At 44.3% G+C, this 115,343-nt stretch carries 107 protein-coding genes, 2 tRNA genes and 1 riboswitch (2 of these 110 running past the window's edge); of the genes, 62 read left to right on the forward strand and 47 right to left on the reverse strand.

The features are described from left to right. The 3 genes from nusA to DX073_RS12990 form a co-directional block, all read left to right on the forward strand. Nucleotides 1-92, forward strand: partial view of a transcription termination factor NusA gene (gene nusA, locus DX073_RS12980; RefSeq protein WP_115008434.1) — the final stretch only. 1,390 nt of this gene lie to the left of the window's left edge; the window shows 92 of its 1,482 coding nt (coding positions 1,391-1,482); its start codon lies beyond the left edge, outside the window; its stop codon occupies nt 90-92. 198 nt (nt 93-290) lie between these two features. Further along, a complete protein-coding gene (infB, locus tag DX073_RS12985; RefSeq protein ID WP_115008435.1) occupies nt 291-3,098 on the forward strand; it encodes a translation initiation factor IF-2 in 2,808 nt (935 codons plus the stop codon). Between the two features lie 73 nt (nt 3,099-3,171). Beyond that, on the forward strand, nt 3,172-4,011 hold the full coding sequence (locus DX073_RS12990) for a 2OG-Fe(II) oxygenase (protein ID WP_181814459.1): 840 nt from the start codon (nt 3,172-3,174) through the stop codon (nt 4,009-4,011). Nucleotides 4,012-4,241: 230 nt separating this feature from the next. Here the strand turns inward: DX073_RS12990 and DX073_RS12995 are convergent, their stop codons facing one another. From DX073_RS12995 to DX073_RS13010, 4 genes are all read right to left on the reverse strand, one after another. Continuing rightward, nucleotides 4,242-4,493: a helix-turn-helix domain-containing protein gene (locus tag DX073_RS12995; protein WP_029103941.1), complete on the reverse strand. Its 252-nt coding sequence runs from the start codon at nt 4,491-4,493 to the stop codon at nt 4,242-4,244. A 342-nt stretch (nt 4,494-4,835) separates the two neighbouring features. Further along, nucleotides 4,836-6,530 (reverse strand): HAMP domain-containing sensor histidine kinase, encoded by a 1,695-nt coding sequence (locus tag DX073_RS13000; RefSeq protein ID WP_220186762.1) that lies wholly within the window; start codon nt 6,528-6,530, stop codon nt 4,836-4,838. A 127-nt stretch (nt 6,531-6,657) separates the two neighbouring features. Next, nucleotides 6,658-7,380, reverse strand: a complete 723-nt coding sequence (locus DX073_RS13005) for a response regulator transcription factor (RefSeq protein WP_115008437.1) — start codon at nt 7,378-7,380, stop codon at nt 6,658-6,660. 239 nt (nt 7,381-7,619) lie between these two features. Continuing rightward, complete coding sequence (locus DX073_RS13010; RefSeq protein ID WP_115008438.1) at nt 7,620-8,942, reverse strand: efflux RND transporter periplasmic adaptor subunit; 1,323 nt, start codon at nt 8,940-8,942, stop codon at nt 7,620-7,622. Between the two features lie 303 nt (nt 8,943-9,245). Between DX073_RS13010 and DX073_RS13015 the strand changes: the two genes are divergently transcribed. The 11 genes from DX073_RS13015 (at nt 9,246) to DX073_RS13065 (ending at nt 27,981) form a co-directional block, all read left to right on the forward strand. After that, nucleotides 9,246-9,593, forward strand: a complete 348-nt coding sequence (locus DX073_RS13015) for a response regulator (protein ID WP_036388546.1) — start codon at nt 9,246-9,248, stop codon at nt 9,591-9,593. Between the two features lie 62 nt (nt 9,594-9,655). Then, nucleotides 9,656-10,030, forward strand: coding sequence for a response regulator (locus DX073_RS13020; RefSeq protein WP_115008439.1), 375 nt, complete (start codon nt 9,656-9,658; stop codon nt 10,028-10,030). A 3-nt stretch (nt 10,031-10,033) separates the two neighbouring features. After that, nucleotides 10,034-10,564 carry a chemotaxis protein CheW gene (locus DX073_RS13025; RefSeq protein WP_078274805.1) on the forward strand — a complete coding sequence of 177 codons (531 nt, stop codon included), beginning with the start codon at nt 10,034-10,036 and terminating at the stop codon, nt 10,562-10,564. A gap of 279 nt (nt 10,565-10,843) precedes the next feature. Then, entirely contained in the window at nt 10,844-12,907 is a 2,064-nt protein-coding gene (locus DX073_RS14820) for a methyl-accepting chemotaxis protein (RefSeq protein ID WP_258556966.1), read from the forward strand. Nucleotides 12,908-12,927: 20 nt separating this feature from the next. Then, nucleotides 12,928-13,563, forward strand: a complete 636-nt coding sequence (locus DX073_RS13035; protein ID WP_181814460.1) for a CheR family methyltransferase — start codon at nt 12,928-12,930, stop codon at nt 13,561-13,563. A 40-nt stretch (nt 13,564-13,603) separates the two neighbouring features. Next, nucleotides 13,604-13,798 (forward strand): CheR family methyltransferase, encoded by a 195-nt coding sequence (locus DX073_RS14410; protein WP_115008441.1) that lies wholly within the window; start codon nt 13,604-13,606, stop codon nt 13,796-13,798. Nucleotides 13,799-13,873: 75 nt separating this feature from the next. Then, a complete protein-coding gene (locus DX073_RS13045; RefSeq protein WP_115008442.1) occupies nt 13,874-22,027 on the forward strand; it encodes an Hpt domain-containing protein in 8,154 nt (2,717 codons plus the stop codon). Between the two features lie 30 nt (nt 22,028-22,057). Then, entirely contained in the window at nt 22,058-23,167 is a 1,110-nt protein-coding gene (locus tag DX073_RS13050) for a chemotaxis response regulator protein-glutamate methylesterase (protein WP_258556967.1), read from the forward strand. Between the two features lie 127 nt (nt 23,168-23,294). After that, on the forward strand, nt 23,295-23,795 hold the full coding sequence (locus DX073_RS13055) for a hypothetical protein (protein ID WP_115008443.1): 501 nt from the start codon (nt 23,295-23,297) through the stop codon (nt 23,793-23,795). Nucleotides 23,796-23,879: 84 nt separating this feature from the next. Next, nucleotides 23,880-24,407, forward strand: a complete 528-nt coding sequence (locus tag DX073_RS13060) for a cytochrome b (protein WP_115008444.1) — start codon at nt 23,880-23,882, stop codon at nt 24,405-24,407. Between the two features lie 571 nt (nt 24,408-24,978). Then, the gene (locus DX073_RS13065; protein ID WP_115008578.1) at nt 24,979-27,981 is read left to right on the forward strand and encodes an autotransporter domain-containing protein; all 3,003 of its coding nucleotides are present in this window, start codon (nt 24,979-24,981) and stop codon (nt 27,979-27,981) included. 254 nt (nt 27,982-28,235) lie between these two features. Here DX073_RS13065 and ahpF read toward each other — a convergent pair whose 3' ends face one another. Continuing rightward, the gene (gene ahpF / locus DX073_RS13070; RefSeq protein ID WP_115008445.1) at nt 28,236-29,792 is read right to left on the reverse strand and encodes an alkyl hydroperoxide reductase subunit F; all 1,557 of its coding nucleotides are present in this window, start codon (nt 29,790-29,792) and stop codon (nt 28,236-28,238) included. A gap of 252 nt (nt 29,793-30,044) precedes the next feature. Here ahpF and DX073_RS13075 point away from each other — a divergent pair, with 252 nt between their 5' ends. After that, nucleotides 30,045-30,266 carry an HP1242/YdcH family protein gene (locus tag DX073_RS13075; RefSeq protein ID WP_029103928.1) on the forward strand — a complete coding sequence of 74 codons (222 nt, stop codon included), beginning with the start codon at nt 30,045-30,047 and terminating at the stop codon, nt 30,264-30,266. 120 nt (nt 30,267-30,386) lie between these two features. Here the strand turns inward: DX073_RS13075 and DX073_RS13080 are convergent, their stop codons facing one another. Then, nucleotides 30,387-30,989 carry a hypothetical protein gene (locus DX073_RS13080; RefSeq protein WP_115008446.1) on the reverse strand — a complete coding sequence of 201 codons (603 nt, stop codon included), beginning with the start codon at nt 30,987-30,989 and terminating at the stop codon, nt 30,387-30,389. Next, complete coding sequence (locus DX073_RS14825; protein ID WP_258556968.1) at nt 30,928-31,059, reverse strand: hypothetical protein; 132 nt, start codon at nt 31,057-31,059, stop codon at nt 30,928-30,930. Before DX073_RS14825 ends, DX073_RS13080 begins: the two co-directional genes overlap by 62 nt. Nucleotides 31,060-31,444: 385 nt before the next feature. On the opposite strand from DX073_RS14825, the gene DX073_RS13085 reads away from it, so the two are divergent. After that, entirely contained in the window at nt 31,445-31,945 is a 501-nt protein-coding gene (locus DX073_RS13085; RefSeq protein WP_115008447.1) for an Imm26 family immunity protein, read from the forward strand. A gap of 56 nt (nt 31,946-32,001) precedes the next feature. On the opposite strand, the gene DX073_RS13090 is transcribed toward DX073_RS13085, so the two are convergent. After that, nucleotides 32,002-32,517, reverse strand: a complete 516-nt coding sequence (locus DX073_RS13090) for an SMI1/KNR4 family protein (protein ID WP_115008448.1) — start codon at nt 32,515-32,517, stop codon at nt 32,002-32,004. 154 nt (nt 32,518-32,671) lie between these two features. Next, entirely contained in the window at nt 32,672-33,238 is a 567-nt protein-coding gene (gene ahpC, locus DX073_RS13095; protein ID WP_115008449.1) for an alkyl hydroperoxide reductase subunit C, read from the reverse strand. 202 nt (nt 33,239-33,440) lie between these two features. On the opposite strand from ahpC, the gene DX073_RS13100 reads away from it, so the two are divergent. After that, on the forward strand, nt 33,441-34,337 hold the full coding sequence (locus DX073_RS13100) for a hydrogen peroxide-inducible genes activator (RefSeq protein WP_115008450.1): 897 nt from the start codon (nt 33,441-33,443) through the stop codon (nt 34,335-34,337). A 5-nt stretch (nt 34,338-34,342) separates the two neighbouring features. Here DX073_RS13100 and DX073_RS13105 read toward each other — a convergent pair whose 3' ends face one another. Then, nucleotides 34,343-35,011: a M48 family metallopeptidase gene (locus DX073_RS13105; protein WP_115008451.1), complete on the reverse strand. Its 669-nt coding sequence runs from the start codon at nt 35,009-35,011 to the stop codon at nt 34,343-34,345. 113 nt (nt 35,012-35,124) lie between these two features. Beyond that, on the reverse strand, nt 35,125-35,769 hold the full coding sequence (locus tag DX073_RS13110) for a YiaD family glycine zipper/OmpA-like lipoprotein (protein WP_115008452.1): 645 nt from the start codon (nt 35,767-35,769) through the stop codon (nt 35,125-35,127). Between the two features lie 784 nt (nt 35,770-36,553). Between DX073_RS13110 and DX073_RS13115 the strand changes: the two genes are divergently transcribed. The 6 genes from DX073_RS13115 to minE all read left to right on the forward strand — a co-directional run bounded on the left by DX073_RS13115 (nt 36,554) and on the right by minE (nt 41,332). Then, nucleotides 36,554-37,510, forward strand: a complete 957-nt coding sequence (locus tag DX073_RS13115) for an acetyltransferase (protein ID WP_115008579.1) — start codon at nt 36,554-36,556, stop codon at nt 37,508-37,510. Nucleotides 37,511-37,587: 77 nt separating this feature from the next. Continuing rightward, the gene (locus tag DX073_RS14555; protein ID WP_115008453.1) at nt 37,588-37,857 is read left to right on the forward strand and encodes a hypothetical protein; all 270 of its coding nucleotides are present in this window, start codon (nt 37,588-37,590) and stop codon (nt 37,855-37,857) included. After that, the gene (locus DX073_RS13125; protein ID WP_220186763.1) at nt 37,854-38,960 is read left to right on the forward strand and encodes a hypothetical protein; all 1,107 of its coding nucleotides are present in this window, start codon (nt 37,854-37,856) and stop codon (nt 38,958-38,960) included. Before DX073_RS14555 ends, DX073_RS13125 begins: the two co-directional genes overlap by 4 nt. 263 nt (nt 38,961-39,223) lie before the next feature. After that, the gene (minC, locus tag DX073_RS13130) at nt 39,224-40,048 is read left to right on the forward strand and encodes a septum site-determining protein MinC (protein WP_258556969.1); all 825 of its coding nucleotides are present in this window, start codon (nt 39,224-39,226) and stop codon (nt 40,046-40,048) included. A gap of 191 nt (nt 40,049-40,239) precedes the next feature. Then, nucleotides 40,240-41,055 carry a septum site-determining protein MinD gene (minD, locus tag DX073_RS13135; protein WP_029103918.1) on the forward strand — a complete coding sequence of 272 codons (816 nt, stop codon included), beginning with the start codon at nt 40,240-40,242 and terminating at the stop codon, nt 41,053-41,055. Between the two features lies 1 nt (nt 41,056). Further along, nucleotides 41,057-41,332, forward strand: coding sequence for a cell division topological specificity factor MinE (gene minE, locus DX073_RS13140; RefSeq protein ID WP_029103917.1), 276 nt, complete (start codon nt 41,057-41,059; stop codon nt 41,330-41,332). 91 nt (nt 41,333-41,423) lie between these two features. Here the strand turns inward: minE and DX073_RS13145 are convergent, their stop codons facing one another. Both DX073_RS13145 and DX073_RS13150 read right to left on the reverse strand, forming a co-directional pair. Further along, a complete protein-coding gene (locus DX073_RS13145; RefSeq protein ID WP_115008455.1) occupies nt 41,424-41,972 on the reverse strand; it encodes a Sua5/YciO/YrdC/YwlC family protein in 549 nt (182 codons plus the stop codon). Between the two features lie 71 nt (nt 41,973-42,043). Beyond that, on the reverse strand, nt 42,044-42,724 hold the full coding sequence (locus DX073_RS13150) for an elongation factor P hydroxylase (protein WP_115008456.1): 681 nt from the start codon (nt 42,722-42,724) through the stop codon (nt 42,044-42,046). A 110-nt stretch (nt 42,725-42,834) separates the two neighbouring features. Here DX073_RS13150 and DX073_RS13155 point away from each other — a divergent pair, with 110 nt between their 5' ends. The 7 genes from DX073_RS13155 (at nt 42,835) to DX073_RS13185 (ending at nt 48,663) form a co-directional block, all read left to right on the forward strand. Next, entirely contained in the window at nt 42,835-43,386 is a 552-nt protein-coding gene (locus tag DX073_RS13155) for a YceD family protein (protein WP_115008457.1), read from the forward strand. Nucleotides 43,387-43,560: 174 nt separating this feature from the next. Then, a complete protein-coding gene (rpmF, locus tag DX073_RS13160) occupies nt 43,561-43,743 on the forward strand; it encodes a 50S ribosomal protein L32 (RefSeq protein WP_029103914.1) in 183 nt (60 codons plus the stop codon). 286 nt (nt 43,744-44,029) lie between these two features. Beyond that, complete coding sequence (fabD, locus tag DX073_RS13165) at nt 44,030-44,977, forward strand: ACP S-malonyltransferase (RefSeq protein ID WP_115008581.1); 948 nt, start codon at nt 44,030-44,032, stop codon at nt 44,975-44,977. Beyond that, complete coding sequence (gene fabG / locus DX073_RS13170) at nt 44,967-45,695, forward strand: 3-oxoacyl-ACP reductase FabG (protein ID WP_029103912.1); 729 nt, start codon at nt 44,967-44,969, stop codon at nt 45,693-45,695. Before fabD ends, fabG begins: the two co-directional genes overlap by 11 nt. A gap of 157 nt (nt 45,696-45,852) precedes the next feature. Further along, nucleotides 45,853-46,086, forward strand: a complete 234-nt coding sequence (gene acpP / locus DX073_RS13175; protein ID WP_029103911.1) for an acyl carrier protein — start codon at nt 45,853-45,855, stop codon at nt 46,084-46,086. Nucleotides 46,087-46,490: 404 nt separating this feature from the next. Further along, on the forward strand, nt 46,491-46,988 hold the full coding sequence (gene lysM, locus DX073_RS13180; RefSeq protein ID WP_115008458.1) for a peptidoglycan-binding protein LysM: 498 nt from the start codon (nt 46,491-46,493) through the stop codon (nt 46,986-46,988). 255 nt (nt 46,989-47,243) lie between these two features. Next, a riboswitch (TPP riboswitch) is annotated at nt 47,244-47,336 on the forward strand. A gap of 85 nt (nt 47,337-47,421) precedes the next feature. Then, entirely contained in the window at nt 47,422-48,663 is a 1,242-nt protein-coding gene (locus DX073_RS13185; RefSeq protein ID WP_115008582.1) for an NRAMP family divalent metal transporter, read from the forward strand. 337 nt (nt 48,664-49,000) lie between these two features. Here DX073_RS13185 and coaE read toward each other — a convergent pair whose 3' ends face one another. Further along, nucleotides 49,001-49,648 carry a dephospho-CoA kinase gene (gene coaE, locus DX073_RS13190; protein ID WP_115008459.1) on the reverse strand — a complete coding sequence of 216 codons (648 nt, stop codon included), beginning with the start codon at nt 49,646-49,648 and terminating at the stop codon, nt 49,001-49,003. A gap of 354 nt (nt 49,649-50,002) precedes the next feature. On the opposite strand from coaE, the gene tsaD reads away from it, so the two are divergent. Continuing rightward, nucleotides 50,003-51,037 (forward strand): tRNA (adenosine(37)-N6)-threonylcarbamoyltransferase complex transferase subunit TsaD, encoded by a 1,035-nt coding sequence (gene tsaD / locus DX073_RS13195; RefSeq protein WP_115008460.1) that lies wholly within the window; start codon nt 50,003-50,005, stop codon nt 51,035-51,037. An 88-nt stretch (nt 51,038-51,125) separates the two neighbouring features. Here the strand turns inward: tsaD and DX073_RS13200 are convergent, their stop codons facing one another. The 5 genes from DX073_RS13200 to ccmA all read right to left on the reverse strand — a co-directional run bounded on the left by DX073_RS13200 (nt 51,126) and on the right by ccmA (nt 54,668). Beyond that, on the reverse strand, nt 51,126-51,773 hold the full coding sequence (locus DX073_RS13200) for a hypothetical protein (RefSeq protein WP_147279735.1): 648 nt from the start codon (nt 51,771-51,773) through the stop codon (nt 51,126-51,128). A 281-nt stretch (nt 51,774-52,054) separates the two neighbouring features. After that, nucleotides 52,055-52,648: a hypothetical protein gene (locus DX073_RS13205; protein ID WP_115008462.1), complete on the reverse strand. Its 594-nt coding sequence runs from the start codon at nt 52,646-52,648 to the stop codon at nt 52,055-52,057. A 221-nt stretch (nt 52,649-52,869) separates the two neighbouring features. Further along, a complete protein-coding gene (locus tag DX073_RS13210) occupies nt 52,870-53,283 on the reverse strand; it encodes a hypothetical protein (RefSeq protein WP_115008463.1) in 414 nt (137 codons plus the stop codon). A 126-nt stretch (nt 53,284-53,409) separates the two neighbouring features. Then, nucleotides 53,410-54,069 (reverse strand): heme exporter protein CcmB, encoded by a 660-nt coding sequence (locus DX073_RS13215; protein ID WP_115008464.1) that lies wholly within the window; start codon nt 54,067-54,069, stop codon nt 53,410-53,412. Continuing rightward, nucleotides 54,066-54,668, reverse strand: a complete 603-nt coding sequence (ccmA, locus tag DX073_RS13220; RefSeq protein ID WP_115008465.1) for a heme ABC exporter ATP-binding protein CcmA — start codon at nt 54,666-54,668, stop codon at nt 54,066-54,068. Before ccmA ends, DX073_RS13215 begins: the two co-directional genes overlap by 4 nt. Before the next feature lie 589 nt (nt 54,669-55,257). Here ccmA and DX073_RS13230 point away from each other — a divergent pair. Beyond that, the gene (locus DX073_RS13230) at nt 55,258-55,932 is read left to right on the forward strand and encodes a hypothetical protein (protein WP_115008467.1); all 675 of its coding nucleotides are present in this window, start codon (nt 55,258-55,260) and stop codon (nt 55,930-55,932) included. Then, complete coding sequence (locus tag DX073_RS13235) at nt 55,932-56,840, forward strand: histone deacetylase family protein (RefSeq protein ID WP_115008583.1); 909 nt, start codon at nt 55,932-55,934, stop codon at nt 56,838-56,840. The genes DX073_RS13230 and DX073_RS13235 overlap by 1 nt, the downstream gene beginning before the upstream one ends. A 9-nt stretch (nt 56,841-56,849) precedes the next feature. Here the strand turns inward: DX073_RS13235 and DX073_RS13240 are convergent, their stop codons facing one another. After that, entirely contained in the window at nt 56,850-58,481 is a 1,632-nt protein-coding gene (locus DX073_RS13240; RefSeq protein WP_115008468.1) for a P-loop ATPase, Sll1717 family, read from the reverse strand. A gap of 152 nt (nt 58,482-58,633) precedes the next feature. Continuing rightward, complete coding sequence (locus tag DX073_RS13245; RefSeq protein WP_115008469.1) at nt 58,634-61,507, reverse strand: valine--tRNA ligase; 2,874 nt, start codon at nt 61,505-61,507, stop codon at nt 58,634-58,636. A 203-nt stretch (nt 61,508-61,710) separates the two neighbouring features. On the opposite strand from DX073_RS13245, the gene lnt reads away from it, so the two are divergent. The 5 genes from lnt to DX073_RS13270 all read left to right on the forward strand — a co-directional run bounded on the left by lnt (nt 61,711) and on the right by DX073_RS13270 (nt 69,673). Then, nucleotides 61,711-63,342 (forward strand): apolipoprotein N-acyltransferase, encoded by a 1,632-nt coding sequence (gene lnt, locus DX073_RS13250; protein ID WP_115008584.1) that lies wholly within the window; start codon nt 61,711-61,713, stop codon nt 63,340-63,342. Between the two features lie 205 nt (nt 63,343-63,547). After that, on the forward strand, nt 63,548-64,036 hold the full coding sequence (locus DX073_RS13255) for a flagellar basal body-associated FliL family protein (RefSeq protein ID WP_115008470.1): 489 nt from the start codon (nt 63,548-63,550) through the stop codon (nt 64,034-64,036). A 477-nt stretch (nt 64,037-64,513) separates the two neighbouring features. Further along, nucleotides 64,514-66,079: a TolC family protein gene (locus tag DX073_RS13260; protein ID WP_115008471.1), complete on the forward strand. Its 1,566-nt coding sequence runs from the start codon at nt 64,514-64,516 to the stop codon at nt 66,077-66,079. Between the two features lie 205 nt (nt 66,080-66,284). After that, on the forward strand, nt 66,285-68,489 hold the full coding sequence (locus DX073_RS13265) for an ATP-binding cassette domain-containing protein (protein ID WP_115008472.1): 2,205 nt from the start codon (nt 66,285-66,287) through the stop codon (nt 68,487-68,489). A gap of 17 nt (nt 68,490-68,506) precedes the next feature. After that, nucleotides 68,507-69,673, forward strand: coding sequence for an HlyD family type I secretion periplasmic adaptor subunit (locus tag DX073_RS13270; RefSeq protein WP_115008473.1), 1,167 nt, complete (start codon nt 68,507-68,509; stop codon nt 69,671-69,673). A gap of 53 nt (nt 69,674-69,726) precedes the next feature. Here DX073_RS13270 and DX073_RS13275 read toward each other — a convergent pair whose 3' ends face one another. From DX073_RS13275 to aroE, 6 genes are all read right to left on the reverse strand, one after another. Then, the gene (locus DX073_RS13275; protein ID WP_115008474.1) at nt 69,727-70,476 is read right to left on the reverse strand and encodes a glutathione peroxidase; all 750 of its coding nucleotides are present in this window, start codon (nt 70,474-70,476) and stop codon (nt 69,727-69,729) included. 29 nt (nt 70,477-70,505) lie between these two features. Beyond that, nucleotides 70,506-70,715 carry a hypothetical protein gene (locus DX073_RS13280; protein ID WP_115008475.1) on the reverse strand — a complete coding sequence of 70 codons (210 nt, stop codon included), beginning with the start codon at nt 70,713-70,715 and terminating at the stop codon, nt 70,506-70,508. Nucleotides 70,716-70,902: 187 nt separating this feature from the next. Further along, a complete protein-coding gene (locus tag DX073_RS13285; protein ID WP_258556977.1) occupies nt 70,903-71,739 on the reverse strand; it encodes an exodeoxyribonuclease III in 837 nt (278 codons plus the stop codon). Nucleotides 71,740-71,946: 207 nt separating this feature from the next. Next, a complete protein-coding gene (locus DX073_RS14830; protein ID WP_258556970.1) occupies nt 71,947-72,069 on the reverse strand; it encodes a hypothetical protein in 123 nt (40 codons plus the stop codon). An 85-nt stretch (nt 72,070-72,154) separates the two neighbouring features. Continuing rightward, nucleotides 72,155-73,975: an acyl-CoA dehydrogenase C-terminal domain-containing protein gene (locus tag DX073_RS13290; protein ID WP_115008477.1), complete on the reverse strand. Its 1,821-nt coding sequence runs from the start codon at nt 73,973-73,975 to the stop codon at nt 72,155-72,157. Nucleotides 73,976-74,124: 149 nt separating this feature from the next. Further along, nucleotides 74,125-74,916 carry a shikimate dehydrogenase gene (aroE, locus tag DX073_RS13295; protein ID WP_115008478.1) on the reverse strand — a complete coding sequence of 264 codons (792 nt, stop codon included), beginning with the start codon at nt 74,914-74,916 and terminating at the stop codon, nt 74,125-74,127. Between the two features lie 334 nt (nt 74,917-75,250). Between aroE and DX073_RS13300 the strand changes: the two genes are divergently transcribed. After that, entirely contained in the window at nt 75,251-75,847 is a 597-nt protein-coding gene (locus DX073_RS13300; protein ID WP_115008479.1) for a hypothetical protein, read from the forward strand. A gap of 382 nt (nt 75,848-76,229) precedes the next feature. Here the strand turns inward: DX073_RS13300 and DX073_RS13305 are convergent, their stop codons facing one another. Both DX073_RS13305 and DX073_RS13310 read right to left on the reverse strand, forming a co-directional pair. Then, nucleotides 76,230-76,616, reverse strand: a complete 387-nt coding sequence (locus DX073_RS13305; protein WP_115008480.1) for a DUF2799 domain-containing protein — start codon at nt 76,614-76,616, stop codon at nt 76,230-76,232. Nucleotides 76,617-76,709: 93 nt separating this feature from the next. Beyond that, nucleotides 76,710-77,183 carry an MliC family protein gene (locus DX073_RS13310; protein WP_115008481.1) on the reverse strand — a complete coding sequence of 158 codons (474 nt, stop codon included), beginning with the start codon at nt 77,181-77,183 and terminating at the stop codon, nt 76,710-76,712. A gap of 270 nt (nt 77,184-77,453) precedes the next feature. Here DX073_RS13310 and DX073_RS13315 point away from each other — a divergent pair, with 270 nt between their 5' ends. Continuing rightward, nucleotides 77,454-78,488, forward strand: a complete 1,035-nt coding sequence (locus DX073_RS13315) for an NAD(P)H-dependent flavin oxidoreductase (RefSeq protein WP_115008482.1) — start codon at nt 77,454-77,456, stop codon at nt 78,486-78,488. Here DX073_RS13315 and DX073_RS13320 read toward each other — a convergent pair. After that, on the reverse strand, nt 78,485-78,817 hold the full coding sequence (locus DX073_RS13320; protein WP_115008483.1) for a hypothetical protein: 333 nt from the start codon (nt 78,815-78,817) through the stop codon (nt 78,485-78,487). The two genes, DX073_RS13315 and DX073_RS13320, sit on opposite strands and share 4 nt — an antisense overlap. Before the next feature lie 111 nt (nt 78,818-78,928). Then, entirely contained in the window at nt 78,929-80,158 is a 1,230-nt protein-coding gene (nhaA, locus tag DX073_RS13325; RefSeq protein ID WP_115008484.1) for a Na+/H+ antiporter NhaA, read from the reverse strand. 979 nt (nt 80,159-81,137) lie between these two features. Here nhaA and DX073_RS14140 point away from each other — a divergent pair. After that, nucleotides 81,138-84,494 (forward strand): S8 family serine peptidase, encoded by a 3,357-nt coding sequence (locus DX073_RS14140; RefSeq protein ID WP_147279736.1) that lies wholly within the window; start codon nt 81,138-81,140, stop codon nt 84,492-84,494. A gap of 71 nt (nt 84,495-84,565) precedes the next feature. Here DX073_RS14140 and DX073_RS13345 read toward each other — a convergent pair whose 3' ends face one another. Continuing rightward, nucleotides 84,566-85,846: a dicarboxylate/amino acid:cation symporter gene (locus tag DX073_RS13345; protein ID WP_115008485.1), complete on the reverse strand. Its 1,281-nt coding sequence runs from the start codon at nt 85,844-85,846 to the stop codon at nt 84,566-84,568. Nucleotides 85,847-85,973: 127 nt separating this feature from the next. Between DX073_RS13345 and DX073_RS13350 the strand changes: the two genes are divergently transcribed. Next, nucleotides 85,974-86,723, forward strand: a complete 750-nt coding sequence (locus DX073_RS13350; RefSeq protein ID WP_115008486.1) for a TSUP family transporter — start codon at nt 85,974-85,976, stop codon at nt 86,721-86,723. 59 nt (nt 86,724-86,782) lie between these two features. On the opposite strand, the gene DX073_RS13355 is transcribed toward DX073_RS13350, so the two are convergent. Next, nucleotides 86,783-87,181, reverse strand: a complete 399-nt coding sequence (locus DX073_RS13355; RefSeq protein WP_115008487.1) for a PIN domain-containing protein — start codon at nt 87,179-87,181, stop codon at nt 86,783-86,785. Next, a complete protein-coding gene (locus tag DX073_RS13360) occupies nt 87,182-87,457 on the reverse strand; it encodes a hypothetical protein (protein WP_115008488.1) in 276 nt (91 codons plus the stop codon). A 94-nt stretch (nt 87,458-87,551) separates the two neighbouring features. On the opposite strand from DX073_RS13360, the gene coaBC reads away from it, so the two are divergent. From coaBC to DX073_RS13380, 5 genes are all read left to right on the forward strand, one after another. Beyond that, entirely contained in the window at nt 87,552-88,772 is a 1,221-nt protein-coding gene (coaBC, locus tag DX073_RS13365) for a bifunctional phosphopantothenoylcysteine decarboxylase/phosphopantothenate--cysteine ligase CoaBC (RefSeq protein ID WP_258556971.1), read from the forward strand. 22 nt (nt 88,773-88,794) lie between these two features. Continuing rightward, nucleotides 88,795-89,145 carry a hypothetical protein gene (locus tag DX073_RS13370; RefSeq protein WP_115008490.1) on the forward strand — a complete coding sequence of 117 codons (351 nt, stop codon included), beginning with the start codon at nt 88,795-88,797 and terminating at the stop codon, nt 89,143-89,145. Nucleotides 89,146-89,185: 40 nt separating this feature from the next. Next, nucleotides 89,186-89,479 (forward strand): hypothetical protein, encoded by a 294-nt coding sequence (locus DX073_RS14835; RefSeq protein WP_258556972.1) that lies wholly within the window; start codon nt 89,186-89,188, stop codon nt 89,477-89,479. Further along, nucleotides 89,472-89,942: a sulfite exporter TauE/SafE family protein gene (locus tag DX073_RS14840; RefSeq protein ID WP_258556978.1), complete on the forward strand. Its 471-nt coding sequence runs from the start codon at nt 89,472-89,474 to the stop codon at nt 89,940-89,942. The genes DX073_RS14835 and DX073_RS14840 overlap by 8 nt, the downstream gene beginning before the upstream one ends. Nucleotides 89,943-90,015: 73 nt before the next feature. Further along, entirely contained in the window at nt 90,016-90,324 is a 309-nt protein-coding gene (locus DX073_RS13380; RefSeq protein ID WP_115008491.1) for a hypothetical protein, read from the forward strand. A gap of 304 nt (nt 90,325-90,628) precedes the next feature. On the opposite strand, the gene DX073_RS13385 is transcribed toward DX073_RS13380, so the two are convergent. Together DX073_RS13385 and rtcR are read right to left on the reverse strand one after the other, a co-directional pair. Continuing rightward, nucleotides 90,629-91,345: a WG repeat-containing protein gene (locus DX073_RS13385; protein ID WP_181814461.1), complete on the reverse strand. Its 717-nt coding sequence runs from the start codon at nt 91,343-91,345 to the stop codon at nt 90,629-90,631. Nucleotides 91,346-91,491: 146 nt separating this feature from the next. Beyond that, nucleotides 91,492-93,075 carry an RNA repair transcriptional activator RtcR gene (gene rtcR, locus DX073_RS13390; protein WP_115008493.1) on the reverse strand — a complete coding sequence of 528 codons (1,584 nt, stop codon included), beginning with the start codon at nt 93,073-93,075 and terminating at the stop codon, nt 91,492-91,494. 209 nt (nt 93,076-93,284) lie between these two features. Between rtcR and DX073_RS13395 the strand changes: the two genes are divergently transcribed. The 7 genes from DX073_RS13395 (at nt 93,285) to DX073_RS13420 (ending at nt 100,041) form a co-directional block, all read left to right on the forward strand. After that, on the forward strand, nt 93,285-94,799 hold the full coding sequence (locus DX073_RS13395; protein WP_115008494.1) for an RNA ligase: 1,515 nt from the start codon (nt 93,285-93,287) through the stop codon (nt 94,797-94,799). An 84-nt stretch (nt 94,800-94,883) separates the two neighbouring features. Further along, nucleotides 94,884-95,537: a phosphoesterase gene (locus DX073_RS13400; protein ID WP_115008495.1), complete on the forward strand. Its 654-nt coding sequence runs from the start codon at nt 94,884-94,886 to the stop codon at nt 95,535-95,537. Between the two features lie 91 nt (nt 95,538-95,628). Beyond that, a complete protein-coding gene (locus DX073_RS14560; RefSeq protein WP_220186764.1) occupies nt 95,629-95,997 on the forward strand; it encodes a hypothetical protein in 369 nt (122 codons plus the stop codon). Between the two features lie 21 nt (nt 95,998-96,018). Continuing rightward, nucleotides 96,019-96,504 carry a hypothetical protein gene (locus DX073_RS14565; RefSeq protein ID WP_220186765.1) on the forward strand — a complete coding sequence of 162 codons (486 nt, stop codon included), beginning with the start codon at nt 96,019-96,021 and terminating at the stop codon, nt 96,502-96,504. Between the two features lie 531 nt (nt 96,505-97,035). Further along, nucleotides 97,036-98,739: an AMP-binding protein gene (locus DX073_RS13410; protein WP_115008496.1), complete on the forward strand. Its 1,704-nt coding sequence runs from the start codon at nt 97,036-97,038 to the stop codon at nt 98,737-98,739. A 133-nt stretch (nt 98,740-98,872) separates the two neighbouring features. Continuing rightward, the gene (rph, locus tag DX073_RS13415; protein ID WP_115008497.1) at nt 98,873-99,589 is read left to right on the forward strand and encodes a ribonuclease PH; all 717 of its coding nucleotides are present in this window, start codon (nt 98,873-98,875) and stop codon (nt 99,587-99,589) included. Continuing rightward, nucleotides 99,589-100,041: a hypothetical protein gene (locus tag DX073_RS13420; RefSeq protein ID WP_079326308.1), complete on the forward strand. Its 453-nt coding sequence runs from the start codon at nt 99,589-99,591 to the stop codon at nt 100,039-100,041. The genes rph and DX073_RS13420 overlap by 1 nt, the downstream gene beginning before the upstream one ends. 73 nt (nt 100,042-100,114) lie before the next feature. On the opposite strand, the gene DX073_RS13425 is transcribed toward DX073_RS13420, so the two are convergent. The 9 genes from DX073_RS13425 to DX073_RS13455 form a co-directional block, all read right to left on the reverse strand. Beyond that, on the reverse strand, nt 100,115-101,182 hold the full coding sequence (locus tag DX073_RS13425) for a hypothetical protein (RefSeq protein ID WP_115008498.1): 1,068 nt from the start codon (nt 101,180-101,182) through the stop codon (nt 100,115-100,117). Nucleotides 101,183-101,408: 226 nt separating this feature from the next. Then, nucleotides 101,409-101,651, reverse strand: a complete 243-nt coding sequence (locus tag DX073_RS13430; protein WP_115008499.1) for a YheV family putative metal-binding protein — start codon at nt 101,649-101,651, stop codon at nt 101,409-101,411. Then, nucleotides 101,539-102,045: a hypothetical protein gene (locus DX073_RS14145; RefSeq protein WP_147279737.1), complete on the reverse strand. Its 507-nt coding sequence runs from the start codon at nt 102,043-102,045 to the stop codon at nt 101,539-101,541. The genes DX073_RS13430 and DX073_RS14145 overlap by 113 nt, the downstream gene beginning before the upstream one ends. Nucleotides 102,046-102,049: 4 nt before the next feature. Next, the gene (locus DX073_RS14415; protein WP_181814462.1) at nt 102,050-102,199 is read right to left on the reverse strand and encodes a hypothetical protein; all 150 of its coding nucleotides are present in this window, start codon (nt 102,197-102,199) and stop codon (nt 102,050-102,052) included. Between the two features lie 145 nt (nt 102,200-102,344). Further along, on the reverse strand, nt 102,345-102,956 hold the full coding sequence (locus tag DX073_RS13440; RefSeq protein WP_115008501.1) for a hypothetical protein: 612 nt from the start codon (nt 102,954-102,956) through the stop codon (nt 102,345-102,347). Beyond that, a complete protein-coding gene (locus DX073_RS14570; RefSeq protein WP_220186766.1) occupies nt 102,953-103,441 on the reverse strand; it encodes a zinc metalloprotease in 489 nt (162 codons plus the stop codon). Before DX073_RS14570 ends, DX073_RS13440 begins: the two co-directional genes overlap by 4 nt. A gap of 45 nt (nt 103,442-103,486) precedes the next feature. Then, nucleotides 103,487-104,887, reverse strand: a complete 1,401-nt coding sequence (locus DX073_RS13450; RefSeq protein ID WP_147279738.1) for a PAAR domain-containing protein — start codon at nt 104,885-104,887, stop codon at nt 103,487-103,489. Between the two features lie 45 nt (nt 104,888-104,932). After that, on the reverse strand, nt 104,933-105,073 hold the full coding sequence (locus DX073_RS14420; RefSeq protein WP_181814463.1) for a PAAR domain-containing protein: 141 nt from the start codon (nt 105,071-105,073) through the stop codon (nt 104,933-104,935). Nucleotides 105,074-105,286: 213 nt separating this feature from the next. Further along, nucleotides 105,287-107,374, reverse strand: a complete 2,088-nt coding sequence (locus DX073_RS13455) for a M3 family metallopeptidase (protein WP_115008503.1) — start codon at nt 107,372-107,374, stop codon at nt 105,287-105,289. Nucleotides 107,375-107,531: 157 nt separating this feature from the next. Here DX073_RS13455 and DX073_RS13460 point away from each other — a divergent pair, with 157 nt between their 5' ends. The 7 genes from DX073_RS13460 (at nt 107,532) to lpxC (ending at nt 112,838) form a co-directional block, all read left to right on the forward strand. After that, a complete protein-coding gene (locus tag DX073_RS13460; RefSeq protein WP_115008504.1) occupies nt 107,532-108,281 on the forward strand; it encodes an endonuclease/exonuclease/phosphatase family protein in 750 nt (249 codons plus the stop codon). Between the two features lie 13 nt (nt 108,282-108,294). Continuing rightward, complete coding sequence (locus DX073_RS13465; protein WP_115008505.1) at nt 108,295-108,894, forward strand: hypothetical protein; 600 nt, start codon at nt 108,295-108,297, stop codon at nt 108,892-108,894. Nucleotides 108,895-108,950: 56 nt separating this feature from the next. After that, a complete protein-coding gene (gene gltX / locus DX073_RS13470; protein WP_115008506.1) occupies nt 108,951-110,456 on the forward strand; it encodes a glutamate--tRNA ligase in 1,506 nt (501 codons plus the stop codon). 330 nt (nt 110,457-110,786) lie between these two features. Continuing rightward, nucleotides 110,787-110,862: transfer RNA gene (locus DX073_RS13475), tRNA-Ala, on the forward strand. A 77-nt stretch (nt 110,863-110,939) separates the two neighbouring features. Then, a tRNA-Glu gene (locus DX073_RS13480) sits at nt 110,940-111,015 on the forward strand. A 62-nt stretch (nt 111,016-111,077) separates the two neighbouring features. After that, nucleotides 111,078-111,776: a metal-dependent hydrolase gene (locus DX073_RS13485; RefSeq protein ID WP_079325037.1), complete on the forward strand. Its 699-nt coding sequence runs from the start codon at nt 111,078-111,080 to the stop codon at nt 111,774-111,776. 114 nt (nt 111,777-111,890) lie between these two features. Further along, nucleotides 111,891-112,838 carry a UDP-3-O-acyl-N-acetylglucosamine deacetylase gene (gene lpxC, locus DX073_RS13490; RefSeq protein ID WP_115008587.1) on the forward strand — a complete coding sequence of 316 codons (948 nt, stop codon included), beginning with the start codon at nt 111,891-111,893 and terminating at the stop codon, nt 112,836-112,838. Between the two features lie 253 nt (nt 112,839-113,091). Here lpxC and DX073_RS13495 read toward each other — a convergent pair whose 3' ends face one another. After that, entirely contained in the window at nt 113,092-113,658 is a 567-nt protein-coding gene (locus DX073_RS13495) for a hypothetical protein (RefSeq protein ID WP_147279739.1), read from the reverse strand. 173 nt (nt 113,659-113,831) lie between these two features. Here DX073_RS13495 and DX073_RS13500 point away from each other — a divergent pair, with 173 nt between their 5' ends. Further along, nucleotides 113,832-114,536 carry a CHAP domain-containing protein gene (locus DX073_RS13500; protein ID WP_115008508.1) on the forward strand — a complete coding sequence of 235 codons (705 nt, stop codon included), beginning with the start codon at nt 113,832-113,834 and terminating at the stop codon, nt 114,534-114,536. Nucleotides 114,537-114,659: 123 nt separating this feature from the next. On the opposite strand, the gene ribF is transcribed toward DX073_RS13500, so the two are convergent. Next, nucleotides 114,660-115,343, reverse strand: partial view of a riboflavin biosynthesis protein RibF gene (gene ribF, locus DX073_RS13505; protein WP_115008588.1) — the 3' portion only. The gene runs 282 nt beyond the window's last position; only the last 684 of its 966 coding nucleotides appear in the window; its start codon lies beyond the right edge, outside the window; the stop codon is at nt 114,660-114,662.

The following is a 115,343-nucleotide window of genomic DNA, read 5'->3' on the forward strand; positions in this document are numbered from 1 at the left end:
AAGCGGTGTTTGACATCGAAGACATCGAAGGTATGGGCAGTGAGCTGGCGGGCAAGCTGATTATGGCAGCACGTCAGTCATGGTTTGAATAACCATGCGTGCGTCATGGGGCGTACTGTCATGAGTACGTAAGGACGTTGCCAAATTTGGTTGGTGAGAATTTGGCAACTTGTAAAAATGGAGGGTAAAATGGGGATGAACAAGACTCATCCTGCCCATCCATTTTCACCAAATTCATTATTTTATGATAAAATCATTCATCAGATAACCAAACAAATTTAGGTAAACCAATGGCGACAAAAACCGTAAAAGAATTAGCAAAAGACTCTAACATTACCACTGACGTGCTTTTAAAACAACTAAAAGACGCAGGTCTGCCCACTCGTGGCGAAGATGATTCTGTCTCAACCGATGAGCAGGCAACACTCGTGGCGTTTTTAAAACAAAGTCATGGTCAAGCCCAAAAGACCCGCATTGGCATGACTCAAAAAACCACCACCACCAAAAAAATCACCACCACCACCGGCAAAGCCCAAAACATCAATGTCGTGCGTGCCAAGAAAAAGCAGTTTGACATCCAAAAACCTGACTTAGCTGCCGAAAAAGCCAAAGCCCAAGCAGAGCGTGAAGCCGAACAAGCCAAAGCCATCGCCGCCCTAGAAGCCAAACAAAACGAAGAGCGTGCCAAACAAGAAGCTGCCATGCGCCAAGAGGCGACATTGGCTGCCATGCGCGCCAACTCGGGCAGTGCAAATGGTGGCGAGAGTAAGTCCAGTGCGTCTGTGGTCGTCAAAAAAGCCAAAAAAGATGAAGCCGATAAAGACGACAGCGTGGTCAGCTCATCTGTGGTCAAAAAAGGCACAGCTGCCAAGAGTGACGTAAAATCTGACAAAAAAGAGACCAAGACAGACAAAGCCAAAAAACAACCTGCCAAACCTGCTAAGAGCGAGACCGAAGAAGAGCGTCAAGCTCGCCTTGCTCGTGAAGCCGAAGAGCAAAAACTGCGTGAGATAGAAGCGGAAAACCGTCGCCGTGCTGCCATTGACGCCCAAAATCGCACTTTGGAGCAGATGAAACAAATGGCAAATCGTTATAGTGAAAAAGACGAGGTGCCAAGTGCGGTCGTGCGTAAAGATGAGCCATTGGCGGCAGGTCTGGTCGGAGCGGCATTAGAAGAGTCTTTTGAAAAAGAGCGTCGTGAGATTAAGCGTGGTACCAGCAGTACATCAAGCCGTGCCAAAGGCGGTAAGAAAAAAGGCAAAGAAGAGCTTGAAATCAGACCTAAGTCACGTGGATTAAAATCATCACAAGCAAGCAAACATAAGTTTGAGATGCCTGTGGAAAAAATCATCCATAATGTTGAAGTGGGCGAAGGGATTGTCGTGTCTGACCTTGCCCAAAAAATGGCGGTCAAAGTGCGTGAGGTCATCAAGTCGCTCATGAAAATGGGCGAGATGGTGCGTGAGGGCGATGTCATCGACCAAACCACCGCTGCCCTTGTCATCGAAGAGTTTGGGCATAACTTCATCGCTGTGTCTGACACCCAACTAGAAGACGACCTACAAGAGGCTGCCACCGAGAAACAAGGCAACGTCCAAACCCGTCCGCCTGTCGTTACCATCATGGGTCACGTTGACCATGGTAAGACATCACTACTGGATAAGATCCGTGAAACCAAAGTGGCAAGCGGTGAAGCTGGTGGTATTACCCAGCACATCGGGGCGTACCATGTTGAGACTGACCGTGGCGTGATTACTTTCCTTGATACCCCTGGTCACGCTGCCTTTACTGCCATGCGTTCACGTGGGGCTCAGGCGACCGACATCGTGGTCATCGTGGTGGCGGCGGATGACGGGGTTATGCCACAGACCGAAGAAGCCATCGACCATGCACGAGCGGCTGGTACGCCAATCATCATCGCCATGAACAAGATGGATAAAGACACCACTGACCCAGAGCGTGTGCTAAATGAGCTGTCAGTCAAAGAAATCATTACGGACGCTTGGGGTGGGGATACGTCACTGGTCAAGGTCTCTGCCAAAACAGGCATGGGTATTGATGAGCTGTTAGAGACCATCAGTATCCAAGCCGAAATCATGGAGCTGACCGCCCCTGTGGATGGTGCTGCCCAAGGCGTGGTCATCGAATCTCGCCTAGACAAAGGGCGTGGTGCGGTGGCAAGCCTACTGGTCAAAAAAGGCACGCTAAAACAAGGCGACCTTGTACTGGCAGGCGAGTTCTATGGCAAAGTGCGTGCGATGACGGACGAAAATGGCGAACGCATTAAGTCAGCAGGGCCTTCTATTCCTGTGGAGATTTTGGGCTTGCCTGATGCTCCGATGGCGGGTTCTGAGTTCTTGGTGGTCTCTGATGAGAAAAAAGCCCGTGAAGTGGCGGATTTTCGTATCGCTCGTGAGCGTGAACGTTTGCTTGAACGCCAAAACAAAATGCGTCTAGAAAACATGTTTGCCAACATGGGCAGTGAGGCAAAAACCCTAAATCTTATCCTAAAAACAGACGTGCGTGGTTCGCTAGAAGCCCTGCTTAGTGCGTTAGATGAGCTGTCAACCGATGAAGTCAAAGTGCGTGTGATTAGCTCGGGCGTGGGTGCCATCACTGAGTCTGATGTCATCTTGGCGGAGTCTAGTGAGGCGGTTCTGCTTGGATTTAACGTGCGTGCTGACAATGCTGGCAAGCGTAAAGCAGATGAAGTGGGGCTTGACATTCGTTATTATAGCGTGATTTATGGCTTGATTGACGATGTCAAAGCAGCGATGAGTGGCATGCTTGCCCCTGAGCACCGTGAGAAAATCTTGGGTATTGCCGAGGTGCGTGAAGTGTTCCGTTCTAGCAAGTTCGGGGCGGCTGCAGGCTGTATGGTACAAGAAGGCACGATTTATCGTAACAAGCCCATCCGTGTTCTGCGTGATGATAAAGTCATCTTTACAGGACAGCTCCAATCCTTGCGTCGCTACAAAGACGATGTGAACGAGGTTAAGGCAGGCATGGAGTGTGGTCTGGCAGTCAAAGGCTATGAAGTCGCTGCTGGCGATAAGATTGAAGTCTTTGAGATTCACGAAGTGGCGCGCACCCTGTGATGTCATGGCAAAAACCGCTTGCCCTAAGGTAAGCGGTTTTTTGATAATAAGTTGCACAAATAGGAGTATTCATATGACATCATCTGCCTTTTCATCATTGACTCATGAAGACTTACTGGCATTGAGCTTGACACTTGATGACAGTTGGAGAGCGTGGATAGAGACTAACATTGAGAGGGGGTGTAGCCCTGCCAGTATCGCCAAAGTCTTGGCAGACAATAAAAAATTGCCAAGCAAGTATCTGCCTGCCGTGCGTCCAAATATCACCAATGATGATGAGAATTTTGTTAATATTGATGGGCATGTCGTGCAGGTGGTTTGTACTCTAAAATCGCCCCGAGTGGTAGTGTTTGACAACCTGCTCACACAGGCGGAGTGCGATGAGCTGATTGCATTGGCGGATGGTAGGTTGGAGCGTGGTAAGGTTGTTGATGAAAAGACTGGTAATTCACGTCTGCACGCTCACCGCAGTAGTGATAACGCCCAGTTCACTTTGGGTGAGTTTGAGGTCATTGACCGCGTGGAGAGACGGTTAGCGGCCCTGCTAAATTGGCCGGTGGAAAATGGCGAGGGTTTGCAGGTACTGCGTTATCAAAAAGGCGGAGAATACCGTCCACATTTTGATTATTTTGGTGACAGCGTGGGCGGTCGCAAGCATTTGGAAGTAGGCGGACAGCGTGTCGGCACTTGTGTGATGTATCTGTCAGATGTGCAGGCAGGGGGCGGAACGTCATTTCCCAGTGTGGGTATGGAAGTCAAGCCCAAAAAGGGTGGTGCGGTGTTCTTTGCTGATGTAGACGAGCAGGGGGATGTAGACAAACTGACCTTGCATGCAGGCGTGCCTGTCATTACAGGTGTGAAATTTATCGCCACCAAATGGGTGCGTGAACGTCCTTACAGACGTGAGAGTTAATGTTTTGGTTTGATGATAAATACCACAAAATCGCCCACAGTCATGTCGGGCGATTTTTTATGTCAAATCATTTTTTGGTATTGTTAATTGAGTATACTTTTCTAGAAAGCCGTTCGTGGTGAGCTTGTCGAACCATAACGGTTTTCCTAGACTTCGACAAGCTCAGTCCGAACGGAAAACCTTAAAATCTATCTTTATTTAACAATACCCATTTTTTTAAAAGTGTTTGCTTAAAACATCTTGGTTAGGTCTTGCTCTATGAGTAACTTATCCAGCGGAGTTTCTAGGGCGTCGGCAATCTGCCCCATCAGGTCAATGGACACTGCCCGTCCACCATTTTCAATCTCACAGACATAAGTTTTGCTGATGCCCGCCTGAAATGCCAGCTCTTCTTGGGAGAACTCTTTGATACGCCGAAGTTGTCTCATGTTTTGGGCGAAGATTAGGCGGTATAAATGGGGTGTTTGATTGGATTTTTTCATGGGGTTATTAGGGCGTGCCTACCATTGATAACATTCTTATAAAATAAGATGAAAGTTTAACAGTTTCAATCAATTTTTGCATGAAAAATGGCTAAATCTTGTGGCTCGAAGTCAAAAACTTGCTTGATAGAATGACTATCAACCTCAAGTTTTTTCCTTGAAAAACGGGCGATTCCCCTGCTTTTTTAAACAGGCATTTTTCATTGCAAATACCAAAGTTCAACACGCCCTATGGAATATGGGGTGCTACACCCAACCAACTTGATATTTACCACGTCCCTACGTCCACACATCATTGTATTTGTAGTAATTTTAAAGCTTCTTGGGTGTATATGATTGGCATTAACCATCCTGATTTATCGGCAACACCACCAAAAAGCGAGTTTTGCCCTGCCATGTGTCGGTGCTGATATGTCCGCCATGAGCTTCGGCAATTTGGGCGACCAGCGACAGCCCAAGTCCTGAACCTTTTTTCTCTTGTTTGAGCCGTACAAAGGGACTAAATATATCTTCACGCTTATCCACAGGAATGCCAGCTCCTTGGTCGATGACTGCCAGTACGGCATAGTGGCTTTTTTTGCCATCATCTTTGTCTTTGTTGCGAGAGAGTAGTTTAAAGAAGGCACGGGTATGCTTCTCTAATGCCGTATCTTGGGTGGTTTGCGTTTGCTCTTTGTTGTCGCTCTCTTCTTTATTGTCTATTTGTTCGGTTTGTTTTGGCAAGTCATCATTGATATTAAGATGGCTTGCCAGCTCATCATGGTCACTGCCGTGGGCGGTTGTGATGTCATGAGTGGCAGGCGTGTTCATGTGGTCATCGTCTTTGCCAAGGTCGATGAGTGCTTTGGGGATAAAGCCTGCTTCTGCCAGACTGGGCGAGCCATAGACATAGACTTCCACAGGGGGTGTGCCATGAATGAGAGCGTTATTGATGAGATTACGCACCAAATGCGTCAGCAGTTTGGGCTGTGCCATCATCGTCACAGGCTCAGCAAAGAGCGTCGCTTCGGTGTAGTGTTGGCATTCGCTTTTGATAAGCTCTACCAAATCCACGCTTTCATTGGCTTGTAGGGCATGACCTGCGTCCAGACGACTCACCAAGAGAATGCTCTCAACCAAATCATTAAGCCCTGTTAGGTCACGATTGATGGCATTGGCACGCTTGTCAAACTTGGCTTTGTCGGCAGGGTCGAGCTTTTGGGTGAGCATGTCCATCATCTCAATCTGCAAGCGAATGCGAGTAATCGGCGTTCTAAACTCATGACTGGCGTGGGCGAGCAGTAGGCTGTTGGCATTGATGAGTCGCTCTATCTTCTCGGCAGATTGGTTAAAGCCATAGGCGAGCATGGCAATCTCATCATTGCCCGTCTGATTGACCCGCACACTAAAATCACCATCACCCATTTTTGCCATCTTGCGACTCATCTGATTGAGTCGCCACGTCATGTTATGGGCAATGCCCCACAGTACCGCCGTCATGATAAGAATCAGCAAAAACGTGCCAGTAAAGAAGTTAAACATGCCCAAAAACGGACGTTCTTTGGGCGGTTTTCGGCTCTCATACCACACCGAGTAGCCCGAGCTGGTCTTTAAGATGACGTGATGTGGCTCTTTGCCTGATAAGGTGGGCAATGTCTCGGCAAGCCATGACGGCGTGGGGGGCAGACGTTCGGGCAGTTCGGTCTCTTCGGTCTGCAAAATAAGCCTGAGACTGGGGTCGTAGAGTCCGATTTTGGCGTTTAGGCTTTCATCAAAAATATCAAAGCTTTTTTTGACCACGGCAAGGATAAAACGTGCTTGTAAGCGGTTATTGTCTTTGCTTAGCTTATCCACTTCGACCAAAAAAGGGTCGATTTGCCCCACGATTTGCCCTGCGATGACTTTGGATTTCATGCTGTCGGAGTTATTATGGACAAGCTGGGCAAGCAAAATCATGGCAATGGCAAAGGCGATAATCGCCAAAAACACGCTGATAAACAGCCGTGCAAACAGCGAGCGAAAACCAAAGCTGGGCGGTGGGTTGTTTCTGTGGGGCATGGATAGTAGCAGGTGGATTTAAAATAAAATGGCAGTCTAACAGGGTATTGGTTTGGTTGATATATTTATTAAACCGCCATTAAAAAAACAAACATCCAGTCCCATAAGAATTGAATGTTTGGTAAGATTATACTTGGTCAGTGGCGAACTGATAACCCACGCCACGCACGGTAATGATACGTTTGGGCTGACGGGGATTGTCTTCAATTAAGGCTCTAAGGCGTGAGATATGCACGTCAATGGCACGGTCGATGTTCTCGGAACTGTCATCGTTCGGCATGGCTTGCCAGAGCTGTTCACGGTTTAGCACTTTGCCAGCATGGGTGGCAAAGTAGTGCAGGAGCTGGAATTGGTGCGTGGTCAGACGGACGATGTTGTCATCAATGGTCACTTCATGACTGTCGGGGAATACGGTCAGTCGCCCAAAGGTCAGACTGCCTGAATTGGTGTCGGCTTGGTTGGGGGTCTCATGACGGCGTAGCACCGCACGGATACGAGCGAGCAGTTCACGGGGCTCGAACGGTTTGGCAATGTAGTCGTCCGCCCCCATCTCTAAGCCCAGCACACGGTCGGTGGTGTCGCCCTTGGCGGTGAGCATGACGATTGGCACTTTGTTAATCATCACATTCTTGGAGGCGCGCACCTTTTGGCAGACCTGCATGCCGTCCATGTCAGGGAGCATTAGGTCAAGCACGATAAGGTTAATATCACGCTCTTTGGCTTCTAGTAGGTCAAGCCCTTCTTGGGCGGTGGGGGCGTGATGAACTTCATAATAGTTCATGGACAGATAGTCGCTGATAAGCTCTGCCAAATCTGGGTCGTCTTCGATGAGTAGGATTTGCTTGGTCATGGTCATGCCTTATGTCAAATAGTATTTAAATTGTCTTTTGTAAAGATATAAAGACGCCCAAAAATAAGGGCGAAAAAATCATGGCTATATCTTGCCAATATTTATTCACTTTGGCAAGGGGTAAATTGTTATTTAATTAAAATGACGGGGTGTATTTTAGCCGATTTTGCCTACATTTACCCACTCTTTGTAACTATTGTTACAGATGATTGTGAGATTGGGGGATAATAGCCTATGGGTTATTTTAAACGCACTCGTCCGCCATGAGCTTGTTTGGGCAAATCGGCAAGAACGACCAAACCATCTAAGGCAATGCCTGCGATGAGATATTGGTCGCTTTCGGGTTGGTATTCAATGACGACGATTTTGGATAAAGCCAAGCGTTCATCTTGTCCCACTGTCCATAGCCATGCAGGGCGGGGTGTGGCAGGGCGATAGGGTGGCTTGGTCAGCTCGGACAAATCCATGGGGTTTAGCTCATCATCAAAAATGGCAAAAGCAGGCACGAGTACACCCACATCGATTTGTCCATAATTGACATAACCGCCGACCCGTTCGCCAAGCGTGAGTTTGGCTTTTTTGGCTTGCTCGGGCTTGATGGCGACGTGGATTTCCATCATGCCACGCACTTTGGGGTTGAGGGCAATCTCTTGTATCTGACCGCCAAAACTTCGCCCATCTTCGGTGTCAAAGCTCACCCCATCGCCGATGGCAAGATAATCGGCAAAGTCGGCAGGCAAGGGGCTGATGAACTTAATAAACCGCTCATCGGAGATGACAAGTACAGGCGTGGTCTGGGGGTGGGTTTTGTCTTTATCATTGATGAATATCGCATCTACCTTGCCTGTCATCGGACTTTTGACATCAAAGGGGATTTTGGTGATGATGGGGGCTGTTGGTATCTCATCATCGGTGTCATCCGTCTGCTCTTGGAAGCTGGTTTTGCCTGTGTTTTTGGATTGGTCTTTTGATTTTTCGGATGTTTTTGTATTTTCTGCTTTGTTTGTGTTTTGCTTGTCGGTGACGGCATTGTCAGCAGGTTTGCCCGTATCATCGGCGATGGTGTCGTCATCGCTTTTGTTGTCATCTAGGCTGTCATTGGAGATGTTATCGGGATTGTCGGCAAAAGTGACGGTTTCTTGATAAAACTTGCCCACGATGTCGCCCACCTTGATCGTATCGCCTACTTTGATAAGCATGCGGTCAAGTTTGCCATCTTGGGGTAGGGGGATGGTTGTCTGCTTGTGGGGAATGATGACCCCTTCTAGGCGAAAGGCAGGCTGATAACGTTCGGATTTGATTGCCATGACATGAGCGGTGGCAAGGGTGACGTTGTCGCCATTGATGGTGATTTTGGCGTTATCAGCATCGGTGGGCGGACGCACAGCCGTGTTGCCATGCACCAGTCCATCTCGCTTGTGCTTGTCATCAAAGCTCTCCAAATCGGTCAGTTTGGCATCAGGCACAGGCTCGCAGGCACTCACCAACAAGGACAGTACCACAAGGGCGGACAGAGACCGCCAAGATGACTGGCAGGACAATGAGCAAAAAGGTAAATTCATGATAACAAGACAATAAAAACAGGTCGCTAAAAATACCTTGCTATCGTATCATATTTTTAGCCCATAAATCCTTTGTTTTATCAAAAAAGAGTGGAAAATTTGCCTTATTTGTGCTAAAAAGTAAAGTAGGTTTTTACTGACTAAAATATTTGTCAAAATTTAACCAAATCTTATTAACGTTTAGTTTTATCAATCAATGATAGGGCTTGATGTTTAATGAGGTAACTGATTTTGACTTTCTAATTGACAATCCATTTTTAAACAAAGGATAACACCGTGAGTGAACTAGCTGGCCTAAAAGTCATGATTATCGATGACTCAAAAACCATCCGTCGTACTGCTGAAGCCCTACTCCAAAAAGAAGGCTGTGAAGTGATTACTGCCGTTGATGGCTTTGATGCTTTATCAAAAATCGTTGAGACTAACCCTGACATCATCTTTGTAGATATTATGATGCCACGTCTTGATGGGTATCAAACCTGCTCAATGATTAAAAATCACCCAGAATACGCCCAAAAACCTGTCATCATGCTATCGTCCAAAGATGGTCTGTTTGACAAAGCTCGTGGACGTATCGTGGGCTCAAACGAGTATTTGACCAAACCATTTAGTAAAGAAGACTTGTTTGCGACCATCAGTCGCTTTCGCTAGTCGGCTCTCTTGACTTCTTGATGATTAGTTAGAAGTTAAATTCATTAATATAGGAGACAGACATGGCAAAAGTGTTAGTTGTGGATGATTCGCCCACAGAGATGTTGCGATTTCGTGAAATTTTGGTCAAAAATGGCTTTGAGATGTTTGAGGCTTACAATGGCGAAGATGGCTGTGCCAAAGCGATTGAAGTCATGCCCGATGTGGTGCTTATGGACATCGTCATGCCTGAGATGAACGGCTTTCAAGCAACCCGTAAAATCACCCGTGAGCCAAAGACTGCCCACATTCCTGTGGTCATTGTCAGTACCAAAAACCAAGAGACAGACCGTGTGTGGGGTAAGCGTCAAGGGGCAAAAGAATACTTAACTAAGCCCATTAACGAAGAAGAACTCATCAGAGTCATTCGTTCTGTCATGAGTGTATCTGCGGGGTAAATCATGGCATCTTTTGGTTTTATTGAGCTTTTGCGTCTTGCCGACCTTGCCAAGGCTCGGGCGACAGGGCGACATGACTCGGATTATACACAGTGGATTGGCATTGCCTTTGAAGTGGGCGGACAAGAATTTGTCGCTCCGATGGGCGAGGTGTCTGAGATTTTGGCGGTGCCTGAGCTGACCCCCATTCCCTTGACCAAGCCGTGGCTACTTGGTGTGGCGAACGTACGGGGACGGCTGTTGCCTTTGGCGGATTTGGCAAAATTTTTAAACATTGACAGCCATGAGCGTCTTAAAAACAAAAAGGTCATGGTTGTCGACCAAGACGGCTTTTTTTCGGGTATTTTGGTGGATCAAGTGACAGGCATGGTGCAGTTTTCAGGCAGTGAATACCAAGATGTACCTTTGCCTGAAGAGTCGCCCTTTGCTCCGTATAACCACGGCAGATTTGTCAAAGATGATAAGGCATGGCATGTGGTTATGCCGTCTTTGCTGTTTCATGATACAGAGTATCTAAATGCAGCGTTAGGCTAATTATGCTGGTGGTGTGTTGTTGATTTTGACAGCCTAAGTGTTTGCTATAAAATCAAAACTTGCCAGCATGCTAAAATTTTTTTGCCAATGACAAATTGTGTCATAAATATTTCTAAAAATATCATTTGTGTTATAGGGTGGTCACGCCCAGTGTGTTTGAGCAAATGTAAAACCAATCAAAAGCATTTCATCAGCAAGTGGTGGAATTGATGAGTTGTATCAGTTAAGTAAGAAGCGGGCGATATTGATAAGTGGCTCGGTTTTAAAAGGATAAGCAAAATGAATGATGTGAGCAAAGTCTCAGAACCCCTAGTGGTCGCACCAACGTCAGATTCAGAGAAAAAGTGGTGGACGCTACTCATCATCTCTGGGTTCATTGCCATGTTTAGCTTGGCGTATTTGGCGTATTCACTTCTAAAAGTAACCGATTATCTTGGCGATGTCAATCAGCTGGAAGTCAGTGCGGTAAATATCGTCAAAGATGTCAATGACGCCACGTTTTCTCGTGATTTTGATGTTAGTAAAGCTGCTTATGCCAAGTTACTGACAGACGTGCAGTCCTATGAGTCGGCATTATCACGCCTACAAAATAACAAAATGGTGGGCGATGCAGAGGCGATCAACGCCATCAGCAGTGATTGGCAGTCTAAAAAAGGCAGTGTCGATTATATCGTCACACATCAAAACGACGTCAACGCTTTGCAAGATTTACAAAATCAGGTTCAAGATGCCGCTCGTCAAATGCAAGAGCAGTATGCGAGTGTTACCGATCAGGCGATAAAAGTAGGGCTGTCATCTGCCACCATCAAAGAAATCCAAGAGCAGATTTTACGCCTTGAACGCATCAGCGAAAAAATGGCGGCATTGACCAGCAGTACAGGCACCAATACCGATGAGTTTAAAGAAGAAGTGTCAAATTTTGCACGCATCTTAAAAAACCAGCAAGCAGTCTATGGGCAAGCCTCCCCATCCTTGCAAGCCATCGGTGACACCTATCAGCAGATGGTGGAGCCAGTGATTACCCAACTGACCGACCTAAGCAACCCCACCATCCAATCCCGTGAATCTGCCCAAGCACTCACTGACCTTGCTACTAAGACCCAAGAGCAACTGTCAAAGATTGACCGTGGCATTATTACCCAAAAAAGCATTCTAATCCCTGCACTTTTGTTGCTACTTAGTGCTCTTGCTTTGGCATTTGCTTTGTATCGTTTACTAAGACAGCAAAACAGTCAAGAATTACGCATTAGTGAAAAAGAAAACATGCGTCAGCGTCAAGAGATGGAAAAAGAAGCGGCACGAGCCAGACAAATCCAAGAAGAAAACGAACGCTCGCAGATGGCGATTTTGCGACTGCTTGATGAATTGGGCGACCTAGCAGAAGGTGACTTGACCGTAAACGCCACTGTATCAGAAGATTTTACGGGGGCGATTGCCGACTCGGTGAACTTCGCCATCGACCAACTGCGTCAGCTGGTACTTGCCATTAACACCACCGCCGACCGAGTTGCCCAGTCATCACAGCAAACACAGATGACCGCGGTAGAGCTTGCCGAAGCGTCCGAACACCAAGCCCAAGAGATTGCAGGCGTGTCTGCCGCGATTAATGAGATGGCGGTGTCGATTGACCAAGTATCTGCCAACGCTTCAGAGTCTGCCTTGGTTGCCCAGCGTTCGGTTGCCATTGCTCAAAACGGTGCGGACGTGGTACAACGCTCTATTGAGGGCATGAACACCATCCGTAATCAGATTCAAGAAACCTCTAAGCGTATTAAGCGTCTGGGTGAATCGTCTCAGGAGATTGGTGATATCGTTGGATTGATTAACGACATTGCCGACCAAACCAATATTCTGGCCTTGAACGCTGCCATTCAGGCATCGATGGCAGGTGAGGCAGGTCGTGGTTTTGCGGTCGTTGCCGACGAGGTACAGCGACTGGCAGAACGTTCGGCTGCGGCGACTCGTCAGATTGAGACACTGGTTAAGACCATTCAGGCGGATACCAATGAAGCGGTATCATCGATGGAGTCTACCACTGCAGAAGTTGTAAAAGGTGCAAAACTTGCCAAAGACGCAGGCGAGGCACTAGACGAGGTACAAACCGTATCGAACACACTGGCAGATTTAATCCAAAACATCTCAAACGCTGCTCGTCAGCAAGCCACCTCTGCAGGTCATATTTCTAGCACGATGAACATCATTCAAGATATTACCTCGCAAACTTCATCAGGTACGATGGCGACTGCTCGTTCGGTGGGTCGTCTAAACGAGATGGCGGCAGCCTTGCAAGAGTCAGTATCTGGCTTTAAGCTATCCAACGATGATGTTTTTGCTGACAACTGATTGTCAGCATGGGGGGCGTGATGAATTTGCCTTTGTGGCAAGCGTACATAGAGCGAATCTGTGGATTTGTGTTGCCGTCGGTGCAACATAATTGGCTCATTTATGCCATCACGACCACCGCCCAAAGTCACAACATGAGCATACATGAGCTGTATGATGCTTTGCAACATGATATTGTTGTACCGTCAGAACCATTGCCAGCCTTGACTCAGTCGCTACTTGATAACTTGCTCATTGCGGAGAGTCGTTTTTTTCGCCATGAGCCGTCTTTGACATTCGTCGGAGAGCTGTACAAATCTTACATTACTAAGTGGCATAAGGCAACACCATCGTTTGATGTTCCGTCGATGTTTTCGGTATGGAGTGCAGGATGTTCTACAGGTCAAGAGACGTATTCGTTGGCAATGACACTTGACTTGATATCTCGGCAGTTTGTCAGACCTTTGCCGTTTCAGGTCAATGGCTCGGATTTGTCCGTACGCTCGCTGACGTTGGCAAAAAAAGGCGAGTATACAGGCAGACAAATTAATGAAATCCCTGCCCGTTACCGCTCCCAGCTTCATGCCACGCACGATGGGGTGGGCGTTTTTAATCACCAAAAAATATGGCAGGTGGGCATAAAAACTCGGCAACACACCCAATTTTTTTTGGCATAACCTTTTTGCAAAAAAACCGCTTGGCTTACCCAAGCAACAGGTGATTATTTGTCAAAATGTGCTGATTTATTTTAGAAAATTTGACCAAAGAGACATTTTGGCATATTTTGTGCAGAATTTAGACATTGGCGGTTGTGTTTTGTTCGCTCCTAATGAAGCCATGTTTTGGCAGCACCCTAATATGAGGCGTGTCGATAACGGTCAGATTAACGCTTGGCAAAAGATAAGCCAATGACTGACTTGTACCCATGTCAAATGATGATTTAAAAAATGGCACAAGCCAATTAAAGTATTGTTTTAGGATGATAATATGATTAAGCAGTCCAATGAATTAGTGGCATTAGAATGGCTGATTGACCCGTTAAACCAAGAATTTCAAGCATTGCACGCCCATGCAGCCCCGTCAGCATCTGAGATGTTGGCTTATTTTGCTCGCCAATATGGTGTTATTGGCAATGTGCTTGTCATGGCAAATCTGCCTGAGTTTACCAAACTTGCCAAAACCATCGGTGAGACTGCTGAGCATTTTGCAAAAACGGGCAACCCTGCGGTTTTGGCACCAAAAATCATCTACGCCAGCCATCTGTTGCAACATGAGATGAATCGCTATGCCACCACAGGTTTTTTGCGACGTCCTTTACTAAATTCACGCATTTATTATCTTAACTTGGTAGGGGCTCATGTGGGCGGCAAGATAGACAAACAAAGCATCTTGCAGTCGGTGGTTCATGAACGGTTTAGCGAGCAAATAGACCTAAAAGTGGTGCAGTCAAGCACGTTGGATGACAAAAGCTATCAAGAGATTAATCAGGCGTGGCGGGCGTTGGCAGGACAGCTTATTCAAAGCGGGGTCAATGGCGAGCAACTGACCAAACTGCGTAATCTTAGCACGCATTTGGCAGGAGCGGCGGTGGAGCCTGTGCTACAAAAGCTATGGCTCATCACGGTACTATGGCTTGAAAACATCGCATTAAACACCAAGCCGTTGCCATCTTATTATGCGCATATCTTGGGCGAACTTGATCGTGTGATTGCTTTTCAAAAGGCAGGCATTGCCCCAGAGCTTGAAGCAAGTATTTGGCTTGAAAATGTTATTGCTGATATTTATGTAGTACTTGCTAATCTAGACGTGTTAAATGAGCAAGCTCAAAACCTCTTAAAGCATCTCAATGAGATTTTGGCAGACGACCAAGCTTTCTTTCCCCATGTATTGGCGACCGTGGAGGGGCTGGTATTTTCGTTGGCGGACAACAAGATTAAGATGGATGTGCTACACGCCTTGCAAGAGCAACTGTCAGCACGTGGTTGGTCTTTCTATGCCCGTTATGTGGAACAAATCATTAGTGATGCAACCACCGCCCAAAGCAGTGATGAGATGTTTGCCCAAATGCAGTGGCAACTCAACACTCAGCTCCAAGATTTGTATACTGCCATCGCCAGTACCGCCGAGGTTATCAACACCAAAGGCGGTCGTCATGATGACATTGTTGCCAATGAGCGAGATGTGCTTCGTGAAGTTCGTATCTTAATAGAAGAAGTCAAAGATAAGTTCTCAGATTACCTAAACCATAAACAAGCCGATAAACTGCCATCATCTAAGAATTTTGAGTTACTGGTTAAAAACTTTAATGACCTAGGGTTGTTTGATGCGGCGACAGTGGCAACAAAAATTGCGGGGGTATTTACCCTGCTCCAAGAAAAATCACCAAATCATATCCCATGGCAAATCGCTCATAAGACTGCCGAGTGTTTGTCCTTGTTTGAGATGTTCCTTGATAATTTGGCACAACAAGTATTTGACCATGCTCTACTCACCCGAACAGAAGAATGCACCGATGATGCTCAAAGACTACTGCTTGATGCCAATCTAAGCGAGCCTGAACTGTATGATGTGGAGATGGCACGTCACTCTGCTCATCAGCATGCCACGGTTTATGATGACGCAGGCGAACACGTCCCCACTTTGCCATCACAAACAAACCTTGACGACGCTCAAGGTGGCATCCAAGATGTTTTGGATACAGACACAAATACAAATGTGGATTTGGGATTGGGTATTGATGTCAATCTAGGTGTTAATGATGGGCAAGACGGCGAAGCAGAAGATGGGCGAGAACTGGCTCATGATGTCGTCTTTGAAAGTCAGATGGTGGAGCCGTCTGTGCAAAAAAATGCCCAAGATGAAAATCAAACCGAGCAGGTTATTGATGATTTTGAGTTAGATGGTACATTGACCATCGATGAGTTGCCAGCGGATGACATGTCTTTGGATGATGCCAAAGCAGAGAATGATGTTGATGTTATTGACGTTAGCATTGATGGCATGCATGATAAGACTTTGGATGAGATTGGTTTAGACATTCATGATGCTCATAAGACAGCCACCATAACACCTGATGAGAGTACTAATATCAGTCATCAAGTCGCCCAAGACAACCAAATCAGCCAAGATGATTTTGATGATTTGTTTGATGATACGCTTACCTTTGATGATAATTTTGGTGTTGATGACATCAAAACACCCACAAAGAGTGAAACAGTCGACTTTGATGTGGCAGATGACGAGCTGTTTGATGATATTTTTGTTGATGAACCAGTTTTGGCAGTCGGTCAAGTAGGCGACCAAAGCCAAAATCCACGCTTAGATGATGACCCAGTCCAAGATGAGCCACAAATCATCAATCATTTACCTGATGAAGATATTGAGTTGGATTTATTTGATGACAGTATTGCATTGACCTTGGATGATGAGAAGCTTGACGACGATGAGCTTATGGTGGATGAGTTGCCCGACCAAGAGTCTCACACGGCAGAAGATGGTGTGTATGCAACCCAAAAAGAAGATGAGATTTTATTGTCTGATTATGTCAATGAAGGCACGGTGGATAATGTTGTACCAAGTCTTGCAAGTAGTGAGTTATTGACTGATGAGCTACCTGAAAATGGCACCAACGAAGATGAGATGGTTGTCGATGGTGTAGATGTTGCTCAAGCCGACAATAGCCAAGATTTGCCAGATCAAGATGTGTTTGATGAAGTTGTCTTTGATGATGAGATGATTGGCGAAGCTGATGTTATTTTTGACGATATAGATGATGCAGATGATACGAATAATATCAATATTGCTGATATTGCCGATGAAAAACTTGCCCAAAAAGAGTCTGATGAGCAAGTGGCAGTTCTTGGTGAGACAAAACAAGACGTAGCAGAGGGGCAGGCTACAGATGGTCTAAGTGAGGTTTATCTTGCTGCCAAAGCAAGCCTAAAAGAAGATGATTTTAGCCATGATGAAGAATTCCGTGAGATTTTCATTGAAGAAGTCGATGAAGTCATGGAAGAGATGCACACGCACCTACCAAAATGGCAAGCTGACCCCCAAAATCTCAAACCTTTAAAAGACATTCGCCGTAATTGGCACACCCTAAAAGGCTCAGGGCGTATGGTTGGGGCGTTTCAAGTGGGTGAGACTGCTTGGGCAATTGAAAATATGCTTAACCGTGTTCTAGACGAGACGGTCAAAGTCAGCCCTGATGTGGTGGCCATCGTTAGTGAGACTGCCGAAATTATCCCTGTTATGGTGCAGGACTTTGCAAGCAGTCAGCCCCCGAGCGTGGATAATGCACTGGTAGTCATGCGTGCCAATAATATCTTGGCGGGCAGACCCATGGATGAAGGCAGACCTGACCTAGCAGGCGAGAGCATAGAAGATGAGGTGCAAGACGAACCACTAGTAGAGCCAGTAGAGACAGACGAGTTGGTCAGTGATGATGTGGCAGATGACAACATCATGATTGGCGAGAATGACGATGAGCCTATTGGTGATGAGTTGGCAGATGCTGATGAGATTGAGAGCGTGTCTGAGGAGGTTGTTGATGATACCACCAATGATGAGCAAGACCAAACAGCGGACATGCCTGCGGTACTATTGCCATTTATCGAGACTGCCAAAGCAACCACGCATGAGCCGATGGAGGTCGATGAAGACATTCGCGAGATTTATATCGAAGAGGCAGGCGAGGTCTTAGAGACCATCATTCCGCTTTTTGATAAATACCAAAGCAGTCCTGACAAAGGCACGCTGACTGACATCCGCCGTGGTTTTCATACACTAAAAGGCTCAGGGCGTATGGTTGGGGCGTATGAGCTTGGCGAGCTGGCTTGGTCGATTGAGAACATGCTAAACCGTGTCCTAGATGAGACCGTGCCGATGGATGATGGCATGCAGACCCTCATCGGTGACGTGTTGGGCGAGTTTGGTGCGTTGGTGTCCATCTTTGAATCCAAATCAGACGATTACCCTGCCAAGATAAAACTGTGGGAGGCGGTCGCTCATGCTTATAGCAAAGGGCATGGTAAGGAGTTTGACTATCGCACATTGGATGCAGCTGATGGGTTGGACAAAAACGCCGATATACAAAATGCCAATACAGAAGACGGTGATGATATTGACAGTGTTGCCGATAATGGCGCTTTGCAGTCATTAGATGATGGAGTATTGGTGTCTGAGCCTGTTTTGGTGGAGTCATCAGTAGAAGGTGAGTTAAATCAAGACGTCATCAATGACAAAACCACTGAACAAACAGACCGCACCCAAGATGATGAGACTGACAAGAAGACTAAGCCCACTCACGAAGCACTTAGTTTGGTGGAGCAGGCAGGTCAGATCATGTCTAACACCACGCCAAGCAGTCCTGTAGATGATGAAGAGGATATGCTGTGCCAAATCTTTATCGAAGAAGCCAGAGAATTATTGGCGGAGGTGACAATATTTTTAAATGCACATGAAGCAGATGCTCAGACACCCGTGGACAATAAGGTGGTGCGTGCATTTCACACCTTGCGTGGAGCATCAGGCTTGGCACCACTGGTGGCAGTGGGTGAGGTGGGTGCTATTATTGAGCGTGGTTTGCAAAGTTTGCAACATCATGATGCACCGATGGGTGATAAACACAAACAAGCACTCAAAAATGCAGTGGCATTTATTGATGGCTATCTTGATGCCTACAACCAAACCGATGGCGGTCTTATCACCGCCCAAGAGTTGGGGGAATTGGCTGAGGATAAGCAAGAAATTGAAGAGTTGATGCTTGATGAGACTAATGTTTATCATGTAGAGAGTCTGATTGATGGGATTGATGAGCTGCTTGATGCTGAGCTTGAATTGGAGGGCATGAGTGTCAAAGAACAAAATGTGATTTGTGATTATGCCAAAACACAGCTTGCTCAGATTGACATGCTTTTAGCACGTACGCAAGATTTGCTAAAATTTCAAAGCCTGCTTGCGTCCTTAAAGCCTGCCTATGAACTGATGGCAGAGCATGCCGAACAAGCCAAAGATGACAGTTTTATTGACGCCTTGCTTGCGGTTCATCATGAGCTCATTGGGCTCTTTGACGCCATGGCAGGTAGCATGGCGTTAACGGTGGATAAATCAATTCTAAATAACCTAAGTATCATCACGTTAGAGCGAGAGAATTATTATCAAGAGCTTGGCAATACTCTAAAAGAGCAGTCTAAGATTAAAGAGGATGCCGATTCATCTAAGGCATCAATTGATGAGGGGGTATCACAGTCTGATTCTCAAGCACCTATTCGTTTAGAGATGATTGCCACAGATGATGAGCTGTTAGAAATCTTTTTAGATGAGGCGTTGGAGCTTGATGCTGAGGTGACTGAAGTTTTCGGTCAATGGCGAGATGATAAGGAAAATCTTGACCATCTAAAAACCCTGCAAAGACATTTGCACACCATAAAGGGTGGAGCGAGACTGGCAGGTATTAGCAGTATTGGTGATCTAACTCACGAAGCAGAGAGTGTATACGAACGCTTTACCAATAAACAAATGACCGTCACCGACCCGTGGGTTCGCACCATGCAACGTGTGCAGGATGTATTATCCTTGCAGCTAGATGCGGTTAAAAATACCAAGCAGTCTTTCTTTGCAGATAATACCATTGCTGATTTACAGGCTTATTTATCCGCAGGAGAAGTGCCAGAGGGGGCTGTGATTGCCATTCCTGTGCTTGATGCCAAAAAAGAAGAGAGTGCATCTGCCCAGCCTGCCACACCTGAGCTTGATGAAGAAGCCAGATACCAAAGTTTTATTAAAGACTCTTGGCAGGGCAACTTGCCTGACAAAGACATCTTGGGTGTATTCTTAGAAGAAGCTAAAGAGCTTGCTGAGAGCAGTAGTGAGAACTTTGCGGCATTTCGTAATAACACATCGGACGTGGCAAGTTTGCAAGCATTGCAACGTAAGCTACACACCATCAAAGGTGGAGCAAGAATGGTCTCTGCCAATGGCGTGGCTGACCTCGCTCACGAGATGGAAACGGTCTATGAGGACTTGGGTAACCGCCGTCTGCCTGCAACACGTATGGTGGCAAATCTACTCTTTGCCTGTCATGATTGGATCACATCAGCGGTTGGGCTGCTAGAACATAACTACAACCCACCTCGCCCTACGCCGTTAGTAGATGCTTTGCACCGTTTCATCAAAAACCCCAATGACCTAAACGAAGTGCCTGTGGTGTCGCTTGAGAATGAAATTGATTTCATCAATGAATATCAAGCCTTCTTGGCAGAATCAAAAAATACCCGTGATATCAGCCGCATGCCACCCATGAAAGGTGTGTTTGGAGAAAGTGTGGACAGTAGCAGTAACAATGAGATGATTCGTATCTCAGCCCCACTGCTTGAACGCATGATTAACTTGTCAGGCGAGGCGGCGATTAACCGTGCTCGTATTGACATGAACCTTGCTAGTATCACAGACAGTATCGAGGAGATGGGGGTTACGGTTCAGCGTCTGTTTGACCAGCTACGTCGCATGGATATTGAACTAGAAGAGCAGATTCTGGCACAGATTGATGATGGTACGTTTGATGAAGATTTTGACCCCTTGGAGATGGACCAGTATTCGTCACTTAACCAGTTGTCCAAATCACTCTCGGAGTCAGCATCAGACTTGCTAGACATTAAAGCGACCATGCTAGATAAGACCCGTGATGGTGAGAATTTGCTATTGCAACTGTCACGTACCCAAGCGGACTTACAAGACAGTCTGATGAATTCACGGATGGTGCCATTTTCACGACTGACCCCACGCCTCCAACGCATTGTGCGTCAAACCGCAAGCGAGCTTGGCAAGAACGTGGAGCTGACGGTAATTAACGCCGATGATGAGATGGACAGAAGTATTCTTGACCGCATTACATCACCGCTAGAACACATGCTTCGTAATGCTGTTGATCATGGTGTTGAAATGCCTGCTAAGCGTAGTGAGCTTGGCAAACCATTAACAGGTCATATCACGTTAGAGGTGCTACGTGAAGGGGGTGAGATGGTTATCTTGCTGTCTGATGATGGGGTAGGCGTGAACGTAGAGGCGGTGCGTAATAAAGCCATCAGTCAAGGACTGATTCACCCCGACGAACAGCTTGCTGATAACGACATCATGCAGTATATCTTTAATGCAGGTCTGTCCACCACAAACAAAGTAACCCAAATCTCAGGTCGTGGCGTGGGTATGGATGTGGTGCGTACAGAGATTCGTCAATTGGGTGGTTCGGTGTCAGTGGAGTCGGAGTTTGGTAGGGGCTCTCGTTTTATCATCCGTGTGCCATTGACAGTATCTGTGTCAGATGCACTCATCGTGCGTGTGGCTGACCGCCAATACGCCATCCCGCTGGTGCAGATTGAGCGTGTGGTGCAGATGAATGCCACAGAACTATTAACCTATCATCAATCGGGCAATAACACCATCAAGATTGATAATAAAAACTATCGTTTGCGTTATCTTAATGAAATCTTAACAGGCAATTATTTTAATGAGATTGTCTCGGGAGTGAGTTTGCCTGTGATTATCATCAAAACTCAGACAGGGCAAGCCCTTGCTTTGCAGGTAGATGAGATTGTGGGTTCTCGTATTGAGATTGTGGTCAAGCCATTAGGTCGTCAGCTTTCTAACCTATCGGGAATCTCGGCGGCGACCATCATGGGTGATGGCTCGGTCATGCTCATTCTTGATCTGTTGGCACTCATGCGTACCGCTCAGGCGAAACGAGAAAACAAAGAGGTGGAACCTGTCGTCAGCCGTCGCCATCTCATCATGGTGGTGGACGATTCTGTAACGGTACGCAAGGTAACATCTCGTTTCTTAGAACGTCAAGGTTTTGAGGTTATCGTTGCCAAAGACGGTGTGGATGCCATTGAGATTTTACAAGACAACATGCCCGATTTGATGCTACTTGACATTGAGATGCCACGCATGGATGGTTTTGAGGTCGCAACGCAGGTACGTCACAGTCCCCGTTTGAGTCATTTGCCAATCATCATGATTACATCACGAACGGGCGAAAAGCATCGAGACCGTGCCTTCGAGATTGGTGTTAATGACTACATGGGTAAGCCGTTCCAAGAGGTGGAGCTTTTGGAACGTATTGGCAAACTGCTAAACATTTAGCGGTTCGTTCATGAAAGATGATGGTGGGCGATGGAATCTAACAAAGATGTGTCGAAACAAAGACCTTTGAGTGTGGCGGCACAGTACTGGCAAAGCAAGATTGGTGTTAGTCCTACTTGTCAGCACTCGGATGTTGATGATATTTGCACCCATCAAATCATGCCATCTGATGAGCAGATTAAGGACATAAAGGTCATTGTGGTAAGTGACCAACGCAGTCAGCGACTTGCTTTTGATGATGGTTTGCGTGAGGCAGGCTTTGACGTTATTGGCTGTTTTAGTACCGAACAGCTTGATATAATGATAAAGTCAAAATTGCCCAAAGCGATGGTATGGCTAGTGGAGCCACCTTTATTGGATGGGTTGCAGGCACTCATTGATGGTCATAAGCCACGCCTGATGTTGGTGGGTTTTCAAGAGGCTCCCAATCCAAAGCATGATGAGAGTTATAAAAAATGGCAACGTTCACTGCTACGCCGTCTTTGCAACTCGCTTGGCATGCCCATGATAAAGACTACGGATAAAAAATCCACGACCATCTCCCATGTGTCTGTACGCCCTTGGAAATACGTGCTATTTTTGGGAGCATCGATGGGCGGACCTGATGCTTTGAAGATATTTTTGGATAACATCTCCCCTGAGTTGCCGCTTGCCGTTTTAATTGCGCATCATTTTGATAAAGAGATGATTCATGGTCTGCCAAAGATACTCACTCGCAATAATGACTGGCGATGTCGGGTAATTGGCATCAGTCAGCGATTACAAACGGGGACTTGCTTGATTGCCCCGATTGAGCAACAAATCGTCTGTGACAGCGAAGGGCGAGTGATTTTACTCGATAAGCCGTGGGAGGGTGAATATCAGCCGAACATCAGTCAGCTCCTTAAAAACACCAGCGACGTGTATGGCAGTGAACTTATTGGCATCATATTCTCTGGCATGGGTGATGATGGTTCTGCCTATCTTGCCCAAATTGCCCAAAACAAAAGTCACCTATGGGCTCAAAGCCCTGAGAGTAGTGGTTGTCCCAGCCAGCCCCAAGCGATGATTGATTCAGGATTTTGCCAATTTTTTGGGACACCTTTGGAACTTGCCAAGCGCATCAATCACATGCTTCGGGGTCTTAAATATTCACAATGACAAACAGTGACGCCCTAAATTCGCTTTAAGCGTGCCATCAAATGCATCACGGATGGATGATTCTTGGCAAAACAGCATGATGAATATTAAAGATAGTATCATCATTTACCATTGATTGAGAATAGTTATGAGAAAAATTCAAAAACACCAGTTTGAACCTGTAAGCTTGCTTACCGCTGAGCATGGTACCATTGAGGTGACCGCCATTCCTGCCATCGGTCAGCCTGATTGGTTGGTGCCAACCGCCCTTATCATGAGCGTGGACGAATACCATGAGCGAATCTGGACATATCTGTGGCGGGGTCAAGAGGTCTCGGTGTATCATCTGATTCCCAAAGACATTGAGGCGGACAAGCTCATCGTCTTAGAAGGTAACTCGGACGTTCACCGTTTGGCACTACAAACCGCAGGCGAACTAACCACCAGAAGGGTCCGTATCTCAGATGTGACAGATATTGTTCTAAGTGATGAAGAGATTGCTAACATTCAGCTGTCCATTCCTAATCTACCTAACCGTGAGCAAAGACAAGAAAACTATCTGTACCAAGCGGTCATGCTAGATGGCGAGATGTATGTCGTGCCTGATTTGGACTTAATCGCTCACCGCTTGGTGGATTTGGACAGCTGATTTACCAAAAAGCTACTTTTGTCTTATAATTTTTACCAAAAACTTCGTTATAATAAAACGAATTTTTTATTTAGGGGAATTATCATGACCACGCCAGCCACAAGCCAGCCGACACGCCACACTGACAAATACAGCCTTGCCACTCGCATTTTTCATTGGATAGGGGCGTTACTCATTATCGTGGCATTTGTGATCATTAATATGGGCGATGAGTATATCAGTCTGCACAAATCCATCGGCGCGAGTTTTTTTATTTGGACGATTTTGCGTATCATTAACCGCTTTATCGCCAAAGCCCCACCGCACCCGCCCATGCCAAAATGGCAAACGGCGATAGCCCATCTGACCCATCTAGGCTTGTATGTTGCCATGCTTGCCATGCCTATTACAGGTATGCTCATGAGTATGTATGGCGGTCGTGGTGTGAGCGTGTTTGGGCTGTTTAGTTTCCCGAGCGTGGTCGGTATTGACAGAGAGATGGCAAAGGTGATGAACGGACTGCACACAGGGGCGGTGTTTTATGTGTTGGTGTTTCTGGTCATCGCCCACGTTGGCGGGGCGTTGTATCATCAGTTTGTGATGAAAGATAATTTGATAAGTCGCATGAAGTAAAGTGTCAATGTAATGGTAAAAAGCCCCAACATTTGTTTGGGGCTTGTTTCTTTTCGATGAAAAAATTGATGGTATCTATTAAAAGAATATCCTAATGGTTAGTGGTGCTTTCTAGGGTAAAAAGTGCCATGGTTTTTGTAGCAAGACTCAATTTCATTGGCTGTAATTTGGCTTTTTACTCTTTGTAGTCAAACAAATTTGAAATAAGACAAGGAAAACGAGCGAAGTTGTATAAGTAGTACTACGAGCGAGTTTGACACAGTATTATTTCAAAGTTGGCAGACTATATTGTTGCAAGAAAGTGGCTTGATGTACGCTCATTGAAATTTACATGAGATTTTAAAACATCAAAGCAATCCTTGTACTGCCTTTTATGTGAAAAATAATACCTTTTATCTTAGCGTCGGAATTTTGAACGATATTTGTAGGTTTTATGTGATATAACTATGTTTGCTGTTGTGTTTATGTATGATTGATGCATGATTTATACAATAGTGTTAATCCACGTCTGTGAGCTGTGCTTGATTAACATATCTCATCTTTTGGCATTTTTATAGAAGCAGGAGTTCCCATGAACCACATTTATCGTATTATCTTTAATCGCAGTTTAGGCATCTATCAGTGCGTGTGCGAATTTGCCAAAGCGTGTGGCAAATCATCAGGTAAGATTTTTAAGGTCAGCGTACTGGCGACCGCAGTAGCAACGAGTGGCGTAGCGGTGGCTGATGATTTTTTCTCTGATGCCAATTCTACATTTATTGATGCGAATGTCAATGGTAATCAAACTTATAACAAGCCCTACATTGTCATCGCCTCAAAGCCTAGTGATGATGTAACCATCACCCTTAACGAGGGCGAGACCTTTAAGCATACCTCTGTTGGCACGGAATATGAGCAATCTGGTGGCGGTGCTGAGCCAGAACGCATTCCTCATGCGGTTCTTATCGGACAACGAGGCAAAGCTACGGTAAACGCCAATGGAGCTATTATTGATATTGCTGATGTACTTTTATTAGGCGAATCATCAAATTCTAATGCTAATGATAGTCATGGTGCACTCAACCTAACAAATGGTAGTCGCTTAACTGTTAAAAATGGTATACAGGTTGGTGAGAATGGATATGCCAAATTAAATCTTGATGGCAGTACTTTGACCACTAAGGAGTTATGGCTGAGCAATCCAGACCATTATGTACACCCAGCACTTGCTGGTATTCAAGCTGAGATTGAGGCTAAAAATAATTCAACCATTACTGCCAATGAACGTCTTGTCATTGGTGAATCAGGCAGAGCCTCGTTTAGACTTGCAAATTCGATCTTAAATACCGGGATCTTGAAACTGGGCGAAGAAGAAAAGTCATTTCATGATAATGGAGAAACAAAGGCTATTTTTGGTCATGGCGAGCTTTTTGCTGATAAAAATTCAACAATTAACGCCAAGCAGGTTTATGTAGGCAATGAGGGTTATGGTTACATCGTTCTTGATGATAAATCCAAATTGACCGCTGAGCAGGTTTTTGTTGGTGGCAACGGCAGAGGGGTTGTTAAAGAGTATGATAACGATAACGCCATTATTTCCCTAAGAAAAGGTTCAAGTATAAAGACAGGTTACATTGGTCGTGGAAATCTTGATAATTCTGGTACATCAAACATTTATATTGATGGTGGAACAATAATCATCACACAGCCAACAACATTATTTGAAAATTTTAGAGATGAAGATCAAGTGGGTATTGGCGGAGATGACATTGCTTATGATTTTAGTGGTATTGGTAATGATGAGACCATTCCAGGAACTGGTGGTGCTGTTTTCGATACCAATGGCTTTGATGTATCCATTGCCTCAGCAGTCAAGCTGGTAGATGGGGTAAGCACTTACAATCCTAGTACCAATCTTGGTGGTTTCTACAAAACAGGCAAAGGTACTTTAACAGCTCATGGTAATACAATATCAGGGCTGGGTAGTGATATTGTTATTGGTAATGGCACGCTAAACATTAATGGCGACTATGCCATGAAAAATGGTCAGACCCTTTATCTTGATATAAAAAGCAGAGACGATTATAGTAAGTTAAATGCCACAGGCACACTTGATATCGCACAAGGTAAATTAACCGTTCTGGCTTCTGATGTTGTCAAAAATATTATTGCAAACAGTAGTGCCAAGTGGAATGAAGTGGTTAAGGCTGGCACGCTAAATGGTCAGTTCCAAGCATTTAATGTGCTAGACAATAAAGGTAATGCCATTAAGACTAATCTTAACCCTCAGTACGATGGCAATGTGGTTAATTTGGTTGTTGATAAAGATAATACAACCCCAACACCTGTGCCAACTCCAACCCCAACACCTGTGCCGACTCCCACGCCTGTGCCAACTCCAGTGCCAACTCCTGCCAATGGTGTATTTGCTCATGCCGTCCAAAACACCCATAAAACCGCAGGTTTGCAGATAGCAAGCGTGCTTGATAAAGCGGTTGCCAGCTCTGACAGCGAGCTGGGTAAAACCCTTGTTGCCCTACAAACTGTGGCAAAACTTGATGATGAACAACTAAGCCAAATCGCCGAAAATCTCCAACCTGCGATTAACGCCCAAGCCCCTACTGTCATCAACGAACAGCACAACCTAGCCACCACCGCAGTTACCGACCGCATCTTTACCACCCGTGCTGACATCACACAAGGCTCAGACGCTGGCGGACGCTCGCTGTTTAAACGCAGTGATAATCTGTCAAACTCTGTATGGCTACAAGCCGTTGGACAAAAACACAAAGCCGATGAGCGAGGCGGTTTTGCAGGCTTTGACGGCAATTCGCACGGCTTTGTGGTGGGTACAGACGGCATGGCAAGCGATGATTTGCGTCTGGGTGTGGCACTGGGACACTCCGATAGCGACATTGACAGCACAGGCACTTCGGTTCGCCAAAACCTACAAACCAAACTCACTCAGGCTTATGTTTATGGCGATTATGGGCTCAATGATGACACCAGTATCAACGGCTTTGTGGGTTATGGTCGTGCCAATATCGAAACCGAACGTGATATTAACGTGGCCAATGTCTTTGAAGGCAAGGCACGTGCCGACTATGATGCCAAAATCAGTCAAATCGGCATCGGCATTGACCGCCGTATTGGCACCATCAACGACCATGTTTCGCCATTTGCTCAGCTTCGCTATACTCGCCTAGCCAGCGACGGGTATACAGAGACAGTCCATGGCACTGATTTAGTTGGGAACTTTGGTGTGAGTGTGGCAAAACGCACTGACAACATCGTCCGTGCCACCGCCGGTGTTCACTTTGCCAAACCCATCAATGACAACACTCAGCTTATCGGTAGCGTGGCAGGTCATTTAGAAAACGACCATCGACCCACCATCAGTGCTTCATTTAATGGTCTGTCCGATGTTAGCTTTAACCAAACTGCCCAAAAGAATGACAAATTCTCAGGGTCGCTCGGTCTAGGCGTACGTCATCAGCTAAGTGCCAATACTGAAATTTTGGGGCAATATCAAGGAGAATTTAGCAAAAATACCAGCACTAATGGCGGTACAGTCGCTATCAAGTGGAAGTTTTAATGCTGTAAAATCCTTGATAATGACACCAATCTTGCAACCTTAGTCGTACTTAAGGGAGAAAGATTGGCATGCCCCATCAAGGCTCGATTAAGCCAAGTCTTGATGGGGCTTGGCTTTTTAATTGTTTCAGCCTGTTTTTAAAAATTAGCAGGTGTACAAAATTTTGACGCAAATGAACTATCTGCCAACAAAAAGCACACTTTATCAAGTGTGCTTTTTGGGTATTAGATCTTTAAATGCAAATCTTGAATCAATCAAGAATTCATCATGAGATACTCAAATGCCGACAGCCCTGCCTTTGAGCCTTCGCCCATGGCAATGTTGATTTGCTTATAAGGCACGGTGGTTACGTCCCCACAGGCAAACACCCCTGCCTTATTGGTGCGACATTTGACATCAATCTCAATCTCGCCATGAGCGGTAATATCGACCAAGCCCTTGACGACATCAGAGTTTGGCACCAGTCCGATTTGTACAAATACTGCCGATAGTGGCAAAGTTACATTCTCACCCGACACTCGGTCTTGATAGATAAGACTATCTACTTTACCGCCATTTGCTGTGATTTCCTGCGTGGCGGCGTTTTTGATGATTGTGATGTTGTCTTTGGCACTCGCTTTGTCAATCAGCACTTGGTCGGCACGCAGTTTATCGCCAAACTCTAACACGGTAACGTGAGCAACGATACCTGCCAAGTCCAACGCCGCTTCCACGCCCGAGTTACCGCCCCCGATGACCGCCACAGGCTTACCCTTAAAGAAGGGGCCATCGCAGTGTGGGCAATACGCCACGCCGTTGCCGATGTTTTCATCTTCGCCTTTGACACCAAGTTTACGCCATTTGGCTCCTGTGGCAATGATGAGCGTGCGTGAAGTCCAACTTGCCCCTGTGTTTAGGGTAACTTGATAACCGCCTTTGACTTCTTCGATAGACGATACGCTCACGTGTTCTTTAACGGTGATGTTGTATTCTTTAATATGTGTGGCAAGGTTGCTTGCCAAGGTGTTGCCGTTGGTAAGTGGGATTGAGATTAGGTTCTCAATGTCTTGGGTATCCTTGACTTGCCCGCCAATACGGTCAGCAACGAGTGCCACACGCAGACCCTTACGAGCGGTATAAATCGCCGCTGCACTGCCAGCAGGTCCACCACCGATGACGGTTACGTCTTGGGTTTCTAGCTCTTCGCTTTGACCTTCGGCAAGCAGGTCGGGGTACTCGGCTTGAAGTTTGTCGATGATACGGGCGGTATCAACTTTACCATTTAAAAATGGCTTACCGTTTAAAAACACCGCAGGCACGCCTTGAATGTTATTTTTTTCAACAAGTTCTGGGAACACGCCACCATCAATCATCTCGTTTTCAATGCCGTCATTTAACACGGCAAATTGGTTCAACGCTTGCACGACATCAGGGCAGTTGTGGCACGATAGCGAGACAAAGGTTTGGAATTTCAAAGGTTTTTGAATGCGTTTAACCAGCTCTTGAATGCCTTCGTCCAGCTTCATGGTATGACCGCCTGCGTGCAAAATGGCAAGTAGCAAGGACGTGAACTCATGACCGCCGGGGATGCCACTAAACACAATGCCCGTATCACGGTTGTCGGTGGCGATTTTAAAGCTCATGGACGACAGGTCAGTATCCACAACCGTTTTGTCAAAGCCGATTTTGTCCGAACAGCTTGCGATTTGTTCCAAAAAGTCCACCAATTCGGCACGTTTGGCATGGTCGCCTTGCCCCAAAATCATGGCAATGGGGCGGGTCATGTTGGTGCTGTAAGTTTTGATGGCATCAAGTAAAGATTTGTCTAGCATAGAGAACCTTATTGTATCATTGTCAATAAACTTGACTATATTATAAGGGATTTTTTACCATTGATGAAATTGAATGTTTTTAAGATGATATTTATCAAAGTCAATTAATTGAAAAAAGCCATAATTTTGCTTGCTTATACCGTCAATTCTTGCTAAGATAAAGCCATGCCAAATGAGTGGATTTGGTGGGTAGTTGCCATCAAATCAGCTGTTGGAATATTACTAACCCATTGATAAATCAGGAGAATTTTCATGTTCCCAGAATACCGTGAACTCATCACCAAACTAAAAACCGAAAATGATTTGCACTTTGTTAAGCTGTTTGATGAGCATAACGAGCTTGACGAAGAAATCACCAAGCTTGAAAATGACCCTGTTGCCGCCAACAGTCGTGCCGAAGAAATTGAAGGGCTAAAACGCAAAAAACTGGCTCTAAAAGATGAACTTTATCAGTATCTTTTGACCAAAGCATAATCAATCGCTCATTTAAGTGATAAAAAACACAGGTTGGATGACCTGTGTTTTTGTTTGGCTGTAATTTTTTGATGATAAAAAATCGCCCAACATATTGAGCGATTTTTGCGATTTATCAAATTAGCTGATGTTGCAACGAGCTTTTTCTTTGGTGGCAAAGTCTTCAATGAGTGCTTTCATCTTCTCGGGGGTGATGCTCTCTTGCATGGCAGCTTCTAGTTTTTGGTTGGCTTCGCTCTGACTCATCTCCACCATCTTGGCTTGGTCTTCTTCGGTCATGACGATAGGCTCGCCATCAATGCTCTCACCACGAGCCAGTTTTTCTTGTTGTTCGGTGTATTTTAGTACCTTTTGACCGACTTCGCTTTCATAGAATTTATCTGCTTCTTGGATACCTTCAACGCCAACAGCGTCCACAAGCGTCTGCTTGCTGGTCTCATGATAGGTCGCCTCGCCGTCTTTGGACATCAGACAAGCCCCTTGCTCTTCGGTGATGTCAGGATTGGTCTGTGCCAAATGCATGAGCGTGGACGCTTGCAAGATTTTGTTCATCATGGCGATGCTTGGTGAGTTATCCAAATTGACGTTGGTGGTCTTAGCAGGGGTAGTTTGGGCGGTCTCTGCGGTATTGGCAGGCTGTTCGGCTGGGGCTTCGGTCTTGCTACAAGCGGTCAGTAGGGTGGCAGACACGGTAACTGCCAATAGGGTGCGATAGAGTGTCATAAAATCGTCTGGTATTGTTAATTGAGTATACTTTTCTAGAAAGCCGTTCGTGGTGAGCTTGTCGAACCATAACGGTTTTCCTAGACTTCGACAAGCTCAGTCCGAACGGAAAACCTTAAAATCTATCTTTATTTAACAATACCAATCGTCTCAATGTTGTCAATGGAATGACTAAAAATGAAGAACAACAATTTTAACACACATTCACCAACTTGACCGATGTTTTTGTCATAAATAAAAACCGCCTAACCTGATGGCTAAGCGGTTTGGGTTGTTCTGCTTTTAGGGCAAATATTAGACCAGATTTTACCAGTTAGGATTGACTTTATTAAGATTTCGGTCAAAAATCATAAGAGCTGTTTGTAAATGATTGTGCTATACTAATGCAAATTGCAAACTTTGGGAGATGAGTGTAATATATCATAACTTCCGCTCAAAAATATAAGGAAAATATAATGAAAGATTTGAATTTAAAAGGTGGGGAGATATTTGCCATTCCATTATTTATCCCTTATGATACCGATGAAAAAAGATTTAGTGAGAAGTTTCATAAAGAGAAACAAGGGGATTATGTGTTTTGTCGTATCATTAGCGAAGAAATGGCAAAAAGTTATATAATAGAAGTTTTTAATAAAGTAGGCTCATTGGATACAAGTTTGGATGAGATATTAAAAGCACCTAGACTGCTTAACCCAATCCCTATAACAACAATGGGTATTCGCAACAAAAGATGGATTAAAATACACCAACAAGAGAATTACGATAAAGAGAGAGAATCCAATTATTCGGAAATTCAATTAGTTATTGGAGGTATTTCTGGTTTGCAACTATGGCAAAATGGAAAGACTGCACCAATCATACAAGAAGAAGCACAGTTTTACGAGTTTTTTCGATTTTGGTTTGCGTCACATTTAGAAAAAAGAATCAGAGAAATTTTGAACGTAAAAGAACCGTGATACTCCGTAGGGTACATGTCACGCACCTTGTGATTATTTTAAATGCAATATCTATTTTATAGGTTAATCCTTCTTTTGGGTTGTATATGCTCGCAAAATTCTTTAAAAGAAGGTGCTATGATTATTGCATTTTCATCATGATAATCAATATATTTTATCTCACCAGTTTGACCGTCTATACAAAAATCATTACCCGAAAAATTTGTGGCAAATATCACATCAAAATCAAGGATATCATCAATAAAATCAGAAAAGCCATGTCTATCAGTATTTGCCTCTATAATGCTGGTTAGATATTCTGATTTTTCTTTATCTCCAATTTTTGGCATATAATAAAAGCTAGATATCTCGATGGGTAGATATAAATCATTTTCTATTTTATAAAATACATCTCTATAAAAAAATGCCCCATGATGAAATAAACCGCCATTATTTAACAGATAAAAATCAATAAAGTCTTGCCGGCCAAGAAAATTATTTGGAATGATCTCCTCAATATCCGCCAAATTAATGCTTTTCCAATGTTGAGTAAAGATAATATTTTTATTCAAAAATAAATTTCTGTTATTCATCATCGATGACCTTAATTTATAGTCCGTAGGGTGTACCACACACCGTTTATTATTGATTTTGAGCTTTGCACACCAAAACTTGCCCCCTTATATTAACACGCTTTTAATAAAAAATCCGCCCAAATGAGCGGATTTTTAAACCTAAACGGATTGATTAGATTTTACCAACTAGGTCTAGGCTTGGCTTCAAGGTCTCTTGGCCTGCTTCCCAAGCGGCTGGGCAGACTTCACCGTCATTTTCACGCACGTATTGGGCAGCTTTGACTTTACGAATCATGTCTTTGGCAGAGCGACCGATACCTAGGTCGTGAATCTCGGCAACTTTGATAAGACCGTCTGGGTCTACCAAGAAAGTACCACGCAATGCAGCATGCTCTTCTTCAATCATGATGTTAAAGCCACGAGTGATTTTACCAGTGCCGTCGCCTAGCATTGGGTATTTTACTTTACCGATGGCAGGAGATGAATCGTGCCATGCTTTGTGAACAAAATGACTGTCGGTAGATACGGCATACACTTCCACGCCAAGACCTTGTAGCTCTTCGTAGTGGTCAGCCATGTCTTCAAGCTCAGTTGGGCATACGAACGTAAAGTCGTGTGGGTAGAACATGAAGATAGACCATTTGCCTTTGGTGTCTTCTGATGAGATGGTTTTGAACTCGCCATTTACAAAAGCTTCGGTGGTAAATTCTGGAATCTGTTGGTTGATGATAGCAGTCATATTGTCACCTATGGTTTGTTGTTAAAAATGTCAATGTGATGAGCGTTTGAAGCTTACTCATCAAAGGATAAAATCCTTAAAGTCATTACATGATAACAAAAATTAACGGTTTATCCAGTTAAAAGTTTTAAATAAAAGGTTTTGTTTTATCAAACTTAGGTGTAAAATAGCAGGTACGATTTTTTAAAATAAGGAATGCGTGATGATTACCCTGCGTCAGTTAGAGTTCGCCCTTGCCGTTGCCAAGCACAAGCATTTTAAACGTGCTGCCGAAGAGTGTAACATTTCCCAATCTGCCCTAAGTCTTGGTATTGCCGAGCTTGAAAAACAGCTAGACACGCAGATTTTTGAGCGTAACAACAAGCAGGTGCTAATCACGCCCATTGGCGAAGAGCTGTTGGAGCGAGCCCAGCGAGTATTTAGCGAGATTAATGACCTAACGACCCGAGCCCATAGCCATCAGTTGCCCCTTGCCTACCCCATGACGATAGGCATTATCCCGACCATCGCCCCGTATCTGCTTCCCAAAGTGTTGCCAACGCTCAAAGACAAGCACCCCCAGTTTGAGATTGCGGTGACCGAAAAACAGACCGAACGTCTGTTAGAGCAGGTGCGTTATGGGCATATTGACACCGCCATCGTGGCTCTGCCTTATGCTGTTGATGGGTTGCATGCCTTTGAATTTTGGGCGGAGAATTTTTATGCCATTTTCCCCAAGGACAGTAAGCACGACAAAGCGAGTATTTCAAGCACGGAGCTGTTTGAAAATGACGTGTTACTACTGGGTGAGGGGCATTGTTTGACCGACCAAGTGCTGTCGGTTTGTACCATGAATAAAAACGAGCTAAAATCAGGCTTTTCTGATGCCACGCTCAACACGCTCATTCAGATGGCAAAAGTGGGCATGGGGACGACCCTAGTGCCTAAGATGGCGTTAGAGCAAATCGGCGATGACGTGACCGCCTTACCCCTAAATGAGACAGGACCCCACAGACGATTGGCGTTCGTCACTCGCCTAAACTATGCACGGGTCAATGACGTCAAAATCCTAAGCGAGATTTTTAATGAAGCCTTAACCGCCCACGAAGCCAAAGGCTAAGCCAATTAAGGCTTGCCTTTTAGCAAATTATGCCATGTCTGATAGTCAGGCATGGCTTTTTTGACTTCATGCCAAAAGGCAGGGCTGTGGTCGGGATGGATAAGATGGCACAGCTCATGCACAAAGACATATTCGGTGCAGGGGTAGGGGTAGGCGAGCAGATAAGTGGATAGCCAAATGCGAGCTTCATGGGTGTTGCAACTGCCCCAGCGAGTGTGCATTTTCTTGGTGCGAATCTCATCGGCAAAGCGACCGACCACAGGCTGCCATGTGTCTGCCAGAGCAGGCAGGCGAGCTTTGAGTTCATGCTCATAGATGGCAAGTCGGCAGGCGTGGGGGTCTTGGCGTTGCTGTTTTGATAGCCTGATGGAGTGCTGTGTTAGATAATCTGCCATGTCAAAAGGCTCGCCCCACAGCTTGGGATGGGCATGGCTTGGGCTGTGGTCGGCGTGGGTGTGTTTGCGTTTGTGGGCGTGAGCCATTGCCCATGCGGACTTGGACATGATAAGGCGGTGGATGTCATCATCAGACAGATGACGTGGCACGCTGACAGCAAAGCAGGGGCGAGCGTTTATGAATGTTAGGCGAAAATTGACGTTTTTGACGGCTTTTTTGTGGATGATGAGCGTGATGTCATGTTTGTCAAAATGGGCGAATAAATTGGTGTGGGGCATGGGTGGTGATGTATTGGGTTTAAAAATATTTTAACATGATGGCTTTTAAAAAGAAAAATTAAAAACAAAAAACAGGTCACGTACATGACCTGTTTTGGCTTATCCAAAAAGGATTAGTTCACGCTTTGCGGGGCTAGGATGGTAAGCTCAACACGGCGGTTTGGCTCATAACTGCTACCAAACTGAGTGGTTGCACCACGTCCAATAGCACTGATGCGGCTGGCACTCACGCCTTGACCTGCTAGGTAGTTAGCAACAGCAGCGGCACGGTTTTGTGATAGTACTTGGTTGGCGTTGGCGTTACCTTCGATAGACGCATAACCGTTTACCATAACCGTGGTTTGGTTGTATTGGTTTAGGGTGCTCGCCACTTGGTTTAGGGTGTTGTACGAGCTAGGCTTGATGTCATATCTGCCAACATTAAAGGTAATCGCCTCTGGGATAGACAAGTTAATGTTGTTGGTGACAGGGTCTCTTTGTACTTCAATGCCTGTACCTGCGGTTTGCTGTCTTAATTTGGCTTCTTGCTTGCTCATGTAAGCACCAACACCTGCACCGATGGCAGCACCGATGGCAGCATCACGACCTGTTTTTTCACCGCCAGTTGCCTTAGAGATGGCAGCACCTAGGGCAGCACCGCCCAATGCACCAAGACCTGCTTTTTTGGTGGTGTCATTCACGCCTGTGGTGCCAGTGCTGGCACAGCCTGCCAAAATCATGCTTGCAGAAACGGCGGTGATGGTAAGAATTTTTTTCATGGGATGCTCCTATTAGAGATGGTAAAATGAAAGTCCTCAAATGCGGTTTGGGCTTAACTTTGATATGAGTGTTTAAATATTAAAATCTAAACAGATATTTAAACCAAGCCCAAACCAGTTGATGAGACTATTATGCCGTAAAAAACTCTCTTATTTGTTATAAGTATGTAGTTAATCGGTTATTTTAATTGTAAAAATGGACTGGTATTTTGCACAATCGCCCTAAAACAGGGGCAATTCTTACTTAGGGCGTGCCTACCCTTGATAACATTTTTATAAAATAAGATGGAAATTTGATAATTTTAATCCATTTTTGCATGAAAAATGGCTAAATCTTGTTTTTCATCGTCAAAAACTTGTCTGATAGAATGACTATCAGCCTACGTTTTTTCCTTGAAAAACGGGCGATTTTTCTCATTTTTCATTGCAAATACCAAAGGCAGGCACGCCCTAAAATTGCAACAATTTTGGTAAAATTGTATCAAAATTTGTCAAAATGGGCGGTTTTTACCAAGATTTTTTTACTTATTTTAAATAATAATGATGGCAAAATCGGCTTATTTGTTTTCAAAGTCATTTTTTAAAAAAGCCTTTGAAAACTTTGATAATTTTTAATTATTTTTTTGATGTTTTTGATTATTTTGATAAAAATTTGCTAAAATAGTGCATAATAATACACCCATCATCAAGCGACATCGGGGTGCGGTTGGTACTTATCCTGATGGGCTGATGACGAGTAGATTTTGACACAAATTGTTACATTTATCTGATGGGCGGTTTTCGTATGCATAAAAATAACCCTAATACCACCTCCTTTTTTCAAAAAATCCATGACAAACACCCCAAACTTGCCCAAAAACTCCGCCTAGGTACGGGGCTTGGGACGATGGTTGCTAACAGCGTGGCAATCAGCGTGCCGTTATATGGGGCGGGGCTTGCCAAGATGCTTGGCTCAAAGCAGGGCGATAAGGCGGTACTATCTATCGCCAATCACTGGATTAACACCAACAACCGCCTGCTAGATACGCTCATGCCAAAGCGTGACTGGCGGATATCGGTGCCTGACGACCTAAAAAAAGACGGGCGGTATCTGCTCGTGTGCAACCATCAGTCATGGGTGGATACAAGCGTGGTGCAGTATGTGAGTGAGTCACGGTTGCCGATTACTCGATTTTTTGCCAAGCATGAACTGCTCTATATTCCTATCGTGGGGCAGGCGTTTTATTTTTTGGATTTTCCGATGATGAAACGCCACTCTAAGGCACAAATCGCCAAAAATCCTGCCCTTGCCACTCGGGATTTGGAAGAAGCCAGACGTGCCTGTGGACTGCTCGCTGACAAGTCATTTGTTCTGCTCAACTACCTAGAAGGCACACGGTTTAGCAAAGACAAACACGCCCGCCAAAACTCGCCTTATCAGCACCTATTAAAGCCCAAAGCAGGGGGCTTTGCCTTAGCCATCGCCAGTTTGGGCGATAAGATAGATGGCATACTGGACATGACGGTGGTCTATCCTGATGGCGTGCCCGACTATGGCGAGCTGTGGGCAGGTAAGATGACCCGTTTGGGGGTGGACATTCGTCATCTGGACATGGATGAGCGGTTATTTGCTGATTTAAAAGATGGCAAATACGACAGCGATGAGACGGTCAAGGCGGAGCTGTTTGACTTTTTGGATAAGGTGTGGACTGTCAAAGATGAGCGAATTGGGCAGATGATGCGTGAGTTTGAGCAGGTCTAGCATGGCTTAAAATGCCAATCTTAGCTTAAAATTCTAACCTATTGATTTGTCAGTGATTATTTTTCATGGTGGGGTAGATGATATTTGCCCCATATCCTATACCCAACAAACCTGATATTTACCACAGGTTTGTAGGGATTGGCTCCACACATCTTTTAATATTGTCATTTTTAGGGGCGTGTTCAGCACGTCCCTACATCCAAACATCTTGCGTTTGTGGTAATTTTGAAGTTTTTTGGGTGTATAAAGCTAAAAACAAGACAGAAAAACCAAACCTTTTAAAACCGCCCAAAAAGTTTTACAATACCCCAATGTTTACAAGTTTAATCATAGCAAAAACACCATGAGTAGCAAACACACCCCCGAGTTGTCCGACCTAGAAATCCCCCAACCGTCTGATGTGCCAGACGATGTCATTCCGCTCTTTGGCACGGACAAAGACGAGCGAGAGCCGACCGCTAAGCAAAGTCGCACCAAAATCATCTACGATGTCGGCATGCTTATCCTGCTGGTTATTGACCTGTGTTTGATATTTGCCGATAACATTTTGATGAGCGGACTTGTGACCAAACTTGCCGAATGGGGTGGATTTAGTGGCATGCTTAGTGCTTATCAAGAGCGATATCATGTTAGTTTATCCGCCATTGGGGGAATGTTTACGCTGTTTTGGGTGAGTGAGCTGTTGGTGCGGTGGCTACTTGCCATCAAACGTCGCACTTATTATCGTTGGTTCTTTTTTCCCTTTGTGCATTGGTATGAAGTGCTGGCGTGTTTTCCCATGCTTCGTGCGTTAAGACTACTGCGAGCAGGGATTATCATCAAACGCTTGCATGACACAGGCGTGATGGTCATTCCCAAAAAGTGGATAACATCCGCCCAGTTTTATTATCATGTTATCTTAGAAGAACTCTCGGACAGGGTGATTTTGACCGCCATTGACAACTTTCGTGAGCAGATGGCACAGTCCAAGACACATGGCACGCTGATTCAGACGACCATTGACCGTAACCGTGCTGAGTTTGAGAGCGTGGTGCTTGATTTGCTTCGCCGTGAGCTTGCCCCGAAGTTACAGCAGGCGTTTTTGGCACAGACAGGGCAACAGCTCTCGCATGACATCGGCACGTCCGTTGAGCAGGCACTGCTTGACACGCCTGAGCTAAGACGTTATCTTAAACTCATTCCCATCGCAGGGGGCATGATAGAGTCGCAGATTACGAGTGTGGGTCGTCATATTGGCGAGAATGTCACCATGGCGGTCAATGAGCATTTGTTTGATGAGAAAACCCTAGACGCCCTGATGGTCAATGTCGCCAAAGGGGTGGCAAGCATTGATACCACACACCCACAACTACAAAAGCTCGTGAGTGGGGTGATTGATGACGCTCTAAATGCCTTTGAAAAGCAAGTCAAAGTCCAGCAGTGGAAACATAAAGAGCAGTTGCATTTATAAAAGGGTGCTTTAATCTCAATTTAAAGTTACAACTTATTGATTTTTCAATGATTATTTTTTAGATTGTGGGGATGAATTACATTCGTTCTTGATAAATCAATCGCTTATACAAAGTGAGGGTGGGGTAAAGGATTCATCATTTTGCCAAATAAACCCGTGCCACTCATCACTAAAAATGCCAAAATCGCCACCCAAAGGCGATGATTTTGCCCCAAAACAGCAAAAAAAATGGTAAAATTGGCAAAATTTTAGGTGATGATGTTATGAAACCGATTACTTTATTTGGCAAAATGCTCAGTTTTAGCCGTCTAAAACTGCACACTGACGACCTGACCGCCATTCAAGATGAACTAAGTGTTCTATTAAAAGACAACACGTCCGTGCCTGTGGTGCTAGACAGTGAGTGTAAGCTTGATTTGTCGGCATTGGTTGAGATGTTGTGGCAGATGGGCGTACAGCCGATAGGTGTGGTTGATGGCGTGCTAAGTGAGCAGGCAAACGCCCTGCGACTGGCGACTTTTCCTGCCGATGGCAAACGCATGGAGCGTATCAAGCCGACCGATTCACGTCCTGCCCCTAGAAAGGCGGACAATACGAACGCTAATAACGCCCAGTCATCAGAAGCTAAGCCATCAGGACAAGCAGGCGAGTCCGCCAATCAGCCGACAGCCCAAAAAGAAGCGACCGCCACCCAAACCCAAACTGCTCCCCTAGGGTTGGACACTGCCGATAACACCTCCAAACAAGAGCAGGGCGTCACCAGTAGCGTACACAGCCAAATGCTTCGCTCAGGTCAGAGCCTGCAACATTTGGGCGGTGATTTGATTGTCATTGGTGGGGTCAATAAAGGGGCAGAAGCCATTACTGACAACAGTTTGCACATCTATGGACATGGACAAGGGCGACTGGTGGCAGGGGCGACAGGCGACAAACACGCCCGCATTTTTTGCCAAAAGTTCAACCCCACGCTGGTCTCAGTGGCGGGCACCTACTGTCTTAGCGACGCCATTCCGCCTGAGATGATAGATAAGGCGGTGCAAGTCAGCTATGATGAAGATAAGGGGCTTATCTTTACGCTCATGGCATGATGGGTTTGGTTTATCATTGTTTAAAATTATGGTAAAATAGATAAATTTTTTCTAAATCTTGACTGGTAGTAAATCATTGATGAATTAGGGTAAAAATGACAGCAATGATAAAAAAGACAGTTGAGCACAAAGTATTTTTTAAATTGCTAAATTACTAAATGTAGCAATACCAAATTATAAGGAGTTGCCCTGTGGCAAAAATCATCGTAGTAACATCAGGTAAAGGCGGTGTGGGCAAAACCACCACCAGTGCGTCTTTTGGGGCAGGTCTGGCAGAGCGTGGTTATAAGACGGTCATCATCGACTTTGACGTGGGTTTGCGTAACCTTGACCTTATCATGGGCTGTGAGAACCGCATTGTTTATGACTTTGTGGATGTCATTAGTGGTAATGCCAAGCTCTCACAAGCACTGGTCAAAGACAAACAGCAGGAAAATCTGTACATTTTGCCTGCCTCGCAAACCCGTGACAAAGACGCCTTAACCGATGAAGGCGTGGCGGCGGTCATGAAAGAGCTGTCTGATGAGCTGGGCTTTGACTACATCATCTGCGACAGTCCGGCAGGGATTGAGCGTGGGGCGCAGCTTGCCATGTATCACGCCGATGAAGCTTTGATTGTCACCAACCCAGAAGTATCGAGCGTGCGAGATTCTGACCGTATCATTGGTATCTTGCAGTCTCGCACCAAACGTGTCGAAGAAGGTGGTAGCGTCAAAGAACATCTCATCATCACTCGCTACAACCCAGAGCGTGCCGCTCACGGTGAGATGATGGGCATTGATGACATTGCCAATGACATTCTAAAAGTGCCACTCATCGGCGTCATTCCAGAGTCGAATGCCGTGCTAGAAGCGTCAAACCACGGTCAGCCTGTCATTTATTTTAAAGACTCGGCAGCAGGTCAATGCTATGATGACATCGTGGCACGATTCTTGGGTGAAAACCGTCCTTTGCGTCACATTGATGTCAAAAAGAAAGGTTTCTTTGCTAAGTTGTTCGGGGGCTGATATGAAAAAAGGATTTTGGAGTACGTTATTTGGTGGGGGCGATGAGCCAACCAGTGCGTCTATCGCCAAAGACCGCCTAAAAGTCATCGTCGCAAGCCACGACCGCCTAAACACTCGCTTAACCCCTGAGCGTGTGGATGAGATGAAGCGTGAGATTTTGGCGGTGGTCAATAAATTCATCAGTGGCGTACAGATTGATGATGTCAATATCAAACAGCGTCATGAAGAAAGCCTTGATGTGCTTGAAATGAACATCAATTTGCCCGACCGCAAATAACAGGCAAGACGGATAAAAAGGTGCGATTTGCACCTTTTTGTTTTTTAAAATTGGCATTATTGAGTTAAGGTTTGGATGTTAAAAATAAATCCTAACCCATCAAATCAACCACGCTTATCTCAATATCATCAATCACGCCTACATCCACAAAGATGTCTGCTTGTGAGTCTAATTTGTCTGTGATGTCATAATGCTCGCTGACAGGCTCGCCTTGATAGACGAGTGGAGCGATAAAAAATGGCTCGCCAATTTGCTCTAACAGTGCCGTCATCACGGGCGTGGCGGACGTGGTAAAGCGAAGTGATTTTTTGCTGATGATTTTTTTATTGACCGCTTTGGTCGGCTCCAAGATAAAGGCGTGATGGGGCGTAAAGTCGCTTTTTAGGGTGCGAAAAGCATCATTTGCTACGACCGCCACGTCCGACAGCTGACTGATGTTTTGGCACACCAACAGCAAATCGGACTCATCTAGTCCCAGACGCACCAAGCGTTCAAAGGCGTCTTTGGCATTCATCCCAAAGGCGAAACGATAGCCACACTCGGTCGGTGTGATGATGACTTTGCCTGATGATAAGGCAGTTGCCGTTTCGTCTATCAGGCGGGGTTGGGGGTTGTCGGGATGGATATAGAGTGTTTTCATGGATTGTCCTTATAAATTGATAATGTGTTAGATGGGTTTTCGGGGGCAAATGATATTTATAAATTCCTCGTTTACCTTACCATATTCATGTCTAAACACACCCAAATCAGGCGTTTGGCATCTTTGGATAAAAGGCAAGACGGTGCGTGTGGATTTTGCAAATAGGCATGAGCTTGGGCGTACACGTCTGTGGCAAAGGTGCTGTTTGATGTGTCAAAATCGGCATTTAGGTTGTCCGCTGAGACATAAAAATACCGCCCCAATGCCAATGACAGCAGGCATTCGATGGCTTGGGGTTTGATTTCTACTTTCTCAAACTGGCGTTGGGTCATCTCATCTCGCCCGTCAGGACAGTACCAGTAGCCAAAATCATCAAGTCCCCTGCGTGTTGCCCCTGCCACGCACCAATGGCTTATCTCATGCAACGCACTTTGGAAAAACCCGTGAGCGAACTCAATGCGAGCAGGCATGCCGTCTTTGCCAGCAAAGTATTCAGGTTCGCTCTTACCACGTACAAGTAGGGTCGGCATGGCGCTGTGCTGATAGAGATGATTAAATAGAGCGATGAGCCAGTCGGTCTGTTCATGCTCATCATCGCTTAGGGTTTGCCATGTCTGTTTTAGCGTGCGATATGTCTCATCAAAACGGCACACGTCTGCCACGCACGCCTGTATGGTTTTGTCATCATAAAAGGCTTGCCAGAGTGATGTTTGGGCGTGCAGACCCAGCTTGCTAAAATCAGTGGTGCTCATGGGGTGTTATCTGAATCTAAAAACAAAAATTATACCACGCTCCACAAATTTTGCGTGAATTTTGGCAGGTTTTATGAAATAATAAGCCAAATTTTTATGATGATGACAAGATGACCGCACCCACGCACCAATCGGGTACACTACCCCAAAACATCGCCTTTGACAAATGGGCAGACATCGGCTTTACATGGCAGGGCGATGTTCCTGTGACTGCCTTGCCACGCCTAGCAGGGCAGGTTATCGCTAGTGATGATGTGCTAAGCGTTGCCTTGATGCTCGCCCGACAAGACAAAATCCTGTGGCTAACCTATGATGTCAAAGCGGTGCTGTCCGTGGCGTGCCAACGCTGTCTTGACTCCATGTCTGTGGATGTCTCGGGCAATTACCGCATGGCAATCTTAGAGAGCGAAAACAAGATTGGCTACCTAGAAGCCCTAGATGAGACGGCAGATTATGTCCTGCTAGATGAGATTTGTCCCGATGACAAAAAAATGCTCCCTGTGGCGGACATGCTAGAAGATGAGCTACTGCTTGCCATTCCGCTCTCGCCACGCCATGATGACTGCGACATGCACACGGACAGCGTGGGCGACGTGGCGGACGAACCTGCCGAAAACCCCTTTGCCGTGTTGGGGCAGTTAAAGGGTAAACTGTCGGGCTAAGCAATATTTTGTAAATTTTGCAAAAATGGGCTTTTAAAATGTCAAATTTTTGGTATAATAGGGCGTTTAATGTATCTGCACCCATTTGATTAGGCGAAAATGATGCTACCGCCACAGATACCCACTTTCATTAAATTTGGCAGTCATTTGCCGTACTTTATTTTAGGAGCTATCATGGCAGTTCAACAAAACCGCAAAAGCCGTTCACGCCGTGATATGCGTCGTTCTCACGACCGTATCAGCGTTGCCACTCTAAGCATTGATTCTACCACTGGCGAAAAACACATTCGCCATCATGCGACCAAAGACGGTTTTTACCGTGGTCGTCAGCTATTTAAAGTAGCCGCCGAAAGCTAATTTGTTTGGTTTCTACCTTGTAAAAACCAAGCCTAAGCCAAGTTCCATGACCGCATGAGCTTGGCTTTTTTATTTTAAATTATTGATGACTATCAGTAGGATTTGCCTGCTTTTATGGTGCAGTTTGCTTTAAACAAGAGCTGTTTTATAAAAATGGTTATCGGACATTAAATTGTAAAAAATTTGTTTGTAAATTTAATCGATAATTTGTAAACAAATGTTTATTATTTATGGTAAAATGATACGTTCATCAGCGTGATGAATGTTTGATAAAAAATGGTGTAACATGACAACAAAACGTGTGGCAGTGATTTTCCCTGGTCAAGGGTCGCAGACCATTGGCATGATGGATGAGCTTGCCGAGCATTTTAGTGTGGTAAAGACTACGTTTGACGAAGCAAGTGGTGCGTTGGGCGTGGATTTGTGGGAGATAACCCATGATGAGAGCCGTCTTAATAAGACCGAATTTACTCAGCCTGCTCTGCTCACAGCGAGCGTGGCGATTTGGCAGATTGTCAAAGACAAACTCTCGGCACAGGGGATAACACCGCTGTGCTTGGCAGGGCATTCGCTTGGTGAGTACTCGGCACTGGTGGCAAGTGGCGTGCTTAGCCTGACAGATGCGGTCAAGCTCGTGCATGAACGTGGTAAGCTCATGACAGGGGCGGTGGCAGGGATAGACACGCAGATGGCGGCGGTGCTGGGGTTGGGTGATGAGCAGGTTGCCAGTCTGTGCGAAGATGCTACCGAAAACGCAGGCATTGTGGGTCCTGCCAACTTTAATAGCCCCGGACAAGTGGTGATTGCAGGCACACAAGTGGGTGTGAGCCATGTGCTGTCAGCGGTGGAGTCACTGGGCAAAAAGGCGGTGCCACTCAAAGTCTCTGTGCCGTCGCACTGTGAGCTCATGAACCCTGCCAGCGACGCATTGGCAAAACTTTTGGATGCGACCGAATTTGCCACCGCCCAAATCCCCGTCATCCAAAACCGTCATGCCCAAGTGCATAAGCATGCCAGCGACATCAAGACCGCTCTCACCGAACAGCTCTCCATGCCGGTGCTGTGGTCACAAACCATGCAAAAACTTGCCGACAAGCAAATTGATGTTGTGATTGAGTGTGGGCCGGGCAATGTCCTGTCTAACCTTGCCAAACGTCAAGAGACGCCGATTGTCGCTTTGCCGACGGACAAATTAGCACGTTTAGAAAAATTGGAGCAATTACATGAGTCGTAAGATTATCCTAGTCACAGGGGCGAGCCGTGGTATCGGGCGTGCCATTGCCGAGCAGTTTGCCAGCGAAGGGCATTTTGTCATTGGTACCGCCACCAGCGAGCGTGGGGCAGAAGCGATAGAAGAGTATCTGTCCGAGTCGGGCGGTATCGGGCGTGTGCTTGATGTCTGTGATGATGCGGCGATTGATAAGCTCTTTGAAGAGATTGATAGCGTGTATGGTTCGGTCAATGTACTGGTTAATAACGCAGGCATTACCAAAGATGGTCTGCTCATGCGTATGAAAGATGAAGACTGGGCGAGCGTGCTTGACACCAACTTGACCGCCATCTATCGCATGAGTCGCCGTGCGGTGCGTGGCATGATGAAAGCCCGCTCTGGGCGTATCATTAACGTCACATCCGTGGTCGGGCAGATGGGTAACGCAGGTCAGACCAACTATGCCGCGTCCAAGGCAGGCGTGGAGGGCTTTACCCGTGCGTTGGCTCGTGAGATTGGCTCTCGTGGGGTTACGGTAAACTGTGTCGCCCCTGGTTTTGTCGAGACAGACATGACCGAAGAGCTAGACGAGCGTTTGGTAAACTCCATGTTGGACGCTGTACCGCTTGGGCGTATGGCTCAGCCTGAGGAGATTGCCGCGGCGGTGTCGTTTTTGGCAAGTGATGGGGCAAGCTACATCACAGGCGAAGTGCTGGCGGTCAATGGTGGCATGTACATGTGATTTGTCACGTGTACGTCACGATTTTATGTAAATTTGTGAACGAGCGTACTAATAGCACTTGCATAAATGACAAAAATGTTTTATCATACACAAGTTTTCAGTCATCAAATCATTGGTGCTGATTTTCTTAAATTCCCATGTTAAAAAGGATACTCTTATGAGCGATATCGAAGCCAAAGTAAAAGCAGCCGTTGCCGAGCAACTTAGCCTAAATGCTGACGAGATTAACAATGCAGCGTCTTTCATGGACGACCTAGGTGCAGACTCTCTTGACCTAGTGGAGCTTGTGATGGCGTTTGAAAATGAGTTTGGTATTACCATTCCTGACGAAGATTCAGCTGAGCTAACCACTGTTCAAAAAGCCATTGACTACGTGTCTGCCAAAGTGTAAATTAGGTAGAAGTCAAACACACGCCACTTTTTAGTTTTAAAAAGTGGTTTTTTTATTAGGGCGTGCCTGCCTTTTGTATTTGCAATGAAAATCACGAAAAACCGCCCGTTTTTCAAGGAAAAAGTGAAGTTTGATAGTCGTTCTATCAAACGAGCTTTGCCTTCGAGCCACAAGATTTAGCCATTTTTCATGCAAAAACATTGTTTTATTTCTAAAACATTTCTATATTTTAAATTGTGTTATAAAGGGCAGGCATGCCCTACATAAGTATAACAATTCTACGCATAAATACAGTGCAAATTTTTATCATTTTATACTAAGATGGTAAGGAGTTTAAGGATGGTTGCTAGACAAATCATCTAAACGTCAACACACTTTCTATTAAATCCAAATAAGGAGCCATCATGGGTATTTTTAGTTTTGCCAAAGACATCGGCGATAAAGTATTTAACCGTAACAAAAAAGAAGAATCAGCCCCAGCCTCAACCCCTGTGGCGACACCGTCAGCTCCTGCCGAGCCAACCGCCCAAGAGATTGCCAATTTGCTACTTGCTCGTGTGCAAGCTAACGCTAGCATTGACGGCTTAAAGGTCAGCTACAATGGCGACACTGACACGGTAGTACTAACAGGTGTGGCCGCCTCACAAGCCGACCGTGAAAAAGCGGTACTTGCTGCTGGTAACGTTCAGCACGTTGCCCAAGTAGACGACCAATTAACCGTAGCGACCCCTGAGCCTGAATCTCGTTTTTATACCGTCAAATCAGGCGATACCCTATCTAAAATTGCCAAAGAAATGTACGGCAACGCCAATGATTACAACAAAATCTTTGAAGCGAATCAGCCACTGTTATCTGACCCTAACAAAATCTATGTGGGACAAGTGTTGCGTATCCCTGCTTAATTATCAGCAGAAATCATAAACACCTTGATGCACATCAAGGTGTTTTTTTATGCTAAAAATTGGCAAAATTAGGTATTGTTCAATAAAGATATATTTTAAAATTGAACGTGTAGGGGCGAATTATATTCGCCCAAAAATCAATACGTTATCACAGGGCAAATGTGATTTGCCCCTACAAATCCACCCAAAGGTATAGTTAATTAACAATACCCAAAATTATATTGTCAAGTTGGGTGAAATTTTATACAATAACCGCTCCATTAGTCGGGGTGCTGTCTATGACGGCTGAGAAATACCCGTGAACCTGATACAGTTAATACTGGCGTAGGAAACTAATCGTGTCATTCTTATTGTCTTTATCCTTGGTGGTTATCATCAAGGTAGTTTTTGGTGTGGACGGTCATGGGTTGCCCTTTATTTATCGGGGTTTATCATGACAACCAAACTCACTTCTTTATCCACACCACCCAAATCCACATTTTTTAGCCAATATGGGCCCGGTATCATCATGGCGTCGTCCTGTGTGGGCGGTTCGCACATCATTGCGTCCACGCAGGCAGGCGTGTATTATGGCTGGCAATTGGCAGGACTGATTGTACTGGTCAATGCCTTAAAATACCCCTTTTTTCGCCTTGCCTTTGACTATGCCAACCAAAACGACAAAACGCTACTTATGGGCTATGCCGAGCGTGGGCGTGGCTATCTCATGCTGTTTTTGGTGTTTAATATGTTCGCCACGGTCGTCAATGTCGCAGGGGGTACACTACTGTCAGCGGTACTGCTTGGCATGATGATGGGGCAGGGCGTGCCGTTGCCAATGTTAAATGCGATTATCATGATAAGTTTTGTTTGGCTTATCTTTGGCAAGCAATACCAAAAACTTGACCACATCTCCAAATTTATCATGCTTGCCCTAAGTGTCATCACGATGGTTGCCCTTGTCATGGTCATGGCAAATCCCACACCGCCCACCCCTGTGTCGCCCCCGTCCCCGTGGGTGTGGAGTGCCGTGCCGTTTTTGGTGGCACTGATGGGCTGGATGCCTGCTCCGATGGAGCTTAGTGTGTCAAGCTCGCTGTGGGTTGCCGAAAAAAACAAAATCAACCCTGACTATAAGCACCGCTATCGCCGTGATTTTAATGTCAGCTATGCTGTGAGTGTGGTGCTGGCACTTATGTTTATGGCGTTGGGGGCGATGGTGGCGGTAGGCGATGGCGAGCCACTACAAGGCGGTAAATTTGTCGGTGAGTTTGTGGGTATGTACGCCCACGCCATTGGCGAGTGGACACGTCCGCCCATGCTGTTTGTAGCGTTTGTGTGTATCTACGGCACGACAATCGTGGCGGTGGACGGCTATTCACGAGGCAATCAGCAGGCGGTGGCAATTTTACAAAACAAACCGCTTGACGACAACACCCAACAAAAGCACCTTCGCTACTGGACATTAGGCTCGCTGTTGATGGCGGGGGTGGTCATTGGGCTGTTTGGGGGTATGGTGGGTAAGATGATTGCCTTTGCCATGACTTTGTCGTTTTTGTTCGCCCCTGTGTTTGCGTGGTTAAATTGGGGCTTACGGCATAAATGCTCGCCCCAACCTGTGTGGGTAAATGTGCTGGCGTATGCAGGGCTGTTGTATTTGGTGGCGATGGTGGGGCTGTATTTGGGTAGTCGCTGATTTGCCAAATATTTGTTTGGTGGTAGGGTGTATATCATGTACCAATATGATTTTTTTATTTAAAAGGTGCGTGGTGCGTACCCTACTCTTTAACCATATTTATTGTCATAAAATGGATAAAAACAAAACCACAAACTTGGGGGAGTTTGTGGTTTCATAGGGGTTTTGCTACTTGCGTTATCCATAAGGGCTTCCATAATATCAGCTCTCGTCCATGTTGGCTTATCCATTTGCCATATCCTTGCTGATGGGTGTATTATGCCAAAATCTAGCCCCTAAGAAAATACGCCAATGTCATCAATGCGTGTAAGCATTTGCTTACAAGGTGATTTTTAAATCATTTATCTTTTGCCAAATCGTTTGCCATAGCCAGATATTTTTGATGTAACACGTTGATTTGACGGTGTAAATTATCCAAACTGCCTGTATTATCTATCACGTCATCGGCATAAGATAGGCGTACATCTCGGCGGATTTGCTTATCAATGATTGCCAAAATGTCCTTATCGCCCTGTCCGTCTCGTCTGCTGGCTCGCTGTATTTGTAGCTCTATCGGCACGTCCACGACCAAAATCCTATCGCAAAAGGCGGTCAAGCCTTTATCATCGCCCTTGATACTCTCTAACAACAGCGGGGCGGATAATATGGCGTAGGGGCTACTGGCGTGGTCAAGCTCGTGCTTGATTTGGGTGCGTATGGCAGGGTGGGTGATGGCGTTTAGCGTGGCAAGTTTGGTAGGGTCGGCAAAGACAAGCTCACGCAGGTAAGTTCGGTTAAGCACGCCGTCTGTAAGAATATCCGCCCCAAAGGCGTGGGCAAGCTCGTCTAACACAGGCGAACCCTTGGCGGTGATGGCGTGGCTGATAACATCAGCGTCTATCACGTCTATGCCGAGCGTGGCAAAATGGTCGCTCACGGCAGTTTTTCCGCTACCGATACCGCCTGTTAAGCCGATGATAAGGGGGGATTTGGGGGTGTTTGGCATGGTTTGTCTTTTTAAATGATAAAAGGATATTTATAATCAAAGAACTTTCAAATTACCACAAATTTATGATGTGTGGGTGTAGGGGCGTGCTGAGTACGCTTATAAAAATTGGTTTGTTGTCAAAGGACATACGGAGCCAGTTCCTACAAAGCCGTGGTAAATATCAAATTCGCTGGGTGTAGTTTATAATAAAGGTTTGGCAATTGGTAGGGGTAGATTGTGATTTTTAAATAATCTTAATGTTATCAGTGATTTATAAAATAAAATTTAACATATTAAAAATCAAAAATCTTTATCTAAATGTCAATCATCTAAAAAATGCTATAATACCCCAAATTTTTGGAAAAAGAAATTATGAAAGTATTAGGTTTAGAAACGTCCTGTGATGAGACAGGACTTGCCATTTATGACAGTGAATTAAACGGCGGTCAAGGTGGGGTGCTTGCCCAAGTGTTATATAGCCAGATTGAGCTACACGCCACTTATGGCGGGGTTGTGCCTGAGCTTGCCAGTAGAGACCACATTCGCAAACTCGTACCATTATTTAATGAGCTACTGGATAAAGCAAATATCGCCAAATCCGACATTGATGCGGTCGCCTACACCAAAGGACCGGGGCTGATTGGGGCACTCATGACAGGGGCGTTATTTGGGCGGACGCTTGCCTATGGGCTTGGCGTGCCCGCCATTGGCGTTCATCACATGGAAGGGCACCTGCTGGCTCCGATGATAGAAAATGATAAGGGGGTCAATTTTCCGTTTGTCTGTCTGCTTGTTTCGGGCGGTCATACCATGCTGGTGCGAGCAGACGGCGTGGGGCGGTATGAGATATTGGGCGAGAGCATTGATGATGCGGTGGGTGAGTGTTTTGATAAAGCCGCCAAAATGCTCGGTCTGCCTTACCCTGGGGGACCGAACGTGGAGCGACTTGCCAAAGGGGGCAACCCCCATGCCTATGACTTGCCACGTCCGATGATGGGTCGTGGGCTAGATTTTAGTTTTAGTGGCATGAAAACAGCCGTGCATAATCTCATTAAGGACACGGCAGGGAGCGACAGCGACCCTGTGGTGCGGGCGGACATCTCAGCAAGTTTTCAGTATGCGGTGGTGGATACGCTGGTCAAAAAATGTATCAAAGCCCTAAAACAAACAGGGCTAAAACAGCTTGTCATCGCAGGGGGTGTGTCTGCCAATGCGAGCCTACGCACGCATTTAGAAACCGCCCTTGCCAAAATAGGGGCGAGCGTACATTATGCTCCCTTGCACCTATGCACCGATAACGGGGCGATGATAGCCTATGCAGGGTACTGCCGTCTTAGCATGGGGCAGACGGATGGTTTGGCGGTGGCGTGCGTGCCACGGTGGAGTATGGAGAGCCTAAGCGTGTGAAAGGCTTAGGCTTGTAAGGAGTCTTAAATACTATTGATGATGTGGGGGTTTATATTCAATCTCGCCCCACACCCTCAATATTAAGCAATCATTTTTTGCGATTGGCTTTTTTAATTAGCTCTTTGGCGTTTCGGTGCGTCATCATCTGTGAGATTTCTTTGTCCTGTTCAGGTAGTTTTGCACCGAAATAATAGCCTCTTTCTAACACTAAAAAATCATAATAACCATCAATCTCTCCCAAAAATACCGTACAGAGATGATTTTTTGAGCGATTGGAACCCGCCATCATTTCATCTATGGTAGTAACGTTCGCATCACCTGAAAAACAGTACATATAGGAATCTTTAGATGCCTTTAATGTAGGTTTGATTGGTTTTTTAGTGTTATTTAAAAAATATTCCCTATGACCATACACAAACGTTGATGGAATGATTTTTTTGTCTTTTTCATCAATGATGACCGCCATTTTATAGGTTTTGTTATTATAAGGTCGATATTCGATGAGTTTTAAATCTTTGGCAAAATTCGGAGACTTGATGTCATGAGCGGTCTTTAAAATTTCATTCACCACAGGCTGTGCACAGAAGTTAAAGGGCTGGTGCTGACTGTCAAGGGTCTCGATCTTCAAATAGATGTCATCTTTTGAATAGCACTGAATGTGATAGCTGTTCATGGTTTTTTGGGGGATGTTAGAGTGAATGTCGTACCAATACGACTCATCAGCATGACTCATCATTGCCAAAGCCATCATCAAGGTGCAAAAAATAATTTTGGCTCTGGTTTAAAAAGTATGCTACAAAGAAAACCGTTCGTGGTGAGCTTGGGAAACCTAACGGTTTTCCTACCCGCAGGCAGGCTCAGGGCGAACGGAAAATCTAGTTCAGCATACTTTTTTAGACCACTACCATAATTTTTTTTCATAAAAAATCCTAAGTGTTTACGCTTTAATATGCCTTTTCATTTAAAAGGGGGGTGTGCTAGGCATTCTGCAGCATTTAAAAAGCCCCTTAATTAAAATTACCTCACCATTTTCAGATAGTCCTTGGCTTTGATGAGTTCATCTGATGTAAATTCTTTGTCGCCATATTTGTCAAAACTGCTACATACATACCGCAACTCATCATCCATGTCATATTCCACCATCGCCCTTGTGACAATTTGCCCTTCTTGTTCGTAACTATCAAACCATGCGTAGGGCTGATGCAGACAGAAAGTGTTACTTTTTTTATTTGAAATGACCTTTGGGGCTCTTTTGGGGTAGGTTTGCTTTTCCTCAATGCTCCAATCAAACCAAGCAAATTGCGGATAAAGATAGATGGATTTTGCTTTATCATCAATGACAAAGATGTCCGTGATGGGGGAGTTTTTTCCTTGATAAAATAGCTGTACTAGCTTTTTATTTTGGGCGAAATTCGCTATCTTTAACTCTTTACTTTTGCCGATAATTTTGGAAATTTCTTTTTTATCAGTCGTGCAGTAATTTTTGCCACCGCCTGTGGTACAACCGTGTAATTTATAGCCATCAATCGTGGCAGTGTCATTGGCGTGTGCGTTATTGGCATAAGCTGATAAACCAATAACCATTAAAGACAATAAAAAACATCTTTTCATTACTAAATCCTTTAAATCAAAATTACAATATTTTGGTGAATTGGTGGTGAAATCAGTGTTTGAATAATTCGGGTGCTTTATTTAATAAATATAACGTGAATTTGATAAGCGTTATTTTACCATATCAAATAATAGACTTCCTGCAAAACTACCCAATTCACCCAAACACGAGCTTTACCCTTAATTCATTGTCGATTAAAATGTTATTAGACTGATTCAAATTAACTATTCCAAACGGCTTGTACTCTACCATACCAAGTTTCCGCTTCCATCATATTGCCAAATACGACATATCGCTTAGGTTCATCTAAGTCTTTTACAGTTAAAGTTAAGAACGTTTTAACAGCATTGCCGCTAGGTCTTTGATCAAGACCGATATTGGTAACTTCTGATGCGTGAAATATTCCACAGCCTTTATGACCATAAATATAAAAAAGCCTTTTTTCAGAGTCAATGCCAAATATAGGGATTCTTAAAATGCTAGTTTTTAATAGATAGTCTGGCTGAAAATCAACACCTGCATTTTTCCTTGCATATTCAATTGCATCTGCATATCCTTTTGTGTATTTCCTAAAGTCATAGTATTTAGCACCAATAAATACTAGAATGACAGCCAAGAGTAAAAAACCTAACATAAAATGTATCCTAAATAAAGTAAAAAAATGTAATTATAGGATATCTGATTTTTTTTTTTGTCAATCCACAGTTAATAAATTTTTTGTAATGTATTGTAAATATATCAAGCGGTGGTTAAATCCCAATCAATCCGTCCACGCCATTTTTAAAATCCCTGCAATTACAAATGGCGTTATCATCACTGCCAAGATACTGCCCGCCCCGAGCATGGCAAGAATGGGCAAGCCATTTAGCCCTGTGGCGTACAAATCCACCGCCCCTGTGGCAAAAATCAGCACAGGCAGTTGCATGGGTAGGGCGATGAGTGGCACAAGTACCGCCCCGTTTTTTAGGGTCAATGTGAGCGAACTTGCGATGGCGGACAGCATAAGAAGCATGGGTGAGCCGACTACGATAGAGATGGCAAGCATGAGTGTGTCGCCCACAGGCAAGCCAAACAGCGGTATCGCTAGAAATGACAACACCGCCACAAAGCCTGCACTAAACAGCCAATGCACCGCCAACCGCACGGCTACCCATGTGGCAAGTGGGGCGTTTGAGACGACAAGCTCGGCAAGCGTACCATTATCAAAATCAGGGCGAAACAGCTCTTCTATGCCCATGACGAGCGACAACAGCACCGCTATCCACACCGCCGAACTTGCTAAGCGTAACAGCGTGGCAGGCTCTGCCCCGATAGCCAAGGGAAACAGCGTGATGATAAGTAAAAACAGCACCAAGGGGTAGAGCCATTGCACCGCCCCTTGACGTTTGATTTGCCATTCTCGTTGTAGTAGGGCTTTCATAGGGCAAACTCCGCTAAGTCTAGCACACGGTTTGCCCCTTGCATGGCTTGGTGGCTTGTGGCAAGCACCGCTCCGCCCATGTTTGCAAACTCGCCCATGCGTTTTTCTAATTTGGCGACCATTGCCACATCTAGGGCAGTCAAAGGCTCATCAAGGAGCCATAAGGGGGCATGGGCGGGGGTCATGATAAACAGCCGTGCCAGTCCGATTCGTCTTTTTTGTCCTGCTGATAGCTGAACGCTGGACGTATCGCCCAAGCCATACAGTCCAACCATGTCTAGGGCGGTATCAATGGTGTCATTATCCGCTTGTACATCATACAGCGAAAACAAAAACCGTAAATTTTGGGCGACCGTCAAGGCAGGACTGATACCCAGCTGATGAGAGACGTACACCAGTGGGGATTTGGTGATTGTGCCGTGCGTGGTGGGGAGTAGTCCTGCGATTTGGTTAAGTAGGGTGGTCTTGCCCAGTCCGTTTTCGCCGACCAGATGACACACATCGCCTGCGTGTAGGGTAAGATTGACGTCATCGCACAAGATAAAATCGCCCCGTCCAATGGCGACTTGGTGCAGTTGTAGGGTTGCTGAATGGGTCATGGGGCTATTCTTGATTATAAAGTGTTATCATAGCAAATTTTGGGGGAAATTTGAATGATGTGTGGTAAATCTGGTGCTTTTTTAAATTTAGGGTATTATTCAATAAAGACATATTTTAAAATTTGAACGTGTAGGTGCGAATTACATTCGCTCAAAAATCAAAACTTTATCAAAGGGCAAATTGCAATTTACTCCTACAAATCTACCCAAAGGTATGGTTGATTGACAATACCAAATTTAGTACCGTTTAACAAAAACACATTTTTAAATTTATCCCATAAATTATCCAAAAACCATGATTACCCACCATACCCAAAAGATTTTAACAGTTAAAAGATAAATTGAAAAATCCCTAAAAAACCCAAATAATGCTTTTTAATTCCCTTATTTTTTGTTATGCTAATTCTTGAAATACGCCCAAGAAATTTTAAAATTACCACAGACGCAATGATGTGTGGATGTAGGGGCGTTCTGAGCACGCCTTGTATGGTAATGTCATCAAAGGGTGTGCTCAGCACACCCACAAATCCGCGGTAAATATCAAGCTCGTTAGGCATACAACTTCTTAAAATACAACCAAGGCAATCTTATGTTTAAAAAAATCAAAAGTCTATTTAAAAAATCCAACCCCGACACAGGGGCAGAGAAGCCAACAGGCAAGGCAACGGACACCCCAAAAACCGCCAAGCCCAAACAAATCCTAACCGCTCCCACCGCCAAGCCCACATCGCACCCCATAACCCGTGACATCATGGCATGGCTTGACAAACAAGACTGGAAATACGACCACCGCCCACCTGATGACGGCGGACACACACATCATCTTATCATGGGCTTTACCGACCGTGAGAACGACTGGACGTGCGTGTTTCGTATCAACGAAGACAATCAGCTTGTCTCGGCATTTGGCATATTAGACGACAGCGTGCCTGTGAGTCATTATACCGCCATGCTCATGGAGATTGCCAAGATGAACATGAACGTAAGTTTTGGCGGGATTGAGTTTGACCCCACAGACGGTGAAGTGCGTGCCAAGATTGCCTTTGACGTGGAGTTTAACCCATTAACCGACAAATCGCTCGGCTGTTATCTACAAGCTCTGGCAGGACTTACCGAAGTGGCTCGGGGTATCATGACGCTCGTGCTGGCGGACGATGAGCCAAGCCAGTTTGCAGGGGATTATATTGAGCTTGGCGATGAGGTGAGTGCGGTGATTGATGATGAAAAACGCACCTTTTTCCTAGCCACACATACTGCTCAATGATGTTTAAAGTCGCCCACCACCCCCTATTTTGCTTGCCTTTGCCAGAGGGACACCGCTTTCCGATGGCAAAATATGAGCTGTTACCAAAAAAGCTCTTGGTGGACGGTATTATTACACCGTCTCAATTTTTTGTCCCAAGAATGGCGACGGTTGATGAGATTTTGACCACGCACAGCAAAGATTATTGGCAAATGCTAGATGAGCTGACCCTACCTGCCAAAGACTGCCGAAAAATTGGTTTGCCAATGAGTCAAGATTTGATAGACCGTGAACGCTATGTCGTGGGGGCAACGATAGACTGTGCCAAATACGCCCTAACAGACGGTATTAGCCTATCCACTTCTGGCGGTACGCACCACGCCTTTAAAGACAGTGGCGAGGGCTTTTGTGTGTTAAATGATGTCTGTATCGCCAGTAATGTGCTGTTAAATCAAGGACTTGTTAAAAAGATTTTAATCCTTGACCTAGATGTTCATCAAGGCAATGGCAATGCGTCTATCATGGCGGACAATGCCAATGTTTTTGTGATGAGTATGCACGGCGAGAAAAATTATCCTTATCATAAGCCTAAGTCGGATTTGGACATTGGTTTGGCGGACGGGGTGGGCGATGATGCCTATTTATCGCTTTTAAAGCACCATTTGCCCAAAGTGTTAGATGACTTTAAGCCTGATTTTATCTTTTATATCGCAGGAGTGGATGTTCTTTGTGATGATAGATTGGGTAGGATAAACTTAACGATGAATGGACTGTATGAGCGAGAATGGTTTGTGGTAGAAACCGCTTACCACCTCCAAATCCCAATGACGGTGGTCATGGGCGGTGGCTATGTTCCTGATGTGGGGGTGATTGTGGCGGGACATAGTGGGGTGTTTGGGGTGGTTAAGGGGATTTTTGAGAAACAATAATACTAACATTCATTCAATGTATATATGCAATGCACTACAAAACATTTTATGAACCTTTATATAATTGGTTTTACCGCATTCCATTTTGCTCTTATATGGAATATCCTTAAATGACCAATCATAACTATCAGAATATTTTTCAGACAGCCCAAATAAACCAACTTGATAAAAGCAACTAAGAATTATATTTACTAGATTTTCTTTATCAGGAGATTCATCTAAATAATTTCTAAATGCCTGATACAGAGGGTCAAAACTATAACCATTTTGAATATCTATACTAACTTTTAAAATCATTTCATCAGATAAGTTTTCTCTAAACTCATCGATAGAAAACTCAATTTTCTGCATATCAGAAATAATAGGGACAATATATTCAAGTGATGGATATATATCATGCCATTCTTCATATAAAGATCTAAGCCTTTCTCGGGAATATATTTTTTCAGCATCTTGTATGGCACCCCAGTCTATACTGACTTTATTGACAGAGTTTTCCAAACAATAGTTGATAAATTGAAGAATATCTCTTGGTCGCCAAAAAGTTCTTTGAAGAATGTAATTCCAAGCCTCCCCTTTTCTATTGGGGCTTGGAAATATATCTTCAAAACAAACATTTTCTTTTGTATATTTGCTCTTATAAAGATAAGATATTCTTTTATTTACAATATCTTTTAAATCCTTCTCACTCCATTTTACTTTGTATATGATTGACTGAAGTTTATCCTCCTGAAATCCAGCACTTCTGCTTTGTTCAATTGTTTTTAGAAATAAATCTACTCTTAAAGATGCTAATATCTTTACATTCCTTATTTTTCTAAAAAACTTAATTTCTTCAATAAGCGCCTTGATCAACCCATGTCTAATCTCTGGACTTGTCCAATTTTCATCTAGTTTATCTATAAGCAAATAATAAGGATTCTGTCTATCTGAAAACACATGTTCATTCAATACTTCAACTACTTTGGAAAGCTCAGATATTTGGATCTTATCAACAACAGCCTGAACTCTTTTTTGAACTTCAGTTTTAACTTCTTTAGCATTTTCCGATGAAGAATTTAACTTCCCATTAAAAAAATCGTGCACACTCACCCCTGTCTCTGCTTGAATATTTTGAGTGAGGTTTTCCATAATTTCTTTTACATTCTCTTCAGTTTCAATCCAATATTTATCAGACCAATTCTTAAGATATTCATAAGCGATCTTTTGATTGGGTTTTGTAATTGATTGATATATTTCAGATATGAAATTTGCTAATTTTTTGCTTTCACTCCAATCTGGATATTTAAGTTTTAAGAATTCTATAGTTAAAATATGCCTCCATAGATATCTATAAAAAATATCCAAATTTATATCATTTTGTTGTAAGAACTTGATAATATTTGAGTTATCTATATAGTTTAAAAACAAATTCTCCAAATCAATCAATTTTACTCTATTTTTGTTGGATTCAGATTCTATATGCATTAATGTAGCTGTTTTACCAGAACCAGTTCTACCAAGCACTATTGATTTTACCTCCTCAACATCATATAACACTTCAATAAGTCCGTTATCCACGAAACATTCCGACAAAAAACGATTGTCGCTTTCTGCATCCAATTCACCTATGTTGGTATTGGGTCTAATAACAACTTGCATAGCTTAAATCTCGTTAATAAAATTCAAAATAAAATAGATCTTATAAAATTTTAACACTCATTAAGAATTGGGCGTATTTTATGCTTATAAAAAATCATCAGTAAAATATCCCAACCCTTAAATTTTATATATAGAAATTATCAAAAGAAATACTACAGTCTCTCAATCTCCCCCATATTATCCTTCACCTTCCCAATCTGCCCTTCAAGCTCACTCAATTTCTCTCGTTCAGCCGAAACAACCGAAGATGGAGCTTTGGCAACAAAACTTTCATTGGCAAGTTTATTTGCAATTTGGTCATATTGCTTAGTAAGTTTTTCTAGCTCTTTATTTAGACGAGTAAGTTCCACCGCAGGGTCAATCAAGCCTTTCATCGGCACATAAACGACTGCTTGTCCAATCACACTAGATGATGATAATGGGGCTTTTTCATCATTTGCCAAAAATGTTAGGCTTTCTACTTTGGCAAGGGCTTTAAATAAGGGTTCAATTCTTTGAATTTGTGTTTTTTCTCCCTCATTGATGTTTTGTAATAAAACAGGCAATAATTTGGCATTGCCCAAATTCATCTCACCACGAATATTTCGCACCGCCCCAATCAAGCCTTGTAGCCAATTCATATCATTTTCAGCAGTTTCGTTAATTCGTTCAGGGTTTGCAACTGGATATGGAGCAAGCATTATGGTTTCACCGCCACGATTTATCATCGGAGCAATTTTTGTCCATATTTCTTCTGTGATAAATGGCATAATCGGGTGAGTAAGCCTTAAAGCCGTTTCTAATACCGAAAGTAGCACATAGCGTACTTGGGCTTTTCGCTCATCGCTGATAGTTTCATCATTTAATACAGGTTTAGTAAGTTCTACATACCAATCGCAATATTCATTCCAAATAAAATCATAAATACTTTGACTTGCCAAATCCAAACGATAAGTCTCAAATGCCAAATTCACCGCCTGTTCACATTTTTGCAGACGACTGATTATCCATTGTTCTGGCAATTCCCAAAGTTCTGGTTTTGCCGTTTGATGAATGTCTTTACCGTCCACATTCATCAAAACAAATCTTGTGGCATTCCAAATTTTATTACAAAAATTACGATAGCCTTCTACTCGTTTTAAATCAAATTTAATATCTCGCCCTGTACTTGCCAACGCACAAAAGGTAAATCTTAATGCGTCCGTCCCAAAGGCGTTAATGCCGTTTTCAAATTCCTTGCGAGTGGCTTTTTCAATTTTGGGAGCATCTTGGGGTTTCATTAAGCCTGTGGTACGCTTGGCAACCAAACTTTCTAAATCAATGCCGTCAATCAAATCCAGTGGGTCTAATACATTGCCTTTTGATTTAGACATTTTTGCCCTCTCACTATCACGCACTAAGCCGTGTACATAGACGGTTTTAAAAGGGACTTGCGGATTGCCATTTTTGTCTTTGACAAAATGAAGCGTCATCATAATCATTCTGGCAACCCAAAAGAATATGATGTCAAAGCCAGTTACCAATACCGATGTTGGGTGAAAAGTTTGTAAAATGGCATTATCAAAATCTTCATCCGTCCCTTTCCAGCCAAGCGTTGAAAAAGTCCAAAGGGCTGATGAAAACCAAGTATCCAGCACATCATCATCTTGGCGTAAAGCAATATCGCCTAAGTTATATTTTTCACGCACTTCGTTTTCACTGCGACCGACATAAAAATTGCCATTATCATCATACCACGCAGGAATACGATGACCCCACCATAATTGACGGCTAATGCACCAATCTTTAATATCACGCATCCACGCCATATACATATTGGTATATTGTTCTGGGACAAATTTAATATCGCCATTTTGTACCGCATCTATGGCAGGTTTGGCAAGCTCATCAATTTTGACATACCATTGGTCGGTAAGTAATGGTTCAATAACCGTGCCACTTCTATCGCCTTTGGGTGTTTTTAATTGGTGTGGTTCTATTTTTTCTAGCCAGTTTTCATTTTGGGCTTGCTCCACTACTTTTTTACGAGCAATATATCGGTCTAATCCTTGATATTGTGTTGGTACGCTGATTAAATTAGGCGTTTTTTGTTCTGCATTTTCAAATAATTCAAATTCGGTTAAGATATTGGCATTAACATCAAAAATATTAATCAGCGGTAAATTGTGCCGACTACCCACTTCATAATCATTAAAATCGTGGGCAGGGGTAATTTTGACGCACCCTGTGCCAAAGTCTTTTTCCACATAATCATCAGCAACAATCGGTATTTCACGATTTGTAATCGGCAAAATAACGGTTTTACCAATCAAATGGGCATAGCGTTCATCATCAGGGTGAACCGCCACCGCCGTGTCGCCAAGTAGCGTTTCTGGGCGTGTCGTGGCAACGGTCAGATAATTTTTGCCGTCTTTGGTGGTTAAATTGGCGTCCGCAAAATAATAATTAAAATGCCATAAATTGCCCTGTTCATCGTGGTTTTCCACTTCTAGGTCGGATAAAGCGGTGTGCAGTTTGGTATCCCAATTGACAAGGCGTTTTTTACGATAAATCAAGCCTTCATCATATAGGCGAACAAAGACTTCTTTGACCACTTTTGATAACTCATCGTCCATTGTAAAACGCTCACGAGACCAATCTACCGATGACCCCAAACGGCGAATTTGGCGAGTGATGTTACCGCCTGACAGCTCTTTCCATTCCCATACTTTTTCTAAGAACTTTTCACGCCCCAAATCGTGGCGAGAGATGCCCTGTTGCCCAAGCTGGCGTTCTACGACCATTTGTGTGGCAATCCCTGCGTGGTCGGTACCGCCTTGCCATAGCGTGTTGTAGCCTTTCATACGATGATAGCGAGTCAGCGCATCCATAATGGCGTTATTAAAGCCGTGCCCCATATGCAGTGAGCCTGTTACATTGGGTGGTGGTAGGGCGATGGAGAAGGATTTGTCTTTGTCAAGGGTGGGGCGAAAATAGCCCTTGTCTTCCCAAGTGGTGTACCATTTTTGTTCAATGTCGGCGGGGGTGTAGGTTGTGGGTAGGGTCATGAGAGTACCTTTAAAATGCTTTGAATTAACTATAAAAATAAAAACCCCTAATTTTACCGTAAAATTGGGGGTTTGGGAAAGGGTATTTTTGTTTATTGGAGTAATTTTGACAGTACACTCAGATTGTCGATTGCAAATGAAAAGATAAGCATTTGCCCCAAAAATTTGCTAAAATAAGCGGTTATTTGCCCCAATTTTTTATCATGACTTACCAATCAAACCCTGTCACCACACCAACTGTCGGCATTGCCAAACGTGCCACTCGCCAAAAAATTGCCACCAAAAAACGCCTACCACTCATCATTCCTATCCTGCTATGTCTGGGGGCAGGGGCGATGTTCTCACTGTCGCTTGCTCCCTATAAGCTATGGACGATAGCCATACTCTCGCCCATGGTGTTGTATGCTTGTTTGGTGGGTGAAGATAGGGCAGGGCGTGCGTTTTGGATAGGGCAGGCGTATGGGTTTGGGCTGTGGGCGGTAGGTGCGTTTTGGCTCTACACATCCATTCATGAGTATGGCAACATCCCGACATGGCTTGCCCTTATCATGATAGCTGTGATGGCGTTTATCATGGGGCTGTTTCATGCGGTCATGGCGTGGGCGTTTGTGCGTTTTGTGGGTCGTCAGCCGTTGGCATTTGCATCGTTGTGGGTGGTACAAGAATGGACAAAGACATGGTTACTGACAGGTTTTCCGTGGTTGTTTGTGGGTTATGCCTTTACTGATGTGGCATGGATAAGTTCACTGGCACCGATGTTTGGGGTGCTTGCCATTAGCTTTGTGGCGGTGCTGTTCGGGGCGAGTGTGATAGAAGTCTTTCGCCAAAAATTGGGCTTTTTGCTCATCAGTGCTTTTTTGGTGCTGTTTGCCATGATGATGTGGGTCATCAGCCCCAAATGGACCACCCCTACGGGCGAGAAACTATCCATGTCCTTGATACAGGGCAACATTCCCCAAGATTTAAAATGGCTGACCGAGTACCGCTACGAGACCCTAAGAATCTATGCCGAGCTGTCAGCGAGTGAGTGGGGGCAAGATGTCGTGGTGTGGCCTGAGGCGTCCATTCCCATGTTCCAAGATGAGGCGTGGGAGTTTATCAACGAGGTGCATACGCACGCACGCATGCAGGGGGCGACGTGGGTCATGGGCATTCCCTATAAGGATATGGAAAACTTTAACCCTGCCACACGAGAATATCCGCATTTGTATAACAGTGTGTTGGCACTGGGCGAGGACAGTGGCGGTCTGTATAAAAAACAAAATCTTGTCCCTTTTGGCGAGTACATTCCTTTTGAGGGGATGTTGAATATTTTACCTGATTTGGCAGGCATGCAAGATGTGGTCAGTTTTAGCCGTGGCGATGACAACCAAAAGCCACTACTGGTCAAAAATCAGCCCATGGGGTCGGCGGTGTGCTATGAAGTGGCATATCCTGACACCACTCGCAAAAATGCCAAAGAAACCCAATTTCTCTTGACCGTCTCAAATGATGCGTGGTTTGGCACAAGTGCAGGCCCTTTGCAGCACCTACAAATGGTGCAAATGCGAAGCATGGAGACAGGGCGGTGGTTCGTGCGTGCGACCAACACGGGGGTGACGGCTTTTATCGATGATAAGGGGCGTATCGTCAGCCAAGCGACTCCTTTTGTGCCGACCGTCCTGCGTGGGGAGGTGCCAATGATGACGGGGGTGACGCCTTTTATGCGATGGGGCAGTTATCCGATACTGCTGTTGGCGTTCATTTTGGTTGGGCTTAGCTTTATCGTCAAACGTCAAAGTCGCTATGATGCCAGTCATGAGCTGTATTATCAGGGCGAGGGTGTGCGAGATTGATGGCATAAAAATGTAAAAATTACCCATAATTTTAATGGGGGATTGTACAAAATGGTAAAAATTGGTATATAATAGGGCAAAATTTATTTCGTTTAAAAACAAAACTCACGCATTTGATGAGTGATTTTTAAAATGTTAAAATTTTAAATAAAATCAAATGCCAAATAAATGGTTAAATCAAACCCATCAACACGACAGGTGATTTATGGCACACGCACATGATGCTTCTGAAAACAACCCAACCAAAGAAATCATTCATGCTTTGATTGGCGTGGTTCTACTTTTGGTGATTATCGGCGGTATTGCCGTTTTTGCATGGTTACGCCCAGCGGGCAATCATGAGCCTGCAACCGTCTCAGCCACACCTGCGGGCAGAGCCTTGGATGAACTTACTCAAAAAGAGGCAAACCCGACTGATGCCCAAAAAGCAGAAGCTGTGGCAGAAGCGACCGCATCGGATGCGACCGCAGACACGCCTGCCAGCCCCGCCTCAGAGCAAGAAGCAGCTGCCCAAGTAGCAGATTCAAATGGCGATGCCCAAACACCTGTCCAAGACAAAGCGGTAGAGGATAAGCCTGTTGCCAGTGACGTGACAACAAGCGATGCACCACATGACACAACAGCCGAAGATAAGGTTGCTGATAACACAGCAACTGCCGAAGTAGAGCCAAAAGCAGAAGAAACAACCAACTGATTGGCAGATACAAGCCCACGCCATACTGAAGGTCAGTTTGGGGTGGGTTTTTTGTTTGTATTTGACAAGGTAATAAACTTGAATCGATGGGGTAAATCCTGCACTTTATCCAAATTTTTCAGCAATCATTTGTAAAATTTGTTATCATATGCAAAGGCGTGTTGAACTTTAACATTTGTAATAAAAAACAAGATTTGGTCATTTTTCATGCAAAAATGGATTGAAATTGTCAACTTTTACCATATCTATAAGAATGTTATCAATGGTAGGCACGCCCTATGAACTTCCTACAAAACTCCAAATTAAAACCGTTCATGGTGAGATTGGAAAATCTAACTGTTTTCCACCACCCTTTGATAAGCTTAGGGTGAACGCAAAACTGGTTTTGCAGGGAGTTTAATATTATTCATATTCAATACGCCCCCAATATTGGCATAATCTTTGCTTATTATTAGTGATAAGTGATTGGACTTCTTGATGATTCACCATAATTTAAAAAAATGCTTGCTTTTAGGATTGGGACTGCTACCTGTGTTGGTGTCTGCCGACATTAATCCTTTGGATTTGGATGCATTACTCATCCGTGCCACTCAAACACACCCCTTGGTGAATGCAGCCAAAGCGGACGAGATGGCTGCGGTTGAAGGCATGAAAGCGGCAAAGCTGGGTCTGTTGCCCGCACCGACCATTAGTGCAGGACATGATAAGGATGATGGACTGGTAAGTACCATCGCCATTCGCCAACCACTGTGGACAGGCGGGCGACTGACTGCACAAATTAACCAAAGTATTTATGACAATAAAGCCGCTAATGCTTATGTGTTTGAACAGCAAAACACCGTCGCCAAAAACACCATCGACATCTGGCGGGGTTATATCTACGCTGTTGCCTTGCAGGAGCTGTATGCTGACAGTTTGGCACGCCTAAAAGAGTTTGAAGCGATGATGGAGCGTCGTGTGGCACAGGGCGTGTCGGCAAAGATTGAGCTTGATTTGGTCAAAAATCGCATCTATCAAGATCAAAACTCGCTACAAAATGCCATAGAACAAGAGCGAGTTGCTGCCGCCAGACTCTCACAGCTTATCGGTGAAGAGTTGGGCGAAAAAAAATACAACATCACCATGAAGTCCCTAACAGACTACGCCAAAGCACAGTCGGTAAATTTTGAGACGCAGGTGTTTGGCAATTCAGGCAGTCATCACCCTAGCGTGGTACGCCAGCATTTTCAGGTAGAAGCCGCCAAGCAAGAAGCCAAAGCCCAAGCAGCGGGGCGTTATCCTAATATCTATGCCCAATACCAACACACCTTTGAGCATGATAATAACGAAGATGAGGGTGAGTTTTCATTGGGCATGTCCTATGACCCAGGGGCGGGTTTTTCATCACTTGCCTTAACCCGTGCTGCCAATGCTCGTGCCATGAGCCTAACCCAAACCCAAGAAGCGACACGACGAACGGTTATGGAGGGTTTGCAGACTCAGTATCAAGAGTTTACTTCAGCACGAGACAGGGAGCAGTCCATCAAACTTGCCATCGATGGGGCAAAATTGGTGGTGGACTCTTATGGCCGTCAGTTCATCGCAGGGCGAAAATCGTGGCTTGAAGTGCTAAATGCGGTGCGTGAACACACCCAATATGAGCAGCAACTCTTGGAAGTGCAAAGTCAGATGGTGGCAAGCTTTTATAAGCTACAAGTAGATTTTGGGGCGATGGATTGGCAGTCGGAGTACGGTAGTATCCATGCACCTGTCAGTGAGTTTCGACCTTATCGCACATTTTTGGCGTGGCGTAAGACCAATGCTCAGCCAACACCGAAGCTAAGCACTCCAATGGCTGATGGCAGTTTTGTTAATCAGCAGAATTTATGGATAGAGCCACCCCGCTTGGCAGATGAGTTGGGCAATGAGATGGATGAAATCGATGAGATTTATTCATCAGATGCTCAGATGGAGCACATCATTGATGGCGAAGGCGTACAAATGGGCGAGCAAATCCAGCCTGTGGATGAACGTCGTTTTCCGACTGCTGATGACTTTAAATAAGCAGATCGATAACTCAATCTGAGCCTATAAAAAATGGTTGTATTAAACTTATCGTCTGACAAAATGATGACGGCATGTCTCAACACCGACAGGTGCAAGTCTACTTTAAGCCAAATGGTGTCGTAATTAAGTTTTTTTACCCATATTTACAAATTATATTTATCAAATATTGTCATGCCAAAGTGTGACAAGCCAAGGATAACTGATGTCGTTAAACCAAACCACTGACCACCCAGACAACCAACAACTGCCAAAACAATACACCAGCAATAATGCCTTGGGCATTGCGGTGTTTGAACTTTTAAAAGACGTGGGCGTGACCGTGGATAAAAATCGTCTGGACACCGCACTTGGTCGTGTGTCAGACTTTGATGATCATGAAGAGCGATTGACCCATTTGCTTGGCATCTTGGGCATCTTCGATGAGCCAGATGTCATGGATGAGCCAGATGCTGCTTACATGCCCCTGTTTGCTCATCACCAAAAGTTAGGCTATGGTCGCATTGTACAAAAATACGGTCTAAGCTGGCTGTTTGAGAGTGTCGAAGGGCGAGTGAGCTGTCAGAGTTCAGATTTGGATTTTGTGGCAAAAATTCGTGTCTCAGACAAGCTGGTCGCCGAGAAAAAAGTTGGTTTTCATGAACTTTTGGTGCAAAACCTCAAAGAGTATAAACGTGTCGTGGTAGAAGCGGTTGTGGCATCTTTTATCATTAATCTGCTTGCCCTTGCTGTGTCGCTATTTTCCATGCAGGTCTATGACCGTGTCATTCCAACAAACAGCCAGTACACCTTGATTATCCTAGCATCAGGCGTGGGCTTGATGATTATTTTTGAAGCGATGATGAAATTTGCCCGCTCCAAAGTCATGGACAAGATGGTCATCGGTGTTGATGAGATATTATCAAGAAATATCTTTGAGAGGCTACTGGCGGTGCGTGTGGATAAGATGCCAAACTCGGTCGGCTCGCTGGCAGCTCAGCTTCGTGGCTATGAGCAGGTGCGTTCGTTTTTTACGGCAAGCACGCTGTTTACGCTTGTTGATATTCCGATGAGTATTTTGTTCATCATTTTGATTGCGGTCATCGGCTCGCCCATTGTTGCCATTATTCCGTTCATTGCCGCAGTAATTGGCATCATATTGGGCTTATCTAGCCGTAAAAAGATTGATAAAATCTCTGCCGAAAACGCCGCCGCATCCTATCTAAAAACGGGGATTTTGGTGGAGACGGTCGAAGGCATGGAAACCATCAAGGCAGGTTCGGGCAACTGGAAGTTTTTGTCCAAATGGCTGGATGTAACGAGTGATACCATTGATAACGACCTAAAAATGCGTCACGCCAATGACAATCTAAATTATAGCGTACAAATGCTCCAACAAATCAGTTATGTGGGGATTGTCATCACGGGGGCATTTGTGGTGATGTCGCAAGCCATGACCATCGGTGGCTTGATTGCTTGTACTATTTTGGGCGGACGTATTTTGGCTCCCATTATGAATGCCCCCAATCTATTGGTGCAATATTCGCATGCCAAAGCTGCCAAAGCTAACATTGAGCGACTCTTTGAGCTAGAGCAAGACAATAACGATGTCGCTCACCCACTTGCCCCATCTCGCATTCATGGCTGGTATCAGTGCTATAACATGACTTTTAGCTATGCGGGCAATGAGCGAAATGCCCTAAATATTGAGCATTTGGACATTAAGGCAGGTGAGCGGGTGGCGATATTGGGCTCTATCGGCTCTGGCAAATCCACTTTGCTAAAAATCCTATCAGGTCTGTATATGCCCACAGGCGGTCATGTGCTGTTAGATGGACTAGACATCAGTCACATCAGTCGTGAGTCCATGAGTGAGCAGGTGGGTTATCTACAACAAGACCATCGTCTTTTCCAGGGGACGCTTCGCGAGAATTTGCTCATTGGCATGCCTGCTCCGCCGGATGATGTCATCAGGCAAGAGCTACATCGCACGGGGCTTATCCGCTTGGTGTCGGGGCATTCTAGCGGTCTAGATTTGCCCATTAGCGAAGGTGGCAAGGGTCTGTCAGGTGGGCAAAAACAACTGGTTGCTTTTACTCGTTTGGTGCTGACCAAGCCATCGGTGTGGTTACTTGACGAACCAACGGCATCTATGGATAACATGCAAGAGAATCAATGCTTGCAAGTGCTTGCCCAAGAGCTTCAAGACCCCACCAAGACACTTATTGTCTCAACGCATAAAATGGGACTCTTGGCATTGGTGAATCGCATCATCATCATGGCAGATGGTAAAGTGGTCATGGATGGACCTAAGCAAGCGGTGCTATCACGACTTATCCAAAATGAGCAAAATGCCAAAGATGCCATGAAAAAAGTAGAGCAGACTAGTGCCACACAAAATATCGGCACCAACTCTAATACACCCAAGTAACCATAAAGGGAGATACCGTGAGTCAAAAAAACTATCAAAAAGCCAAATCACGCAGTAAACCTAGTGTGATTATTTGGGTGGCACTGGTGACCATTATTGTGCTTATTACATGGGCATCATTTGCTAAAATCGACCAAGTGACCAGAGCTCAGGCGACTGTCATCGCATCTGACCGCACCCAAGAGATTCAGGCGGCGGACAATGGCATTTTGTCAGAACTGCTGGTCAAAGAGGGCGATGATGTCAAAAAAGGCGACCTATTGGCGATATTAGAAGAAGAGCGTGCTAAGGCGGCATTGGATAACTCGGCAACCAAAGTGGCAGCCCTGCGTGCGAGGGTGGCACGTTTGGAGGCGGAGATTTTTGACCGCCCACTAAATTTCCCAGAAGAAGTGCAAAAGTACACCGAGTACGTCCAAAACCAAACCGAGCTATACAACCGTCGCCGCCAAGCCATCACCCAAGATGTGGCGTCATTACAAAAAATGCTTGACCTTGCCAAGCGAGAGCTTGCCATGAACGAACCGCTATTGGCTCATGGCGATGTCAGTCAGGCGGACGTGATCAGACTTCGCCGTCAAGTGGCAGACATCGAGGCGCAGATTACCAACAAACGCAACAAATACTTTGAGGATGCCCAAACCGAGCTGACCAAAGCCCAAGAAGAGCTAGAATCTGAGAGCGAACAGCTCAGAGACCGCACGCAAGTATTAGAAGAAAAACGGCTATTTGCTCCTGTGGATGGCAAGGTGAATAACATCGCTGTTACGACCATTGGCGGGGTGGTGCGACCGGGCGATACGATCATGCAACTGCTTCCGACCAGTAGTGATTTGATTGTGGAGGCAAAGGTTCAGCCTGTGGACATCGCCTATGTCAAAGAGGGTCAGACCGCCAGTGTCAAACTGGACGCTTATGATTATTCTATCTTTGGGGCGATGAATGGTGAGGTCATCTACATCAGCCCAGACACGCTCATGGAAAAAACCCCACAAGGCGATAAGCCCTATTATCGGGTGCAGATTCGCATTGCGGGGGCTCAGGTGTCAGCTCGTGAAGATGAGATTGTCATCAAGCCAGGTATGACCGCCAGTGTGGACATCAAGGCAATGGAGCGGACGGTACTATCCTATCTGACCAAGCCGATTACCAAGACGTTGTCCGAAGGTCTGGGCGAGCGATAGCACTAAAAACGTGGCATTTGTGCCACGTTTTTGATATTTCTAATGGGTACTAATTAGAGTACACACTCACCGCTCGTCAGATATTTTTCCAAATCGTCCGAACCGCCAATGTGCTTACCACCGATAAAGACCTGTGGCACGGTCTCACGCCCTGTCATGGCACGCACTGCCGTTGTGGTAACATCACGACCTAGCACCAGCTCTTCGTACGCCACGCCACGAGCGGTTAGGGCTTCTTTTGCCTTAATGCAGAACTGGCACCCTGCTTTTGAAATAATCGCCACAGACGGCTTGTCCGTCCATTCAGGGTTCAAAAACTTAATCATGGTGTCAGCGTCCGACACTTCAAAGGGGTCGCCGTCTTTTTCGGGTTCGTCAAAGATTTTGACAATCACGCCATTATCCACAAGCATGGAATAACGCCATGAGCGCTTGCCAAAGCCTAGATTTTCTTTACCGACAAGTCGCCCCATGCCGTCTGTAAATTCGCCATTGCCGTCTGGGATAACGGTGATGTTGGCACATTCTTGGTCGGCTTTCCATGCGTTCATAACAAAGGTGTCATTGACCGACACGCAGATGATGTCGTCCACGCCCAATTTTTTGAACTCACCGCACAGCTCGTTGTAGCGGGGCAGGTGTGTTGATGAACACGTTGGGGTAAACGCTCCTGGTAGGCTAAACAGTACGACTTTTTTGCCGCCGAACAATTCGTCTGTGGTTACGTCCACCCAGTTGTCGCCTTGACGAGTGCGGAAAGTTACGCTTGGGACTTTTTGTCCAACCATGTCTTTAAATGCCATTGCATTCTCCTAAAAATAGATTTGATTTATTATACAGAATTTTTGTGGATTTTGCCAATTATGCAGGGTTTTTGGGCGGATATTGGGTTTTTGAATAATGGGTTTTTGAATAAATTGTAATTGGCTTTGGCATTGGAGCGTTCATAAGTGAACACACGACTTGGCTCAATCTTGCCTTTGGCAATGGCTAGGACTTCTTGGGCGGATGCATACAATTCTTTATAAAAATCATCGCTCATTTTTCCCCTTGCAAAAATCAAGCACTATAAAATTAAAATATAAAATTTGACGTGTAGAAAATCTTTGTATCATCAAGGGCGTGTGTAGCACGCCCCTACAAATCTTGCTATGGCAAACACAAGTTCGCTAGGTATATCACTTCCCCCAACGTTGTCGCATTTTACCATTCTTAATTGAGCGATATACCTACCCAATCACATAATCCACCACCACAGGGGCATGGTCAGAATACCACACATCACGATAGACCCAAGCCCCCACCGTGCGAGCCTTCCAATCGGGCGAACAGGCGTGATAATCTATTCGCCAGCCGACATTCTTGGCACGGGCTTGCCCCCGATTTGACCACCACGAATAAATATCGCTATCAAACCGCACCACCCGAAACGTATCCACATAACCAAGCTCATCATAAATATGGTCAAGCCACGCCCGTTCGTGGGGCAGACAGCCAGACGCTTTTTGGTTGCCCGACCAGTTTTTGATGTCAATGCGTTTGTGGACGATGTTATAATCACCGCAGACGATGATGGATTTGTTCTCGTCTCGCCAGCGTTTTAAAATGGCTTTATAGTTGTCCAAAAACTCATCTTTACGAACCTGAGCATCATCGCCCGATGAACCAGACGGCAAATACAAAGACGCAATGTGTACAGGCGTATCTAGTCCCCATTCACTTAGGTCAAACCGCCCACAAGTAAACCGCCCTTGTGTATCGGCAATGTCAAAACCTAGCCCGTCCGTTGGGATAAAGGGCAATTTGCTATAAATCGCTGTGCCAGCATACCCTGCTCGCTCGGCAGGGAACAGATGAGCGTGATAGCCCACAGGCTTAAACTTATCCGTCCACTGCTCATGGGTTATCCGTGTCTCCTGCATACATATCACGTCTGCGTCTGACTTTGTGATAAAGTCAAATAAGCCTTTTTTCTCACTGGCTCTTAGTCCATTGACATTGATAGATACCACTCTTAGGATACGCTTGTCGCCATGCTTGGCAATGTGGGCGGATTTTGGCGGTATGATGTCGTTAGGCTTGGGGTTTAGGGTAGTTGGGGCTTGTGGGCTGGGGTGTAATGGGTTGATGTTGGTCATGGTATCGTTTATTTAAAAGATTTGTAAAAGGCAAATTTTACCACAAAATGCCATGAGCATTTTTGTAAATCGTGATTGATAAGGGCATGCTGAATATTGATAACATTTATTTGTATTTTATAAAAATTTATGCTTTTAATCTATTTTTGCATGAAAAATGGCTAAATCTTGTTTTTCATCGTCAAAAGCTCGTTTGATAGAATGGCTATCAAACTTCTCTTTTTCCTTGAAAAACGGGCGATTTTTCTCATTTTTCATAGCAAATACCAACATTCAACACGCCCAAACCAAACAAAAACCACCCAAATTGATGAGTGGTTTTTGATGATTTTTAAACTAATAATTAATCAATGATAAAATGCTCGATGTCCATATCGGTCATCACTTCACTTGGGGCGGTCATGCTGTCGGCAAGCCCACTCGTGCGTGGTAGGATTTTATCAAAATAAAACTCTGCTGTTTGGGTTTTGGCAAGGTAGAACTCACGGGGTTGTTCACCGCCATTTTTCATCTTATCAAAGGCAATCGCCGCCATTCTTGCCCAGTGGTACGCCATTATCACATAGCCTGAGTACATGAGATAGTCTTCGGACGCTGCCGAGATAATCTCACGGTTTTTGCGTTTGGCGGTAATGGCAAGGCGACCAGTTAGGACGTTCCATTCGGCACACAGCTTGGTCAATGCCCAAACGTATTTACGCATGTCTTTGTCAAGGGCATAATCGCCACACCATTTCATGATACCTGCGGTGTAGTCACGCACGACCTTGCCACCGCCTTGTAGTAGTACCTTACGACCGAGCAAGTCTAGGGCTTGTACGCCTGTCGTGCCTTCGTATAGCGTGCTGATACGGGCATCACGGGCGATTTGTTCCATGCCCCATTCTTTGATGTAGCCATGACCGCCAAAGATTTGCAAGCCGTTTTTCACAGACTCTTGGGCGATTTCGGTCAAAAAGCCTTTTAACACAGGCGTGAAAAAGCCCATTTTGTCTTCCCAACGCTCAATCTCTTTTTTGTCGCCACGCACGGTCGCATCTGCCAGTTTGTCCGAATAACGCCCAACATGATAAATCATGCTTCTCGCCCCTTCGGTGAATGCCTTTTGGGTCAGTAGCATACGGCGGACATCGGCGTGATAGTGAATGGCATCAGCAGGTTTATCAGGCTCTTTGGTGCCAGACAAGGCACGCATAGAACGGCGTTCTTTGGCATAGGGCAGTGAGTTTTGGAAAGCAAGTTCCATGTGAGCCAAGCCTTGAATGCCAGTGCCGACACGGGCGGTGTTCATGTAGGTGAACATCGCTTTTAGCCCTTTGTTTGGCTCGCCAATCAAAAACCCTGTGGCGTTGTCAAAGTTAATCACGCATGTGGCGGACGCACTAATACCCATTTTGTGTTCGATAGAGCCACAGCTGACGCCATTACGCTCGCCCATGTTGCCGTCATTGTCAGGCAAGAATTTTGGCACGATAAATAGCGAAATGCCCTTGGTGCCAGCAGGGGCATCAGGCAGACGTGCCAGTACGATGTGTACGATGTTCTCGGTCAGGTCATGTTCGCCAGCACTGATGAAAATCTTAGAGCCGTTAATGGCATAAGTGCCGTCATCGTTAGGTTTGGCGGATGTTTTCATTTGGTTTAGGTCGGTACCGCACTGGGCTTCGGTCAGACACATGGTGCCAGACCACTCGCCAGTAACGAGCTTGGGCAGGTATAAGTCTTTTTGCTCGGTCGTGCCGTATTCCAAAATGGTATTGACCGCCCCAAGCGATAGCCCCGGATACATGGCAAATGACCAGTTGGCGGTGCCAAGCATCTCTGATTTGATGAGATTGAGAGACATTGGCAGAGCCATACCGCCATACTGTTCAGGGTAAGCAATGCCTTGCCAGCCCCCTTGGGCGAACTGCTCGTACGCTTCTTTAAAGCCTTTGGGCGTGGTAACCTCGCCGTCCTTAAAATGACAACCTTCGGCATCGCCTGACTGATACAGGGGGGCGATGACGTTTTCGGCTAAGTCGGCAAAGCCTTCTAAAATCATGCCAACCGTTTCGCTGTCGGCATTTTTGCCATGCTCAAAGGTTTTGTAGTGGCTTGGATAATCAAAGACTTCATTGATGAGAAATTTGATGTCCCGTAAGGGGGCTTTGTACGTTAGCATAAGACAGCTCCTTTGTGATAAAAATAAGATAAGGGGAAATGTGTGAAAACATCATTTCCCTACTATACCTTATTTTGTGATTTATGCTAGGGGTTTTGTGTTAAAAATAACTATTTTTCATAAATTTTAATTATTTTTATAAAAATAAATTATAAATCCAACACCACCTTACCCAAATCCACCGTCTGACCTGTCCACAGCTCAAACGATAAGCGAGCTTGATTAATAAGCATACCCATGCCGTCTATCTGTTTGGCGGTGTTAAAGTGGTTTAAGAAAGCAGATGGCTTGCCATACATCATGTCATACGCCACATCAGCCGACACACCACCCAAATCCAGACTTTGCCCTGTGGTCGTGGTGGATGTGGCGTTGATAATCACGTCAAAATGCCCTGTGAGTTCATCTAAGCCGTGAGCGTGAATGTGAATGCCTTGCGTGGCAAACTCTTGGGCGAGTGTTTGGGCTTTGGTCAGTGTACGGTTAAACACCGACACCACCGCACCGCTTTGGATAAGCGGTAAAATCGCTCCCCGAGTTGCCCCACCTGCCCCGAGTATGGCGACTGTTTTGCCGTGTAAATCCACGCCATGCCCCACCAAATCTGCCACCAGCCCCCGACCGTCCGTGTTATCGCCATAGAGTTTTCCGTCCTTTATGGCGAGCGTGTTTACCGCCCCTGCGTTTTTGGCGTATTCGCTTAATGTACCGACTTCTTGGCAGATGTCAAACGCCATTTCTTTAAAGGGCAAGGTTACGTTCGCCCCCACGCCCCCACCATAAAAAAACGCTTCAATGACCGCCTTAAAACTGCCAAAATCATCAGGGCAAAATTGGCGGTTGTAGCTGATGTCAAGCCCCACAGAGTGAGCAAAGGCGGTATGAATGGCAGGGCTTTTGGAGTGGCTAATTGGGTTGCCGATGACGATAAAGTGGTGCATACATTGTCCTGATGAATTTAAAATAAAAACTGTTAAAATGAACCAAAAACGGCTACAATAATCGCCATTATTTTCCCATATATGTAGGGCGTGCCTGCCATTGATAACATTGTCATAGGATATGACAAAGATTTGATGATTTCAATCCATTTTTGCATGAAAAATGGCTAAATCTGGTTTTTCTGCGTCAAAATCCTTGTTGATATTGCAATATCAACTGCGGACTTTTCCTTGAAAAACGGGTGATTTCCCCTATTTTTCATTGCAAATACCAAAGGTAGGCACGCCCTATCATTAACACAAGCCATTTTACCATTTACCGTTTATATCAGCCATGACCGACACCAATTCTGCCCCTGCCAAAAAATCCTTTAAAACCCCCATCATCTGGGCGGTCATCATCGCCTGTGCTGTGGCATTGGCGTTGTTTTTTCGTCCTGCCACGCACAAGGACGTGGTGCAAGATGACGGCGAGCCAAAGGTTTATGAAAAAGTGGTCTATGACGTGGCAAATTGGCAAGCAAGTCCTGCCATCAATGAGACAGGGCAGGGCAGGTTTGAGCGTGCCAAAACGCTGATAGCCCCCACCGCCACCAAGTCGGACGCCTTGGATTTTCATGGGGCTATGGCGGACAAATACAGCTATACATCAGGACACGAACCGCCCCTATATGTCATCGAGTCGGATAAGCTCTTTGAGCTGGCATGGTACTACGCTCACCCCAAAGACAGCGATACCATCAAGCAGGTAAGCCACGCCCATGCCCAAAAAGCCCACGCCCTTGCCACCGCTTTATATGGCGATGACGGCAAAGCGGTGTTGGAGCAAATGCTGACAGAGCAAATGGTCGGGGCAGAAATGCTACAAGGACATGGCATATTAAAGGCAGAATGTGCCAATTACACCTGTCAGCTTATTATGAAAAAATAGGGAAGTGCTTCATTCTTGGTCTTATGTAAGTGATTGATTTATCAAGGGCGTGTTCAACACGCCCCTACAACCCGAAAAATAATCACCTAAAATCAATAAGTAACCGTAAGGTGCGTAACACGCACCGCTTATTGGACTGATATTTTAAAAATCACCCAAATTGGCTTTACCACCACCAATAAGGACGGTACGGATAGCCATACCAACCGCCATAACCATAATGCATGCGGGTCATGCGTTCGCTCATCTGATGTTGCTCTGGTATTGTTAAATAAAGATAGATTTTAAGGTTTTCCGTTCGGACTGAGCTTGTCGAAGTCTAGGAAAACCGTTATGGTTCGACAAGCTCACCACGAACGGCTTTCTAGAAAAGTATACTCAATTAACAATACCGTTGCTCTAAGCCCATCATGTTGGCACGGTGTAGCTCTTCTAGGGTCTTGCTGTCGCCGACATCACACACGCCTTGTAGGGTGTAGCCCATTCGCCCCATGTTGTAGGCGTTGTCTATGGTGCAGTAGGATTTTAACCCTGCTTGGCGACCTTGCTCCCATAACGCTCGGTCAGGCGTGGCAAGTCCTTGACAGGTTTTGGCATGGCGTAATATCTCTTGACTGCTTGCCCCGCGCAGACCGTCAGCACGACCCACCTGCTCCCAGTTGGCAGATGAGCAGTCGGCTTGTTTTAATGTGGCAGTTGTAGCACAGCCTGTGAGTGCGAGCATGGGTAGGGCGGTGAGTAGGAATGCTTTTTTTGTGATAGGCTTCATGGTAAATTGCCTTTTATTGTTGATTAAAAAACGCACAAGCGTGGCTTATGCGTTTGTTACGACTAAGACAGCCGACTCGTTCAACGAATGTCATTAGTGGGCGTGGTTGTGCATGGGACGAGTACCTTCGCATTTTAGGCTGTATACGGTGCCATCAGCAGTGGTTATGTCCAACGCACCAAATTTGTTTTTGGTGTGCCATTCGTATTTTGACTCAGGATTGACATCATTAACAAACAGCATGCCAGAGGCGGATTTGGCAGGTTGCATTTCAACATCAACACTTTCTAACCCAAGGCTAGGGGCGGTGATAGTTAGCAGGGCATGACCTGCATCAGGGTTGTATTTGGCGGTGACTTTACCGTCTTTTTCGCACAGGTATTTTTCGGTTATCTCGCCATGATGATGTTTTTTGCCGTGCTTATGCTCATGTTTGTCGCCATGTTTGTGGGCGTGCTTGCCTTGCATTTCTTGGGGTTTGGGCTGTTTGATGGTTTGGCTGTTATTCGTGGTACAGCCTGTCAATACCAAGGCACCCACAGCAGTCGCAATCAATAATTTTTGCATGACAATCTCCTTAAAAGAAAAAAATAAAATCAGTTATCATTTAAATGATATATTTATTATAAATGAAATCCCCACTGCCGTGTGTAACAAATTTTTTCAAAATAAGAGTAAACTTGTAAAAACTTTAACACAACTTTTATCGTGAAAAACTGATGTGATAAAAGATAGGTATGTCCTAATCATCATTTTCTTTTAAAATAGCCATCATGCCTTGACTTTATTTTATTCAAAAGCTATATTTTAAAGAAATCTTTATCAGGAAACATCATCATGACCATCTTATCATTACAATCCCATCTTGCTCTATCCACGCCCATCGTCCAAGCCCCCATGGCAGGGGCGAGCAATGCCGATTTTGTCGTGGGGGCGTGTCGTCTTGGTGTGCTAGGCTCGCTTGGGGCAGGCATGATGTCGCCTGCCCGAATCCATGATGAGATTACCAAAATCAAGGCAGGGACGGATAAGCCCTTTAATGTCAATCTCATGATTTTGGATAAAAGTTTGACCCAAACATATAGCCAGACCATGCCTGATTGGCTTGATAATTTTTATCAAACATTGGGCGTTACGCCTGTGCTAGATGACAAACCTGCCCATGACTTTGCCGAGCAATTTGCCGTATTGCTTGATAACCCTGTGCCTGTGGCGAGCTTTACTTTTGGTATTTTAAATCTGCCCCAAGTGGACGCTTTGCATGCTGTCGGTACGCTTGTCATCGGTACGGCAAACACGGTGGCAGAAGTGTTGGCATGGCAGGATGTGGGAGCGGACGGTGTGGTCGTGCAAGGCGTGGGGGCAGGCGGTCATCAAGGAGGCTGGCTTGGTGAGCAGGGCGATAGATTATCTACGTTAGAGCTGTTAAAACTTGCTAAAAACGCAAGTACTATCCCACTTATCTCGGCAGGGGGCATTGCCAATCGTGAACAGGTTACTCTTATGCTAGATAATGGGGCGGACATGGTGGCGGTGGGGACGGTATTTTTGACCACGCACGAATCGCCTATCAATCCGCTTTGGAAAAAGCGTTTGCTAAGTGCGACAGGTAACGACACACGTCTGACACGACTATACTCTGGCAAATGGGCAAGGGGCGTGGTTACGGGCTATATGCAAGATTTTGCCCAGTTGGATAATGATGATTTACCAAATTATCCGACATTAAACGCCATGACAAAATCCCTGCGAGCCCATGGGGCGACCACTCAAAACAGCGAGCTGATGAGCCTATGGAGTGGTGTGGGCGTGGCGGACTGCCGTGATGAGTCTATGAGTGAGCTTGTGGCAAGGCTAGCAGGCATGCCCTAATCGACCAAATACACCACGTTATCGCCGTCTTTTTTGATGACATGGTTAAGCTCTAAACGCTTGATGATGTCATCGATATCAGCATTTTGACCGCCCCGAAAGCTAAAAATCGCTTCCAAAAATGTCCGTAGGGCAGGCAGGCGATTGGGCTTACTTTTTAGCACTCGCTCCAAGCAATAGTCATAATCGGCAGAGGGTGGCAGTTTTTGGGTAGGAGTGGATGATGAGCTTGGGGCGAGTATGAGTTGCCCGAGCAGATGATGAGCCAGTTTTAGCTTGTCCGCATCGGACAAGGCAGACGCCAAATCAAGGACGGTGTGATAAGACATGGGATTTCCTTAGGTGGTGGGATTGGCTTTATTGTATGACAAACACGGATAAATGAAAAGAGCAGATAACAAAAAGCGGACATGTTGCCCGCTTTTTTATTTTTGGTGTGATTAATGTTTGGGCGGTTCGCCAACACCCAGATACATCTCATCGTTTTTGGCAAGGGTGGGATGGTCAGCGTCTTTGATGTTGGCACGCAAGACAAGATAGCCCACAATACCTGAGATAAGCGAGCCTAGGATAATGCCTAAACGTGGGTCATAATCCTCAGGAATACCGCCAAAGGCAAGCCCCGAGATAAAGAGCGACATGGTAAAGCCGATACCGCAAAGCAGAGAGACGCCATAGATTTGCATGAAGTTTGTGCCTGTGGGCAGTTTGACCAAACCCAATTTGACGACCAAAAACACAGGAATCATCACGCCAAGCTGTTTACCGATAAACAAACCTAGGGCAATACCCATGGGTACGCCGTGCATGAGCTCGCCCATGTTAGTCCCCGCCAGCGAAATCCCTGCATTGGCAAAGGCAAATAGGGGTAAGATACCAAAGGCAACCGTGTTATGTAAATCGTGTTCTAGCTCTTCTAGGGGCGAATGCTCAGGGTCGGCGTTGTTTTTTAAAGGAATAAAAAATGCCAAAAGTACGCCTGCTAAGGTTGCATGCACGCCTGATTTTAGCATGGCGGCCCATAGGATAAGCCCGATAAGCAGATAAGGCGTGAGACGGGTGACGTTTAGGCGATTTAGTAAGAATAAAAAGGGCAAACACACCGCTGCCACGCCCAGTGATATCAATGATAATTCAGATGTGTAGAACAAGGCAATGATGATAATCGCCCCGATGTCATCAAAGATGGCAATGGATACCAAAAATACTTTTAAGGCATTGGGGACTTTGTTGCCGAGCAAGCTAAGCACGCCAATGGCAAAGGCGATGTCCGTGGCGGCAGGGATTGCCCAACCTTTTAGAGCCTCGGTATCACCATAATTTAGTCCATAATAGACCAAAGCAGGGGCAGTCATGCCACCGATGGCACAGATGGCAGGCAGGACGATTTGCTTGACATCGGACAGCTCACCTATCAAAGCCTCACGCTTTAATTCTAGCCCCACCAAAAAGAAAAAAACCGCCATCAGACCGTCATTAATCCAATGATGAGCGTCTTTGGCAATCTCAAATTGACCAATTTGCACCACGACAGGAGCATGAATAAAAGCATTATAAAGTTCAGATAAAGGTGAGTTTGCAACAATCATTGCAAGAACAGCAGCTAAGGCAAGGATGATGCCCCCAGCGGCTTCTAAGGCAAAAAAGGCTTTTATGCGACTCATCGACATGACTATCTTTTCCTATAAATATAAATGAAGGAACAAAACCCATAATTATAAAAATTAGTTATAAATAAAAATTAACCAATCTTGTGAATATATCACAAAAATTAATAATACGAAAGCAGTTTTGTGATTATTTGTGTAAGTTTTCTTTCTGTGGGTTTGCCAAATGCAATCAGTGGTGTGATGGTGGATACAGCTAACAAAATTGAATTATGCTACAAAAAACCGTTCGCTCTGAGCCATGTCTGTGGGTCGGTTGTTGTTATGGTTCGACTCATTTTTTGCTACGAACGGAAAAACATAATAGTTTTTCATCGTGTAGAGTGTAGCGACTTATTTTTTGATTTATCAAGGATGAATTGCAATTAGCTTTGGGCAAATCAGTTATTTGCACAAAGCTGAGAATCGGATATTAAGTAGTTGTATAAACATTTTTTATGAAAAAACATCATTTTATTCCCAAGATGCTTCTATAATTTTAAATAGTATCATAAAGGTTTAATGCGTCCTAATAATTTCATCTAAAACAAATGATGAATTTGGTGTGATTGTATTGCAAAATAGTATTGCTTATTTATGTATAATATTTCACAAAAAATAATATGATGTCTATATAATAACAAACTGTTAATTATTGTGAAAAATAAACGGTTGTTTATTAAAAAAATAATCATAAAAATCAATTCATTAAAACATTATTTGTAAACATAATATTATATCATTCTGTAGGTACTGGACAATAAACCGCCATTAATTTACAATTTGCAAACCTTATATTTAAGGTAAACATTCTTTTATTGCTTTGTAGTACCATGCTTCATGGCGGTAAATGACAGTGGATTTAAATGTTTTAATTTCATATTTATGATGGATAAATTGTGATATCATCAAGATTTGTGTTTGATAACTGGTTTTGGTATCAGGCTTATTCTTGTTGTTTATCACTTATGTTTTATCATAAACACAAACACAAGGGTGTAATATGTCATTACAAAATAAACCTACCAAGAAAGGGTTCTATGTTAAGCCTTTAAGTATGGCTTGCATGCTGGTAATTGGTGCTAGTAGTACGGTAAGTTATGCCAATTCAGCTCCAATGATTGTTGATTCGGAGTATAACAACTCCAAATACTCTTTCTACGATTACTATCTGGATTTCCTTAACCGTTTTAGACCAACCCCAACCCCAGCCCCAACTCCAGTGCCAAGCCCTGTGAGACCGGCTCCTGAACTTGTTCACCCAACTCCAACCCCGACCCCGGCTCCAACGCCTGTGCCAACACCGGCGCCGATTAGTGGCGGTATATCAGGTAGCTATGTTGCTCCAGTATCACCATCAGAGGTGAGACAGCCTGATTACACAAGACGCGTTCAAGCTAACCTAAAACGCAACCAACCTGCACCAAGTGCTGGCACGCGTACGGGCTATAGTGTCATGGATACGTCAAATAATTCTAATTTGACATCCAAATTTTACGACACAACCGAAGATGGTTATGCCGAGCGTCTTGACAACCTGAAGAACACCATTGATACACGTCAAGCCAAAGTAGGTGTGATTGATACAGGTATTAACCGCTTCAACCGAGACATGGTTGGTGCCAACGTCAACAACACACAAGTAAAATGTGTGTCTGCAGGACGCTCCACTTGCTTCACTCCGGAAAATGACTCTGGTATCATCGAAGTGGCAACTACGTCTGCCAGTGGCGACCATGGCAACCAAATGGCGGCTGTTATCGCTGGTAACAACGGCATGACCAACGCCAAAATTTACGGTAGTGACAGTATTGATCGACGTTCAAATGGTGGTAACCAGTTCTTGATGATGCGTAAGCTGAACCAAGACCATGGCGTTAAGATTTTTAACAACTCTTGGGGTTCTAACAACACTGACCAATGGTACTACGATGCTCAGCGCCTCAATTACAATCCTACTACAGGACAGATTAATCCAAATCCTTACAGAACCAGTATTACCAATGCTGAAGTGACTTTGCCCGTCATTCATGATCTTATCATGAATCGTGACTCGCTTATCATTAAAGCAACAGGTAACGAAGGCTTGAACGATGCTCATGATGAAAACCTAGCACCGCTCATGAACAGCAACTTCAAAAAAGGTTTCATTACAGTATCATCGCCACGTGAAGATTTTAGCCATGCTAACGACTGTGGTCGTACGGCCGAATGGTGCGTATCTGCAACATCATCTACCCAAAATTACGCCAACGATGGCAGACTGAGTAGCTATAAGGGTACATCACCTGCAACCGCTCGTGTGGCCGGCACGGCAGTGCTTGTGCAATCTGCTTATCCTTGGATGAAAAATGAAAATATCTCTCAAACCATTTTGGGTACTGCCAAGGATTTTTCAGAGATTACTGCCAATTCACCTAATGGCTACCAAGGACTAAGAAAGGTTAGTAGATTGCCATCCGGTTATTACGGCTCTTATTACACTGACAATCAGGGTAATTTCTATGTTCCTGGCAATGTCAATTGGGAAAACCGTCGAATTGTCGCTAATCATAACGGCAAGAACATTACATGGGAAGATGGTTGGGGTTTGTTAGATCCAGAAGCGGCCGCTAAAGGTTATGGTGGTTTCTATTGGGATAATGTGGAATTAGACACTAAAGGCGCGCCTTTATCTGTATTCTACAATGACCTAAAAGGTGATAAAGGCTTTACCAAAAAAGGTGAAGGTAAGCTTGTCTTTACTGGTAATAACAGCTATAAAGGCGACTCTGTCATCGAAGGTGGTTCACTAGAAGTAAATGGTAACAACGGTGGTTCAACCATGGTTGTTAAAGGTGGTGAACTAACAGGTTATGGTAATGTAGCTAATGTTCGTCAAACAGGTGGTTGGGTTAACAACGAAGGTAACCTAAACATCAGAGGTGACTACAACATCAACACTCAACGTGGCGTGGATGCTGGTCTAAAAGCTCAATTTGGCAACATGCTTACCGTGGACGGTAAGGCCAAACTAGGTGGTACACTAAATCTAACTGGTGAGACCAAAGATGGCATCATCAGCAAATCAGGTAGCCGTAGCACTGTACTTCGTGCTAAGCGTGGTCTTGAAGGTCAATTTGACAATTATCGTTCAAGCAACCCATTATTTGAAGTAACAAATGTTGAATATACGCCAGAAGTAGACAGAAATGGCAGAGTGGTAGGTGGTTCACGCACGAACAATGACGTGCAAGTAACTGCCAAACGTCTAAGTGCAGGCAATGTTGTTTATGGCATCAGCATGAATGACAGTGGTAGCCGTGTTGCACAAAACCTAGACAAAGTACTTAATGATTTAGATAAAAAACAAGAAACACAAGGTTCACTGACCAGTGATGAGAAGCAATTTGCTAACCGTGTATTCACTGGTTTTGAAAACATGAATTCTGGTGCAGAATCTAAACTTTCTACAGTAAGCACCAACCGTGAGCTATACAAGCTTGACCCAACTTTCTATGCTGACAGTGCATTAAACGCAGTAGAAGACAGTGCTAACCATGCAACCGAATTTGGTAAGCGTGTTAGCACCCCAAGAGGTGTTTGGGGTAATATCAGTCACCATGATTATGATGTAGAACTAGAGCATGCCACAAGTGCACGTAAAGGCAACAACATTAGTGTTGGTGCAAGCACTCAAACCGCAGCCGACATTAGTGTTGGTGCACAACTTGATGTAAGTAAACTTGACTTGGAAGAATCTGTTTATGGTATTGGCAACAAAACCAAAACTGACAGCATTGGCTTGACTGTTGGTGCTTCTAAGAAGTTGGGTGATGCCTATCTATCAGGTTGGGTAAAAGGTGCCAAAGTTGATACAGAAGCCAGCCGTGGTGAAAACTCTAACAAAGTTGAGTATAATGGTAAGCTATATGGTGCTGGTATCCAAGCGGGTACAAACATTGATACTGCATCGGGCGTGAGTGTACAGCCTTATGCCTTTGTTAACCATCAGCAGTACAAAAACGATGGTAGCTTCAATGACGGTCTTAACGTTGTTAACGACATCGAAGCAAAACAAACTCAGGTAGGTGTGGGTGCTGATATGGTGTTCCAAGCAACACCTGCTCTACAGCTTACTGGTGGTGTACAAGTTGCACACGCTGTTAGCCGTGATACCAGTCTAGACACTCGCTATGTTGGTACAGCGACTGATGTGGAGTATGGTACTTGGGATACTGACAAAACCAAATGGTCAGCCAAGGTTGGTGCTAACTATAATGTGACACCAAACAGCCAAGTGGGTCTAAACTACAGCTACACAGGTAGTGGCGATTCAGATGCTTCCCAAGTGGGTGTGAGCTTCGCCAGCAAGTTCTAATTCATTAATAAGGCAACAAAAAACAGCACAATTTCGGTTGTGCTGTTTTTTTGATTTTCAAATATCAACAATCAAGAATCCCACACTTCTTTATCCAACGTATTTTCTTGTTTGGCAACAGTTACCACCCCTGCGATGTCACCCCCAACGTTTAGGGCGGTGCGTCCCATATCAAGCAAGGCATCAATGCCCAAAATCATGCCATAGGCAATCGCCACCGCCGAGCCAGCTTCCACAGGCAAGCCAATGGATTCTAGTACCATAAGTAGCATAATCGCCCCTGCCCCTGGCACACCTGCTGTCCCAATCGCCTCAAGCACGGCAGTCATCGTAATGGTGAGCATTTGCGAGCCGTCAAGCGGTACACCCACCGCATTGGCGATAAAAATCGCACACACGCCAAGATACACGGTAGTGCCGTCCATGTTCATCGTCGAGCCGACAGGTAAGCCAAAGCTATAAATGTTCTTAGGCACGCCCATGTTTTGCGATGACTGGATAGACACAGGTAAGGTTGCCCCTGATGAACGGGTTACAAATCCTGTGATAAGGGCAGGGCGAGCTTTTTTCAAAAAGACAAGTGGGGAGAGCTTCATCAACGCACAAATCACGCAGTACACCAGTAGGATTTGCATGATAAAGCCGACATAAACGGTTGCCGTAACGCTTGCCAAAGAACCAAAAGCGGTTGCCCCATTTTTTGAAAAAACAATAAAAATCAACGCAAACACGCCAATCGGAGCGTACTGCATGACCCAACCGACAATCTTAAACATCGCTTGGCTAACCCCGTCCACAAAATAAAACACCGTGTCCGAGCTTTTTTTGACATTCTCATCATCGCTATCACGCCCAAAGGCGAGGGCGATGCCAAATATCAAACAAAAGAAAATCATGGGCAAAACTTGACCGCTACTAATCACGCCGATTGGATTGGTGGGGACGATTTCAAGCAGGATTTGAAGCATGCTTGGGGCTTCGGCAGTTTTGCCTTCGCTTGCGGTGTCGGCGATGAGTTCTAGCCCCAAGCCAGGGTTAAAGAGCTTGCCCACACCAAGCCCGATGATGATTGCAAAAATGGACGTAATGGTATAATAAATGAGCGTTTTTATGCCGATACGCCCAAGCTGGGCAGGCGTGATTGAGCTTGCCCCCACGATGAGCGTGGACGCAATGACAGGAATGACAATCATCTTTAACAGACGAATGAACAGCTCGCCAATGGGCGATAAAATGTTAATGGCGGTTTGGGCATTTTGAAAAATGATACCGCAGATTGAGCCTAGGATTAAGCCGATTAGGATTCTTAATAATAAGTTTGGCTTAAAATACCATGAAAAAAATTTTGACATTGAAATGCCCTATGTGAATGATAACTAAAAATAACAAAAATTTGCGTATTTTAACATAAAAAGGATTTTTTGGGACAAATTATGATAAAATAAGTTTTTGTGATAAAACTTAAAATAAAGGCAATTTATGGAACTCACCATTCAGATTATCTGCATACTCTTTTTTGTGGCGTTATTTGCAGGCTTTATTGATGCCATTGCAGGCGGGGGCGGGCTTTTGACCATTCCTGCTTTGCTTTTGACAGGCATGAATCCTGTGGCGGTGCTTGCCACCAACAAATTACAAGCGTCTGCTGGGTCATTCTCGGCAAGCCTTGCAATGATAAAAAAGGGACTCATTCACCCCAAAATGATGAAAATTGCTTTACTCTTTGCCTTTATTGGCTCAGGCGTAGGGACGATTTTGGTACAGCTCTCACCCCCTGATTTTTTAAAAAAAGCCTTGCCCTTTGTCATTGGGCTGGTGGGGCTTTATACGCTGTTTTCGCCCAATTTAGGCAAATTACAAACCACCCCCAAAATGAGCCAAAAAACTTACGAGCGTACCATTGCCCCTTTGATTGGCTTTTATGATGGCTATTTTGGACCTGCGACAGGGACATTTTTTAGTCTGTCGCAGGTGGTTTTGCGTGGACGAGAATTGATACAAGCCACCGCTCGGGCGAAACTGTTAAACTTTGCCACCAATTTTGCCAGTTTGATATTTTTTATCATTGGTGGGCAGATTGTTTGGGTGGTTGGGCTTGTGATGATGGTCGGGCAAATCATTGGGGCATTTTTGGGCAGTCATTTTGTGGTCAAAGGCGGGGCAAAATTTATCCGCCCTGTGATTGTGGTGGTGTGTTTTTGTATGGTGGTAAGGTATGTTTTCTTTTGATTGGATTGATATTGGGGGAAGGTGCGTAATAGGCAATCTTTAAAATCCAAATAACACCATTATTCAAGCAGCTCAAAATTCAAATGCTTAGACGCTTTTTTATCAAAAGTCATCACGGGTAAATTATTTGCTGATTGGCAACGACAAGCAATTAACAAATCGGATAAATCATAAGTATTGGTTTTGGCGGATAACAATACTTGTTCTAATTTGGTTTGACTTTCAAAACAAAAAACAGGATTTTCCATTAACTCCAATAATTGCTCAATAATATCAATGCGAGTGATTTTATAACGAAAAGATAAAACCCAATTCACTTCCAAAACCACCAATAAAGGAATGTAGGCTTGGGCGTTTTTGTTTTCCAAATTCATTAAAAAATTGAGTACGGTTTGATATTGGTTTTCATCGTCTTTTACCAAAAATCGCACAAGTACATTGGTATCCAAAGAAACCATTTAAATCTCCCTGCTTGCATATACTTCGGCAATACTCTCATTCATTTCTTCAACGGTTGCTACCACTGTTGTTTTATTGGCAAGTCCACCTGCCAATTCTTGAATGGATTTGCGTGCTTTGATAGGCTTTTTGGCAACTTTTAATTGCATAAGCATTTCCAAAAAACTTTGGTCAAATTCAATTATACCGTGATTGTCAGCATAAGGGGCTAACTGCGACAAATCGACATTAGGAATGATTAGGGTATTATTTTGAATAATAGCGGTAACTTGCATTGTCTGCTCCCAAAAATTCATTCCATTATAAATAAAATTCCCCAAAATCGCAAATTATGCTAAAATGCCCCATTTAATTTTTGAAAAGCCCACAATGACCCCAAAAAATATCCTACTTGCCTTAACTGGCGGTATTGCCTGTTATAAATCCGCCATTTTGGCACGCCTGTTAATCAAGGCAGGGCATAGCGTGCGAGTGATGATGACGGACGGAGCGTGCCAGTTTATCACGCCTTTGACCTTGCAAGCCTTGACAGGCAACGAAGTGCATACCAAACTGCTTGATGAAACCGCCGAAAGGGGAATGGGGCATATACAGCTTGCCAAATGGGCGGATTTGGTCGTCATCGCCCCAGCTTCTGCCAACACCATCGGCAAATTGGCAAACGGCTTGGCGGATAACCTTGTAACCACCGTCATTGTCGCCACCACCGCCCCTGTGTGGGTCTATCCTGCGATGAATCAGGCAATGTGGGGCAATGCCATTGTGCAGGATAATCTAAAAAAACTTACCCAATTTGGCTTTAAAGTTGCAAACCCTGACAGCGGTGAACAAGCGTGTGGCGATATTGGTATGGGGCGACTGCCAGAGCCTGAGGCGATTTGTGGACAAATTTTGGCGTTTTTTGAGCAACAAGAGACCGCCCAAACTTTGGCAGGCAAAACGCTCGTCATCACCGCAGGGGCAACCCTTGAGCCCATTGACCCTGTCCGCTATCTATCCAACCATTCCACAGGCAAAATGGGCTATGCCTTGGCAAGGGCGTGTGTGAATGCAGGGGCGAAGGTCATCATCGTGGCAGGCAGTAAGGTCAGTTTGTCCACACCAATGGGTGCGGATAAAATTACCATCGGCACGGCTGATGAGATGTTACAGGCGTGTTTGGAGGTTTGTAAAAGGGCGGATATTTTTATTGCCACCGCTGCCGTGGCGGATTTTAGAGTGGCAAATGTTGCCAGCCAAAAACTCAAAAAAACCGCCGACAATGACGGCTTGACCTTGCACCTTGTCAAAAACCCTGATGTACTGGCGACAATTTCCACCACTTATCCGCACCTTTTGACCGTTGGTTTTGCGGCTGAAACACAGGACATTGAAAATTATGCCAAAGGTAAACTTGTTGCCAAAAATTTGGATATGATTGCGGTCAATGATGTTTCAGATAAAAGTATTGGCTTTGGCAGTGATGACAATGCGATGACGGTGTTCTTTGCCGAAAAATATGGGCTTGATAAGGTCAATTTGGCAAAAATGAGCAAGGATAACATTGCCAAGAATTTGGTGGGGTGTATTGGGGAAATTTTGTCTAAATAAGGGATTATTAGGGGTAATCATAATGAATGACAATGACAATGACAATATAGATTTTAAAAAAGAATATTGGCGTTTATTAGAATTGCCATTAATGGTAATTTCTATTTTTTATTTTGTCTTGATGATGGTATTTAGAGAGTCGGTTCGTAATTTTTTAAGGGCAAATGGCGAATTTCCTTTTATCATTATGATACTGCTTGCTTTTATGGCGTTTGTTGTTATCATTCATTTTATTGGTAAAAAATTGATGCTTGGCTTTTGTCTTAAAAAGCAATTTTCACGCCAGCAATTAGACCACTATAATCGCATTGCCAAAATTGTCCACGCCATTGCAATGATAACGATGATGGCGTGGTTATTTGATTTGTGGTAATTTTTTTTAGATAATAGGGTGGATTTTACAAGGACTGATGATGAAATTTGAACTTTGGCTCATTCCCTTATTTGTCATTGCCAGCGTACTTCATGGTATTGCAGGTATGGGCTTTCCGCTGATTACCATTGGGGCGTTGTCGGGGGTCTATGGGCTGACAACCGCCATTGTGTTGGTGCTTGTACCAACGGCGGTGCTTAACTTGATTGCGTGGGTCGGTGGCACAGGCGGTGTGTGGCACAACACCACCTTTTATCTCAAAAAATATTGGTCGCTCGTTTTAGTCTCCATTTTGGGGCAGTGCGTTGGGGGCATATTTGCTTTTGGTGGTTAATTCTGCTTATCTGATGCTTGCCTTGGCGGTGGTGGTGCTGTGGTATGCGACTACGAGTCTGATGGGTAAAAAAATCGTCTTACCCAATACCACCACATCGCTTGTTGTCATCGGCTTTGTGGCAGGCGTGGTCGGTGGGGCAACCAATGCCATGTCGTCCGTGCTTTTGATGTACTTACTTTCAATGACCGATGATAAGGACACGATTATCAAAGTGGGGAATTTGTGCTATTTTGTCAATAAAATCGTGCAAGCCATTGTGTTAAAAGAATTTTTGTTGGAAGTACCCATTCAAACTTGGGCGATGATACTTGGGCTGACCGTTTTGTCGGTGCTTGGTATCATCATCGGGGCAAAACTTGGCAAACACCTGCCGTCCGCCAAATTTCGCACACTTATCCTGTGGGTGCTGGTCGGGCTTGGGGTGAAGGTGGGTTGGCAGGGTGTACAGGGGGTGCTGTAAGACAAAGGGTTGTAAGGTGTGTAATGCCACTATTTTTATATATGCTGATAAGTTAAATGCAATGGGAGTTTAAATGCTTAATTTATTTAACCTTGAACATCTGAATAAACATAAAAACCTTAAAAGCACCATCGCTTCTATTTGGGTGTGTGGTGCGATTGCGTTTACTAATTGGCTTTATATCACCTACAAACTCACCTTTAATCCTTTTTTACTCATCGTAGGGATTGCATTATCTTATTATGTCATTTGTTTTTTGGTAAATCATTATCTTGGCAAAAAGACCGTATCGCCCAAACAATTAAAAACAATCAACTACCTTGCTTGGGTTGTTTGGGCTATGCAATTAGTATTCATCATTTGGTTTTTTATGATAAGATAGGTTTTTTAAAATATTGGTTTGAAATCAACTTTTAATCTCCCCCCAACTTACCCCAAACTTCCCCAAATATTCCTTAAAGCGCAAGGCGTACATCACGCACTGTCTTAGGTTTATTTTCCTAAATGGTGTGTGACACACGCCTACGAATTATACTAACCGAACGATAAATTTGATACGGTTTTGTAGGGGCAAATCACATTTGCCCAATCAAGGTTTTAAACAAAAGGGCGAATATCATTCGCCCCTAAAATTCAATGGTGAATTTTGTAGCAGTTTTTAAATTCGGTTGGTATAAAATAACAATTTAGTCAATGCGTTTGCCTGCTTTATCTATATAAAAATACTCGCCATTCATTCTAACTAAAGCTTTGCCTTTTTCAAAATTATCAGGAAAATCATATTGAACAGGAATAACTATTTTTCCTGTCTTATTTATAAAACCATATTTACCATCGCGTTTTATGTGCGCTAATCCTTCTGTAAAATTTCCAGCATAATCAAATTGAAGGGGAATAATTACTTTGCCTGTTTTATCAATAAATCCCCATTTACCATTTTGTTCTACGCTTGACAGGTTTTCTGAAAAATTGGACGCCCAGTCATAATCGGCAGGAATAACCACTTTGCCTGTTTTATCAATAAAGCCATGTTTGTCATTTTGTTTGATAACTGCCAAATCTTCTGAAAAATCCCAAACATCATCATATTGAATGGGGATAACTGCTTTGCCTGTTTTATCAATAAACCCCCATTTGTCATTTTGCTCCACCCTTGCTAACCCATCTTCAAAATGAAAAGAAAAGTCATATTCAATGGGAATGATGATTTTGTCCGTTTCATCCACAAAACCAAATTTGCCGTTTTGTTCTACGCTCAATAAACCTTCTGAAAATCTCCCAATACCGTCATATTTAACAGGAATAACCACCTTACCTGTTTTATCAACAAAGCCATATTTGCCATTTTTTTTAACTTCCGCCAATCCATCTGACAAACAGTGAACATCATCATACCCTGCCACTTGCGGTATTTCGCACGCCAAAGCGGATATTGATGATAAAGATAGGGTAAGAATTAGGGGCTTTAAAAGTGATTTCATAAATAATCCTTATTTGATAAATTGACATTCATTTTATAAAAATTTTGGACAAATCACAAGTCATTAAATCACCCCTTAATCTCCCCCCAACTAATCCCAAACCTCCCCAAATATTTCCTTAATCTATCACTATCATTACTGACCTTTTTATCCAATCTTGACTGATTAAATAACGCCCGTCCTGCGCTTGCCATTGTAGGGTGGGATTGGCAAATTTGAATGACATTTAATAATTGCATTTTATCAAATTCATCTAAATGTTGGGCATTGATTTTGGTAAGCAAAGCAGGATTGATACCGACATCGTCTTTTATATCATCGTCCGCCCATAATTCTTTTAAACGCCCAATTTCATCATCAACCAATGTTTCATTGATTTTGCCATCATTTGCCAAAGTCGCAAGGCGTAAAATACTCGCCGACAAATCCCGAAAATTGCCCCGCCAAACCGCCCCATCGCTCATACAAAACGCCAAATACCGCTCATACGCCCCCTTACCAAATCGCACTTTCCGCCCAAGCTCAAAGCCTGCAATGTCAAGCTGATAGGCGATGTTGGGGGCGATGTCTTCCTTGCGGTCTTTTAGGGCGGGCAGGGTGTATTGCCAAACATTGATACGGGCGTACAAATCTTCCCGAAATGTCCCCGCCCGCACACACGCCTTCAAGTCCTTATTTGTCCCTGCAATCAGCCAAAAATCACTGTGTACAGGCGTATCCGACCCCATCGGATAAAAGCGTTTGTCTTCCAAAGCCGTCAAAAGCATCGCCTGCTCGTCCGCCCCAAGCTCGCCAATCTCGTCCAAAAACAGTACGCCCTGATGAGCAGTCAAAAGATAGCCATCCCGTGCCGTCATCGCTCCTGTAAACGCCCCTTTTTTATGCCCAAACAGAGCCGAATACGCCATATCGCCCCGCAAAGTCGCACAATTAACTTCCACAAACCGCCCCGCCACCAGATGCCGAGCCTTTTTAAGCTCATAAATTCGCCGTGCCAGTTGCGATTTGCCCGCCCCAGTCGCCCCCATAATCAGCATTGGCGACTTTGAGCCCATCGCCACTTGTTCAATTTGCCCGATTAGGGCGTTAAAAGTGGGGTTTTGGGTGGCAATGTCGGTTTTCAAAAACCGCACCGCATCGTCCTTGACCTTGCTTAGGCGACTGGCTAGGGCATCATAACGAGCCAAATCCAAATCAATCGTCTCCACTTGGCAAGGGCTGTCTTTGGGCGGGGCGGTCTGCAAAAGCAGGCTTGGGATTTGGCGGTTTTCCACCAGTAAAAACAGGCAAATCTGGGCAACGTGCGTGCCTGTGGTGATGTGGGTAAAATAATTTTCTTGTTCAATATCAAAAGGATAAGCGTCCGCCCAACTGGCAAGTTTTTCATACACTTCGCCAAAATCCCACGGATTATCAAGGGGCATATCCACCAAATTGACTTCTGTTTCTGGGCGAATCTCCTTAATGTCCGCCACCACTTGCTGGGCGAGTCGTTCGTATTTTGGCGAAATAAACAGCTCCACACGGTCAAACGTCATCACTTTATGTACATTGACATTGGGTCGCCATTTGGCGTGCCGTCTTTGGCTAAAACCATCGTCCAGCACCGTACCCAAAAAGCCAAGCATTACGGATTTTTTATGGTATCTCATTAACTTATTTACCTATATTTTTAGATATAAATCTATCCAATATTATAGAATTTTTCCAAAAATCTAACAAGTAAATTTTAAATTTTCCCCAATATTAAAAATTTAATCCATTAAAAATCAATATCTTAAAAACGATTTTCCCCAAAATTGCCCAAGTTGGCACAAGATTTGGATAATAAAAAGTGTAAAAATCCAAAAAGGAAACACCAATGCAAAAATTTATCCTAATTCGTGGTCATCAAGGCTCTGGCAAATCCACCTTTGCCGAACAAAAAATCGCCGAATTTAAAACACAATTTCCAAATGGCGAAATCGTCCATATTGAAAATGACAAACTGTTGATTGATGAAAATGGCGTTTATCATTGGACGCCAGAGCGTATTGAAAAAGCGGTGCAAATCGGTCAAACCGCAATGAAAACCGCCTTTGAAAAAGCCAAAGCAAATCCTAATTTGGATATGCTTGTTATTAATTCAAATACCAACCAAAAATCATCGTCTTGCATTCATCTTTTACAATCGGCTCGTAAAAAAGGACTGGTTACAGAAATTTATCGTTTGCATAATTTTTTTGACAATGTGCATAATGTCAAACGAGCCGATGTATTGTCTGCTTATATCAAATTAAACAATAATCAACTTCGTGATGAGATTCATATTGAACCAATCCGCCCAATGAGCGATGATATTAAAACCGATATTGAAAAAATGAGCCAATTTGATAACAAAAAAGAATTGCCCTTTGACGAAAACCGCCAAAGCTATATTAGCGATGAGTATTTACAATATGGCAAAAGAAATTTTATCATCAAACAATCCAAAACTTATCCAGAATTGTTTGTATTAAAATATAAAAGAGAAATATTTTTTAATAATCGCTTTGATAATGCCTTACTTGAAATGCGTGGAACGGTGATTGATAAATACAACAATATTATTGTTCGCCCATTTAAAAAGGTGTTTAATTATAGCGAGCGAATTTCCAAAAACAGCAAATATCCCATTAAGATAAGTGATGATACTTTGGTAGATGCGGTATTAAAAGTCAATGGCTTTTTGGGGTTATGTACTTATGTAGAATTAGATGAAAGCCACCCAAGTTACCAAGCCAGTTTTAATAAAAAGGTGCTGTATTCCACCACAGGGTCATTAGACAGCGACTTTGCCAAAATGAATAAAACCCATTGCCAAAAGTATGAGCCACTTTTTAAACAATATCCCAACCATACTTTTTTATTTGAAATCACCGATGAAAAAGATGTGCATATTATTAAAGAAATATTTGGCGAAACTTTGATTGGGATGATTGATGTGGCGAGCGGGCGACAATTTGACGAAGATGAGATTAATGCCATTGCCGATAAGTTTAATGCCGAGCAAGAAAAATTAAATACAGGCATAAAAATCACACGCCCACAAATCATTAAATCCATACCCTTTGGCGAATTAAAGATATTATTAAAAACCGTAGAACACGAAGGTTTTATGGTCTTTGATAGTGCAAGTAAAGAAATGCTTTTTAAACTTAAATCGCCGTATTATTTGATTTCTAAATTTTTGGGGCGGAGTAAGGCAAGCAATCTTGGGCGAAAACTGGATAAAAGACAAGTTGATGAAGAATATTATCCTTTGATTGATTATATCAAAGATAATCAAGAAAATTTTAATCAGTTATCAGAACTTGATAAAATTGCGTTTATTCAAGAGTTTTTGGGGCGATTGTAAAAAATAATCCGTAAGGTGCGTACCACGCACCAATAACACTCAATAACGGTGCGTAATACGCACCTTACAATTTAAGGAAATACGATGATTTATTTTACTTCCGATTTACATTTTCATCATCAAAATATCATCAAATTTTGCCCAACTTTTCGTCAAAACTTTGGCGATAGTCAAACGATGAATAAAGAGCTGATTGCCTTATGGAATGAAACGGTAAAGCCTGATGATATTGTTTATAATCTGGGCGATGTGTCATTTAGCCATCATCTAAACGAGATTGAGGTAGTATTAAAAGAGTTAAATGGCAAACATCATCTGATTTTGGGTAATCACGATAACCTTATCGCCCAAAATCAAGAGCGTTTTTTAACAAAGTTAAAAAATGACGGCAATCCCATGTTATCATCGGTGCAGGATTATTTAAAATTAAATTTGAAAGAATTAAAACGCACGCTGATTTTATTTCATTATCCCATTGATGAATGGGACGGTTGTCATAAAGGCTATTATCATTTGCATGGGCATATTCATGACCGCATGGCAAAGGTCAAAGGCAAGATTTTAAATGTCGGTTTTGATTTGCATGGGCGGTTTTTGACGCTTGATGATATTGATGAGTTTTTAAAGAATTTGCCCAATGTGTCGCATTTTGGCGGTGATGATGAGATTGTGCTTTGTGATGATGTTTGTAAAAATGCCAAAAGGATAAAAGATGAATTGTTAAAGACAAATACTTAAATACAAATACTTGAATTTAAGTATTGAATTAAATTTTTATTTTTGGTATTATAGCGATAGTATTTTTAAATTGATTTAAGAGGATTTTATTATGATAAGCCAAGAATTAACCCATAAACTATTAACCAAAAACCCTTATTTTAATGTATCAGGTTTGACTTCATCAGAAGCCAACTATATCTGTGAGCGTATCAAAGAAACCCTAAAACCAATCCAAGATGAGATTGTCAATCTAGAAACGCACACATCGAGCCTTGACGGTGAAGCATTGGATAATTTTAAAAAGGTTAATGATATTGACGGCAAACTTGCCAGAATTGGTGAGCTGTATGCCATTTCTGCTTTTTTTAGAAGTGCCATTAAAGAAAAAGACAATCGCCTTGATATGATTAACACTAAAATCAAACAAGTGCGAGATGAACAAGATACATTATTGGCAGGCATTGATATGGTAGAATGACAACGCCTAATCAATGTGGATATGGAAGATTATCTTTTAACATTGCCATTATCTGATGTGATGGCTTACAAAACTGCCGAAGCCAAAGCGTCTCATATTGGCAAATTTATCCATAACTTTGATAAAATCCGCACGAGTCTTACCAAAAAAGAACGCATTAGTTTTAAAGAAGTGGGTGAGCAGGTATTTAAAATTCATCATACACCATTATATGAGTTAGATGAATTACAGCAATTACAAAACTATCTATTAGCCGAGCATAGAGAATATGAAAGCACGGTCAATGCCTATAAAGCCAAATTCCGTGAATTTCAAAATAAATCGTTTGTAACTTATGAAGAAGAGTATAATAAACGCTCTCACGAACGCCAAATGCTGTTAAACGAAAAAGTAAAAGCCGAAACCGAAAAACTCATCGCTATAAAAAACGAGATTGCCAATTTTAAAATCATCGTGCCAAATGAATTTAAAGCAATCATTGATGAGTTATTGACCGTAAAACCATGATAACCGATTTTGGGGAAATGGGTTTTGACCTATAAAGCCCATTTTACCCAAAACCCAAAGTAGCACAAGGCAAAAAGAGAAGTGAGAGTCGCCTTAATAGGCACTCACTATAATCTATCATACCAACTGTAAATTGGTCATAATGTTTCGCCCTATTTTTATCCTTAATGTTTGCCAATTTTGAAAAAATTGGAAAAATGTTAAGACTTTATCTTTGTCGTTGACTTTGCAAAAATAGGGGTCTTTGCTTTTGATTTTGGCTTGGTCTGCGTGCCTTGTGCTACTTTATCTTTTTATCTTTTATTTTCTTATCAATCACTTATCAAGCACTTCCCAAATACCCCGCAAACAACATAATCACTACAAAAATTTTGCCCTTTCAAACAAAAATCATTTGGCAATTTGGCAAAAATGGTGTATTTTATAGCGTAATATTTGCTTACATTTAAGCGTCTGATTGTGATTAATTTTTGAGCAATTTGACCGATTTTACTGCTAATACATTCCATTTTAGAATATTAAGGAAGAATCATGCAAAATTTTAGTATTCCTGCCGACCGTCCTTGGGTCAAAACTTATGCTGATAAAGGGCTTGATATTAATGTCAAAGTGCCAGACGGTGTCAATTCACTGCTTGACAGCTTTGAGCAGAACTTTGCCAAACATGGCAACAAAGTCGCCCTAACGTGCATGGGAGCATCCATCACTTACAGCGAGCTTGACACATACAGCCGTCAGATTGCCAGTTATTTGCAGTCGCTTGGGCTTGACAAGGGCGATAAAGTGGCGGTAATGATGCCAAATATTTTGCAGTATCCGATTGCGATGATGGGTATTGTGCGAGCAGGGTTTACACTTGTAAACGTAAACCCGCTTTATACACCGCATGAGCTAGAACATCAGCTCAATGACAGCGGGGCAAAGGCGTTGTTCATCGTGGAGAACTTTGCTCATACCTTTGAAAAGGTCAAAAACAAAGGGCAAGTCAAGCACGTCATCGTGGCGAGCATTGGCGATATGATGGGACTCAAAGGTATTTTGGTGAATTTGGTCGTCCGCCATGTCAAAAAAATGGTGCCAAGTTGGAACATTCCCAATGCCGTGAGTTTTAAAGATGCCCTAACGGCAGTATCGGCAAGTCGCTATGTCCGCCCCGAGCTGTCGCTTGATGACATTGCGGTGCTACAATACACGGGCGGTACGACAGGCGTGGCAAAGGGGGCGATGCTCACGCATAAGAACCTTGTGATTAACGTTGAGCAGTGCATGACATTTGTCAATAAGGTCTTTCCTGCCGATGAAGATTTGACGGGTAAATACATCGCCACGGCGTTGCCTTTGTATCATATTTTCTCATTTACGGTATCCATGCTTGGTTTGAAGATGGGGTTTAGCTTGCTACTCATAACCAACGCCCGTGATTTTGATGCCTTAACCAAAGACTTTGCCAAATATCGTCCCGTGTTTTTCCCTGCGGTCAATACTTTGTTTAATGCGTTGGCTCATCATGAAGGCTTTAAAAACCTTGACCACACCAACCTACGTCTATCGCTTGGCGGGGGTATGTCGGTGTTACCAAGCACGGCAGAAGCGTGGGAGAAGCTCACGGGTACTTATATCGTTGAAGGCTATGGGCTGTCTGAGACATCGCCTGTCGCCACGCTAAATCCCCCAGGGAGCTACACGGGCAAAATTGGTATCCCATTTCCTAATACTGACATTATCCTATTAGACGATGACGGCAAAGAAGTGGCAATGGGTGAGCCGGGCGAGATTGCCATCAAAGGACCGCAGGTCATGGCAGGCTACTACAACCGTCCTGATGAGACCGAGAAGGCCATGACAAAGGACGGCTACTTTAAGACGGGCGACATCGGTGTGATGGACGAGCAGGGCTTTGTCAAAATCGTTGACCGCAAAAAGGACATGATTTTGGTGTCGGGCTTTAACGTCTATCCTAACGAAGTCGAAGAAGTCATTACTGCTCACCCCAAAGTGCTAGAATGTGGCGTGATTGGTGTGCCTGATGAACATAGTGGCGAGTTGGTCAAAGTCTATGTGGTCAAAAAAGACGACAGCCTAACGGATAAAGAAGTCATCGCATGGGCAAAAGAGAATCTAACAGGTTATAAACGCCCCAAATATGTTGAGTTTATTGATGAATTGCCAAAATCTAATGTGGGCAAAATCTTGCGTAAGGATTTGCGTAAATTAGAAGAGGATAAAAAGGCGTGATAAGGTAAAAACCTATAACGCTTAAAAATCCGTCCAATCTGAATATTGCCAATGGGGATATTCTGGGTTGGGCGGTTTTGTTTTGGGGCAAAAACTGTTACAATAGTCCAAATTTTACTTTATAAGGCACATCATGCGACACGACAACCGTGAATTATCCCAATTACGTCCCATCAGCTTTATCCGCAACTACACCAAACACGCCGAAGGTTCGGTATTGGTGTGTTATGGCGACACCAAAGTGCTATGCAACGTCAGCATAGAGCAGGGCGTGCCACGTTGGTTAAAGGGGCAAGGTCAAGGCTGGCTTACCGCCGAATATGGCATGCTCCCACGAGCCACAGGCACCCGCACCCAACGTGAAGCGACTAAGGGCAAGCAGTCGGGACGCACCCAAGAGATACAGCGTCTTATCGGTCGCTCGCTCCGTGCCATGCTTGATTTGTCAAAACTGGGCGAGAACACCATTTATGTGGACTGCGATGTCATACAAGCAGACGGTGGCACACGCACGGCAAGTATCACAGGTTCGGCAGTGGCACTCATTGATGCCCTAGAGAGCCTACAACGAGACAAAAAGCTGACCACAGACCCGCTCATCGGACTGGTGGGGGCAGTGTCGGTCGGTATCAAGGACGGACGGGCGTATTTGGATTTGGATTATGGTGAAGACTCGACCTGTGATACGGATTTGAACGTGGTCATGACCCAAGCAGGTGGGTTTATCGAGATTCAGGGGACGGCAGAAGACAAGCACTTTACCCGTGATGAGGCAAATGCCATGCTTGACCTTGCCGAGTCTGGGATTAAAGAGATTTTTGAACTCCAAAAACAAGCGTTGGGCTGGTAATGCTAAAAGTCATTGATGATGGCGTGTCTATCACGCTAAATGGCACCGAGTCGAACCCTGTCTTTGTCATGGCAGGGGTGCTTGTTGTGTTGGCGATATGTGTGGCGGTGGTTGCCATGACCGCTCCTGTACAGATTACCATTGGGGTGATGGCAGTGTTTGCGGTGCTGATTTTTGGTTTTAATATTTACAAAAACCGCCTAAAATACCAAAGCCGTATCGCCACAGGGGTGATTATCATCAAAAATCGTGCCTTTATCGCACAGGGGCAAAATGTCAAACTGAGCGAGAATGCTCGTATTGAGCTGATAAATGACACCTTAGTCATCACTGACCTAGGGAGAAGCTGGCATATCTTGGGCTTTGATAATGACAAAGAACGCCACGTCGCCAAATCGGTGCTAGAAGGCAAGGCATTAGAGAAGCGAGAGCAGGCGATACGGATTTTGTAAATTGGTTTATAAATTGATAAATCAAAACCAAAAACAAAGCCCAACATCGTCGGGCTTTGTTTTTGGTGGGTGCTTACTGTCCACTGGCGGGAGCGGTCGTCTCGGTGCTGTTTTTTTGGTTTTCAAGCTCAGCGATTTGGGCTTCGAGTAGGGCGATTTGCTCGGCTTTGGCGGTCGTCAAATCTTCCATTAGAGTCAGCTGATCTTGGATGAGTTTTTCTTGTTCAGCGATTTGGGCATCTTTGTCTGCCAAACGGTCAATCTCTTCTTTGATGAGTGCAGGGTCGCTTGGAATCTCAGCATTTAGAATTTCATCGGGATTAACCACAGGTTTGATGTCTGGCAGAATGCTGTCAGCAGAATCAACAGCTGGGGTCTCTGCCGGTGTTGTTTCTACCTGCTCTGGGGTGGGTTCAGGGGTGCTTGATTGGGTAGGGGCTGTGCTAACGGCAGGCGTGGGGGTATTAACAGTGCTACTGTCATTACCACTCATTGCCATGTAGAGTGCCACGCCAATCAGGGCTAGGGCAATCACACCGCCCAAGATGAGCTTGTTGAGCTTTTTGGGGTCGCTAAGTAGCCCTGTCAAGTCGCTTTTGTCGCCACTATTTTTGGCAGGCTTTGGAGTTTTAGAGGCTTTGGGTTTAGTCATTTTTGGGGTTTTGGGCGAGCCATCTTTTTTGCCAAACAATCCTTTTTTAGCAGGCTTATCTTTGGCGACTTCGCTTTGCCCGAGGCCACTGGCGACACTTGCTCCTGCGACTGCTCCTGCACCCAGTAGGGCGGTATCGACGTTGCTGTTTGCCACGTCAGTGGGGGCATTGGCTTGGTTTAGGTCATCTAGTTGATTGAAAAAATCGTCTTGGGCGGTGTTATTGGTAGCGTGGGTCAAATCAATGCCAGTGGCATTATCAGCCACGGTTACATCGGATAGGGCGATGTCCACAGGCTCATTGATGGTTAAGTCAATGTCAGAGCTAGCGGTGTTGGCAGTGTTTTGGTCAAACAGCTCGTCAAATTCGGCACTTAAATCGACATCAGCAGTCGTGTCGGTGCTGGCATTGAGATCGGCATTGCCAAAATCAATGTCCAAAAATTCATCATCAAAATTAATCTCGTTCGGGTCTTTTTTCTCTGACATGGGAAACCTATCTTATTGGCTAAATGGGGCTAATGAATGGCAGGGGCGTTCATCGGGCTTTGACTGACTTTGATACAAGTCGGGTCTGATGGTGCCAATGAGACGCTTACCAACAAATATTGCTGTACTATATCAAAATTTACAAGAATTTTCAGCTTTTTACAACAAAATTAAGACAAAAAGCACAAATTTTGACTCAAATTCATGGTAGGGCGACATCTGATGGCTATTTTATAAAACGCACCACGCCCACGCTCTCTGTCATCGCCCCTTCGGTGGTGGCTTGGATTTGGGGTAGGTCGTCTGCGGTGGGTCGGCGTGCTGTATGCCCACATGCCACGCACTCAATGTACTCATCAGGCTCTGGCGTGAAAATCTGCACCTGCACGGTGGTATCGGTCGCTTTGCATTGGGTGCATTTGACCCCTGCAAGAAATTGGCGTTTTGGGCGGGTGGATTGGTATCTCATGGTGTTTTTCAATAAAAATAGGGGTAGATTTTACCCCCATTTGTGCATTTGTGCAATGGTTGGTTGTTTTTCTAACATCTCGTCTATCATCAAAAACATAGCGAATGGCACTTAAATGACTGCCTGTATAAGCAGGGTATTTTTGTATTTTGATATAAGGGGGTAGGCTTCGTTTTGGCTTTGTATCCCAGTTGTTGTCATGGGCATAAATGTATTCTAAAAAATACTCTTTGCTGTCGTATTTTTGGATACGAGCATATAGGTCTTTTTTATCTACCAGTTTTTTATAGCTCCAATCCCGAAAGGGCAGTCTACAAAGCGACTCTTGGGTTAGGGCATAAGCGTTTTGTATTGACAATAGTAGGACTAAGAAAAAGATAAGTGATTTAAACATGTTATTAACCTCTTTGGATGATGTCCCACTGCCATTTAGATAATGATAACATGGTATCCATTCTTGGGCTGTCATTTTCTGGCTTTTTGGTTGTTGGATTTGCACGCCATTTATCAATGATGTCTTGGGGTAATTGAAAAGACTGATAATCCATGATGTTATCGGTATACCCTCGAAAAAAGGTATGGGGGACTGTTGATGGATAATTCGCTTTGTATAAAAGTATGATATAGATCATAACTGTGCCCCAGCTCATGTAAAATCGTCCGAGTTTCATTGTTAAAACTCATTGCTATTCATCAATATTTATAATTACCAATAAAAAAAATGTCAATACTATGCCGATTTTTTGGGTAGTTTTGTAAAATATTTCTTTCATCAATTTTGCCATGCAAATCAATGTCTTTATTTTCGTATTGTATCGTTACGGATATGGGGCAATATTGTTTGCATTCAGGCAAATCTTTTAGTTTCTCATATCTTTCTAGATAAGCCAAGTGCAACTCTTCAAATAATTGTTCAGCTTTTTGTCTATCATCTGTGATGGTACTGATAAGAATGATCATCTTTTCTTTATCTGAGTTGGTCATAATATTGACTTTATCTGGATCGTGTCTGTCCATCCATAATCGCCAATCTACTTCGTCTGTATAACGCAGTCCCAACTCTAATCTAAGAAGCTCTACCTTGTTGTTAAATAAAATAAATTCATCAGGAAAGTTATAATGAAATTGACCAGTTGTTTTATCATAAGTCTTAGAATATTTTACAAATTTTAGCGTATCATATTTATCAAGACGCTTTGCCATTTGTTCATTGGTTAGCATGACCTGATAATAACCGCCACTGGCAAAACAAATGGTTGTATTAAAAACTAATAAAATGCCAATAAAGAATTTTAATAAGTTCATTTATTTTTCTCCTGTAAAGTAATGATATTTTTATCATTATAGATAATATCCCATTGGTATTTATTAAGTGTAATGCCTGAGTTATAATCCATAAGATTGTCTGTGTGGGATTCTTGGAATACAAAATGATTTGGTTCCTTATGGTTAAAACTATGTTCTAACCCCAAACTATGTCCCAGCTCATGTAAAATCGTCCGAGTTTCATCATTAGCATTATAAATATTTCTGTAGATAATGACATGATTACCCCAATAATTGCAGTTTCTTGTGATTTTACATTGATGTTTTTCATCTTCATCAGGCTCTTTTCTATGAGCTATACCCAATGTGAATTTATCATTCTCCTCTACAACATAGTCGGTTAAAATAAGATAAGTAACATTTGTGCTATTGTTGGTTTCATACTGAGTGATATTTAAAACTTTGGTATTGTTAATTGAGTATACTTTTCTAGAAAGCCGTTCGTGGTGAGCTTGTCGAACCATAACGGTTTTCCTAGACTTCGACAAGCTCAGTCCGAACGGAAAACCTTAAAATCTATCTTTATTTAACAATACCAAAACTTTTAATAGATTGATGGCATCATTAAAGGCTTCTCTGCTACTCTCTCCATTCAAAGGAGTCAAATTGACATTTTTCACATTATTCACTGCATGTTGATATTTTTTAGAAAAATTATCAATCGCCTGTTGTTGCTGTAACTGGTGGCTACTGATGGTGGTGATTGTGTCTTTACCGTCTTTATTTTTGTGAAAAATTTGCTTATTTATTAAATTAATACCAATGCTTTCTTTGACTTCTGCTATCACGCCTACTTGGCTAAAAAGTTTGCTTTGGATGGCATTTGGGTAATCTTGTGGATAAGCATTTGTAGCAGAAAATGGATGAGCCACCAATTCAATGGGTTGTATCATAGCTTTTCTTCTTTTTGCATTTGGGTAAACACACAGCAGTCCGACTCGTTTTTCTGTGCCATTCTTTTTGACAAACACTTCTATGGTGCCAAGTTGGCTTAAAGCACTATTACAAGTGACAGTAATTATGGGATGATTGCTCTTGTAATAAATAATGGTTTTGGTTACAGATGTCGGCACATCCTTTGATGTATACACGGTTTTTCCTTGTTGATAAGCTGACTGCTCCATAATAAGATTGATGCTTTCTTTGGTCATGTTGGACAATGCGTCGCCTATTGCTAAAGTGGGCTTATCCACCGTTAATCCATCACTACATTTAAATAACAGTAACGTCTCATCATCTGTCAAGGGCGTATCTTGGTCTGACTGCTCAAAATGCAGATGTAGCTCCACACTACTAAGTCTCATGTCTGATTGATTGGTTGGTGAAAATAAATTTAACCAAGCAGGTGTATATTCATTGGGTCTGCCATATTGGATAATCTCTGATAGATTGACTAACTCTTTTCTTTGGTAGCTACGGTATTCTTCCATCAAATTTTCTATTGTACCGAAATATATCTTTTTGCTTTTATCGGTACCATAAAGATACTCATCTCTTAACCAATCAAACCCATATCCTCCTTGATAATCATCAGGACGTCTAAAATGCACGGTAAAGTTTGGCAATTCATCGTTAGTCTTGGTGCTGGTTAGATTGTTTTGTAACTTTGCTTGATGATACTGTGCTTGTGCTTGGCGATATTGGGCAAGTCTATTATCATCAATAATCTCTTTAAAACTGGTTTGAGAATTGATAAGTTTGGGTGGTGGATTGCATTTGCACAGACACAAATCATCATTTAAGGCAGGCATTGCCCCACCCAAAGAAAAGGACAGTCTTGGACCACTAGGAACGATTTGCCCCATAGACTGACAAGCAGGACACCAGACATCATCGCCGATACAGCTTTGGATATTGTTAATTGAGTATACTTTTCTAGAAAGCCGTTCGTGGTGAGCTTGTCGAACCATAACGGTTTTCCTAGACTTCGACAAGCTCAGTCCGAACGGAAAACCTTAAAATCTATCTTTATTTAACAATACCCAGCTTTGTTTTTTGCCATCTACATCAAAAACAATGGGATTGGTGGTTGTCTGGACGATACCGCCTGCTGTGGTGGTGTCGTTTTCTAGGATGTAGTAACGGGTTAGGGGCATTTTTATTTCCTTGAGGTGAGGTTAAATGTGATTATAGATGATTGGAGCAAGCGAATCAATCAGATATGCTTTGTGTATCATCACTTACTGTTACCGACACAAATCATTAATGAGTTATCAAGGAATCATAAAATAACCACATCCATACTGGCGGATGTGGCTATTTTATGGTTATCGTATGGTCTGATACACTACTTGGTTGTCATGATTTGGCTATTTGACAAACCCACTATGACGCAGTAACGCTCCCATGTCAGCGTCTCGCCCCATAAAGGCGACAAAGCTGTCTTTGGCAGGGCGAGAACCGCCCATTTGTAGGATTTCGCTTTTAAAGGCATTACCAATGGCAGGGTCAAATACGCCATGCGTGGCGGTGTTTTGATCGCTTTCAAATTTGCCAAAAGCGTCCGCCGACAACAGCTCCGCCCATTTATAAGAATAATACCCTGACGCATAGCCCCCTGCAAAAATATGGCTAAACGTGTTGGCAAATCGGTTATTGGCAGGGGGTTTGATGACGGCTATTTCATCACGCACGCCGTCCAGCACCGCCAAAATCTCATCATAATCCGCCAAATCTTTGCCATGAATGCGTAAATCAAACAGCCCAAACTCTATCTGGCGTAAGGTTTGTAGTCCGCTTTGGAAGTTTTTGGCGTTGAGTAGTGCAGTTAGCTTGTCTTGGGGTAGTGGCTCGCCTGTCTCTACATGGCGACTGATAAGAGCAATGCCGTCTTTGTCAATGGCAAAATTTTCCATAAACTGACTGGGCAATTCCACCGCGTCCCACTCCACGCCACTGATACCTGCCACGTCCGAGAGCGTGATTTTGGTCAATAAATGGTGCAAGCCATGCCCGAACTCATGAAACAGCGTGGTAACTTCATCAAAGGTCAAAAGGCTTGGCAAATCGCCCACCGCAGGCGAGAAGTTACCCACGATAAAGCCGACAGGGAGCTGTTCAATCTGGCTATCTTTATGCTTTTCTTGAAAGCCAGACAGCCACGCCCCGCCACGCTTGCCTGTACGAGCAAATAGGTCAAGATACAGCCCGCCTATCAAGCCGTTTTTGTCATGTAGCTCAAAAAACTGCACGTCCGTATGCCAGCGTGGTATGTCTGCCGTCCGCTCATTAAAGGACACGCCAAAGAGTTTGCCGATGATGTCAAACAGACCACTAAGCACCACAGGGAGCGGAAAATAAGGGCGAATCTCATCGCTGTTTAGGTTGTATTTTTCAAGGCGGATTTTTTCGGCTAGATAAGGCGTATCCCACGGCTCAACCTTGTCAAGCCCAAGCGTTTTGCCCAAAATCTCCATGTCCGCCAAATCCGCCTTAGCAAAGGGTGTGGCGTGATGAGCGAGCATTTTTAAAAAGGTTTCAATCTCATCTTTATCATTTGCCATTTTGCTTGCCAAGGATACTTGGGTGTAGTCATCAAAGCCGAGTAGTTTGGCTTTTTCTTGGCGTAGGGCGAGTATTTCGCTCATGATGTCGCCATTGTCAAATTCGGTGTGTCCATAGCTAGACACGGCACTGGCACGGGTGTTGTAGGCGTGATAAAGCGTCTCACGCAGGGTGCGGTCATCGGCGTACTGCATGACCGCCAGATACATGGGGATATCAAGCGTGGCGACATAGTCGGTGGCAAGTACGGTGTTTGGGTGCTTGGCTTTATAGGTGTCGCCTGCTGATTTTAGTAGGGCAAGACCGCTTGGGGTAATGCCTGACAGTTGGGCTTGGGTTAAGGGCAGGGCGAAGGCTTGGGTTGCGTCTAGGGCGTTGTCTGAGAATTTGGCGGACAGTACCGACAAGCGAGCCGAAATCTCGGCAAAGCGTGCTTTTTTGTCATCATCTAAGGCAACCCCAGACAGCGTAAAGCCTTGCAAGGCAAGCTCTACCGCTCGTCTTAGGGCGTTGTCTGCTCCTAGCTTTTCTAAATTATCATTGACAAGTTTATAAAGCTGATACAACCCCACTGATTGCCCTGTTTTGGTAGAAAAGGCGGACAAAGCAGGCAATACGTCATGATGAGCGGTGCGAATCTTTTGGCTAGATACCACGCTGTTTAGGTGCGAGAGTATCCCAAAACTGCGGTTTAGGTTAAGATTTAGGCGGTTAAACCGACCGATGATGTCAAGGGCTGTCGTTGGCTCATCGGTGCTTGGCAAATTATCCAAAAACTCATCGGCAACTTTTAAGTCTTGCTCCACTAAGGCTTTTAGTGTGCTTGCGTCTGTTTTGTCAAAATCCACAAGGCGTAAACGCTCATCTAGGGCTTGTGTGTGAAAATCAATCATGGGTGTGTTCCTAAAAATTTTGGGCTTAGAATTTGGGTTTATAATAAGGATAGCAACGCACTTTTGCAAGGAGTAGCATGGGCGTGGGGTAGGTTGCTTTTGTCATAAAAGCGTGGTATGTTTGTCTTTTATTGTTTGAATTTTTGAAAGCAAAAACATGACTCCCATTCACGTTGTTTCTTATAATATCCATAAAGGCATGTCGCCCTTAAACCGCCTTGTCAAGCTCCAACGCATGGGGCAAGCGTTGGCGGATTTGCCCATTGATGTGTTGTGCTTACAAGAAGTGCAAGGGCAAAACCTAAAACGAGCCGTCTCTTTTAATGAATACCCCGACCAGTCGCACCATGAGTGGTTTGGCGAATATCTGTCGCTGTCGCACAGCTATGGCGAAAACGTCCGCTATCCGCACGGCAATCACGGCAACGCCACGCTCTCACGCCACCGACTAGACCCCAAGCATAACGTCAATATTACCGTCTCTCGCCTAGAAAAACGGGGCGTTCTGCACAGCGAGATAACCCCTGACGGCTGGGGCGTGCCTGTGGTTGTGCTAAATGCTCATCTTAACCTGCTAGAAGCCGACCGCACCAAGCAATACAAGGCAATCAGCGACTATATCAACAGTGAGATTGATAAGGACAAACCACTCATTTTGGCGGGGGATTTTAATGATTGGGCGAAAAAATCGGGGCGGTTTATGGCGGATTTGGGACTGTCTGAAGTCTTTTATACCAAGCACGGCAAGCACCCTGCGACTTTTCCTGCCAAGTTTCCCATGATAAGCCTTGACCGCATTTATGTACGGCATTTGACCGTACTGTCCGCCCAAGTGTATGGCGGTGTGCCGTGGTCTGATTTGTCCGACCATTTGCCGATAGGGGCGAGGGTGGTTTTGGATAATTAGATGAGCAAACACCATGAATGATATGATTGTTTTAACTCGTGATAATTTTGACGAAGTTTTAACCCAAATCAAACATTGTGATAATCCAGAAAATTTACCGATTATCCAAATTAACCTAATTCGCCCAAAAATGACTTTTCGGCTATTTTGGTCTTTAATGATTTGTTTAGGTGGTTTATTTGTTTTATCAGCCAATATGGTAAAAGGAAATTTTGATATTTCTCTGATTGTATTTTTTATAACATGGATTTCCATGTGGGGTTTAGGTTTAACTTATGAAGTTAAATCCTATAAAATAAAATTATTTTTTAATAATTCTGACGATATTTTTTATTGCCGATTAACACCCACGCATTTTATTTATCATTTAAATGGTGATGAATTAAAGTTGGATTGGGAAAAGGTGGCGGACATTTCTTATGTTTGGGGTGGGCAAATGAACCAAAATCATATTATGATAACTCAAAGAAATGACGATTTACTGCGTATTTTTAAAAGCCAAACCACTTTAAATATTAAAGAATTGGAAAAACCATTAACCGCCTATTTTCACAAATGTCGCACCTTTAATTCTGACAACAAGTCCGTTTCCCTGTTTGCCATTAAACTTTAAATTATAAAAAATTTAAGCTATAATACCCCCAATTTCCCCTTTAAAAAGAGAATTTTATGGCATTTTCAAAAGTCCGCACCCGCATTGCCCCAAGCCCCACAGGCTTTCCCCACGTTGGCACGGCTTATATTGCCTTGTTTAATATGGTTTTTGCCAAATCGCAAGGGGGCGAGTTTATCCTACGCATTGAAGACACCGACCAAGTCCGCTCTACTGCCCAATCCGAACAGATGATTTTAAACGCCCTAAAATGGGCAGGTCTGACATGGAGCGAAGGCCCTGATGTGGGCGGACAATTCGCCCCCTATCGCCAGTCGGAGCGTTCCGAGATTTACAAAAAATACGCCAATGAGCTACTAGATAAAGGTCACGCCTTTCGCTGTTTTTGCACGACAGACGAGCTAGACCAAATGCGTAAAGAGCAAGAAGCCCAAGGCTTGCCCGTGCGTTATGACGGGCGTTATGCCAATCTAAGCCGTGAAGAGAGCGACAAACTTGCCGAGAGTGGCAAGCCCTTTGTCATTCGTATGCGTGTGCCGACAGACGGCGAATGCGTGATTCATGATATGCTTCGTGGCGAGATTAGCATTCCTTGGGAAACGGTAGATATGCAGGTGCTTTTAAAAACTGACGGCTTGCCGACTTATCATCTTGCCAATGTCGTGGACGACCATTTAATGCAAATCAGCCACGTCATTCGTGGCGAAGAGTGGATTAACTCCGCCCCCAAGCACAAACTTTTGTATGAGTATTTTGGTTGGGAAATGCCTGTATTGTGCCACATGCCCCTACTGCGTAACCCCGACAAATCCAAACTCTCAAAACGCAAAAACCCCACATCAATCACCTATTATAAGGACGCAGGCGTACTGCCTGAGGCCTTGATTAACTACTTGGGGCGTATGGGGTATAGCTTGCCAAATGAAGCCGAGAAATTTAGCCTAGATGAGATGATTGAGAGTTTTGATATTAAGCGTGTGTCGCTTGGCGGCCCTGTGTTTGATATTGAAAAACTCTACTGGCTCAATGGCGAATACCTGCGTGCGATGAGTGCGGACGAGTTAAAGGCGAAGATTTTGGCGTGGGCAAGCGATGATGATAAGCTGACCGCCATAGCCAAAGCCATTCAGCCACGCATTAACGTGTTGTCCGATGCAGTGAACTGGGCGGGCTTTTATTTTCAAAACTTGCCAAATGTTACCCCAGACGATTTTGCTCATAAAACGCTGGATAATGATAAATTACTTGAAATTCTCTATCTTGCCACATGGCAACTAGAAGCCTTGCCCGAGTGGAGCGAGAATAACATTTATCAGACCCTAAAAGGCTTGGCAGGGCATTTTGAGATTAAATTAAAAGACTTTATGCAACCGTTTTTTGTGGCGATTGCAGGCTCAACGTCTAGCACGCCTGTCATGAACTCCATGTATGTCATCGGTGCGGACATGACCTTATCACGCCTACGCCATGCCTGTGAAGTTTTGGGCGGACTTGGCAAAAAGAAACTCAAAAAATTGGAAGAGACAAATAAGGCTTTGCCGAATTTTTTAAATCAAGAATAATATAGGGCGTGCCTGCCCTTTATAGCACAATTTAAATTTTAAAAATTTGTGAAAATAAAAGAATGTTTTTGTATGAAAAATGGCTAAATCTTGTGGCTCGAAGGCAACAACTTGCTTGATAGGATAACTATCAAACTATGTGTTTTCCTTGAAAAACGTGCGATTCCCCTGATTTTTTAAACAGGTATTTTTCATTGCAAATACAAAAGGCAGGCACACCCTAAATAAAAACCGATAATTTTCAATAGGTTATCGGTTTTTTTAAAATTTTTTAAAAAAATTATTTGACAAAGCACAGGCTCTTTTATATAATACGCCCACCTTAACAAAGGGGCTATAGCTCAGTTGGTAGAGCACTTGCATGGCATGCAAGGGGTCAGCGGTTCGACTCCGCTTAGCTCCACCACTTCTTTTTAGAAGTAGAAAACACAAGCACCTAGGCATGCTCTTTGAGCAATCTTGTGTTGGTTCGTTAGGTTTTACGCTCCATTCGTCTAGAGGCCTAGGACACCGCCCTTTCACGGCGGTAACAGGGGTTCGAATCCCCTATGGAGTGCCAAATTCTAAATCCCCAAGTTACGGCTTGGGGATTTGTTGTTATGTCGGTAGGTTTTTCGCTTTATGGCAAATTTCACCACGCATTTGACCGTTGCTGCCATTGCCAGTACTGCCCTTGCCACGTTTGGCTTTGTGGGTGGGTTATTTGGCTTTGGCACGGCGGTTTTTTGTTTGGCGATAGGGGTTATTGGTGGGCTGTTGCCTGATATTGACCTTGAAACATCCATTCCTGCCAAGCGGTTCTTTACGCTCATGTCGTTATTTGTCGCCACGCTCACCGCCATTTTGTACACCGCCTATCAGACCACAGGCACACAGCTGGTGGAGCAGGCACTCATGGTGTGGGGTGGGGCGTTCGTGGTTGTGCGTTATGGCGTGATAGGGCTGTTTAGTCATCTCACCGTTCATCGGGGCATGGTGCATTCGGTGCCATACATGGCGATGTGTGGACTGTTTGCCATCTATGGGGCGTTTTATGGCTTTGGCATGACCGCCAAAGTCAGCTGGCTGTTCGGGGGATTTTTGTTCATCGGGTCGTTGGTGCATTTGGTGCTAGATGAGATATACAGCGTCAATGTACTGGGACTTAAACTCAAAAAATCATCAGGCACGGCATTAAAGTTTTTTGAACGCAAAAAATCCCTGCGATATGTCATGCTCTACATCATCGTGCTCGCTTTGTTTTTATATGCCCCTGATTATCAGCCTGCCCTAAATGGCATTCATGCATTGGTACAAAAATTTGCCACTGGCACCATTTAGCACGCTTTTATTAATTTTACCAATCATTGTCATTACATCCCACTCATGTCCGCCATGATGACAAACCTGTCATCAGATGATAAAATGCATGATATCCAGACAGATGAGTTTATCATGAATAATAATACCGACATTAACTATTATCCTGCACGCACCCTAGCCGCACCCATCACTGCCACTGGCATAGGGCTACACAGTGGCAAGGAAGTCACGCTCACCTTGCGAGACGCTCCCATCGGCACGGGTATTGTGTTCGTACGCACTGACCTTGAGAACGCCCACATTCCCATGAATGCTACGCTTATCCAAGATACAATGATGTCGTCTAACTTAGTGGCGGGCGATGCACGAGTTGGTACGGTAGAGCATTTGCTCTCAGCGGTGTCAGCGTGCGGTTTGGATAACCTATATATAGAAGTCAATGCCCCTGAGATTCCGATTATGGACGGTTCGGCAGCACCGTTTTTGTTTTTGATTGATGAAGCAGGCGTGGCAGAACAGCCCGCTCCCAAAGCCTTTTTAAAAATCAAAAAAACCGTGCGTGTGACTGATGAAGACAAATGGGCGGAGCTTGCCCCTTATGATGATGGTTTTTTGATGCATTTTGAGATTGATTTTAATCATGCTGCCATCAAAGCGACCGAGCAGACCACGTCGCTTGATTTTAGTACCGCCAATTTCGCCCGTGAAGTGGGGCAGGCTCGCACGTTCGGCTTTTTAAAAGACTTAGAGATGCTCAAAAAGCACAACCTTGCCTTAGGTGGTAGTATGAATAATGCCGTAGTGCTGGATGAGACATCGGTGGTCAATGGCGAGTTACGTTATCCTAACGAATTTGTCCGCCATAAAATGCTAGATGCGGTGGGCGATTTGTTCGTCATTGGGCATAATATCATCGGTAAATTTAACGCCTATAAATCAGGTCATGCCCTAAATAACGCACTCATTCGAGCGGTATTGGCAGATGACAGTGCCTATGAAATTGTAACAAATTATGACAAAAACAGCTGTCCGATAGCCTTCATTCCGCCCAAAAATCCCCTAAAAAATGAAGGATTTTAAGTCAAAAAATTTGGGCGATTTAAATTTCGGCAAACTGACTGAAAAATTAGTGTAATAAAGCTAAAAATTAATCAAAATGGCGTGTAACAAAGTAAAAGCGAGCTGACAGTAGCTCGCTTTTGTGTTTATGGGGGTTTTGGGGGATTTGTGCAGGGCTTTTATGAGAGTTTTATGGAAATTTTGTGAAAATGGGCGGATTTCTTTACATAAGATTACAAAAAGACCGTAAAAGTCCCAAATTTAAGAATAATTATCATTCTTTGGTGGTGGCGGTCTGAATAAGCTTGATAAGGGACGCCTGTAAACTTGGATTTTTGATGACAAGTTTGGCAGTCTGTGTTATAGTTCGCACCGTGTTTTCGCTTAATGGTTTTTCTAAGGTGGTTTGGGCGGTAATTTGACCGCTACCACGCTGATGAATTTTGTGATTGACAATGACCCCCATTTTTGAAAACTGCCCAAATGCTGGATGTTCATGCAGTGCCGACAGACATTCTTGATGTAGATAACGTACATGATTGGCGGATGTGATGGTCGGTAGTGCTAAGGTGATTTTATCATCATGAGCATACGCCACTTGTACCTGACTACTAAGCTCGCCCAACACACCTGACAGCAGGGGGATGGACAGATGGGTCAAGTGAGTAAAGTAGGCAAGTCGTCTGCTTAGGTCTTTGGGAAGTTTCGCCCCTGCCGCCGCCTGTTTTTCGGTGCGATTGGCAAGGTGGTTTGGAAAATGGGTTTTTAGATATAAGTCATCACTCATCATAATACCTTTTAAAAACTGACGGACATGGTGTCCAAGAGCTAAGTTTATCACGCCACTTGCTCAATGCCAATGCCTTATTGAGCCAAAAAGTACGTTCGGATGCGTATGGCATAAACCCAAGCTTTAACAAAACTAACCCATCTGACATCACTCATGTAAACAGGGGGCGACCAACCCACAGACAAACGCTGTGTCGTCGTGCATGATGGATGCGAGGCAATCTTATGAAAAAACTCTTTTGGTTAATGTCGGCAATTACCTTGACGACAGTCAGTGCAAATGCAGAAAGTGGCAGAATCACCATCTCATCTGCCAATGGCGAGCGTCAAGTAAACATCATCGCACCACCCATGCCTACCCAAACGCTAAGCAATGCTGAGCTTGACAGTGCCATCAATGAGCTGATGGGAGCGTCACAAGGTAATTCTCGTCTGACCCAAGGGTTTAGTACCAACACCCAAACACTCACTAACTTTTCAGCAAGCAATAATACAGGCAGTACAGTCGCCGCTCTAAATGGCTCTGCCCCTGCCACGGCTGCCCGTTTGGCTGCCCGTGCCGCTCACGGCAAGAGCGTGGGTCGCTGTGCCATGTATGTGCGTAAGGCACTACAATCCGCTGGTTATAGCTTCACACCACAAGCTTCTGCTTATATGTATGCCAACGGCACGCTTGCCAGTGCAGGTTTTACCCGTATTAGTAATGATAACTACGTACCACAGATTGGTGATGTGGCGGTCTTTAATCGTACCAGTAAAAATCCACACGGTCATATCCAAATCTATGATGGCAGTCAGTGGGTATCAGATTTTCGTCAGCCTAATTTTAGCCCGTATCGTAACCACAACGGATACAGCGTATGGCGTGACACTCGTTACCTAGATGCCACGGCAAATACAGGTACGATGCTTGCGATGAACGAGCAATAATTTGATAAAGACAGATAAAGACAAAAGAGCGATGGATTCGCTCTTTTTTGCTGAGTGTTTGTTTTAAAAGCAGGCGTGCCACGCACAAAAAAGGGCGTATTTGGTACGCCCTAGATATCATGGTTATAAAGCATTGTGCCACGCCACAAGCTCGTCCACGTCCCTTTTTATGCCGTCTTTTAACTGTGCCAAACTCTCATAATGACGCTCGCCATGTAGGTATTTTTTAAAAATCACACTCAACGTCATGCCGTACAAATCGCCTGTAAACTTCGGCAAATGCACTTCTAGGCGATAATCCGTACCGTTTACGCTTGGGCGTTTGCCGACATTGACCGCCCCAAATAGACTGCTTGCGGTTTGCCCTTTGATACCGCCCCCTAAGGCATATAAATCAACCGCCACACCGTCCCTAACTGCTAAAATATCCGCCCCAAAAATCCCCTGTATGGCAGGTTTTAGCCTATCTAAGGCAACGTTGGCAGTGGGAAAATCAAGCGTTCGTCCGATTTTGTCGCCATGTACCACTTGCCCTGTCATGGTATAGTCTCGCCCAAGCATGATTTTAGCGGTGTCCAAATCGCCCTGTGCCAACGCACCACGCACCGCCGTGGAGCTAACTCGCACCTTGTCATGGGCGATAGTGGCAAGGCTATCCACGCTAAACCCTAGCCCCTGCAAAAACGCCTTATCGCCTGTGCGGTCATGTCCAAAACGAAAATCATCGCCCAGCACCAGATGCTCTGCCCCCAAAGTGGTCAAAAGCGTGGCAAAGGCATGAGCAGATAGGTGGCGAAAATCGTCATT

This window comes from Moraxella lacunata (assembly GCF_900453205.1).
Taxonomy (GTDB): Bacteria; Pseudomonadota; Gammaproteobacteria; order Pseudomonadales; family Moraxellaceae; genus Moraxella; species Moraxella lacunata_B.

Excerpts from the sequence above, each read along its gene's own strand:
- DX073_RS13065 (WP_115008578.1), top strand. The coding sequence starts at position 24,979 with ATGAACCACATTTATCGTATTATCTTTAATCGCAGTTTAGGCATCTAT.
- DX073_RS13380 (WP_115008491.1), top strand. The coding sequence starts at position 90,016 with ATGCTTAATTTATTTAACCTTGAACATCTGAATAAACATAAAAACCTT.
- DX073_RS13275 (WP_115008474.1), bottom strand. The coding sequence starts at position 70,476 with ATGGCATTTAAAGACATGGTTGGACAAAAAGTCCCAAGCGTAACTTTC.
- DX073_RS13045 (WP_115008442.1), top strand. The coding sequence starts at position 13,874 with ATGATTAAGCAGTCCAATGAATTAGTGGCATTAGAATGGCTGATTGAC.
- DX073_RS13290 (WP_115008477.1), bottom strand. The coding sequence starts at position 73,975 with ATGCTAACGTACAAAGCCCCCTTACGGGACATCAAATTTCTCATCAAT.
- DX073_RS14555 (WP_115008453.1), top strand. The coding sequence starts at position 37,588 with ATGATATTTGCCCCATATCCTATACCCAACAAACCTGATATTTACCAC.
- DX073_RS13455 (WP_115008503.1), bottom strand. The coding sequence starts at position 107,374 with ATGATTGATTTTCACACACAAGCCCTAGATGAGCGTTTACGCCTTGTG.
- DX073_RS13360 (WP_115008488.1), bottom strand. The coding sequence starts at position 87,457 with ATGCAAGTTACCGCTATTATTCAAAATAATACCCTAATCATTCCTAAT.
- DX073_RS14820 (WP_258556966.1), top strand. The coding sequence starts at position 10,844 with ATGAATGATGTGAGCAAAGTCTCAGAACCCCTAGTGGTCGCACCAACG.
- DX073_RS13310 (WP_115008481.1), bottom strand. The coding sequence starts at position 77,183 with ATGCAAAAATTATTGATTGCGACTGCTGTGGGTGCCTTGGTATTGACA.
- DX073_RS14570 (WP_220186766.1), bottom strand. The coding sequence starts at position 103,441 with ATGGTTCGACAAGCTCACCACGAACGGCTTTCTAGAAAAGTATACTCA.
- DX073_RS13350 (WP_115008486.1), top strand. The coding sequence starts at position 85,974 with ATGGAACTCACCATTCAGATTATCTGCATACTCTTTTTTGTGGCGTTA.
- DX073_RS12995 (WP_029103941.1), bottom strand. The coding sequence starts at position 4,493 with ATGAAAAAATCCAATCAAACACCCCATTTATACCGCCTAATCTTCGCC.
- DX073_RS13300 (WP_115008479.1), top strand. The coding sequence starts at position 75,251 with ATGACCGACACCAATTCTGCCCCTGCCAAAAAATCCTTTAAAACCCCC.
- DX073_RS13155 (WP_115008457.1), top strand. The coding sequence starts at position 42,835 with ATGACCGCACCCACGCACCAATCGGGTACACTACCCCAAAACATCGCC.
- DX073_RS13425 (WP_115008498.1), bottom strand. The coding sequence starts at position 101,182 with ATGTCAGAGAAAAAAGACCCGAACGAGATTAATTTTGATGATGAATTT.
- DX073_RS13255 (WP_115008470.1), top strand. The coding sequence starts at position 63,548 with ATGGCACACGCACATGATGCTTCTGAAAACAACCCAACCAAAGAAATC.
- DX073_RS13460 (WP_115008504.1), top strand. The coding sequence starts at position 107,532 with ATGACTCCCATTCACGTTGTTTCTTATAATATCCATAAAGGCATGTCG.
- DX073_RS13050 (WP_258556967.1), top strand. The coding sequence starts at position 22,058 with ATGGAATCTAACAAAGATGTGTCGAAACAAAGACCTTTGAGTGTGGCG.
- DX073_RS13055 (WP_115008443.1), top strand. The coding sequence starts at position 23,295 with ATGAGAAAAATTCAAAAACACCAGTTTGAACCTGTAAGCTTGCTTACC.
- DX073_RS14830 (WP_258556970.1), bottom strand. The coding sequence starts at position 72,069 with ATGAAAAATGAGAAAAATCGCCCGTTTTTCAAGGAAAAAGAGAAGTTT.
- DX073_RS13280 (WP_115008475.1), bottom strand. The coding sequence starts at position 70,715 with ATGAGCGATGATTTTTATAAAGAATTGTATGCATCCGCCCAAGAAGTC.
- gltX (WP_115008506.1), top strand. The coding sequence starts at position 108,951 with ATGGCATTTTCAAAAGTCCGCACCCGCATTGCCCCAAGCCCCACAGGC.
- nhaA (WP_115008484.1), bottom strand. The coding sequence starts at position 80,158 with ATGTCGATGAGTCGCATAAAAGCCTTTTTTGCCTTAGAAGCCGCTGGG.
- acpP (WP_029103911.1), top strand. The coding sequence starts at position 45,853 with ATGAGCGATATCGAAGCCAAAGTAAAAGCAGCCGTTGCCGAGCAACTT.
- DX073_RS13215 (WP_115008464.1), bottom strand. The coding sequence starts at position 54,069 with ATGAAAGCCCTACTACAACGAGAATGGCAAATCAAACGTCAAGGGGCG.
- DX073_RS14825 (WP_258556968.1), bottom strand. The coding sequence starts at position 31,059 with ATGGTTCGACAAGCTCACCACGAACGGCTTTCTAGAAAAGTATACTCA.
- DX073_RS13025 (WP_078274805.1), top strand. The coding sequence starts at position 10,034 with ATGGCATCTTTTGGTTTTATTGAGCTTTTGCGTCTTGCCGACCTTGCC.
- DX073_RS13230 (WP_115008467.1), top strand. The coding sequence starts at position 55,258 with ATGTTTAAAAAAATCAAAAGTCTATTTAAAAAATCCAACCCCGACACA.
- tsaD (WP_115008460.1), top strand. The coding sequence starts at position 50,003 with ATGAAAGTATTAGGTTTAGAAACGTCCTGTGATGAGACAGGACTTGCC.
- DX073_RS13005 (WP_115008437.1), bottom strand. The coding sequence starts at position 7,380 with ATGACCAAGCAAATCCTACTCATCGAAGACGACCCAGATTTGGCAGAG.
- DX073_RS13075 (WP_029103928.1), top strand. The coding sequence starts at position 30,045 with ATGTTCCCAGAATACCGTGAACTCATCACCAAACTAAAAACCGAAAAT.
- lpxC (WP_115008587.1), top strand. The coding sequence starts at position 111,891 with ATGAATAATAATACCGACATTAACTATTATCCTGCACGCACCCTAGCC.
- DX073_RS13370 (WP_115008490.1), top strand. The coding sequence starts at position 88,795 with ATGAATGACAATGACAATGACAATATAGATTTTAAAAAAGAATATTGG.
- DX073_RS13410 (WP_115008496.1), top strand. The coding sequence starts at position 97,036 with ATGCAAAATTTTAGTATTCCTGCCGACCGTCCTTGGGTCAAAACTTAT.
- DX073_RS14835 (WP_258556972.1), top strand. The coding sequence starts at position 89,186 with ATGAAATTTGAACTTTGGCTCATTCCCTTATTTGTCATTGCCAGCGTA.
- DX073_RS13265 (WP_115008472.1), top strand. The coding sequence starts at position 66,285 with ATGTCGTTAAACCAAACCACTGACCACCCAGACAACCAACAACTGCCA.
- fabG (WP_029103912.1), top strand. The coding sequence starts at position 44,967 with ATGAGTCGTAAGATTATCCTAGTCACAGGGGCGAGCCGTGGTATCGGG.
- DX073_RS13485 (WP_079325037.1), top strand. The coding sequence starts at position 111,078 with ATGGCAAATTTCACCACGCATTTGACCGTTGCTGCCATTGCCAGTACT.
- lnt (WP_115008584.1), top strand. The coding sequence starts at position 61,711 with ATGACTTACCAATCAAACCCTGTCACCACACCAACTGTCGGCATTGCC.
- DX073_RS13465 (WP_115008505.1), top strand. The coding sequence starts at position 108,295 with ATGAATGATATGATTGTTTTAACTCGTGATAATTTTGACGAAGTTTTA.
- DX073_RS13080 (WP_115008446.1), bottom strand. The coding sequence starts at position 30,989 with ATGACACTCTATCGCACCCTATTGGCAGTTACCGTGTCTGCCACCCTA.
- minC (WP_258556969.1), top strand. The coding sequence starts at position 39,224 with ATGAAACCGATTACTTTATTTGGCAAAATGCTCAGTTTTAGCCGTCTA.
- DX073_RS13440 (WP_115008501.1), bottom strand. The coding sequence starts at position 102,956 with ATGAACTTATTAAAATTCTTTATTGGCATTTTATTAGTTTTTAATACA.
- DX073_RS13500 (WP_115008508.1), top strand. The coding sequence starts at position 113,832 with ATGAAAAAACTCTTTTGGTTAATGTCGGCAATTACCTTGACGACAGTC.
- DX073_RS13395 (WP_115008494.1), top strand. The coding sequence starts at position 93,285 with ATGCAAAAATTTATCCTAATTCGTGGTCATCAAGGCTCTGGCAAATCC.
- DX073_RS13305 (WP_115008480.1), bottom strand. The coding sequence starts at position 76,616 with ATGAAGCCTATCACAAAAAAAGCATTCCTACTCACCGCCCTACCCATG.
- rph (WP_115008497.1), top strand. The coding sequence starts at position 98,873 with ATGCGACACGACAACCGTGAATTATCCCAATTACGTCCCATCAGCTTT.
- DX073_RS13200 (WP_147279735.1), bottom strand. The coding sequence starts at position 51,773 with ATGATGAGTCATGCTGATGAGTCGTATTGGTACGACATTCACTCTAAC.
- DX073_RS13090 (WP_115008448.1), bottom strand. The coding sequence starts at position 32,517 with ATGAATAACAGAAATTTATTTTTGAATAAAAATATTATCTTTACTCAA.
- DX073_RS13345 (WP_115008485.1), bottom strand. The coding sequence starts at position 85,846 with ATGTCAAAATTTTTTTCATGGTATTTTAAGCCAAACTTATTATTAAGA.
- minE (WP_029103917.1), top strand. The coding sequence starts at position 41,057 with ATGAAAAAAGGATTTTGGAGTACGTTATTTGGTGGGGGCGATGAGCCA.
- DX073_RS13020 (WP_115008439.1), top strand. The coding sequence starts at position 9,656 with ATGGCAAAAGTGTTAGTTGTGGATGATTCGCCCACAGAGATGTTGCGA.
- DX073_RS13110 (WP_115008452.1), bottom strand. The coding sequence starts at position 35,769 with ATGAAAAAAATTCTTACCATCACCGCCGTTTCTGCAAGCATGATTTTG.
- DX073_RS13085 (WP_115008447.1), top strand. The coding sequence starts at position 31,445 with ATGAAAGATTTGAATTTAAAAGGTGGGGAGATATTTGCCATTCCATTA.
- ahpF (WP_115008445.1), bottom strand. The coding sequence starts at position 29,792 with ATGCTAGACAAATCTTTACTTGATGCCATCAAAACTTACAGCACCAAC.
- DX073_RS13400 (WP_115008495.1), top strand. The coding sequence starts at position 94,884 with ATGATTTATTTTACTTCCGATTTACATTTTCATCATCAAAATATCATC.
- DX073_RS14560 (WP_220186764.1), top strand. The coding sequence starts at position 95,629 with ATGATAAGCCAAGAATTAACCCATAAACTATTAACCAAAAACCCTTAT.
- DX073_RS13060 (WP_115008444.1), top strand. The coding sequence starts at position 23,880 with ATGACCACGCCAGCCACAAGCCAGCCGACACGCCACACTGACAAATAC.
- infB (WP_115008435.1), top strand. The coding sequence starts at position 291 with ATGGCGACAAAAACCGTAAAAGAATTAGCAAAAGACTCTAACATTACC.
- ccmA (WP_115008465.1), bottom strand. The coding sequence starts at position 54,668 with ATGACCCATTCAGCAACCCTACAACTGCACCAAGTCGCCATTGGACGG.
- DX073_RS14415 (WP_181814462.1), bottom strand. The coding sequence starts at position 102,199 with ATGGATTATCAGTCTTTTCAATTACCCCAAGACATCATTGATAAATGG.
- DX073_RS13010 (WP_115008438.1), bottom strand. The coding sequence starts at position 8,942 with ATGAATTTACCTTTTTGCTCATTGTCCTGCCAGTCATCTTGGCGGTCT.
- DX073_RS13205 (WP_115008462.1), bottom strand. The coding sequence starts at position 52,648 with ATGAAAAGATGTTTTTTATTGTCTTTAATGGTTATTGGTTTATCAGCT.
- DX073_RS13235 (WP_115008583.1), top strand. The coding sequence starts at position 55,932 with ATGTTTAAAGTCGCCCACCACCCCCTATTTTGCTTGCCTTTGCCAGAG.
- DX073_RS13035 (WP_181814460.1), top strand. The coding sequence starts at position 12,928 with ATGAATTTGCCTTTGTGGCAAGCGTACATAGAGCGAATCTGTGGATTT.
- coaE (WP_115008459.1), bottom strand. The coding sequence starts at position 49,648 with ATGCCAAACACCCCCAAATCCCCCCTTATCATCGGCTTAACAGGCGGT.
- DX073_RS13450 (WP_147279738.1), bottom strand. The coding sequence starts at position 104,887 with ATGGTTCGACAAGCTCACCACGAACGGCTTTCTAGAAAAGTATACTCA.
- DX073_RS13240 (WP_115008468.1), bottom strand. The coding sequence starts at position 58,481 with ATGCAAGTTGTTATTAGACCCAATACCAACATAGGTGAATTGGATGCA.
- DX073_RS13315 (WP_115008482.1), top strand. The coding sequence starts at position 77,454 with ATGACCATCTTATCATTACAATCCCATCTTGCTCTATCCACGCCCATC.
- DX073_RS13420 (WP_079326308.1), top strand. The coding sequence starts at position 99,589 with ATGCTAAAAGTCATTGATGATGGCGTGTCTATCACGCTAAATGGCACC.
- DX073_RS14140 (WP_147279736.1), top strand. The coding sequence starts at position 81,138 with ATGTCATTACAAAATAAACCTACCAAGAAAGGGTTCTATGTTAAGCCT.
- DX073_RS14420 (WP_181814463.1), bottom strand. The coding sequence starts at position 105,073 with ATGCCCCTAACCCGTTACTACATCCTAGAAAACGACACCACCACAGCA.
- DX073_RS13015 (WP_036388546.1), top strand. The coding sequence starts at position 9,246 with ATGATTATCGATGACTCAAAAACCATCCGTCGTACTGCTGAAGCCCTA.
- ahpC (WP_115008449.1), bottom strand. The coding sequence starts at position 33,238 with ATGACTGCTATCATCAACCAACAGATTCCAGAATTTACCACCGAAGCT.
- DX073_RS13000 (WP_220186762.1), bottom strand. The coding sequence starts at position 6,530 with ATGCCCCACAGAAACAACCCACCGCCCAGCTTTGGTTTTCGCTCGCTG.
- DX073_RS12990 (WP_181814459.1), top strand. The coding sequence starts at position 3,172 with ATGACATCATCTGCCTTTTCATCATTGACTCATGAAGACTTACTGGCA.
- rtcR (WP_115008493.1), bottom strand. The coding sequence starts at position 93,075 with ATGAGATACCATAAAAAATCCGTAATGCTTGGCTTTTTGGGTACGGTG.
- DX073_RS13145 (WP_115008455.1), bottom strand. The coding sequence starts at position 41,972 with ATGAAAACACTCTATATCCATCCCGACAACCCCCAACCCCGCCTGATA.
- DX073_RS13260 (WP_115008471.1), top strand. The coding sequence starts at position 64,514 with ATGATTCACCATAATTTAAAAAAATGCTTGCTTTTAGGATTGGGACTG.
- fabD (WP_115008581.1), top strand. The coding sequence starts at position 44,030 with ATGACAACAAAACGTGTGGCAGTGATTTTCCCTGGTCAAGGGTCGCAG.
- DX073_RS13100 (WP_115008450.1), top strand. The coding sequence starts at position 33,441 with ATGATTACCCTGCGTCAGTTAGAGTTCGCCCTTGCCGTTGCCAAGCAC.
- DX073_RS14145 (WP_147279737.1), bottom strand. The coding sequence starts at position 102,045 with ATGTTTAAATCACTTATCTTTTTCTTAGTCCTACTATTGTCAATACAA.
- rpmF (WP_029103914.1), top strand. The coding sequence starts at position 43,561 with ATGGCAGTTCAACAAAACCGCAAAAGCCGTTCACGCCGTGATATGCGT.
- DX073_RS13150 (WP_115008456.1), bottom strand. The coding sequence starts at position 42,724 with ATGAGCACCACTGATTTTAGCAAGCTGGGTCTGCACGCCCAAACATCA.
- DX073_RS13115 (WP_115008579.1), top strand. The coding sequence starts at position 36,554 with ATGCATAAAAATAACCCTAATACCACCTCCTTTTTTCAAAAAATCCAT.
- DX073_RS13320 (WP_115008483.1), bottom strand. The coding sequence starts at position 78,817 with ATGTCTTATCACACCGTCCTTGATTTGGCGTCTGCCTTGTCCGATGCG.
- DX073_RS13185 (WP_115008582.1), top strand. The coding sequence starts at position 47,422 with ATGACAACCAAACTCACTTCTTTATCCACACCACCCAAATCCACATTT.
- DX073_RS13245 (WP_115008469.1), bottom strand. The coding sequence starts at position 61,507 with ATGACCCTACCCACAACCTACACCCCCGCCGACATTGAACAAAAATGG.
- lysM (WP_115008458.1), top strand. The coding sequence starts at position 46,491 with ATGGGTATTTTTAGTTTTGCCAAAGACATCGGCGATAAAGTATTTAAC.
- DX073_RS13125 (WP_220186763.1), top strand. The coding sequence starts at position 37,854 with ATGAGTAGCAAACACACCCCCGAGTTGTCCGACCTAGAAATCCCCCAA.
- aroE (WP_115008478.1), bottom strand. The coding sequence starts at position 74,916 with ATGCACCACTTTATCGTCATCGGCAACCCAATTAGCCACTCCAAAAGC.
- DX073_RS13210 (WP_115008463.1), bottom strand. The coding sequence starts at position 53,283 with ATGTTAGGTTTTTTACTCTTGGCTGTCATTCTAGTATTTATTGGTGCT.
- DX073_RS13355 (WP_115008487.1), bottom strand. The coding sequence starts at position 87,181 with ATGGTTTCTTTGGATACCAATGTACTTGTGCGATTTTTGGTAAAAGAC.
- DX073_RS13430 (WP_115008499.1), bottom strand. The coding sequence starts at position 101,651 with ATGAGATACCAATCCACCCGCCCAAAACGCCAATTTCTTGCAGGGGTC.
- DX073_RS13105 (WP_115008451.1), bottom strand. The coding sequence starts at position 35,011 with ATGCCCCACACCAATTTATTCGCCCATTTTGACAAACATGACATCACG.
- coaBC (WP_258556971.1), top strand. The coding sequence starts at position 87,552 with ATGACCCCAAAAAATATCCTACTTGCCTTAACTGGCGGTATTGCCTGT.
- DX073_RS14565 (WP_220186765.1), top strand. The coding sequence starts at position 96,019 with ATGGAAGATTATCTTTTAACATTGCCATTATCTGATGTGATGGCTTAC.